Origin of the sequence: Pseudomonas sp. FSL L8-0168 (genome assembly GCF_037976155.1) — a bacterium.
GTDB lineage: Bacteria > Pseudomonadota > Gammaproteobacteria > Pseudomonadales > Pseudomonadaceae > Aquipseudomonas > Aquipseudomonas paracarnis.
Genome location: NZ_CP150262.1, coordinates 1 through 115,343 on the forward strand (window position 1 = coordinate 1; position 115,343 = coordinate 115,343).

General features: G+C 61.1%; 94 protein-coding genes and 4 tRNA genes (1 of these 98 running past the window's edge). 46 read left to right on the forward strand and 52 right to left on the reverse strand.

The genetic code is table 11. The features are described 5' to 3' along the window. Window positions 1-175 precede the first annotated feature (175 nt). The gene (locus MHH62_RS00005; protein ID WP_054917412.1) at window positions 176-1,039 is read right to left on the reverse strand and encodes an MBL fold metallo-hydrolase; all 864 of its coding nucleotides are present in this window, start codon (window positions 1,037-1,039) and stop codon (window positions 176-178) included. A 94-nt stretch (window positions 1,040-1,133) separates the two neighbouring features. On the opposite strand from MHH62_RS00005, the gene MHH62_RS00010 reads away from it, so the two are divergent. The 5 genes from MHH62_RS00010 (at window position 1,134) to MHH62_RS00030 (ending at window position 6,499) form a co-directional block, all read left to right on the forward strand. Beyond that, entirely contained in the window at window positions 1,134-1,469 is a 336-nt protein-coding gene (locus MHH62_RS00010; protein ID WP_003174875.1) for a metalloregulator ArsR/SmtB family transcription factor, read from the forward strand. A gap of 51 nt (window positions 1,470-1,520) precedes the next feature. Next, window positions 1,521-2,765 (forward strand): FAD/NAD(P)-binding oxidoreductase, encoded by a 1,245-nt coding sequence (locus MHH62_RS00015; protein ID WP_166405430.1) that lies wholly within the window; start codon window positions 1,521-1,523, stop codon window positions 2,763-2,765. Beyond that, window positions 2,766-3,572 (forward strand): sulfite exporter TauE/SafE family protein, encoded by an 807-nt coding sequence (locus MHH62_RS00020; protein ID WP_137271501.1) that lies wholly within the window; start codon window positions 2,766-2,768, stop codon window positions 3,570-3,572. It abuts the gene before it with no gap. Between the two features lie 141 nt (window positions 3,573-3,713). Next, window positions 3,714-5,357 (forward strand): MFS transporter, encoded by a 1,644-nt coding sequence (locus MHH62_RS00025; RefSeq protein WP_014719011.1) that lies wholly within the window; start codon window positions 3,714-3,716, stop codon window positions 5,355-5,357. Next, window positions 5,354-6,499: an HlyD family secretion protein gene (locus MHH62_RS00030; RefSeq protein WP_014719010.1), complete on the forward strand. Its 1,146-nt coding sequence runs from the start codon at window positions 5,354-5,356 to the stop codon at window positions 6,497-6,499. The genes MHH62_RS00025 and MHH62_RS00030 overlap by 4 nt, the downstream gene beginning before the upstream one ends. On the opposite strand, the gene MHH62_RS00035 is transcribed toward MHH62_RS00030, so the two are convergent. From MHH62_RS00035 to copC, 9 genes are all read right to left on the reverse strand, one after another. Then, the gene (locus tag MHH62_RS00035; protein WP_339232197.1) at window positions 6,488-7,363 is read right to left on the reverse strand and encodes an aldose 1-epimerase; all 876 of its coding nucleotides are present in this window, start codon (window positions 7,361-7,363) and stop codon (window positions 6,488-6,490) included. The genes MHH62_RS00030 and MHH62_RS00035 overlap by 12 nt on opposite strands. 163 nt (window positions 7,364-7,526) lie before the next feature. After that, window positions 7,527-8,807, reverse strand: a complete 1,281-nt coding sequence (locus MHH62_RS00040) for a TRAP transporter large permease (RefSeq protein ID WP_014719008.1) — start codon at window positions 8,805-8,807, stop codon at window positions 7,527-7,529. 1 nt (window position 8,808) lies between these two features. Further along, the gene (locus MHH62_RS00045; protein WP_054898249.1) at window positions 8,809-9,336 is read right to left on the reverse strand and encodes a TRAP transporter small permease; all 528 of its coding nucleotides are present in this window, start codon (window positions 9,334-9,336) and stop codon (window positions 8,809-8,811) included. A gap of 65 nt (window positions 9,337-9,401) precedes the next feature. Further along, on the reverse strand, window positions 9,402-10,364 hold the full coding sequence (locus MHH62_RS00050) for a TRAP transporter substrate-binding protein (protein WP_014719006.1): 963 nt from the start codon (window positions 10,362-10,364) through the stop codon (window positions 9,402-9,404). Window positions 10,365-10,409: 45 nt separating this feature from the next. Further along, on the reverse strand, window positions 10,410-11,285 hold the full coding sequence (locus tag MHH62_RS00055; protein ID WP_339232199.1) for an SMP-30/gluconolactonase/LRE family protein: 876 nt from the start codon (window positions 11,283-11,285) through the stop codon (window positions 10,410-10,412). Between the two features lie 26 nt (window positions 11,286-11,311). Further along, complete coding sequence (locus MHH62_RS00060; RefSeq protein WP_336826983.1) at window positions 11,312-12,130, reverse strand: NAD(P)-dependent oxidoreductase; 819 nt, start codon at window positions 12,128-12,130, stop codon at window positions 11,312-11,314. 230 nt (window positions 12,131-12,360) lie between these two features. Beyond that, the gene (locus tag MHH62_RS00065) at window positions 12,361-13,623 is read right to left on the reverse strand and encodes an OprD family porin (RefSeq protein WP_014719003.1); all 1,263 of its coding nucleotides are present in this window, start codon (window positions 13,621-13,623) and stop codon (window positions 12,361-12,363) included. A 262-nt stretch (window positions 13,624-13,885) separates the two neighbouring features. Beyond that, a complete protein-coding gene (copD, locus tag MHH62_RS00070; protein WP_339232200.1) occupies window positions 13,886-14,746 on the reverse strand; it encodes a copper homeostasis membrane protein CopD in 861 nt (286 codons plus the stop codon). Window positions 14,747-14,749: 3 nt separating this feature from the next. Continuing rightward, window positions 14,750-15,115 (reverse strand): copper homeostasis periplasmic binding protein CopC, encoded by a 366-nt coding sequence (copC, locus tag MHH62_RS00075; protein WP_014719001.1) that lies wholly within the window; start codon window positions 15,113-15,115, stop codon window positions 14,750-14,752. A 116-nt stretch (window positions 15,116-15,231) separates the two neighbouring features. Here copC and MHH62_RS00080 point away from each other — a divergent pair, with 116 nt between their 5' ends. After that, a complete protein-coding gene (locus tag MHH62_RS00080) occupies window positions 15,232-15,852 on the forward strand; it encodes a TetR/AcrR family transcriptional regulator (RefSeq protein ID WP_014719000.1) in 621 nt (206 codons plus the stop codon). Window positions 15,853-15,965: 113 nt separating this feature from the next. Here MHH62_RS00080 and preA read toward each other — a convergent pair whose 3' ends face one another. The 3 genes from preA to hydA all read right to left on the reverse strand — a co-directional run bounded on the left by preA (window position 15,966) and on the right by hydA (window position 20,152). After that, window positions 15,966-17,240: an NAD-dependent dihydropyrimidine dehydrogenase subunit PreA gene (gene preA / locus MHH62_RS00085; RefSeq protein ID WP_014718999.1), complete on the reverse strand. Its 1,275-nt coding sequence runs from the start codon at window positions 17,238-17,240 to the stop codon at window positions 15,966-15,968. After that, window positions 17,240-18,607: an NAD(P)-dependent oxidoreductase gene (locus MHH62_RS00090; RefSeq protein ID WP_014718998.1), complete on the reverse strand. Its 1,368-nt coding sequence runs from the start codon at window positions 18,605-18,607 to the stop codon at window positions 17,240-17,242. Before MHH62_RS00090 ends, preA begins: the two co-directional genes overlap by 1 nt. Before the next feature lie 105 nt (window positions 18,608-18,712). After that, window positions 18,713-20,152, reverse strand: a complete 1,440-nt coding sequence (gene hydA / locus MHH62_RS00095; RefSeq protein ID WP_019818077.1) for a dihydropyrimidinase — start codon at window positions 20,150-20,152, stop codon at window positions 18,713-18,715. Between the two features lie 593 nt (window positions 20,153-20,745). On the opposite strand from hydA, the gene MHH62_RS00100 reads away from it, so the two are divergent. Together MHH62_RS00100 and MHH62_RS00105 are read left to right on the forward strand one after the other, a co-directional pair. Continuing rightward, the gene (locus tag MHH62_RS00100; protein ID WP_019818076.1) at window positions 20,746-22,233 is read left to right on the forward strand and encodes an NCS1 family nucleobase:cation symporter-1; all 1,488 of its coding nucleotides are present in this window, start codon (window positions 20,746-20,748) and stop codon (window positions 22,231-22,233) included. Window positions 22,234-22,381: 148 nt separating this feature from the next. Beyond that, a complete protein-coding gene (locus MHH62_RS00105) occupies window positions 22,382-23,665 on the forward strand; it encodes a Zn-dependent hydrolase (protein WP_020301675.1) in 1,284 nt (427 codons plus the stop codon). A 119-nt stretch (window positions 23,666-23,784) separates the two neighbouring features. On the opposite strand, the gene MHH62_RS00110 is transcribed toward MHH62_RS00105, so the two are convergent. From MHH62_RS00110 to MHH62_RS00120, 3 genes are read right to left on the reverse strand one after another with little or no spacing between them, the layout of a single operon-like run. Continuing rightward, window positions 23,785-25,200, reverse strand: a complete 1,416-nt coding sequence (locus MHH62_RS00110) for an efflux transporter outer membrane subunit (protein WP_339232201.1) — start codon at window positions 25,198-25,200, stop codon at window positions 23,785-23,787. After that, a complete protein-coding gene (locus tag MHH62_RS00115) occupies window positions 25,184-26,353 on the reverse strand; it encodes an efflux RND transporter periplasmic adaptor subunit (RefSeq protein WP_020301673.1) in 1,170 nt (389 codons plus the stop codon). Before MHH62_RS00115 ends, MHH62_RS00110 begins: the two co-directional genes overlap by 17 nt. Continuing rightward, entirely contained in the window at window positions 26,343-29,564 is a 3,222-nt protein-coding gene (locus MHH62_RS00120; protein WP_339232203.1) for an efflux RND transporter permease subunit, read from the reverse strand. The genes MHH62_RS00115 and MHH62_RS00120 overlap by 11 nt, the downstream gene beginning before the upstream one ends. 206 nt (window positions 29,565-29,770) lie before the next feature. Here MHH62_RS00120 and MHH62_RS00125 point away from each other — a divergent pair, with 206 nt between their 5' ends. After that, entirely contained in the window at window positions 29,771-30,181 is a 411-nt protein-coding gene (locus tag MHH62_RS00125) for a hypothetical protein (protein ID WP_003192269.1), read from the forward strand. On the opposite strand, the gene MHH62_RS00130 is transcribed toward MHH62_RS00125, so the two are convergent. Then, entirely contained in the window at window positions 30,178-30,339 is a 162-nt protein-coding gene (locus MHH62_RS00130; protein WP_003192266.1) for a hypothetical protein, read from the reverse strand. The two genes, MHH62_RS00125 and MHH62_RS00130, sit on opposite strands and share 4 nt — an antisense overlap. 211 nt (window positions 30,340-30,550) lie before the next feature. On the opposite strand from MHH62_RS00130, the gene MHH62_RS00135 reads away from it, so the two are divergent. Further along, window positions 30,551-31,213, forward strand: coding sequence for a cysteine peptidase family C39 domain-containing protein (locus MHH62_RS00135; RefSeq protein ID WP_032903451.1), 663 nt, complete (start codon window positions 30,551-30,553; stop codon window positions 31,211-31,213). Window positions 31,214-31,324: 111 nt separating this feature from the next. Here MHH62_RS00135 and pbpG read toward each other — a convergent pair whose 3' ends face one another. Both pbpG and folD read right to left on the reverse strand, forming a co-directional pair. Further along, window positions 31,325-32,248, reverse strand: a complete 924-nt coding sequence (gene pbpG, locus MHH62_RS00140) for a D-alanyl-D-alanine endopeptidase (RefSeq protein WP_339232204.1) — start codon at window positions 32,246-32,248, stop codon at window positions 31,325-31,327. Between the two features lie 208 nt (window positions 32,249-32,456). Then, window positions 32,457-33,311: a bifunctional methylenetetrahydrofolate dehydrogenase/methenyltetrahydrofolate cyclohydrolase FolD gene (gene folD / locus MHH62_RS00145; RefSeq protein WP_014718989.1), complete on the reverse strand. Its 855-nt coding sequence runs from the start codon at window positions 33,309-33,311 to the stop codon at window positions 32,457-32,459. Between the two features lie 275 nt (window positions 33,312-33,586). Here folD and MHH62_RS00150 point away from each other — a divergent pair. The 10 genes from MHH62_RS00150 to MHH62_RS00195 all read left to right on the forward strand — a co-directional run bounded on the left by MHH62_RS00150 (window position 33,587) and on the right by MHH62_RS00195 (window position 43,011). Beyond that, window positions 33,587-33,663, forward strand: a tRNA-Arg gene (locus MHH62_RS00150). Between the two features lie 32 nt (window positions 33,664-33,695). Then, window positions 33,696-33,771, forward strand: a tRNA-His gene (locus MHH62_RS00155). Window positions 33,772-33,829: 58 nt separating this feature from the next. Beyond that, window positions 33,830-33,914 (forward strand) — tRNA-Leu (locus MHH62_RS00160). A gap of 77 nt (window positions 33,915-33,991) precedes the next feature. Next, window positions 33,992-34,067: transfer RNA gene (locus MHH62_RS00165), tRNA-His, on the forward strand. A 401-nt stretch (window positions 34,068-34,468) separates the two neighbouring features. Beyond that, window positions 34,469-35,779, forward strand: a complete 1,311-nt coding sequence (gene tig, locus MHH62_RS00170) for a trigger factor (protein ID WP_014718988.1) — start codon at window positions 34,469-34,471, stop codon at window positions 35,777-35,779. 91 nt (window positions 35,780-35,870) lie between these two features. Continuing rightward, window positions 35,871-36,506: an ATP-dependent Clp endopeptidase proteolytic subunit ClpP gene (clpP, locus tag MHH62_RS00175; RefSeq protein ID WP_003192255.1), complete on the forward strand. Its 636-nt coding sequence runs from the start codon at window positions 35,871-35,873 to the stop codon at window positions 36,504-36,506. A 112-nt stretch (window positions 36,507-36,618) separates the two neighbouring features. Beyond that, window positions 36,619-37,902, forward strand: a complete 1,284-nt coding sequence (clpX, locus tag MHH62_RS00180; protein ID WP_003192254.1) for an ATP-dependent Clp protease ATP-binding subunit ClpX — start codon at window positions 36,619-36,621, stop codon at window positions 37,900-37,902. Window positions 37,903-38,089: 187 nt separating this feature from the next. After that, a complete protein-coding gene (gene lon / locus MHH62_RS00185) occupies window positions 38,090-40,486 on the forward strand; it encodes an endopeptidase La (RefSeq protein WP_003192252.1) in 2,397 nt (798 codons plus the stop codon). Window positions 40,487-40,635: 149 nt separating this feature from the next. Continuing rightward, the gene (locus tag MHH62_RS00190) at window positions 40,636-40,908 is read left to right on the forward strand and encodes an HU family DNA-binding protein (RefSeq protein WP_003174819.1); all 273 of its coding nucleotides are present in this window, start codon (window positions 40,636-40,638) and stop codon (window positions 40,906-40,908) included. 228 nt (window positions 40,909-41,136) lie between these two features. Then, window positions 41,137-43,011 carry a SurA N-terminal domain-containing protein gene (locus MHH62_RS00195; RefSeq protein WP_014718987.1) on the forward strand — a complete coding sequence of 625 codons (1,875 nt, stop codon included), beginning with the start codon at window positions 41,137-41,139 and terminating at the stop codon, window positions 43,009-43,011. 200 nt (window positions 43,012-43,211) lie between these two features. Here the strand turns inward: MHH62_RS00195 and nhaA are convergent, their stop codons facing one another. After that, window positions 43,212-44,555 carry a Na+/H+ antiporter NhaA gene (gene nhaA, locus MHH62_RS00200; protein ID WP_103451653.1) on the reverse strand — a complete coding sequence of 448 codons (1,344 nt, stop codon included), beginning with the start codon at window positions 44,553-44,555 and terminating at the stop codon, window positions 43,212-43,214. A gap of 118 nt (window positions 44,556-44,673) precedes the next feature. Then, a complete protein-coding gene (locus MHH62_RS00205) occupies window positions 44,674-45,855 on the reverse strand; it encodes an MFS transporter (RefSeq protein ID WP_103451652.1) in 1,182 nt (393 codons plus the stop codon). Window positions 45,856-45,971: 116 nt separating this feature from the next. Here MHH62_RS00205 and MHH62_RS00210 point away from each other — a divergent pair, with 116 nt between their 5' ends. Together MHH62_RS00210 and MHH62_RS00215 are read left to right on the forward strand one after the other, a co-directional pair. Next, window positions 45,972-46,871, forward strand: a complete 900-nt coding sequence (locus MHH62_RS00210) for a LysR family transcriptional regulator (protein WP_014718984.1) — start codon at window positions 45,972-45,974, stop codon at window positions 46,869-46,871. Window positions 46,872-46,959: 88 nt separating this feature from the next. Beyond that, window positions 46,960-47,751, forward strand: coding sequence for a DUF2242 domain-containing protein (locus MHH62_RS00215; RefSeq protein ID WP_014718983.1), 792 nt, complete (start codon window positions 46,960-46,962; stop codon window positions 47,749-47,751). A 366-nt stretch (window positions 47,752-48,117) separates the two neighbouring features. Here MHH62_RS00215 and MHH62_RS00220 read toward each other — a convergent pair whose 3' ends face one another. Together MHH62_RS00220 and MHH62_RS00225 are read right to left on the reverse strand one after the other, a co-directional pair. Beyond that, window positions 48,118-49,152, reverse strand: coding sequence for an AraC family transcriptional regulator (locus MHH62_RS00220; RefSeq protein ID WP_032903443.1), 1,035 nt, complete (start codon window positions 49,150-49,152; stop codon window positions 48,118-48,120). A 4-nt stretch (window positions 49,153-49,156) separates the two neighbouring features. Further along, entirely contained in the window at window positions 49,157-50,287 is a 1,131-nt protein-coding gene (locus MHH62_RS00225) for a nitrilase-related carbon-nitrogen hydrolase (RefSeq protein ID WP_019819478.1), read from the reverse strand. A 211-nt stretch (window positions 50,288-50,498) separates the two neighbouring features. Here MHH62_RS00225 and MHH62_RS00230 point away from each other — a divergent pair, with 211 nt between their 5' ends. Together MHH62_RS00230 and MHH62_RS00235 are read left to right on the forward strand one after the other, a co-directional pair. Then, window positions 50,499-52,538, forward strand: coding sequence for an NADPH-dependent 2,4-dienoyl-CoA reductase (locus MHH62_RS00230; protein WP_019819476.1), 2,040 nt, complete (start codon window positions 50,499-50,501; stop codon window positions 52,536-52,538). A gap of 57 nt (window positions 52,539-52,595) precedes the next feature. Continuing rightward, the gene (locus MHH62_RS00235) at window positions 52,596-53,486 is read left to right on the forward strand and encodes a pyridoxal-phosphate dependent enzyme (protein WP_166406085.1); all 891 of its coding nucleotides are present in this window, start codon (window positions 52,596-52,598) and stop codon (window positions 53,484-53,486) included. Window positions 53,487-53,637: 151 nt separating this feature from the next. On the opposite strand, the gene MHH62_RS00240 is transcribed toward MHH62_RS00235, so the two are convergent. The 3 genes from MHH62_RS00240 to MHH62_RS00250 all read right to left on the reverse strand — a co-directional run bounded on the left by MHH62_RS00240 (window position 53,638) and on the right by MHH62_RS00250 (window position 56,359). After that, entirely contained in the window at window positions 53,638-54,192 is a 555-nt protein-coding gene (locus tag MHH62_RS00240; protein WP_014718978.1) for a cytochrome b, read from the reverse strand. Window positions 54,193-54,306: 114 nt separating this feature from the next. Further along, on the reverse strand, window positions 54,307-55,134 hold the full coding sequence (gene phnX, locus MHH62_RS00245; protein ID WP_200599269.1) for a phosphonoacetaldehyde hydrolase: 828 nt from the start codon (window positions 55,132-55,134) through the stop codon (window positions 54,307-54,309). 100 nt (window positions 55,135-55,234) lie between these two features. Further along, window positions 55,235-56,359 (reverse strand): 2-aminoethylphosphonate--pyruvate transaminase, encoded by a 1,125-nt coding sequence (locus MHH62_RS00250; RefSeq protein ID WP_339232205.1) that lies wholly within the window; start codon window positions 56,357-56,359, stop codon window positions 55,235-55,237. Between the two features lie 112 nt (window positions 56,360-56,471). Here MHH62_RS00250 and MHH62_RS00255 point away from each other — a divergent pair, with 112 nt between their 5' ends. Continuing rightward, window positions 56,472-57,326, forward strand: a complete 855-nt coding sequence (locus tag MHH62_RS00255) for a LysR substrate-binding domain-containing protein (RefSeq protein ID WP_014718975.1) — start codon at window positions 56,472-56,474, stop codon at window positions 57,324-57,326. On the opposite strand, the gene MHH62_RS00260 is transcribed toward MHH62_RS00255, so the two are convergent. Next, window positions 57,302-58,192, reverse strand: coding sequence for a LysR substrate-binding domain-containing protein (locus MHH62_RS00260; protein WP_014718974.1), 891 nt, complete (start codon window positions 58,190-58,192; stop codon window positions 57,302-57,304). The genes MHH62_RS00255 and MHH62_RS00260 overlap by 25 nt on opposite strands. Before the next feature lie 258 nt (window positions 58,193-58,450). Here MHH62_RS00260 and MHH62_RS00265 point away from each other — a divergent pair, with 258 nt between their 5' ends. Together MHH62_RS00265 and MHH62_RS00270 are read left to right on the forward strand one after the other, a co-directional pair. Then, a complete protein-coding gene (locus tag MHH62_RS00265) occupies window positions 58,451-59,776 on the forward strand; it encodes an MFS transporter (protein ID WP_339232206.1) in 1,326 nt (441 codons plus the stop codon). A gap of 109 nt (window positions 59,777-59,885) precedes the next feature. Further along, window positions 59,886-60,590, forward strand: coding sequence for a YebC/PmpR family DNA-binding transcriptional regulator (locus MHH62_RS00270; RefSeq protein WP_003192227.1), 705 nt, complete (start codon window positions 59,886-59,888; stop codon window positions 60,588-60,590). Window positions 60,591-60,712: 122 nt separating this feature from the next. On the opposite strand, the gene MHH62_RS00275 is transcribed toward MHH62_RS00270, so the two are convergent. Next, window positions 60,713-62,011, reverse strand: a complete 1,299-nt coding sequence (locus tag MHH62_RS00275; protein WP_339232207.1) for a protein kinase — start codon at window positions 62,009-62,011, stop codon at window positions 60,713-60,715. A gap of 37 nt (window positions 62,012-62,048) precedes the next feature. Beyond that, window positions 62,049-63,143 (reverse strand): cell division protein ZapE, encoded by a 1,095-nt coding sequence (gene zapE, locus MHH62_RS00280; RefSeq protein ID WP_339232208.1) that lies wholly within the window; start codon window positions 63,141-63,143, stop codon window positions 62,049-62,051. A 190-nt stretch (window positions 63,144-63,333) separates the two neighbouring features. Between zapE and MHH62_RS00285 the strand changes: the two genes are divergently transcribed. The 7 genes from MHH62_RS00285 (at window position 63,334) to MHH62_RS00315 (ending at window position 69,649) form a co-directional block, all read left to right on the forward strand. After that, a complete protein-coding gene (locus MHH62_RS00285) occupies window positions 63,334-63,825 on the forward strand; it encodes a spore coat U domain-containing protein (RefSeq protein WP_093114405.1) in 492 nt (163 codons plus the stop codon). Beyond that, window positions 63,819-64,364, forward strand: coding sequence for a spore coat protein U domain-containing protein (locus MHH62_RS00290; RefSeq protein ID WP_014718969.1), 546 nt, complete (start codon window positions 63,819-63,821; stop codon window positions 64,362-64,364). The genes MHH62_RS00285 and MHH62_RS00290 overlap by 7 nt, the downstream gene beginning before the upstream one ends. 18 nt (window positions 64,365-64,382) lie before the next feature. Further along, window positions 64,383-64,925, forward strand: coding sequence for a spore coat protein U domain-containing protein (locus tag MHH62_RS00295; RefSeq protein ID WP_003192220.1), 543 nt, complete (start codon window positions 64,383-64,385; stop codon window positions 64,923-64,925). Between the two features lie 2 nt (window positions 64,926-64,927). Continuing rightward, window positions 64,928-65,416 carry a spore coat U domain-containing protein gene (locus MHH62_RS00300; protein WP_014718968.1) on the forward strand — a complete coding sequence of 163 codons (489 nt, stop codon included), beginning with the start codon at window positions 64,928-64,930 and terminating at the stop codon, window positions 65,414-65,416. Window positions 65,417-65,441: 25 nt separating this feature from the next. Beyond that, window positions 65,442-66,230 (forward strand): molecular chaperone, encoded by a 789-nt coding sequence (locus MHH62_RS00305; RefSeq protein ID WP_072433893.1) that lies wholly within the window; start codon window positions 65,442-65,444, stop codon window positions 66,228-66,230. A gap of 72 nt (window positions 66,231-66,302) precedes the next feature. Beyond that, window positions 66,303-68,651 (forward strand): fimbria/pilus outer membrane usher protein, encoded by a 2,349-nt coding sequence (locus MHH62_RS00310; protein WP_014718966.1) that lies wholly within the window; start codon window positions 66,303-66,305, stop codon window positions 68,649-68,651. A gap of 77 nt (window positions 68,652-68,728) precedes the next feature. Then, on the forward strand, window positions 68,729-69,649 hold the full coding sequence (locus MHH62_RS00315) for a spore coat U domain-containing protein (RefSeq protein ID WP_201915631.1): 921 nt from the start codon (window positions 68,729-68,731) through the stop codon (window positions 69,647-69,649). Here the strand turns inward: MHH62_RS00315 and MHH62_RS00320 are convergent. Both MHH62_RS00320 and MHH62_RS00325 read right to left on the reverse strand, forming a co-directional pair. Next, on the reverse strand, window positions 69,646-70,383 hold the full coding sequence (locus MHH62_RS00320; protein WP_336826977.1) for an anti-sigma factor: 738 nt from the start codon (window positions 70,381-70,383) through the stop codon (window positions 69,646-69,648). The two genes, MHH62_RS00315 and MHH62_RS00320, sit on opposite strands and share 4 nt — an antisense overlap. Then, window positions 70,380-70,886 carry a sigma-70 family RNA polymerase sigma factor gene (locus MHH62_RS00325; RefSeq protein WP_014718963.1) on the reverse strand — a complete coding sequence of 169 codons (507 nt, stop codon included), beginning with the start codon at window positions 70,884-70,886 and terminating at the stop codon, window positions 70,380-70,382. The genes MHH62_RS00320 and MHH62_RS00325 overlap by 4 nt, the downstream gene beginning before the upstream one ends. Before the next feature lie 167 nt (window positions 70,887-71,053). Here MHH62_RS00325 and MHH62_RS00330 point away from each other — a divergent pair, with 167 nt between their 5' ends. Together MHH62_RS00330 and MHH62_RS00335 are read left to right on the forward strand one after the other, a co-directional pair. Then, window positions 71,054-72,136 carry a catalase family peroxidase gene (locus MHH62_RS00330; protein ID WP_339232211.1) on the forward strand — a complete coding sequence of 361 codons (1,083 nt, stop codon included), beginning with the start codon at window positions 71,054-71,056 and terminating at the stop codon, window positions 72,134-72,136. Continuing rightward, entirely contained in the window at window positions 72,133-72,672 is a 540-nt protein-coding gene (locus MHH62_RS00335) for a cytochrome b (protein ID WP_003192209.1), read from the forward strand. The genes MHH62_RS00330 and MHH62_RS00335 overlap by 4 nt, the downstream gene beginning before the upstream one ends. Before the next feature lie 158 nt (window positions 72,673-72,830). On the opposite strand, the gene MHH62_RS00340 is transcribed toward MHH62_RS00335, so the two are convergent. Continuing rightward, entirely contained in the window at window positions 72,831-73,982 is a 1,152-nt protein-coding gene (locus MHH62_RS00340) for a M14-type cytosolic carboxypeptidase (RefSeq protein ID WP_014718961.1), read from the reverse strand. A 465-nt stretch (window positions 73,983-74,447) separates the two neighbouring features. Continuing rightward, the gene (locus tag MHH62_RS00345; protein ID WP_224797008.1) at window positions 74,448-74,798 is read right to left on the reverse strand and encodes a DUF3077 domain-containing protein; all 351 of its coding nucleotides are present in this window, start codon (window positions 74,796-74,798) and stop codon (window positions 74,448-74,450) included. A gap of 130 nt (window positions 74,799-74,928) precedes the next feature. On the opposite strand from MHH62_RS00345, the gene MHH62_RS00350 reads away from it, so the two are divergent. Beyond that, a complete protein-coding gene (locus tag MHH62_RS00350) occupies window positions 74,929-75,564 on the forward strand; it encodes a S24 family peptidase (RefSeq protein WP_014718959.1) in 636 nt (211 codons plus the stop codon). On the opposite strand, the gene MHH62_RS00355 is transcribed toward MHH62_RS00350, so the two are convergent. The 4 genes from MHH62_RS00355 to MHH62_RS00370 all read right to left on the reverse strand — a co-directional run bounded on the left by MHH62_RS00355 (window position 75,561) and on the right by MHH62_RS00370 (window position 81,234). Beyond that, window positions 75,561-77,486 (reverse strand): acetyl/propionyl/methylcrotonyl-CoA carboxylase subunit alpha, encoded by a 1,926-nt coding sequence (locus MHH62_RS00355; protein ID WP_032902817.1) that lies wholly within the window; start codon window positions 77,484-77,486, stop codon window positions 75,561-75,563. The two genes, MHH62_RS00350 and MHH62_RS00355, sit on opposite strands and share 4 nt — an antisense overlap. Further along, window positions 77,483-78,289 carry a gamma-carboxygeranoyl-CoA hydratase gene (locus tag MHH62_RS00360; RefSeq protein ID WP_014718957.1) on the reverse strand — a complete coding sequence of 269 codons (807 nt, stop codon included), beginning with the start codon at window positions 78,287-78,289 and terminating at the stop codon, window positions 77,483-77,485. The genes MHH62_RS00355 and MHH62_RS00360 overlap by 4 nt, the downstream gene beginning before the upstream one ends. Window positions 78,290-78,450: 161 nt before the next feature. Further along, window positions 78,451-80,058: a carboxyl transferase domain-containing protein gene (locus MHH62_RS00365; protein ID WP_014718956.1), complete on the reverse strand. Its 1,608-nt coding sequence runs from the start codon at window positions 80,056-80,058 to the stop codon at window positions 78,451-78,453. A gap of 12 nt (window positions 80,059-80,070) precedes the next feature. Then, window positions 80,071-81,234, reverse strand: coding sequence for an isovaleryl-CoA dehydrogenase (locus MHH62_RS00370; protein WP_019819448.1), 1,164 nt, complete (start codon window positions 81,232-81,234; stop codon window positions 80,071-80,073). 150 nt (window positions 81,235-81,384) lie between these two features. Between MHH62_RS00370 and MHH62_RS00375 the strand changes: the two genes are divergently transcribed. After that, a complete protein-coding gene (locus MHH62_RS00375) occupies window positions 81,385-83,016 on the forward strand; it encodes an AMP-binding protein (RefSeq protein WP_019819446.1) in 1,632 nt (543 codons plus the stop codon). A gap of 638 nt (window positions 83,017-83,654) precedes the next feature. Here the strand turns inward: MHH62_RS00375 and MHH62_RS00380 are convergent. From MHH62_RS00380 to MHH62_RS00390, 3 genes are read right to left on the reverse strand one after another with little or no spacing between them, the layout of a single operon-like run. Further along, window positions 83,655-84,557 (reverse strand): hydroxymethylglutaryl-CoA lyase, encoded by a 903-nt coding sequence (locus MHH62_RS00380; RefSeq protein ID WP_020302343.1) that lies wholly within the window; start codon window positions 84,555-84,557, stop codon window positions 83,655-83,657. 16 nt (window positions 84,558-84,573) lie between these two features. After that, a complete protein-coding gene (locus MHH62_RS00385; protein ID WP_003192195.1) occupies window positions 84,574-84,966 on the reverse strand; it encodes a MerR family DNA-binding transcriptional regulator in 393 nt (130 codons plus the stop codon). Between the two features lie 53 nt (window positions 84,967-85,019). Further along, window positions 85,020-85,949: a LysR family transcriptional regulator gene (locus tag MHH62_RS00390; protein WP_014718952.1), complete on the reverse strand. Its 930-nt coding sequence runs from the start codon at window positions 85,947-85,949 to the stop codon at window positions 85,020-85,022. A gap of 151 nt (window positions 85,950-86,100) precedes the next feature. On the opposite strand from MHH62_RS00390, the gene MHH62_RS00395 reads away from it, so the two are divergent. Next, window positions 86,101-87,330, forward strand: coding sequence for an acyl-CoA dehydrogenase (locus MHH62_RS00395; RefSeq protein WP_014718951.1), 1,230 nt, complete (start codon window positions 86,101-86,103; stop codon window positions 87,328-87,330). Between the two features lie 121 nt (window positions 87,331-87,451). Here the strand turns inward: MHH62_RS00395 and MHH62_RS00400 are convergent, their stop codons facing one another. Then, the gene (locus tag MHH62_RS00400) at window positions 87,452-88,783 is read right to left on the reverse strand and encodes a phosphate ABC transporter substrate-binding/OmpA family protein (protein ID WP_060767018.1); all 1,332 of its coding nucleotides are present in this window, start codon (window positions 88,781-88,783) and stop codon (window positions 87,452-87,454) included. 197 nt (window positions 88,784-88,980) lie between these two features. Continuing rightward, window positions 88,981-89,793, reverse strand: a complete 813-nt coding sequence (xthA, locus tag MHH62_RS00405; RefSeq protein ID WP_014718949.1) for an exodeoxyribonuclease III — start codon at window positions 89,791-89,793, stop codon at window positions 88,981-88,983. A gap of 166 nt (window positions 89,794-89,959) precedes the next feature. Here xthA and MHH62_RS00410 point away from each other — a divergent pair, with 166 nt between their 5' ends. From MHH62_RS00410 to MHH62_RS00420, 3 genes are all read left to right on the forward strand, one after another. Then, window positions 89,960-90,610 (forward strand): GNAT family N-acetyltransferase, encoded by a 651-nt coding sequence (locus tag MHH62_RS00410; protein ID WP_014718948.1) that lies wholly within the window; start codon window positions 89,960-89,962, stop codon window positions 90,608-90,610. Window positions 90,611-90,674: 64 nt separating this feature from the next. Continuing rightward, window positions 90,675-92,402 (forward strand): autotransporter assembly complex family protein, encoded by a 1,728-nt coding sequence (locus tag MHH62_RS00415; protein ID WP_339232216.1) that lies wholly within the window; start codon window positions 90,675-90,677, stop codon window positions 92,400-92,402. Beyond that, window positions 92,402-96,088, forward strand: coding sequence for a translocation/assembly module TamB domain-containing protein (locus MHH62_RS00420; RefSeq protein ID WP_339232217.1), 3,687 nt, complete (start codon window positions 92,402-92,404; stop codon window positions 96,086-96,088). Before MHH62_RS00415 ends, MHH62_RS00420 begins: the two co-directional genes overlap by 1 nt. Window positions 96,089-96,218: 130 nt before the next feature. Here MHH62_RS00420 and MHH62_RS00425 read toward each other — a convergent pair whose 3' ends face one another. The 8 genes from MHH62_RS00425 to MHH62_RS00460 all read right to left on the reverse strand — a co-directional run bounded on the left by MHH62_RS00425 (window position 96,219) and on the right by MHH62_RS00460 (window position 109,206). After that, on the reverse strand, window positions 96,219-98,699 hold the full coding sequence (locus tag MHH62_RS00425; protein WP_339232218.1) for a fimbria/pilus outer membrane usher protein: 2,481 nt from the start codon (window positions 98,697-98,699) through the stop codon (window positions 96,219-96,221). Between the two features lie 85 nt (window positions 98,700-98,784). Continuing rightward, complete coding sequence (locus tag MHH62_RS00430) at window positions 98,785-99,534, reverse strand: molecular chaperone (protein WP_020302337.1); 750 nt, start codon at window positions 99,532-99,534, stop codon at window positions 98,785-98,787. A gap of 74 nt (window positions 99,535-99,608) precedes the next feature. Further along, complete coding sequence (locus MHH62_RS00435; RefSeq protein WP_020302336.1) at window positions 99,609-100,196, reverse strand: fimbrial protein; 588 nt, start codon at window positions 100,194-100,196, stop codon at window positions 99,609-99,611. 110 nt (window positions 100,197-100,306) lie between these two features. After that, window positions 100,307-100,954 (reverse strand): response regulator, encoded by a 648-nt coding sequence (locus MHH62_RS00440; RefSeq protein ID WP_020302335.1) that lies wholly within the window; start codon window positions 100,952-100,954, stop codon window positions 100,307-100,309. A gap of 22 nt (window positions 100,955-100,976) precedes the next feature. Beyond that, entirely contained in the window at window positions 100,977-104,132 is a 3,156-nt protein-coding gene (locus tag MHH62_RS00445) for a hybrid sensor histidine kinase/response regulator (protein ID WP_020302334.1), read from the reverse strand. 61 nt (window positions 104,133-104,193) lie between these two features. Next, window positions 104,194-105,381 (reverse strand): EAL domain-containing response regulator, encoded by a 1,188-nt coding sequence (locus tag MHH62_RS00450; RefSeq protein ID WP_020302333.1) that lies wholly within the window; start codon window positions 105,379-105,381, stop codon window positions 104,194-104,196. Beyond that, complete coding sequence (locus MHH62_RS00455; protein WP_020302332.1) at window positions 105,368-108,190, reverse strand: ATP-binding protein; 2,823 nt, start codon at window positions 108,188-108,190, stop codon at window positions 105,368-105,370. The genes MHH62_RS00450 and MHH62_RS00455 overlap by 14 nt, the downstream gene beginning before the upstream one ends. Before the next feature lie 53 nt (window positions 108,191-108,243). After that, window positions 108,244-109,206, reverse strand: coding sequence for a fimbrial protein (locus tag MHH62_RS00460; RefSeq protein WP_020302331.1), 963 nt, complete (start codon window positions 109,204-109,206; stop codon window positions 108,244-108,246). Window positions 109,207-109,403: 197 nt separating this feature from the next. On the opposite strand from MHH62_RS00460, the gene MHH62_RS00465 reads away from it, so the two are divergent. From MHH62_RS00465 to MHH62_RS00480, 4 genes are read left to right on the forward strand one after another with little or no spacing between them, the layout of a single operon-like run. Next, window positions 109,404-109,877: a MarR family transcriptional regulator gene (locus MHH62_RS00465; RefSeq protein ID WP_014718945.1), complete on the forward strand. Its 474-nt coding sequence runs from the start codon at window positions 109,404-109,406 to the stop codon at window positions 109,875-109,877. Then, window positions 109,874-111,325 (forward strand): efflux transporter outer membrane subunit, encoded by a 1,452-nt coding sequence (locus MHH62_RS00470; RefSeq protein ID WP_166406078.1) that lies wholly within the window; start codon window positions 109,874-109,876, stop codon window positions 111,323-111,325. Before MHH62_RS00465 ends, MHH62_RS00470 begins: the two co-directional genes overlap by 4 nt. A gap of 15 nt (window positions 111,326-111,340) precedes the next feature. After that, the gene (locus tag MHH62_RS00475) at window positions 111,341-112,540 is read left to right on the forward strand and encodes an HlyD family efflux transporter periplasmic adaptor subunit (protein WP_034127907.1); all 1,200 of its coding nucleotides are present in this window, start codon (window positions 111,341-111,343) and stop codon (window positions 112,538-112,540) included. After that, window positions 112,540-114,069 carry a DHA2 family efflux MFS transporter permease subunit gene (locus MHH62_RS00480; RefSeq protein WP_020302329.1) on the forward strand — a complete coding sequence of 510 codons (1,530 nt, stop codon included), beginning with the start codon at window positions 112,540-112,542 and terminating at the stop codon, window positions 114,067-114,069. Before MHH62_RS00475 ends, MHH62_RS00480 begins: the two co-directional genes overlap by 1 nt. Before the next feature lie 149 nt (window positions 114,070-114,218). On the opposite strand, the gene lpxH is transcribed toward MHH62_RS00480, so the two are convergent. After that, window positions 114,219-114,968, reverse strand: a complete 750-nt coding sequence (lpxH, locus tag MHH62_RS00485; RefSeq protein ID WP_003192177.1) for a UDP-2,3-diacylglucosamine diphosphatase — start codon at window positions 114,966-114,968, stop codon at window positions 114,219-114,221. After that, a protein-coding gene (locus MHH62_RS00490) for a peptidylprolyl isomerase (RefSeq protein ID WP_014718940.1) crosses the window boundary here: on the reverse strand, window positions 114,965-115,343 show its 3' portion. The gene runs 128 nt beyond the window's last position; only the last 379 of its 507 coding nucleotides appear in the window; the start codon falls outside the window, past its right edge — the gene reads right to left on this strand; the stop codon is at window positions 114,965-114,967. The genes lpxH and MHH62_RS00490 overlap by 4 nt, the downstream gene beginning before the upstream one ends.

The following is a 115,343-nucleotide window of genomic DNA, read 5'->3' on the forward strand; positions in this document are numbered from 1 at the left end:
CGAATTCCGGCCATCGTGGTTTAACGGGGCGCCTAAGATCAACAGCAGATCAAGATCAAGATCAAGAGCGGCTCGCTTCGCATCGTGGTTACCGTTTGCTGCGACAGCCTAAAAAGTTGTGTAGATACCTGTGGCTATCGCAGTTCAAGCCAGCTCCCACAGGGGATCGGTGTTTCTAGAGTTGGTTGAGGGGGATTTTCAGGTACGTCACGCCGTTCTCTTCCGCCGGCGGCATATTCCCCGCTCGCACATTCACCTGGATCGCCGGCAGCAACAACGTCGGCATGCCCAATCCAGCATCGCGTTGGGTGCGCATCTCAACAAACGCCGCTTCATCCACGCCGTCATGCACATGGATATTGCCCGCCCGCTGTTCCGCCACGGTGGTCTGGCATTTGGCTTCTCGACCCTCGGGCGGGTAGTCATGACACACGTACAACTTGGTGTCCGAAGGGAACGCCAACAGCTTGCGCATCGATGCGTACAACTGCCGCGCATCGCCGCCGGGGAAGTCGCAGCGGGCGGTGCCGACGTCGGGCATAAACAGGGTGTCGCCCACCAGGATCAAGCGGCCATCGATCAAATAGGCCATGTCGGCGGGGGTGTGTCCGGGCACATGCAACGCCTGGGCCTTCAAGTTGCCGATATGAAAGACTTCATCCGGCGCAAACAGGTGATCGAACTGCGAGCCGTCCACGCGAAATTCCGGCTCGAGGTTGAACAGGTTTTTGAACACGCCCTGCACCTTGCTGATCGACTCGCCTATCGCGATCTTCCCGCCCAAGGTGCGACGCAGGTAGGGCGCGGCGGACAGGTGGTCGGCATGGGCGTGGGTTTCCAGCAGCCACTGCACGTGCAGGCCATGCTCGCGCACAAAGGCGATCACCTTGTCGGCTTGTGCCGTATCGGTGCGCCCCGAAGCCGGGTCGTAATTGAGCACCGAGTCGACGATGGCGCAGGGGCCGCCATCGGCTTCATAGACGATATAGGTGTAGGTCGACGATGCGTCATCCAGAAAGGCTTGAATCAACGCTGGCATGGCGGCTGTCTCTGCTGAAGAAAAAAGTGGTTACAATCAGTTTACGTTTACACATAATGTTTTGAGCTTAAGTGACTTAAAGGACCCGAGGCAAATGGAATCTACGTTGAGTGAGGGCGAGGTCGCCCAGCTGCGTGCATCGGCGTCCAAGGCCTGTGCCTTGCTCAAGGCCCTGGCCAATGAAGACCGCTTGTTGATCCTGTGCCAGTTGACCCAGGGCGAGCGCAACGTCGGCGAGCTGGAAGCCCTGACCGGGGTACGCCAGCCCACCCTGTCACAACAGTTGGGCATCTTGCGCGATGAAGGGTTGGTCGCCACCCGTCGGGAAGGCAAATACATTTTCTACGGGCTGGCCAGCCATGAAGTGATTCAAGTGATGAAGACCCTGTCCGGGCTGTATTGCGGCGCGGTCATAAAAAGCTGGGCGTGACGCCATCCGGCAGCGACCCTTGTGTGCATTGACTCAAAAAGGCAGTAGACAATGACCGAACAACACTGGGGACCCACCATCAGTGGCGATATCGTAGTCATCGGCGGCGGCTCGGCAGGCATCGGCCTGCTGGCCAGCCTGCTCAAGCGCGACCCGCAGCTGAACATCACCCTGATCGAACCTAACGACTACCACTGCTACCAGCCCGCCTGGACCCTGGTCGGCGGCGGCGCCTACGACCTGCAAAAGACCCGCCGGCCCCTGGCCGATGTGCTACCCAATGGCGTCAGCTGGGTGCAGGCCGCCGTCAGCGAAGTGCTGCCCGATGAAAACACCCTGGTGCTCGACAGCGGCCAGCGCGTCACCTGGAAGAACCTCATCGTCTGCCCCGGCCTGCGCCTGGCCTGGGAAAAAATCGAAGGCCTGCAAGACACCCTGGGCCAACACGGCGTCACCTCCAACTACAGCTACGAGCACGCCGCCTACACTTGGCAGCTGGTGCAGCAGCTCAAGGGCGGCAAAGCGTTGTTCACCCAGCCGGCGATGCCGATCAAATGTGCCGGCGCGCCGCAAAAAGCCATGTACCTGTCCTGCGACCACTGGCTCAAGCAGGGCGACCTCAAACACATCGACGTCGAATTCAACCTGGCCGGTGCCGCGTTGTTCGGTGTGCCAACCTTTGTGCCGCCATTGATGAAGTACGTGGAGAAATACAACGCGCGCCTGGCGTTCAATTCCAACCTGGTGAAAGTCGATGGCCCGGCGCGCAAAGCCTGGTTTGAAGTCAAAGACGCCGAAGGCAACGCGACGGTCGAAGAGAAAACCTTCGATATGCTCCACGTCGTACCGCCGCAGTTGTCCCCGGACTTTATCCGCCAGAGCCCGCTGGCCGATGCCGCCGGCTGGTGCGAAGTGAACCCCCACAGCCTGCAACACCTGCGCTACCCACATATCTTCGGCCTTGGCGATGTGTGCGGCACCACCAACGCCAAGACTGCTGCGGCGGTGCGCAAGCAAATCGTGGTGGTGGCGGAAAACCTGCTGGCCCTGCGCAAACAGGCGCCATTGCCGCTCAAATACGACGGCTACGGTTCCTGCCCACTGACGGTGGAGAAGGGCAAGGTGGTGCTGGCCGAGTTTGGTTACGGCGGCAAATTGCTGCCGACCTTTCCCCTCGATCCCACGCAGGCGCGCCGTTCGATGTGGTTCCTCAAGGCCACGCTGCTGCCGTGGTTCTACTGGAACGGTATGCTCAAGGGCCGCGAATGGCTGACCCGTCTGAGCAAGGTGGACTGAATGCTGCTGGCCAGTGTGTTGGGTGTATTGATGGGCCTGGTCATGGGCCTGACCGGCGCGGGCGGCGGCATCCTCGGGGTGCCGGCGCTGGTGCTGGGGCTGGGCTTGACCATGACCCAGGCCGCGCCCGTGTCATTGCTCGCGGTGGGCGCAGCGGCAGCGGTGGGGGCCATTGATGGCTTGCGCCATGGCCTGGTGCGGTATCGCGCGGCGTTGCTGATCGCCTTGCTTGGCGCGTTGTTTTCGCCGTTGGGTGTGTTCCTCGCCCATCAACTGTCGGAGCCGGTGCTGATGGGACTGTTCAGCGCGCTGATGGTGCTGGTGGCCTGGCGCATGCTGCAACGGGAAAAGCGCGAGGCCGGGCCGAGTGACCATGGTTCGGCGTCGTGGGGCCAGAAGAACTGCATGCTCAACCAGCAGACCGGGCGCCTGGCCTGGACCGCCAAGTGCAGCGCCACCCTGGCCGCATTGGGTGCGGTGACCGGCGCCGTGTCGGGGTTGTTGGGCGTGGGCGGCGGCTTTCTGATCGTACCGGCGTTCAAGCAGCTCACCGATGTGCAGATGCGTGGCATCGTCGCCACGTCGTTGATGGTGGTCAGCCTGCTGTCGCTGATCGGCGTGGCCGGTGCGTTTCATGCGGGCGTGAGTATCGAGCCGGTGGGCTGGGTGTTTATCGGCGCGAGTATCGTCGGCATGTTGGCAGGACGGCGGTTGTGTTCGGTGATTCCCGCGCGGGCCTTGCAAGTGGGGTTTGCCAGTTTGTGCGTCGTAGTGGCTGTTGGCATGTTACTCAAGGCCGCCCTATAAGGTTAAAAGCTTCTACTTTTGACTGTGTCCACCTGAGGATCAAATGCGTCCACGAGATGGCAAGATGAACGCCTCTCAGGTTACTGTTCCTCTGTGTAACGGATTCACCGGCCTTGCACCCCGGCTTACCAAGGTCACCGAATGGATAAATACACCCCCCACACCTGGCAACCCCACGAGCGGCCGAGTCTGCCTGGCTCGCCGTCGACGCCGCTGCACCCTACGCATAAGCGCTGGCTCTTCGCGCTGGTCGGCGTGCTGGTGGCAATCACCGGCGGCTTGGGTAACGCCCTGGTCATCGCCAACCTGCAATACCTGCAAGGCGCCCTGGGCGCGACCACCGCGGAAATGGCCTGGCTGCCCGCCGCCTATGTGATGACCAACGTGTGCATGAACCTGCTGCTGGTGAAGTTTCGCCAGCAGTTCGGCCTGCGTGCGTTTACCGAGGTGTTCCTGGTGCTCTACGCGCTGGTGACCTTCGGCCACTTGTTCGTCAATGACCTCAGTTCGGCAATTGCGGTACGGGCCGCCCATGGCATGGTGGGTGCGGCGCTCAGTTCGTTGGGCTTGTACTACATGATCCAGGCATTCCCGGCCAAGTGGCGGCTGAAAGCGCTGGTACTGGGGCTGGGCACCGCGCAGTTGGCGTTACCGCTGGCGCGGCTGTTTTCCGAAGACTTGCTGCAAATCGCTGAATGGCGCGGGCTGTATTTGTTCGAACTGGGCCTGGCGCTGATCTGCCTGGGCTGCGTGTTCCTGCTCAAGCTGCCGCCGGGTGATCGCTTCAAGACCTTTGAAAAACTCGATTTTCTAACCTTTGCCATCCTCGCCAGCGGCGTAGCCTTGCTCTGCGCTGTGCTGTCCCTGGGGCGTATTGACTGGTGGCTGGAAGCGCCGTGGATCGGCGTGGCCTCCGCCTGTTCCCTGGTGCTGATCATGGCGGGGCTCGCCATCGAGCATAACCGCAGCAACCCGATGCTGATGACGCGCTGGCTCGGCAGCGGCGTGATGATCCGCCTGGCGTTGGCGGTGGTGCTGATTCGCATGGTGCTGTCCGAGCAATCCACCGGTGCGGTGGGGTTCATGCAGATGTTGAACATGAGCTACCAGCAGATGCACACCCTGTACGTGGTGATGCTGGCCGGGGCGATTGCCGGGCTGGTGGTCAGCGCGTTGACGATCAACCCGGCGCATTTGCTGATGCCGCTGATCATCTCCCTGGCGCTGATGGCTACCGGTTCGGTGATGGACAGTTTTTCCAGCAACCTGACCCGTCCGCAGAACCTCTATATCAGCCAGTTCCTGCTAGGCTTCGGCGGTACATTCTTCCTGGGGCCGACCATGGTGCTGGGCACCAAAAACGTACTGACCAACCCGCGCAACCTGGTGAGCTTCTCGGTGATGTTCGGGATCTGCCAGAACCTTGGCGGCCTGATCGGCGCGGCGTTGCTGGGCACCTTCCAGATTGTGCGCGAGAAGTACCATTCGAGCATGATCGTCGAGCACCTGACCCTGATCGATCCGCTTGTGGCGGCGCGGGTGCAGAGCGGTGGGGCGGCCTATGGCAAGATCGTCGCTGACCCGGAACTGCGCAACCTCATGGGCATCCGCAGCCTGGCCACGGCGGCCACCCGTGAGGCGAACGTCATGGCTTACAACGATGTCTTCATGCTGATCGCGATTATCGCGATCCTGACCATGCTGTGGATCTTCACCCGCAGCCTGTGGCTGATGAGCACTACCAAGGCAACTCCTCCTGTTCAACCCAGCGGCGCGACTTCATGACTGAACCTTCAACCACCACCACGACTGCCATTGCCGCCACGCCGGAAGGCAGCACGCCACCGGGCGCGGTGCCCACCCAACTGCGGTCCTTGCGCGTGCGGATCATCTCGTCCCTGGGCTTTGCCGCCATCGCCATCATCGGTGTGCTGATCGTGTTGTACGCCTGGCAACTGCCGCCGTTCAGCAGCGCGGTGGAAACCACCGAAAACGCCCTGGTGCGTGGGCAGGTGACGATTATCGGCCCGCAACTCAGTGGCTATGTGTTCGAAGTGCCGGTGCAGGACTTCCAGTACGTCAAGACCGGCGACCTGCTGGTGCGCCTGGATGACCGTATCTACAAGCAACGCCTCGACCAGGCCCTGGCACAACTGGCGGTGCAGAAGGCCTCGTTGGCCAACGTGGTGCAGCAACGCAACAGCGCCGAAGCGACCATCAAGCTGCGCCAGGCCGCGTTGGTCGACAGTCAGGCTCAGGCACGCAAGAGCACTGCGGATTTGCGCCGCAATGAAGAACTGATCAGCGATGGTTCGGTGTCCAAACGCGAACTGGACGTGACCCGTGCCGCCAACGCGCAGACCATCGCTGCCGTGGCCCAGGCCCAGGCCAGCCTGGAAATTGCGCGCCAGGATTTGCAGACGGTGATCGTCAACCGCGGCTCCCTGGAGGCAGCTGTCGCGAGTGCCGAGGCGGCAGTGGAACTGGCGCGCATCGACCTGTCCAATACCCGCATCACGGCGCCACGGGATGGTCAGCTGGGGCAGATTGGCGTGCGCCTGGGCGCTTATGTCAATTCCGGCGCGCAACTGATGGCCCTGGTGCCCAAGCAGTTGTGGGTGATTGCCAATATGAAAGAAACCCAGATGGACAATGTGCAGGTCGGCCAGCCGGTGACGTTCACCGTGGATGCGCTGAACCACCGCAAATTCCATGGCACGGTGCAGCATATTTCCCCGGCCACCGGTTCCGAGTTCAGCCTGTTGCAGGCGGACAACGCCACCGGCAACTTCGTCAAGATCGCCCAGCGGGTGCCCGTGCGCATCACCGTGGATCCGGATCAAGCCGAGAGTGAGCGCTTGCGGCCGGGGTTGTCGGTGGTGGTGAGTATCGACACGGCAGGGCGTCTCAAAAATTCACCGCCCTGACACTGGCACGCTTGGCGTGTATTTCAGGTTGAAATTGAGGCGGGTTGACTGGCCTTGCTCCAACAGCTTCAGGCCAGGCTTGCCCGCCAGGTGATGGGCATTCACTGGATGGCTCACCGGCTCGATGCAGAAAAACTCCAACCCCGGCGGGCAGTACAACAGGAAATAATCGGCGCCGCTGGCCTGGCATTCGAGACGGTAGCCAAGCTCCGGTTGTTCGATCAGGCAGTGCCCATCCCAGCCGCAAAAGCCGTTGTCCACCAGCCCCTCTGGCAAACCTTTGAGTTGCCGGAAATCCCAGGCCTCGGGAACCGGTGCCAACTCGGTGGGCAGCTTGGCTGCATCACTCATCCACACGTGCCCAGCCCTGGCCTGTAGCCGCGTACCCGGCCGGCGCGGTAAGTACGGATGCAAGCCCAGCCCATGCCACGCGGGTTGCTCGGCCAAGTGAGTTACACACAATTGGATATTCAACTCACCGTTGTTCAAGCGCAACCGCTGGCGGGCGTGATAGGCGAAGGGTGTGGCGCATTCCAATTCCAGCACCACTTCACGCGTGGTATGGCTCACCACCTGCCATGCCTGCTGCCAGGCCGAGCCGTGAATCGGTAAAGGATCAGTGAGGCTATTAGCTGCCAGTGCCAGCCAACCACCGGGGTTGTCGAACCCGCCTTGGGCGATTCGGTTGGACCAGGGTGCCAAGGGATAGCAACCCAGCTTGCCCGGCAGCCCGGTATTGATCGCCTGTGCATCGCTGTGCCGTAACAGCGGCTGCCCGGTGGCGCGCACCGTCCAGTTGACGAGGCTGCCGCCGATGGCGGGGGCGAGCACCAGATGGGTGAATTGATCCGAAAGCTCAATCACGATTGACCTGCCTGATGAAGTCAAAACAAACACTGAGGATGCAAGTGTGGGAGCTGGCTTGCCTGCGATAGCGACCTGTCAGTCAATGCATCCGTGACTGATACACCGCTATCGCAGGCAAGCCAGCTCCCACAGTTGCTCACTTTTGTTTCTGAAAGAAGGTTTACAGCACCAAATGGGGCAACCACAGCGACAACGCCGGGATGTAGGTCACCGCAATCAGCACCAAGAACAACACCGCATAAAACGGCAGCAGTGCCTTCACGGTTTTCTCGATACTGGTCTTGCCCACCGCCGCACCAACGAACAGCACCGCGCCCACCGGCGGGGTAATCAGGCCGATGCCCAGGTTCACCAGCATGATCATGCCGAAGTGTACCGGGTCGACGCCGATGCCCAGGATCACCGGCATCAGGATCGGCGTGAGGATCAGAATCAGCGGCGCCATGTCCATCACCGTGCCCAGCAACAACAGCATGACGTTGATGCACATCAGGATCACGTAGCGGTTGTCCGACAGGGTCAGGAACAGCGTGGTGATCTTCGCCGGGATCTGCATCAGGGTCATGATGTAGCCGAAGCTGGCGGCGAAGGCGATCAGGATCATCACGATGGAAATGGTGCGCACCGTGCGGTGCATCAGCTTGGGCAGCTCGCGCCATTTGTAGTCGCGGTAGATGAACATGGTCACGAAGAATGCCCACAACACCGCAATCGCAGCCGACTCGGTGGCGGTGAAGATGCCCGAGAGGATGCCGCCGAGGATGATCACCATGGCCATCAGGCCCCAGAGCGCATCGGCGGCGATCTTCAGCGCCTGCTTCAAGGGGATGACTTCGCCTTTGGGGTAGTCGCGCTTTTTCGCGAAGATCAGGCAGAGCACCATCAGGCACGCGCTCATCAACAAGCCCGGCACCACACCGGCCATGAACAGCGAGGCGATGGAGACGGTGCCGCCTGCCGCCAGTGAGTACAACACCGAGTTATGGCTGGGCGGCGTCAGCAGCGCCTGCACCGAACCGCTGACGGTCACGGCGGTGGCGAATTCGCGCGGATAACCCCGCCGTTCCATTTCCGGGATCAGCACCGAGCCGACCGAGGCGGTATCGGCCACGGATGAGCCGGAAATCGCGCCAAAAAACGTCGAAGCCATGATGTTGACCAGAGACAACCCGCCACGCACAAAGCCCACCAGCACCCCGGCAAAGGCCACCAGGCGCCGCGACATGCCGCCCTCGGCCATGATCGCCCCGGCCAGCACGAAGAACGGAATCGCCATCAGCGAAAACTTGTTCACCCCACCGGCAATCTGAATCATCAGGGCCTGGAACGGGATGTCGATCCACCACGCGCCAATCAGCGCCGACAGCCCCAACGCGTAGGCCACCGGCATGCCGATCAGAATCAATACAACAAAGCTGCCCAACAGAATCAATGCGTCCATATCAGGCGGCCCCTTCGTTTTCTTCAACCAAGTCGAAGCGCACCACCTTGCGGTTGCTCTGGTCACCGAGCAGCAGCTTTTCGACCACGAACACCAGGGTCAGCACGCCGCCAATCGGGATCGGCATGTAGGTGATGCCTACGCGCAGGGTGGGGATGGCGCTCATGAATTGGTTCCAGGTGGACAGGCACAGCTTGGTGCCCCAAATCGTCATGAACACGCAGATGGTGCCCATCAGCAGTTGCGAGAGGATGCCGACGAGGCGGCGTTGGACGGGCGGCAAGCGGTCAGTGATCATCGCCACCGACATGTGCGCGCCGGCACGGTAACTGGCAGCGGCGCCGATAAAGGTGAACACCAGCATCAGCAGGATGGCGGTGGGCTCCGGCCAGCTGGAACCGGTACCGAGGGCGTAGCGGGTGAAGATACCCCAGGGAATGATCAAGGCCACCCCCAGGACCGAAAGGCCGGCGACCCAGATACAGGTCATGTAAAGGCGGTCATTGAAGCGCAGCAGTAAAGTCTTCATGGCGTTCACCGTGACCGGGCGCGTCGATGCCGACCGCGCCGGGCCTTATGCAGGGGCAGGGGAGGTTATTGAACCGCGTCGATGCGCTTGATCATGTCCGCATACGGCGCACCGTACTTGGCACGCACCTGAGCGGTGGCCTCATAGAAGGGCTTTTTATCGACGGTGATGAACTCCACGCCGGCCTTCTTGAGTTTCTCTTCACTGCTGGCGGACTTGGCGTCCCAGAGCACGCGCTCATCGGCCTGGGCGGCCTTGGCAGCGGCCTTGACCATGTCCTGCTGGGCGGGGTCGAGCTTGTTCCAGGTGATTTTCGACATCACGATGGGTTCAGGCAGGATCAGGTGTTCGGTGAGGGTGTAGTACTTGGCGTTCTGAAAGTGGTTGTGTTCCAGCAAGGTCGGCGGGTTGTTTTCCGCGCCGTCGATGACCCCGGTCTGCAGGGCGCTGAAGATCTCGCCGGTGTCCATGGCAATGCCGTTGGCGCCCATGGCGTTGAAGGCTTCGATGAAAATCGGGTTGCCTTGCACGCGGATCTTCATGCCCTTGAGGTCTTCGATCTTGCGCACCGGTTTCTTGGTATAGAGATTGCGCGTGCCGCCATCCATCCAGGCCAGGGCCACCAGGCCGAACTCGGAGTTGGTGATCTTGGCGAGGATCTCGTCGCCAATCTCGCCATCGATGACCTTGCGCATATGCGCCTGGTCGCGGAATACGAACGGCAGGTTGAACACGTTCACGTCCGGCACCACCGGGCCGACGATGCCGAGGCTGACGCGGGTCATTTGCACGGCGCCGACCTGGGCCTGTTCGACCACTTCCTTCTCGGAGCCCAGCACACCGCCGGGGAAGTACTTGAAGGTCAGCTCGCCGTTGCTCGCCTTGGTCAGGGCCTTGCCCATGTTCTCTTCGGCGACCACGGTGGGGTAGCCAGCGGGGTGAATGTCGGCGAACTTGATTTCCAGCGCGTGGGCGGCGCTGCTGAGGGTGAAGATTGCAGCGGCGAGCAAGGTGCGTTTGAAGTCCATGGAAGTCACTCCTGTCTTGTTATTGTTGTATTCAAGGCACAGCGATTAAACGATGAAGCGGGGTTCGGGCAGCCCTTGGACGCCGGGGTTGAGGGCGAACACGCCACCAGACAGCGACTGCTCACTCGGGTCGTCACGGATGGAAGTGACGTACAAGGTGTCCAGGCGGCTGCCACCGAAGGCGCACATGGTGGGTTTTTTCACGGGCACGCTCAGGGAGCGGTCCAGTCGGCCGTCGGGGCTGAAACGGTGAATCAGTCCGGCGTCGTTGGCGCAGATCCAGTAGCCGCCCTCGGCGTCCACGGCTGCACCGTCGGGCCGCCCGGGGAAGTCGTTCATATCAACGAACAGGCGGCGATTGGACGGTGTGCCGGTCTCGATGTCGTAGTCGAACGCCCAGACCTTTTGCACCTTAGGGTGCGAATCGGAAGCGTACATCGTGCGGCCATCGGGGCTGAAGGCCAGGCCGTTGAGGGTGATGAACCCGTCCAGTTGCGCGTGGGGCGCAGCCCCGGACCCATAGCGATAAAGGACACCATCGGCGGCGTTCAAGCCCATGTCCAGCACCATGCTGCCGGCCCAGAAACGGCCCTGGCGATCGCAGCGGCCATCGTTCAAACGCATGTCCTTGCGCGAATGCTCGAGGCTGGCCAGCGGCACGGTGTCGAGGCTGCCGTCGTTGTGGGGCGTGAGTTGGAAGAAGCCGGTTTGCATGCCGGCGACCCAATTGCCTGCTTGAGTGCGCGCAATACAGGCGAGCATCTCTGGGGCTTTCCACGCTGCCAGATGGCCGGTGGCGGCGTTCCAGCGTTGCAAGCCACCGTTGGGGATATCCACCCAATACAGCGCGTTTTCTTCAGGCACCCACACCGGGCATTCGCCCACGGCATTGCGGGCATCGACAATCAATTCAGCAGGCATAGTCATTCCCTTGGGTTGCTGGGCACTCAGTCACCGAACGGCCCCGCCGCGCAGAACGCACCACCCTGATAGACCTTGGCCGGGTCATCGGCGGCCACGGGCGGCTGGGCTTCGACCTGGGCGCGGAACACCTCGGAGCTGTCCTTGGGGGCAAAGCCCAGATGCGCGGCGTAGCGGTTGTCCCACCAGGTATCGAGGTTGGCCGACATGCCGTACACCACGGTATGGCCGACGTTGGGCGTGTACAGCGCGCGTTCGAGCAGTTGGGTCAGGTCGTCGAAACTCAGCCAGGTGTGCATCATCCGGCGGTTCTGCGGTTGCGGGAACGAGGAGCCGATACGGATGCTCACGGTCTCGATTCCGTACCGGTCGAAGTAGAAACTGGCCATGTCTTCGCCGTAGGACTTGGACAGGCCGTAGTAACTGTCCGGGCGGCGCGGGGAGTGGGCGTCAAGTTGCTCGCCCTGTTTGTAGAAACCGATCACGTGATTGGAACTGGCGAAGATCACCCGCTTGACCCCGTGGCGGCGGGCGGCTTCGTAGATATGGAACACGCCACTGATATTCGCGCCCAGTACTTCTTCGAACGAGCGCTCCACTGACACGCCGCCAAAGTGCAGGATGGCGTCGACGCCCTCTACCAACCGATGCACGGCGTGTTTGTCGGCCAGGTCGCAGATGTGTACCTCTTCGCGAGCATCGGTGGCGGGGGCCATTTCAGCGATATCCGAAAGGCGCAGCACCTGGGCATAAGGACGCATGCGTTCACGCAGAACTTTGCCCAGGCCGCCGGCGGCACCAGTGAGCAACAGACGATTGAAGGGAGCGGGGGTGGTGGTGGTCATGGGCCTTCCAGATTTTTGTTGTAGGTTGTCGTATGACTATGGGGAAATAGTGTTAGGGATTCCTGGTGTTGTCAACGTCCTTCCAGGCACATGAGATCAAAGGTGGGAGCTGGCTTGCCTGCGATAGCGGTGAGTATGAAAAGGATGTGGTAACTGACCCACCGCTATCGCAGGCAAGCCAGCTCCCACATGGATATGTCGCACCTTAGAGATCGGATTTGCCTTTGGAGCTACAACAACGAAATCGGATAGCTGATAAAAATCCGGTTCTCGTCGAACTCGTTATTGCTGAAATCCCGGCGCATGGTCGAGTTGCGCCACTTCACATTGAGGTTCTTCAGCGCACCGCTCTGCACCGTGTAGGCCAACTCCGACTCACGTCCCCACTCCTTGCCGTCGGTGATCGCTCCGGTGTGTACATTGCTGCCGCTGATATAGCGGTTCATCAGGGTGAGCCCTGGAACGCCGAGCACCACAAAGTTGAAGTCGTGGCGCACCTGCCAGGACTTTTCCTTGGCGTTGTCGTAGCTGGCGTTGTAGCTGTCGTTGGCCAGGGTGCCGCCACTGGTGCCGTTGATGCGCATCCAGGCGCTGTCGCCGCTGAGTTTTTGCAGGCCAACGTAGAAGGTGTGGCCGTTGTATTTGGCCGAGAGCAGAGCGAACAGGGTCTTGTTATCGAGGTCGCCGGCCAGGGCGCTGCCGTCTTCCTTGCCGTTGAAGAACCCGAGGTTGGCGCCCAGAGTCCAGTCGCCCAGCGGCTGGCTGTGGGTGAGGTTGAGGTACTGCTGTTGGTAGATATCAGTCAGTTCGGCGTACCACAGGCCGACCTGGGTACGTTTGTCGTTGAAGGTGTATTCGCCGCCGCCGAAGTTGAAACGGTCCGAAGTGAACGCGGCTTTGCCGTTCATGAACATGTCTTCCATGCTCGCGTCGTTGCGCGGGCTGTTGCCGCGAAACTGGCCACCGTAGAGCGTCAGGCCGGCGATTTCATTGGAGGTGACCTGGCCGCCACGAAAGGTCTGGGGCAGGGAGCGGCCATCATCGGAACGCAGGATCGGCAGCACCGGCATCCATTCGCCAACCTTCAACTCGGTCTTCGACAGCCTGGTTTTCAGCGCGACACCCAGACGCCCGAAATTGTCGGCGGGGCGGCCATCGTCATGCACCGGCAACAGTTGGGTGCCGGCGGTGCCTTTGCCGCCATCAAGCTTTTGCGAATACAGGCCCAGCACGTCAATCCCGAAACCGACCGTGCCCTGGGTAAAGCCGGACTTGGCATCAAGGATAAAATTCTGCGTCCACTCTTCGGCCTTGCCCTGGGGGTTGGTCGGGTTGGTGAAGTTGCGATTGAAGTAGGCATTACGCAGGTTGAGCGTGGCCTTGGCGTCGTCGATAAAACCTTCGGCGTTGACGCCCAGCGGCAGGGTGACGGCCAGGCTGCCGAGACCGAGAAGGCCCAGGCGCGTGCAAGAATGACGGGCGGATTGACTCACAGTGAGGCTCCCTTTGTTTTGTTGTTTTTATTATTTGTTATACGTTGTCGTACAACATTGAGCGCGATATTTGCGAGGTTTTGAGGGCGTGTCAAGCAGAAGTTATACGATGACCTGGGTGAAACGATTCAACTGATGGGGGCACGGTCAGTGTGGGAGCTGGCTTGCCTGCGATGGCGGCGAATCAGACAGTATGCAGTCACTGATCCACCGCCATCGCAGGCAAGCCAGCTCCCACGTTGATTGCATTGCACAAGACTTTTCAGCCAGCCATGACCATCGGCGGCAGGGTGCCAAGCAGGGAAACCGCCGCCACGGCTGCAAGGCCCAGCAGCCACTCCATCATCACACTGGCTCTCAATCTGCCCAGGCGCTGTTCGCAGCGCTTGATACGCAACCGGTTCAACAGCGCCAACCCGAGCATGCCCAGCACCAGCCCCACCTTGATCAGCAAAATCAAGGCAAACCCTTGGAACAGCGGCGTGGGCCACAGTTGCCCAGTGAGCACCCGCACGTTGATCAAGCCAGTCACCAACAGGCCGGCGACCAGGCCATATCCCACACCACTGAAGCGGCGCAAAATCGGCTTTAGGCGATGGTCTTGCGCATGCCTGAGGATCAGCACCAACACCAGCAACCCTCCGAGCCAGGCCCCCACGCACAGCAGGTGCACCACCTGGTTAAGGATCAGCAACCGCCCACTCAGCCCGTCGAGCATGGCGCCGTGGCCTACGGGGGCCAGGGTCGCCAGCAGCAGGGCGAGCAGCGGCAAGCGCAAGGCCGGCCAGGGCTTGATCAGCACGATCACCAGCAGCAGGTTAAGCAGCAGATGCCAGGTCCATACCTGGCCAAAAAAGGTCTTGCCCAGCACCAACTGCACCGTGGCCGGTTGCAGCGCCGAGTCCCAACTGCCAGCCATGCTGGCGGTGATCAACAGCAGCCACGCAACCCCGGTGAGCAGCCCCAGGCTGGCCAGGCCACGGGTGATGCGCAGCAATTGCCGGTCCAGTGTCGGCTGCACGACGTGAGCGCCGAGCAGCCAGGGCCTGAACACCCAGGCCCCGAACATCAGCAACACGACGCAAAAGTGCAGGAAGCGGCACAGCACCAGCAGGGTCGCCATGGGTTATTGGCCGACCTTGAAGCTGTAAGTGCCTTCGCTTTTGTGAGTGTCGACGGACACCGCATGCCATTCGACCTTATACGTGCCGCTTGCCAGCGGAGCGGCAGGCGTGACCACCAGGGTTTTCTTGTCGGCGTCCGGGGTTTCCAGGCCCTTGATGGCAATTTCGGTGCCGTCCTTGCTCAGGGAGACCTTGGTAAAGGTGGCTTCGACGCCTTCGCTGAAGGTCAGGCGCAGGTCTGTGGGGGCGGCGACGCGGCTGTCAGCCGCAGGTTGCGCGCTCTTGAGGTGGGCGTGGGCAAACGCGGCAGAAGCGCCCAGCAGGGCAGTGAACAGGACAGCAGCGGTCAGGGACTTCTTGAGCAACATTGTTCAACACCGATCAGAGGATAGGAGCCGGCAGTGTACGAAGTTTCGGCTTGGCCTGTCGCCCCGATCTAGAGCCGGTGGTAGTCTTTAGGCCGTGTTGTTGTCAGGGAGCCCTTATGGGCAATCACAAGATCGGAATTCGTCGGGTCAACGTCGAGAAAATCCTGCTGGCGGCGGAGAAGGTCTTCGCCAACAAAGGCTATGGCAGCACCGCCATGGCCGACATCGCCGAAGAAGCGCAACTGCCGCGCTCCAACCTGCATTACTACTTCACCACCAAGAGCGAGCTGTACAGCGCGGTGCTGTTCGACCTGCTGGAATTGTGGAAGCAGGACGCCCTGAGCTTTGAAACCTTTGATGACCCCCGTGTGGTGCTCAGCAGCTACATCCGCGCCAAGATGCAGCGCTCGCGCACGCGTCCGTATGGCTCCAAGGTCTGGGCCAATGAAATCATCCACGGCGCGCCCACACTCGGCGAGGCCTTGGATGAAAGCCTGTACGACTGGGCCAAGATGAAGGAAGCGAAGATTCGCCAATGGGTGCAAGACAAACGCATCCTGCCGGTGGAGCCCTCGAGCCTGCTGTACATGATCTGGGCCTCGACCCAGCACTATGCCGACTTTGACCACCAAGTGAAGATTTTGAATGATCACCAGCCGTTGTCGGACAGGCAGTTCGAGAAGGCCATTCAGACAGTGACCGGTGTGATTTTGCGCGGGATTGGCTTGGAACCCTGAGCTGATCGTTCCCACGCTCCGCGTGGGAATGCAGCCCTGGACGCTCTTGCCAGGGTGACGCGGAGTGTCACAGGATGCGTCCCCACGTGGAGCGTGGGAACGAGGGGCAAGGGTTACACCGCTTCGCGGTAAGGATTGCGCGGGTCCTGCGTCCAGTTCAAAAACGGCTTGCCGTTATCGATCGGCACCATCTCGATGCAGCCGGCCACCGGGCAGGTGATCTGGCACAGGTTGCAGCCCACGCACTCATCGTCGATCACCTCATACAGATGCGTGCCATCAGCCTGCTTCAAGCTGGCAATGGCCTGGTGCGAGGTGTCCTCGCAGGCAATATGGCAACGCCCACAGCCAATGCACGCCGCTTGATCAATCTTGGCGATGACCTGGTAGTTGATGTCCAGGTACTTCCAGTCTGTGGTATTGCCCACCGCCCGCCCGGAAAACGCCTGCAGGTTGGCATGGCCCTGGCTGTCCATCCAGCGCGACAAGCCGTCCTTCATCTCTTCAACGATGCGAAACCCATGCAGCATCGCCGCCGTGCACACCTGCACCGCGCCGCAGCCCAGGGCGACGAATTCCGCGGCGTCGCGCCAGGTACCGATGCCGCCGATGCCGCAGATCGGCAGGCCGTTGGTCTGTGGGTCACGGGCGATTTCGGCGACCATGTTCAACGCAATCGGCTTGACCGCCGAGCCGCAGTAACCGCCATGGGTACTCTGGGTGCCGACCACCGGCAGCGCGACCATGCGTTCCAGGTCCACGCTGGTGATGGAGTTGATGGTGTTGATCAGCGACACCGCATCGGCGCCACCGCGATAGGCCGCTCGCGCCGCCACGCGGATGTCGGTGATGTTCGGCGTGAGTTTGACGATCACCGGCAGCGAGCAATAGGTCTTGCACCAGCGCGTCACTTGCTCCACGTACTCCGGCACCTGGCCGACGGCGGCGCCCATGCCCCGTTCGGGCATGCCGTGAGGGCAGCCGAAGTTCAGCTCGATGCCGTCGCAGCCGGTCGCCTCCACCAAGGGCAGGATGTTTTTCCAGGACGCTTCGACACAAGGCACCATCAGCGAGACGATCAGCGCGCGGTCCGGCCAGTCCTTTTTCACCTGGGTGATTTCCCGCAAGTTGATCTCCAGGGAGCGGTCGGTGATCAGTTCGATATTGTTGATGCCCAGCACTTCGCGGTTGGCGCCATAGTGCGCGGAGTAACGCGACGACACGTTCACCGCCGCCGGATCTTCCCCCAGGGTTTTCCACACGACGCCACCCCAGCCGGCCTCGAAGGCGCGCACCACGTTGTAGGCTTTGTCGGTGGGCGGCGCGGAGGCCAGCCAGAACGGATTGGGCGCTTTGATACCGGCGAATACAATCGAGAGATCGGCCATTACGCAGCCTCCACAGTCAGCATGAGTTGGGCATGCATGGCTTCGGCGGCCCGCTTGCCATGTTGTACCGCCTGAACGGTTAGGTCCTGGCCGAGGCTGACGCAGTCGCCGCCGGCATACACCCCTGGGATGCTGGTGCGCAGTTGCTCATCGACGAAGATGCGCTCGCCGACGCGGTGCAGCTGCTGGGCCAGCGGGTCGTGCAGGGCGTCGTTGTCGAAGCCTTGCCCGATCGCCTTGAAGATCGCATCGGCGGCCAGTTCGAAGGTTTCCCCGGTAGGCAGCAGGCGACCGTTCTCCAGGCGGGTGCGGGCAAAGCGCATGCCGCGTACGCGGCCTTGGTCGTCGAGTAACACCTCGTCGGGTTGGGCCCAGGTCAACAGCCGGACTTGATTGGCCTTGGCGATGTCCTGTTCGTGGTGGGTTGCGCCCATGTCGGCCAGACCACGGCGGTACACCAGGTTGACATCGCGGGCACCGAGGCGGGCCATCTGCACGGCCATGTCGATGGCGGTGTTGCCGGCGCCGAGCACGATGCAGCGGTCGGCCAGGGGCAGTTGGGTGAGGTCGTCGGCCTGGCGCAGTTCGCGGATATAGTCGGTGGCGGCGAGCAGGCCGGGGGCGTCCTCAAAGGGCAGGCCCAGCTGTTTGCTGGCAGCGAGCCCCAGGCCGAGGAACACCGAATCGAACTGCTGGTGCAGTTCGCTCAAGGTCAGGTTGTCACCCAGGCGCTGGCCGTGGCGAACCTCGATGCCGCCAATCTGCAGGAGGAAATCCAGTTCCTTCTGGGCGAAGTCGTCCACCAGTTTGTATTTGGCGATTCCGTATTCATTCAGGCCGCCGGCTTTTTCCCGCGCCTCGAATATCACCACGTCATGACCGTGCAAGGCGGCGCGGTGAGCGCAGGCCAAACCGGCAGGCCCGGCGCCGACCACGGCGATACGCTTGCCGGTGGACGCGGCGCGTTGGAACGGGTGTTCGCTGAAGTGCGCGTTGTCGATGGCGTAGCGTTGCAGCAGGCCGATCAGCACGGGGGCGCATTCTTCGGCGTTATTGCGTACGCAGGCTTGCTGGCAAAGGATTTCCGTCGGGCACACCCGTGCGCAACTGCCACCGAGGATGTTGGCCGAGAGGATTTTTTGCGCGGCCCCCTGCACGTTTTCGGTGTGGATATTGCGGATGAACGAGGGGATATCGATCTCGCTGGGGCACGCATTCACACAAGGCGCGTCGTAGCAGTACAGGCAGCGCGAGGCTTCCAGTTGGGCCTGGCGTGCGTTGAGGGGCGGTGCCAGGTCGGTGAAGTGGCTGGCGAGGGTGGCCCCGTCTTCGCGGGGGTGGGGGAGGTGGGTCAGGGTCTGGATCACGGTGTTGGCCTCACGGTTATTGAGGTGCTGCCTCTGATGGGCGATCGTTCCCACGCTCTGCGTGGGAATGCCTCACTGGACGCTCCGCGTCCGCTTTTTTTGGACTCAGCGGTTCACGGCCACTGGCTTGCAAAGCGCTGCCCGCTTGCTCAACTGCTCGAACACCGACGGATACGCCGGCCGCTCCACATACCGTCCGGCCCCTCGCTCGGCGCGCAGGTCACCATCGGCCCACACCAGCTTGCCCTGGCTGATGGTATGGCTGGGCACGCCGCGCACGGTCTTGCCTTCGAAGATGTTGAAGTCCACCTGCTGATGGTGGGTCTTGGCGGAAATGGTCCGCGTGCCCTCGGGGTCCCATAGCACCAGGTCGGCATCGGCGCCTACGCGTATCGCGCCTTTGCGTGGGTAGAGGTTGAAGATCTTTGCGGTGTTGGTGGAGGTCAGCGCGACAAATTCCTGCATCGACAAACGCCCGGTATTGACGCCTTCGTGCCACAGCAGCGCCATGCGGTCTTCAATGCCGGCGGTACCGTTGGGGATCTTGCTGAAGTCGTCACGCCCGGCGGCTTTTTGCTCGGCGCAGAAACAGCAGTGGTCGGTGGCGGTGGTGTGCAGGTTGCCCGCTTGCAGGCCGTGCCACAGCGCCTCTTGATGCCCGCGTGGGCGGAATGGCGGGCTCATTACATAGCCGGCGGCGGTCTGCCAGTCGGGGTGCTGGTACACACTGTCATCGAGCAACAGGTGGCCGGCGAGCACTTCACCGTACACCGCCTGGCCTTTGCCTCGGGCATAGGTGATTTCATCCAGGGCTTCTTTCGTCGACACATGCACCAGGTACAGCGGCGTGCCGATGGTCTCGGCAATCCGGATGGCACGGCTGGCCGCTTCGCCTTCCACCTGGGACGGGCGCGACAGCGGATGGGCTTCCGGCCCGGTGATGCCCTGGGCCATCAGTTTGCGTTGCAGGTGATACACCAGCTCGCCATTTTCGGCATGCACGGTGGGCACGGCGCCGAGTTCCAGGCAGCGTTCGAAACTGGCGACCAAGGTGTCATCGGCCGCCATGATCGCGTTCTTGTAAGCCATGAAATGCTTGAAGCTGTTGATGCCGTGATGGCTGACCAACTCGGCCATTTCCTCACGTACCTGCTCACTCCACCAAGTGATCGCTACGTGAAACCCGTAGTCGGCGGCGGACTTTTCGGCCCAGCCGCGCCACTGGTGGAAAGCTTCCATCAGCGATTGCTGCGGGTTGGGAATCACGAAGTCGATGATCGACGTGGTACCACCGGCCAAGCCTGCCGCCGTGCCACTGAAAAAGTCTTCACTGGCCACCGTGCCCATGAAGGGCAGTTGCATATGGGTATGGGGGTCGATGCCGCCCGGCATCAAGTATTGGCCGCTGCCATCGAGTATTTCAGTGCCTGCGGGAATATCCAGATTCGTGCCAATGGCGCGAATTAGACCCTCTGCACATAACACATCGGCGCGGTAACTTTCATCATGGGTAATAACGGTGGCGCCACGGATCAACAGCGACATGTCGAGTTCCTCACAGGCTTGACCGGCTTGTGCCAGTTCTAAGTGTTGTAATACTGCGCACCGAGGGTCGGTTAATTCCTGTCATCGGTGACAGGAATAGAAACTAGCCCGAGTTTTTCGAATGAGCAAGCAGATTTTTCGCAAACTTTTGTGTGTTTCATCTTGTTGATATTTATAAGAAAAATCCTATTTTCACCAAAATGAAGCATGCCCACCCTGTTTTGACGCACTTGACAGGTTCTTGATCTGATCAATATTTCTTATTGCAAATCAGGCGCTTGAGATATGCCGCTTGACGCCGTCGAGAAATAAAAATAATTGTGATGCACCAGATTGAGACCTGAAGGTTCTGGCAACTTGCGTATTGTTTAGCCTGACGCATGCGGCAAGTACCGCAGGTTCAATTGAAAAGCTGATAAACATCAGCACGTTATATAAGCGGTGCGGGTTCAGAGGCGGTTGTCGGCACGGTTATTGAGTGCACGGGCAGTTGGCCGGAACCCTGGATGTCATGTTGTCGATGCGGTACTCCGGCCACCTGAACCTGGCGTGCAGGTGAGCAACAATAATTTAAAAAAAACCGTGGAGCGGCCATGCAACAGAACAGATCGCAAGTCATCGAGCGCAACGGCCTGTACGAACTCGACGCCGGCCCCGACGTCCTCGACAGCCCTCGCTACAACCACGACATGGCACCCACCAAAGTGCACGAGCGCACCTGGAACAAATGGCACATCACGGCGCTATGGGTCGGCATGTCGATCTGCGTGCCCACCTACACCCTGGGCGGGGTGCTCACGGCGTATTTCGGGCTGTCGGTGGGGGAGGCGCTGGTAGCGATCCTGCTGGCCAATATCGTGGTGTTGATCCCGCTGACCCTCAACGCGTTTCCCGGCACCAAGTACGGCATTCCGTTTCCGGTGCTGTTGCGTTCGTCCTTTGGCATCCTCGGCTCCAACGTACCGTGCCTGATCCGCGCGCTGGTGGCCTGCGGCTGGTTTGGTATCCAGACGATGTTCGGCGGGCTGGCGATCCACCTGTTCCTGGGCTCGATTTTCGACGGCTGGAAAGCCCTCGGCGGTACCGGAGAGGTGATCGGTTTCATGCTGTTCTGGTGCTTGAACCTGTGGGTGGTGCTGCGTGGCGCCGAGTCGATCAAGCGCCTGGAAACCTTGTCGGCGCCGTTGTTGGTGGCGGTGGGGGTTGGGCTGCTGGTATGGGCGATGCCCAACGTGTCCCTCAGCGAGTTGATGGCGATCCCACCCAAGCGCCCCGAAGGCGCCAGCCTCACCGGTTACTTCATGGCGGGGCTCACGGCGATGGTGGGTTTCTGGGCCACATTGTCATTGAACATTCCGGATTTCAGCCGCTACGCCAAGAGCCAGAAAGACCAGATTCTGGGGCAGATTTTCGGCTTGCCGCTGACCATGTTCCTGTTCGCCGCCCTCGGCGTGGTCATGACCGCCGCCTCGGTGAAACTGGTGGGGGTCAGCGTCTCCGACCCGGTGAGTCTGATCGGGCATATACAGAGCCCGGTGTGGGTGGCCATCGCCATGGCGCTGATCATCGTCGCAACCTTGTCCACCAACACCGCGGCGAACATCGTCTCGCCCACCAACGACTTCCAGAACATTGCGCCCAAGCTGATCAACCGCACCACGGCGGTGATCCTCACCGGCCTGGTAGGGCTGGCGCTGATGGCCCATGAACTGCTGAAAAAACTCGGGCTGATCGTCTCGGACGTGAGTCTTGAAACCGTGTATTCCAATTGGCTGCTGGGCTATTCAAGCCTGCTGGGGCCGATTGCCGGGATCATGGTGGTGGACTATTTCATCACCCGCAGACAGCAGTTGGACCTGGCCGGCCTGTACCGCGACGACGTGTACCCGGCCTGGAACTGGAGCGGCTTTATCGCCTTTGGCGTACCGGTGGTGCTGACGCTGCTGTCGCTGGGCAGCGATGCGTTCAGCTGGTTCTACAGCTACGGCTGGTTCACCGGCTCGGCGTTGGGCGGGGTGTTGTATTACGGCTTGAACGCCAAGCGCGGGGCGAGCCCGATCACCGCCAAGGCGCCGTTGTAAACCACGGTCGAGGTGGGAGCTGGCTTGCCTGCGATAGCGGACTATCAGTTAAAGCCGTGTCGCCTGACACACCGCCATCGCAGGCAAGCCAGCTCCCACAGTTGACCGCGTCAATTCATAAGAACCTGTAGCCTGAGGAGACCTCCCCATGAACGCTGCCCTCGACGTTCTGCAATCGCCCCATCAGCACATCAACCGCGACCGTCTGTGGCAGTCGCTGATGGACCTGGCCGAACTCGGCGCCACGCCCAAGGGCGGTGTGTGTCGCCTGGCCCTCACCGACCTCGACCGCAAGGCTCGCGACCTCTTCGTGCAGTGGTGTGAAGCGGCGGGTTGCACCGTGACCATCGACGGCATCGGCAATATCTTTGCGCGCCGCCCCGGTCGCAATCCCGACCTGCCACCGGTAATGACCGGCAGCCATATCGACACCCAGCCCACCGGCGGCAAGTTCGACGGTTGCTTCGGCGTGCTGGCCGGTGTGGAAGTGCTGCGCACCCTCAACGACCTCCAGGTGGAAACCGAGGCACCGCTGGAAGTGGTGGTGTGGACCAACGAAGAAGGCTCGCGCTTCCCGCCGTGCATGATGGGCTCAGGGGTGTTTGCCGAGAAGTTCACCCTGGCCGATACCCTGGCCAAGGTCGATGCGGACGGCGTCAGCGTGGAGGAGGCGTTGAACGCGATTGGCTATGCGGGAACGCGGCCGGTCAGCGGGCATAAGGTCGGCGCGTATTTCGAGGCCCATATCGAACAAGGGCCGATTCTGGAGGATGAACACAAAACCATCGGCGTGGTGCTCGGCGCCCTCGGGCAAAAGTGGTTCGACCTGAAGCTGCGCGGTGTTGAGGCCCATGCCGGCCCTACACCCATGCACTTGCGCAAGGACGCCCTGGTCGGCGCGGCAGCGGTGGTGGCCGCCGTGAACGCGGCGGCGTTGGCGCACCAGCCCCATGCATGCGGCACGGTGGGGTGCCTGCAAGCGTATCCGGGATCGCGCAACGTGATTCCCGGTGAAGTGCGCATGACTCTGGATTTTCGTCATCTTGAACCGGCGCGGCTGGATTCGATGATTGCCCAGGTGCGTCAGGTGATCGAAGACACCTGCGCCAAACATGGCTTGAGTTTCGACATGCAGCCTACGGCGGACTTCCCGCCGCTGTACTTCGACAAAAGCTGCGTGGAGGCGGTGCGCAATGCCGCCAATGGCTTGGGCTTGTCGAACCTGGACATCGTCAGCGGGGCAGGGCACGACGCGATCTTCGTCGCTGAGCTGGGCCCGGCGGGGATGATCTTTGTGCCGTGTGAAGGCGGCATCAGCCATAACGAAATCGAAAATGCCGCGCCGGATGACCTGGCGGCGGGGTGTGCGGTGTTGTTGCGGGCGATGGTGGCCGCTTCAGCGGCCATCGCCAGCGGCCAGCTCGCGGCCTGATCGTTCCCACGCTCCGCGTGGGAATGCACCCTGTGTCGCTCCGCGTCACGATTTTAGAGGCAGACGCAGAGCGTCCTGAGCGGCGTTCCCACGCAGAGCGTGGGAACGATCAGTGGGTATTAACCCGGCTGCCAGCCGCCGCCCAGTGCGGTCAACAGCCCTACGCTCGCCTGCAACTGCCGGGTCTGTACCGCCTGCAACGTTCTCTGTGCCTGCAACGCGGCGGTTTGGGCGGTGACCACATCCAGATAGCTCACTGCCCCGGCCTGATAGCTGTTCATCGCCAAGGCCTGGGTATGTTGCGCCGCCTCTGCCGCCGCTTGCTCGTCCTCGGCTTGCTGCTGCAGATCCCGCAGTTGCGCGAGGTTATCTTCCACCTCGCGCACGGCTTTCAATACGTGGCTACGGTACTGTGCCGCGGCCTCCTCGAACTCGGCCTTGGCCTGGCGCTCGTTGGCGCTCAAGCGCCCGCCGTCGAAGATCGGCAGGTTCATCAGCGGCCCCAGTGCCCAATACCGGTTGCCGGCGGACAGCAGGTTGCCAACACCTTGGGTCTGCCCGCCCAGCACACCGGTCAAACTGAAATCCGGAAACCACGCTGCCTTGGCCACGCCGATCGTTGCGTTGGCCGCAAACACGCGACGTTCAGCTGCGGCAATGTCCGGACGACGCTGCAGCAGGTGGCTGGGCAACTGCGCCGGAATGCCTGGCAACGCCATTAACTGCGAGCTGGGCGGCAGTGAAAACTCACTGGCCGTCACGCCCACCAATTCGCCGATGGCATGTTCGGCGAGGTTGCGCTGGCCACGCACTTCGTCCAGCTGCGCCTTGGCTTCGGCCAGTTGGTTCTGCGCGCGGGTCAGGTCCAATTCCGAGGCAATCTGGCCTTCATAACGGCTGCGGGTCAGTTGCAGCGCCTGGCTGAAGTCTTGCAACGAAGTGCTCAGGATTCGGCGCTGCGCATCCAGCCCATTGAGCTGCACATACAGGCTCGCCAACTGCTGTTGGAGGCTCAAGCGCACCACCGCCAAATCATCAAAGGACGCTTGTGCCTGGGCATCGCCCGCGGCGACCTGGTTGCGGATTCTGCCCCACAGGTCGAGGTCGTATCCCAGGGAGAACCCAGCGGTATTGCTGTTGTACACCGACGGCTGTGTAGTACCGCGTAACGGTCGTGAGTTCGATTGACGCTGGCGCAGCGGTTGCGCGCTGGCGGTGATTTGCGGGAAAAGGCCCGCGTGCAGTTGACTGGCATAGGCCTGGGACGCATCGAAGTGCGCCAGCGCCGCGGCCAGGTCCGGGTTGGCCTTGAGCAGTTGCTGCTGCAGCGCGTTCAGGCGCGAATCGTTGTAGAGCTGCCACCACTGGGGCGCCAGTTGATCTAACGGTTGCGCGCTGTGCCAGGGGCCATCGCTGGTTTGTTCGCGGTAGTGGGCGGGCAGGTCAATCGACGGCACCGTATAGGTGGGCGCCATCGAGCAACCCTGTAACGCCAGCACCATCAGTGCCGCCAGCGACTTAAGCCTTGGGCGCATGCGCACCTCCCGAGGCGGCGGCCAGTTGCACTGGGTCGCCTTCGCGCAGTGCGTCGGGCGGGTTGTCGATGATGCGGTCAGCAGGCTTCAGGCCTTGGTCGATCACCAGGCGCTCGCCGAGGTCCAGGCCAATATGAATGTCTTGCAGGTGCACATGATTGCGCCCGTCCAGCACCGCAACCTGGGTGCCCTGGGCGCGGAAGATCAAGGCGCTGGCCGGGATGCTTACGCCATGGGTGTCAGCCGGAATCGGTAGGGTGACTTCGGCGTAGTCGCCCGGCAGCAGTTCGCCGTTGGGGTTGTCGGCGACGAACTGGGCCAGCAGGGTGCCGGAGCGGCGGTCGATGGCGGTGGAGTCACCGATCAGGCGTGCCTTGAAATGCTCGCCGGGGTGCTCGGGGACGGTCAGTTCGACCTCAAGGCCCGCATGAATGACCGCTGCATAGTTCTGCGGCACCGGCACGTACAAGCGCAATTGGTGGGTGTCGGCAATGTTGAACAGTTCTGGATCGCTGGCGTTATCGGCTTTGATCAACTGGCCGATGTCCGTGTTGCGGGCGGTGATGGTGCCGGCGAACGGCGCGCGCAGGGTCTTGTAGCTTTCCAGGGCGCACAGTCGCGCATAGTCTGCTGCAGCGGCTTCGGTGTTGGCCTTGGCGGCTGCGGCGTTGGAGGTTTTCTCATCGGCGTCCTGGCGCGATACCGAATGGCTGGCCAGCAGGTTTTGCCAGCGGGTCGCCGTGGTGGCTGCCAGGCGTGCATTGGCTTGTTGCTGGATCAGGCGCGCATGGGCCTGGGCCAGTTGTTGGTCAAGGTCGGGGCTGTCGATTTCGGCGAGGATTTGCCCGGTCTTGACCTGGGTCCCGATGTCGACTTTCCAGTCCTTCAAGTAGCCGCTCACCCGCGCATGGATAGCCGCCTTGCTCCACGCCTCCAGGTGGGCGGGCAGGCGCAGGGTGTCACCGCCGGCGTTTGGCTTGGGTTGGAACACCATCACCTGGGGGACGGCGGCGGCTTCGGTCCAGGCAGTGACCGATTGCTCGTGCAGCGTACGCGCGTGCAGGCCGCTGGCGACCAGCAAGGCAGCCAACGTCAGGCCACCGACACCCAGGAGCATCAGGCGCTTGCGCGAGGGTTTTTGATCAGGCGACATGGGGCGTTTCTCCAGCAGTTGCGCGAGTAGGATGACGACCGTGGACAAGGCTGAAGACCACGGGAACAAACAACAAAGTGGCGACGGTGGCGAAGACCAGGCCACCGATGACCGCTCGGCCGAGCGGGGCGTTCTGCTCCTCGGAAATCGCCAGGGGCAACATGCCAATGATCATTGCCAGGGCGGTCATGCACACCGGGCGAAAGCGTGTGTAGCCGGCTTCCAGCGCGGCTTTCAACGCATCGCCATGTTCGGCCAGGCGCTCACGGCAGAAGCTCACCACCAGGATCGAGTTGGCGGTCGCCACACCCATGCACAAGATGGCACCGGTGAGTGCTGGTACCGACAACGAGGTGCCACTGAGGAACAGCATCCACACGATGCCCGCCAATGCTGCCGGCAACGCCGTGATGATCACAAAAGGGTCGGCCCATGATTGGAAGTTGACCACGATCAGCAAGTAGATCAGCACCACCGCGCCGAGCAGTCCGAAGCTCAAACCACTGAACGCCTCATGCAGCGCATCGATCTGCCCGTGCAGGCTGATGGTCGCGCCTTTGGGGCGCATGGACGCCGTGTCATCCAGCACCTTTTGCACATCGCGGGCCACACCGCCGAGGTCGCGACCTTGCACGTTGGCGTACAGGTCCAGGGTCGGTTCGATGTTGTAGTGGGTCACCACGGCCGGGCTTTGTACCCGGGAAATAGTCGCCACGCCGCCGAGGATTTGCGCCTGGCCATTGGCACCGGTCACCGGCAGCGCTTCCAGGGACGGCAGGCTGTCGAGACGGTATTGCGGGGTAGCGGCGACGATGGAGTAAGACACGCCATTGGCCGGGTTGAGCCAGAAGGTCGGCGCGGTTTGCGAGCTGCCGGCGAGGGAGGCGACCATGCTGTTGGTAACATCACGCTCGGTAATGCCCAGGCCATTGGCGCGCATGCGGTCCACGTTTACTTGCAGCGAGGGGTAGCCGGTGGACTGCTGGATGCGCAGGTCGGCAATCCCCGGTACATGTTGCAAGCGCCGTTCAAGCTCGACGGCATAGGCGCGGTTTTCGGCGTCATTGCGCCCGGAGATTTTGACGTCCAGCGGGGCGGGGGCGCCGAAGTTGAGGATCTGGCTGCTGATGTCGGCGGGCAGGAACGCAAAGTGGCTGCCGGGGAAACTTTGCGGCAGGGCTTCGCGCAGTTTTTTCACATAGTCGACGGTGGGCGCGTGGTGCGTTTTCAAGCTGACTTGAATATCGCCATCCTGCGGGCCGATGGTGCCGCTGCTGCTGTAGGCCATGTCGATGCCGCTGAGCGGAATGCCAATATTATCGACGATGGTGTCCAGCTCTTCGGCGGGGATGACCTCGCGGATCCGCGCTTCGATGCGGTCGAACGCCGCGGCGCTTTCCTCGATGCGCGTGCCCAGTGGCAAGCGCACATGCAGGGCCAAGGCACCCGCATCGGTGGCCGGAAAAAAGTCCTGGCCCAGGCTCGGCAACAACAGGAACGACGCGAGTACGCAGGCCAGGAACCCGACAATGAAGCGCTTGCGTGCGCCCAGTGCCAGCGTCAGCAGGCCATGGTAGGTGTCGCGGACATTGGAAAAGTGCCGCTCGAATCCCTGTTGAAAATTCAGCACCGATTGCAGCAACGCATTGCGTGGTTTCGGGTGTTGTTCACCCTCGTGGTGATTGATGAATGCATCTTCCGGATGATGCCCCGCGCCTGGCTCCGGCCTATGCGGTTTGAGCAAAAACATCGCCAGTGTCGGCACCAGGGTGCGCGAGAGAATGAACGAACTGGCCATGGCAAAGATCACCGCCAGCGCCATTGGCCGGAACAGGTAACCGGCGATGCCTTGCAGCAAAAACATCGGCACGAACACGATGCAGATGCACAACAGCGAGACGAACGCCGGGCCGACGATTTGCGCGGCGCCGTCGAGAATCGCGGCCTTCACCGCCTTGCCTTGCTCCAGGTGCCAGTTGATGTTTTCGATGGTCACCGTGGCGTCGTCCACCAGGATGCCCACCGCCAACGCCAGCCCGCCCAACGTCATGACGTTGAGGGTTTGCCCACTGACAGCCAATAGCGCGATGGCCGACAGTACTGCCAGGGGAATCGACGCGGCGATGATCAAGGTCGAGCGCCAACTGCCGAGAAACAGCAGGATCATCGCACTGGTGAGCAGTGCAGCAATGATGCCTTCCTGGGCCACGCTGCCCACCGACTGCTTGACGAACGCCGAGGCATCGCCCAGCAGCGAGGTTTTCAGCGACGGCGGCAGGGTTTCGTCGATGCGCGGCAGCATCTGCCGGATACCGTCGATGATCGACAGGGTGGAGATGCTGCCGTTTTTCAGCGCCGGCATCAGCACGGCGCGATGGCCGTCGACCCGCACGATATTGGTTTGCGGCGGTGAACCGTCGCGCACGTGGGCCACTTGGCCGATGGTGATCAGCGCCCCGTCAACCGTCTTGATCGGCAGGTCGTTGAGTTCATCGATGGACTTGGGGCTGTTATTGAGCAGGATCGTGTATTCGTTGAGGCCCAGCTTGGCGGTGCCCACCGGGATGATCTGGTTCTGCAGCGCCAGGGCATTGCCCACATCCTGGGCCGACAAGCCTTTGGCGGCCAGCGCCTGAGGGTCGAGGTCGAGGGTGATCTGCCGTTGCTTGCCGCCCATCGGTGTAGGCATGGCCAGGCCAGGCAGGGCGCTCAAGGGCAGGCGGATATTGTTCTGCACCAGGTCGCGAATTTTGGCTTCCGACAGGCTGGGGCTGGAAAACGCCATTTGCAGGATCGGCACCGTGGAGGCGCTGTAGTTGAGGATCAGCGGCGGGGTGATGCCCGGTGGCATTTGCTTGAGCACAGTCTGTGACACCGCCGTGACCTGGGCGTTGGCGGTACGGATATCGACGCCAGGCTGGAAGAAGATCTTGACGATGCCCATGCCGGGCAGCGATTGCGACTCGATATGTTCGATGTCGTTGACGGTGGTGCTCAGGGAGCGTTCGTAGGTGTAGATCACCCGACCGGCCATGGCGTCCGGGGACAGGCCGCTGTACTGCCAGACCACGGCGACCACGGGAATGCCGATATCGGGAAAAACATCCGTGGGCGTGCGCAGGGCCGCCATCGGCCCGATGATGCAGATGAATATAGCCAGCACGATGAAGGTGTACGGCTTGTGCAGTGCGGTCTTTACCAGCCCGAGCATGCGTGAGTCTCCGAGAAGAGCAGGATTGCAAACCCCGGCAGTCTTGACCGACCCACCTAACACGCACCTTTCAGCCAGGTGAAGGAAGTTTTAGTCAAGGGCTGAAGATACTTTCATAGGGATTCATTTGTTCCAGGAAGGGCGGCTCATCAAGCTTGTCAGCCATCGGATACGCCCTTTTTACATCTGCCCTTTGGAGCGCTGTCATGTCACTCAAACCGCTGTTGTTAGTTCCCGTCCTTGGCTTTGTCTGTTTGTTGTCGGCGTGCGCCGGCCCGATCCCCAAGGCGGACCCCAGCCAAGCCTGGATCGGCTTGCAGGAAGAAGCGCCGAATGACCTGATGGCCGAGCGTGTCGATGGCAAGCGCGTGGACGATGGGCGCTATTTTGAAGTGACCCCGGGGGACCATCGCCTGGACGTGACTTTATTTGAAGACGAGCCGGGTGATGACAACCAGCAGGACTGCCAGGGCCGCATCGAGTACAAGCACTTCAAGGCAGGTGAGCACTACACCCTGGTGGAATCGAGCCTGGGCACCACGGTGCGTGCGTCCCTTGAGGACGGCCACGGCAAGGAAATTGCCGCGACCCAGGACTTCAATTGCATGCCTGGCTAGGCGTGATGCGCCGTCGTCTTGCGTGGCTCGGCGGGTTCAGCAGGTTTGACGTGGGGATGATGATGCCGGCGCGTCACGCGCATGACCCCCCACAGCATGGCGGCGGCGACGGCCAGCCAACCACAGATCAACAGGAAAATCGTTGTCGCAAGGCTCATTCGGGCCTCCTTTCGCCCACTTGGGGCACACACAGTCTTCTCAATGGACAGTCTAGCCAGCCGGCGGTTGCCTGCTATTGACCAATGGTCGAGTCTGTCCAACTTGTTTGCTCTATCAGCGCCGCTTTACTGGGCCAGTGGGCTATACCGGCGGGGCGGGGCGCCCTATGATCGGGGCCTTTACCGGCAGTTGATCAAGAGAGTGAAAAAATTGCGCTTACGGTCGAACCTTAAAACTTCCTTGCTGCTGGCCGTTGCCCTTGGGCTGGCGGCCTGTTCCAGTACCCCGTCGAAACTGCCAGGCTTGCCGGAGCGCGTTGAACTCAATGGCGTGCCAACCTTTCGCAGCGAGGCTTATCAGAGTGGTCCTGCGGCACTTGCCAGCATGCTGTCGCAACAAGGCATTGTCATGACACCGGGTTTGCTTGATAAACCACTGCGCCTGCCCGGCGCCGAGGCGGACCTTGAACGCAACATGCAGGTGCTGGCGCGTGAGTATGGGCTGATGGTGTACCCATTGGACGCCAAGCTGACCGCCGTGTTTGCCCAGGTAGCGGCGGGTTACCCGGTGATGGCGCGGATCAACGCCAGCTATTGGTCCGGGGAGCGTTATGTCGTGGTGGTGGGGTTCAACCAGCAGAAAAGTACCGTGCTGTTGCGCTCAGGCAAGGAGCGTCGATTGAGCATGAGCTTCAGCGACTTCGATTCGGCGTGGAAGGGCGCGGGCCATTGGGCCATCCTCACCCAGCGCCCGAGCCAGTTGCCGGCCAACGTGGATGCGCAGCGCTGGCGCGATGCGGCCAACGCCACGGCGCAGGCGGGGCAGGAGCAAGCGGCGGCCCAAGCGCTCAAGGTGTTGGCAGAGAAGAAGTGAAACTCAAATGTGGGAGCGGGCTTGCTCGCGAAGGCGCAGTGTCAGTCGCTGAATGCTTAGGCTGACCCACCGCATTCGCGAGCAAGCCCGCTCCCACACTAAAATCGCTGTTTATCGACGTACTTCCGTAGCAGTCGCTCGATTCTTGAGGTTCTTATCGGCCTTGTAACGCAGCGCCACATCCGGCACGGCGCCGCCTTTGCCGGTCTCGACCCAGCTACGAATACGGCTGGCATCGGCAAAGTGGGTGAACTTGCCAAAGGCATCCAGGATTACCAGCGACACCGGGCGATTGCCCATGCTCGTCACCAGCACCAGGCAATGGCCGGCCTGGTTGGTGAAGCCGGTCTTGGTCAGCTTGATATCCCAATTGGCGCGGTTGATCAGGTGGTCGGTGTTGGAGAAGCCCAAGGTGTAGTTGGGCTTGCGGAACGACACAGTCTTTTCCTTGGTGGTGCTCAACTGGCTGACCATCGGAAACTTGCGCGCATAGGCCAGCAGCTTGCTCAGGTCGCGGGCGGTCGAGACGTTATGAATCGACAGGCCAGTGGGCTCCACGTAGTGGGTGCTGGTCATGCCCAGGGACTTGGCCTTGGCGTTCATCGCGGCGATGAAGGCCGAATAACCGCCTGGATAGTGGTGGGCCAGGCTGGCGGCGGCGCGGTTTTCCGAAGACATCAGCGCGATCAGCAGCATTTCCTTGCGCGGCATCTGGCTACCGATCTTCACCCGGGAGAACACGCCTTTCATCTCGGGCGTGTCGGTGATGTTGATGTCGATGTACTCGTCCATATTCTGCTTGGCTTCGAGGACGATCAGGCCGGTCATCAGCTTGCTCACCGAGGCGATGGGTACAACCACGTCGGGGTTGCTGGAATATATGACTTTATTGGTCTGCAAATCGACCAGCATGGCGCTGCCGGAGGCGATCTGCAGCTTGGAGGCGTCACGCGGGGCCAGGGTGGTTTCGGCGGCGTGGGCGAAGGTACCTGCCAAAGCAAAAAACAGGCTGACAATAGAAAGACGAATTTTCACGCGGATGAACTCGCTAAAAAAGTAAGGAAATGCCGTTGTAGAACGGATCTTGTGACAAATGACGTTACATTTTAGGAGTATGGATGAAGAACTGTCGAATGTTCTTCTAGAACCAGACGAAAGTGCTTAAAAACTAAGAAAAAACGGTTTTTTTACGTGCAATAAAAAGCCCTGCGCTAAGGCAGGGCTTTTTCATTACGCCTGGTTATTAACCGTGCAGGGTTTCCGCTGCGTACAAGGTGTTTTCCAGCAGGCAGGCCCGGGTCATGGGCCCGACGCCGCCTGGCACTGGCGTGATCCAGCCAGCGCGGGGCAGGGCGGTTTCATACACCACGTCGCCCACCAACTTGCCGTCTTCCTGGCGGTTGATGCCCACGTCGATGACGATGGCGCCTTCCTTGATCCACTCACCCTTGACCAGGCCTGGCTTGCCGGCGGCGACTACCACCAGGTCAGCGCGGCCGACGTGGCCGGCCAGGTCCTTGGTGAAGCGGTGGGTGACGGTCACGGTGCAGCCGGCCAGCAGCAACTCCATGGCCATCGGGCGACCGACGATGTTCGATGCGCCCACCACCACAGCGTCAAGGCCATACAGGTCGACACCGGTGCTTTCCAGCAGCGTCATGATGCCTTTGGGGGTGCATGGGCGCAGCAGGGGAATGCGTTGTGCCAGGCGGCCGACGTTATAAGGGTGGAAACCGTCGACGTCTTTGTCCGGGCGGATGCGCTCCAGCAGCTTGGAGGCGTCCAGGTGCTCGGGCAGTGGAAGTTGCAGCAGGATGCCGTCCATGTTCGGGTCATCGTTGAGGCTGTCAATCAGGTCGGTCAGGGCCTGTTGAGTGGTGTCCGAAGGCAAGTCATAGGCCTTGGAAATAAAGCCGACCTCTTCACAGTCTTTACGCTTGTGCGAGACATAAACCTGAGAGGCAGGATCGCTGCCGACCAGGATCACCGCGAGGCCAGGCGTGCGCAGGCCTTGCTGGCTGCGCTCGGTGACTCGTTTGGCGATCTGCTGGCGCAGGCTGGCGGCGATTGATTTGCCGTCGATAAGTTGTGCAGTCATTACGCGTGATTAACCATCGAGAGGGGGAAGAAAAGTGCGCGCATTCTCGCATGCCAAGGCGCGAGGGCAAAGGCGCTTGGTCTGCAAATTGCCCTAACCCCTTAAATAAAATCAGTTTTTTTCAAAAAAGATTTGACGGGTTTCCGGGGCATCTATACTATTCGTCGCACTTGTCGGGCACAGCCTAGCACTGGTTAAGAAGGTCAAGCAGAATAGTTGTACTGCAAGGCTGGAAGCACTTAGTTTGTAATCCTCCAAGAGTACAGATTAATAAGGCGCCCGTAGCTCAGCTGGATAGAGCATCCGCCTTCTAAGCGGATGGTCGCAGGTTCGAGTCCTGCCGGGTGCGCCATTAGGCAGCTTTGGCACAAGTAGCGCTATATGGTGGGCGTAGCTCAGTTGGTAGAGCACGGGATTGTGACTCCCGTTGTCGAGGGTTCGATCCCCTTCGTCCACCCCATATTCTGAAAAGGCGCCAGATTTAACAGTCTGGCGCCTTTGCTTTAAGAGCTTCAAGCGCGGATGTGGTGGAATTGGTAGACACACTGGATTTAGGTTCCAGCGCCGCGAGGCGTAAGAGTTCGAGTCTCTTCATCCGCACCAATTAAAGCTTTTCCCGGTCGTCAGGCGGGGCAGGGCTCAACAAAGAAGTGGTTTGGTTTCTTTGTTAACGCAATATGGTGGGCGTAGCTCAGTTGGTAGAGCACGGGATTGTGACTCCCGTTGTCGAGGGTTCGATCCCCTTCGTCCACCCCATATTCGAAAGGCGCCAGATTTAACAGTCTGGCGCCTTTTTTGGTTTTGGCGGTTTGAGATTGGGTGGTCGCAGGTGCTGGGCTGCCCCGGCAGGGCGTGTCGTCGTATTTGTGTATCTCGATGATGCCGCGTTGCTTGCTCGCTCTGTTCGCAGGGCGAGCCGTCAGGGAGATGGATGCGTGTTCCTTCTATATATAGAGAGGGGCGGCGCAGAGCCCTGGCGCAATTTGGCTGTATTTGTCACCGGGGCGAGGTACTTCAGTGCTTTCGTACCGATAAATTGCCGGCTGTTTTCCGCTGTGTTTTCAGTAGGGTGACTTCTTGAGTTTGACCCACTAGAATGCATGCCCTTGATTGGGGTCGGAAATGGCCGGCTAATGTCTGTGCAACGAGGAATATCCATGCAAGTTTCTGTTGAAAATACTACTGCTCTCGAGCGCCGCCTGAGCATCACCGTGCCGGCAGAGCGTATCGAGACTGCGGTCAACAAGCGTCTGCAGCAGACTGCCCAAAAGGCCAAGATCGCTGGTTTCCGTCCAGGCAAAGTGCCGATGAGCGAAATCAAGCGTCGTTTTGGTGCCGATGCGCGCCAGGAAGCTGTAGGTGACGTGATCCAGGCTTCTTTCTACGAAGCCGTTGTCGAGCAAAAGCTGAACCCGGCAGGCTCGCCTTCGATCGAGCCCAAGTCCCTGGAAGCGGGCAAGGACCTGGAATACGTTGCCGTATTCGAAGTGTTCCCGGAATTTGAAGTGGCCGGTTTCGACGGTATCGAAATCGAGCGTCTGAGCGCCGAAGTGGCCGATTCGGACCTGGACAACATGCTGGAAATCCTGCGCAAGCAGAACACTCGTTTTGAAGTGGCCGACCGTGCCGCCCAGAACGAAGACCAACTGAACATCGATTTCGTTGGCAAGGTTGACGGCGAAGTCTTCGCTGGCGGCTCCGCAAAGGGCACTCAACTGGTGCTGGGTTCCAACCGCATGATCCCTGGTTTCGAGGACGGCCTGGTTGGCGCCAAAGCCGGCGAAGAGCGCGTTCTGAACCTGACTTTCCCTGCTGACTACCAGAACCTGGACCTGGCTGGCAAAGCCGCCGAGTTCACCGTTACCGTCAACAGCGTTTCCGAGCCTAAGCTGCCAGAGCTGAACGAAGAGTTCTTCGCCCAGTTCGGCATCAAGGAAACCGGCATCGAAGGCTTCCGCACCGAAGTTCGCAAGAACATGGAGCGTGAGCTGCGCCAGGCTATCAAGTCCAAGGTCAAGAACCAGGTCATGGACGGTCTGCTGGCCGCCAACCCGATCGAAGTGCCTAAGGCCCTGCTGTCCAACGAAGTGGATCGTCTGCGCGTTCAAGCGGTTCAGCAGTTTGGTGGCAACATCAAGCCTGACCAACTGCCGGCCGAGCTGTTCGAAGAGCAAGCCAAGCGCCGCGTTGTGCTGGGCCTGATCGTGGCTGAAGTGGTCAAGCAGTTCGACCTCAAGCCAGACGAAGACCGCGTTCGTGAAATGATCCAGGAAATGGCTTCGGCCTACCAGGAGCCTGAGCAGGTCGTGGCTTGGTACTACAAGAATGAGCAGCAGATGAACGAAGTACGTTCGGTTGTGCTGGAAGAACAAGTTGTGGATACTGTTCTGCAGAAGGCTAAGGTGACCGATAAAGCGGTCTCTTACGAAGAAGCAGTCAAACCGGCGGAAGCAGCACAAGCCGACTGATTGTCCAACTCGTTGGAAATTCAACCATAAGCCAGCCTCGCGCTGGCTTATGCGTTTTCAAGACATGACTATTTGGGAGTAACTGCAGAGCATGTTCCGTAATTCCTATATTCAGCAGAACTCTGATATCCAGGCCGCAGGCGGCCTGGTCCCGATGGTTGTCGAGCAGTCCGCTCGTGGCGAACGCGCCTACGACATCTACTCGCGCCTGCTCAAGGAGCGAGTGATCTTTCTGGTTGGCCCGGTAGAGGACTACATGGCCAACCTGATCTGTGCGCAATTGCTGTTCCTTGAAGCGGAAAACCCGGACAAGGACATCCATCTCTACATCAACTCACCGGGCGGTTCGGTGACTGCGGGCATGTCGATCTACGACACCATGCAGTTCATCAAGCCAAACGTGTCGACCACCTGTATTGGCCAGGCGTGCAGCATGGGCGCCTTCCTGCTGACTGCGGGTGCCGAAGGCAAGCGTTTCTGCCTGCCGAACTCGCGCGTGATGATTCACCAGCCGCTGGGCGGTTTCCAGGGCCAGGCGTCGGACATCGAAATCCACGCCAAGGAAATCCTCTTCATTCGTGAGCGTCTCAACACGCTGATGGCCAAGCACAGCGGGCGCACCCTGGAAGAAATCGAGCGCGATACCAACCGTGACAATTTCATGAGCGCTGAAGCCGCCAAGGAATACGGGTTGATCGACGCAGTGATCGACAAGCGCCCCGCTTAATATAAGCCGCTCAAAATAGGGCTGGTCGGCATGTCCGACCACTGGCGGGCTTGAAAAAGCCCGCATAAGCCTTCATCTTGTGTTGCAAGCCTATCGGATTTGGATCGAACGAATGACTGACACCCGCAACGGCGAGGACAACGGCAAGCTGCTCTATTGCTCCTTCTGTGGCAAAAGCCAGCATGAAGTACGCAAATTGATTGCCGGCCCCTCGGTGTTTATCTGCGACGAATGCGTCGACCTGTGCAATGACATCATCCGTGAGGAGGTGCAGGAAGCCCAGGCCGAGAGCAGTGCGCATAAATTACCTTCGCCTAAAGAAATCAGCGGCATCCTTGACCAGTACGTCATTGGTCAAGAACGTGCAAAGAAGGTTCTGGCCGTAGCGGTGTACAACCACTACAAGCGCTTGAACCAGCGTGACAAGAAAGGTGATGAGGTTGAACTCGGCAAGAGCAACATCTTGCTGATCGGTCCTACAGGCTCGGGTAAAACCCTGCTTGCAGAAACCCTCGCTCGCCTGCTGAACGTTCCGTTCACCATCGCCGACGCCACCACCCTCACCGAGGCTGGCTACGTGGGTGAAGATGTCGAGAACATCATTCAGAAACTGCTGCAGAAGTGCGACTACGACGTAGAGAAAGCCCAGATGGGTATTGTCTACATCGACGAGATCGACAAGATCTCGCGCAAGTCTGATAACCCGTCGATCACCCGGGACGTTTCCGGTGAAGGCGTGCAGCAGGCCCTGTTGAAACTGATCGAAGGCACGGTTGCGTCCGTACCGCCGCAAGGTGGTCGCAAGCATCCGCAGCAGGAATTCCTTCAGGTTGATACGCGTAACATCCTGTTCATTTGTGGCGGTGCGTTCTCCGGTCTGGAGAAGGTGATTCAGCAGCGTTCCACCCGTGGCGGCATTGGTTTCAGTGCGGAAGTGCGCAGCAAGGAAGAGGGCAAGAAGGTGGGCGAGTCCCTGCGTGAAGTCGAGCCTGACGATCTGGTCAAGTTCGGTCTGATCCCGGAATTCGTTGGCCGTCTGCCAGTCCTGGCCACGTTGGACGAGTTGGATGAGGCGGCTTTGATCCAGATCCTCACCGAGCCGAAAAACGCCCTGACCAAGCAATACGGCAAATTGTTCGAGATGGAAGGTGTAGACCTCGAGTTCCGGACCGACGCGCTGAAATCGGTGGCCAAGCGAGCACTGGAGCGTAAGACCGGTGCACGTGGCCTGCGTTCTATCCTCGAAGGCGTGTTGCTCGACACCATGTACGAAATCCCCTCGCAGTCTGAGGTGAGTAAAGTGGTGATCGATGAAAGCGTGATCGAAGGCAAGTCCAAGCCACTGTATATCTACGAAAACAGTGAGCCGGCTGCCAAGGCTGCACCCGACGCATAAGCGTTCAGCAGTTGCGGTACAAGCAAGGGGCCTCTAGGGGCCCCTTGTCTTTGGGGGCGTTTCTTAGGGCGGTGGTTAAATTCGCGTGTATTCATGCGTTTAACTACTGGCATTGAGCTTGTTTTTTTTGCATGTAACCCCCATCTTGGTTTCAAGCTTATTTTTGAACTGTCATAGAGGCGAAATCATGAAGACAACCATCGAATTGCCTCTCCTGCCGTTGCGCGATGTCGTCGTCTATCCGCACATGGTTATCCCGCTGTTCGTGGGGCGCGAGAAGTCTATCGAAGCCCTCGAGGCCGCGATGACGGGCGACAAGCAAATCCTGCTGTTGGCCCAGAAGAATCCCGCTGATGATGATCCGGGTGAAGATGCCCTGTATCGCGTCGGCACCATTGCCACTGTCCTGCAATTGCTCAAGCTGCCCGATGGCACCGTCAAGGTGTTGGTCGAAGGTGAGCAGCGCGGTGCCGTAGAGCGCTTTATGGAGGTGGACGGCCACCTGCGCGCGGAAGTGGCGCTGATCGAAGAAGTCGAAGCCCCGGAGCGTGAATCCGAGGTGTTCGTGCGCAGCCTGCTGTCGCAGTTCGAGCAATATGTGCAGTTGGGCAAGAAAGTCCCGGCTGAAGTCCTGTCTTCGCTCAACAGCATTGATGAACCGAGCCGCCTGGTCGACACCATGGCTGCACACATGGCGCTGAAGATCGAGCAGAAGCAAGACATCCTCGAAATCATCGACCTGTCGGCCCGTGTCGAACACGTATTGGCGATGCTGGATGGCGAAATCGACCTGTTGCAGGTTGAGAAGCGTATCCGTGGCCGCGTGAAGAAGCAGATGGAACGTAGCCAGCGCGAGTACTACCTGAATGAGCAGATGAAGGCCATTCAGAAGGAGCTCGGCGACGGCGAGGAAGGCCACAACGAAATCGAAGAGCTGAAAAAGCGTATCGATGCCGCTGGCCTGCCCAAAGACGCCCTGACCAAGGCCACCGCCGAGCTGAACAAGCTTAAGCAGATGTCGCCAATGTCGGCCGAAGCCACTGTGGTGCGCTCGTATATCGACTGGTTGGTGCAAGTGCCGTGGAAGGCCCAGACCAAGGTGCGCCTGGACCTGGCCCGTGCTGAAGAGATTCTCGACGCTGACCATTACGGTTTGGAAGAGGTCAAGGAGCGCATCCTTGAGTACCTCGCCGTGCAAAAACGTGTGAAAAAAATCCGCGGTCCGGTGCTGTGCCTGGTCGGGCCTCCAGGTGTGGGTAAAACTTCCCTGGCGGAATCGATTGCCAGCGCGACTAACCGCAAGTTCGTGCGCATGGCCTTGGGTGGCGTGCGTGACGAAGCTGAGATCCGTGGTCATCGCCGTACCTACATCGGTTCGATGCCAGGAAGATTGATTCAAAAGATGACAAAAGTGGGTGTACGCAACCCGCTGTTCCTGCTCGATGAAATCGACAAAATGGGCAGCGACATGCGTGGCGACCCGGCGTCGGCCTTGCTCGAAGTGCTTGATCCCGAGCAGAACCATAATTTCAACGACCATTACCTGGAAGTCGACTACGACTTGTCTGACGTAATGTTCTTGTGCACCTCCAACTCCATGAACATTCCGCCAGCCTTGCTGGATCGGATGGAGGTGATTCGTCTGCCGGGCTACACCGAAGACGAGAAGATCAACATCGCGGTCAAGTACCTGGCGCCCAAGCAGATTTCGGCCAACGGCCTGAAGAAGGGCGAGATCGAATTCGAGGTCGAGGCGATCCGTGACATCGTGCGCTACTACACCCGCGAGGCCGGTGTACGGGGCCTTGAGCGCCAGATCGCGAAGATCTGCCGCAAGGCGGTGAAGGAGCACGCGTTGGAAAAACGCTTCTCTGTGAAGGTGGTCGCCGATTCCCTGGAACACTTCCTGGGCGTGAAGAAATTCCGCTACGGCCTGGCCGAGCAGCAGGATCAGGTCGGCCAGGTGACTGGCTTGGCGTGGACCCAGGTTGGTGGCGAATTGCTCACCATCGAAGCGGCGGTGATTCCGGGCAAAGGCCAGTTGATCAAGACCGGCTCCCTGGGTGATGTGATGGTCGAATCCATTACGGCCGCGCAGACCGTGGTACGCAGCCGCGCCCGCAGCCTGGGCATCCCGCTGGACTTCCACGAGAAGCACGACACCCATATCCACATGCCGGAAGGGGCGACCCCCAAAGACGGCCCTAGCGCTGGCGTAGGCATGTGCACGGCGCTGGTATCAGCGTTGACCGGCATTCCTGTGCGCGCTGATGTCGCGATGACCGGAGAAATTACCCTGCGTGGCCAGGTATTGGCGATCGGTGGTCTGAAAGAGAAATTACTCGCTGCGCACCGAGGTGGAATCAAGACCGTGATCATTCCTGAAGAGAATGTTCGCGACTTGAAGGAAATTCCTGACAATATCAAGCAGGATCTTCAGATTAAACCGGTTAAATGGATTGACGAGGTCCTGCAAATTGCGCTGCAATACGCGCCGGAGCCCTTGCCGGATGTGGCCCCGGAGATCGTCGCGAAGGACGAAAAACGCGAGTCCGATTCCAAGGAAAGAATTAGCACGCATTAATGTGTTGGAGCCTGGGGGGCTTCCTTGACAGCTTTTTAGAGCCCTTGTTATAAAGCGGCTCTTAAGTGTCTGTAGGCCATTCAGCACTGGTTTTGCTTTTTACCAAAAAACTTAGAATCATACTCAATAGATATATAAGGGGACTTAGAGTGAACAAGTCGGAACTGATTGATGCTATCGCTGCATCCGCTGATATCCCGAAAGCTGCTGCTGGCCGTGCGCTGGACGCAGTAATCGAATCCGTCACTGGCGCTCTGAAGGCCGGCGACTCCGTGGTACTGGTAGGCTTCGGTACTTTCTCTGTGACTGACCGCCCAGCTCGCACTGGCCGTAACCCACAGACCGGCAAAGCACTGCAAATCGCTGCTGCCAAGAAACCAGGTTTCAAAGCCGGTAAAGCCCTGAAAGAAGCCGTTAACTAAGCTTCGTTCAAGCCTTTGCTTACCCGGGTCGGACGCAGGTCTGGCCTGGCAGCGGAGCGGTAGCTGACCCACGTATCGGGTCGCCACGCCGGGGGTGCAGATTCGAACCCCCGTCCGCTCCGCCAGTTACGAGAAGGCGCATCCTCGGATGCGCCTTTCTTCTATCCGGACTCTACCCACGCTCCACGGTTGCCTAATTTTTGAAGTTCAACCGTTTCTGGGGGACGCATGCTGCAAAATATCAGGGACAATTCACAAGGCTGGATTGCCAAGACCATTATCGGGATCATCGTCGCTTTGATGGCGTTCACCGGTATCGAAGCCATTTTCCAGGCTTCGGGTAATAACAAGCAGGACGTGGCCAAGGTCAACGGTGAACAAATCACCCAGACCGAGCTGAGCCAGGCTGTCGATATGCAACGGCGCCAGCTGATGCAACAGTTGGGTAAGGATTTCGATGCTTCCCTGCTCGACGAAAAACTGCTGCGCGATGCTGCCCTCAAGGGCCTGATCGATCGCAAGCTGCTGCTGCAAGGCGCTGCCGATTCCAAGTTCGGCTTCTCGGAAGCTGCGCTGGATCAGGTGATCCTGCAGACGCCGGAATTCCAGGTGGACGGCAAGTTCAACGCCGAACGCTTTGACCAGGTGATCCGCCAGCTGGGCTATAGCCGCATGCAATTCCGTCAGATGCTGACCCAGGAAATGCTGATCGGCCAGGTTCGCGCAGGCATCGCCGGCAGCGGGTTTGTGACCGACGCCGAGGTGCTGGCATTTGCCCGTCTGGAAAAACAGACCCGCGATTTCGCCACCGTCAACATCAAGGCTGATCCCGCGGCGGTGAAACTCACCGACGATGAGGTCAAAGCCTACTACGACCAGCACGCCAAAGAGTTCATGACCCCGGACCAAGTGGTCATCGACTATCTGGAATTGAAGAAGTCTTCCTTCTTCGACCAGGTGACTGTCAAGGACGATGAGCTGCAGGCTGCCTACGAGAAGGAAACCGCCAACCTCGCTGAACAGCGTCGTGCCGCGCATATCCTGATTGAAGTCAACGACAAGGTCACCGAGGCGCAAGCCAAGGCCAAGATCGAAGACATCCAGGCGCGCCTGGCCAAGGGTGAGAAGTTCGAAGCTCTGGCCAAGGAGTTCTCCCAGGATCCAGGTTCGGCCAACAATGGCGGCGACCTCGGTTTTGCTGGCCCTGGTGTTTACGACCCGGACTTCGAAACCGCCTTGTACGGCTTGAAGCAAGACCAGGTGTCGGCGCCGGTGCGCACCACCTTCGGTTGGCACCTGATCAAGTTGCTGGGCGTTGAAGCGCCTGAAGTGCCATCGTTCGCCAGCCTGAAAGACAAGCTGACCCGCGAACTCAAGGCACAGCAGGTTGAACAGCGTTTTGTCGAAGCGACCAAGCAATTGGAAGATGCGGCATTCGAAGCCTCTGACCTGGCTCAGCCGGCGTCTGACCTGAAGCTGACCGTCCATACCTCCGCGCCGTTTGGCCGCGAAGGTGGCGAAGGTGTAGCGGCCAACCGTGCCGTGGTCACTGCCGCATTCAGCCCGGAAGTGCTGGATGAAGGTGCCAACAGCAGCGCCATCGAACTGGACCCGGAAACCATCATCGTGCTGCGTGCCAAGGAGCATCTCAAGCCGGCCCAACTGCCGCTCGAGAAGGTCGAGGCGGCCATTCGCACCCAGATGACCAAGGAGCGCGCAAGCGCTGCTGCCAAAGCCCGTGCCGACGAGTTGATCGCCAGCCTGCGTGATGGCAAGACCGCGCTGGACCAGCCGGTTGACGGTCAGGCTTGGAAGGTGACTGAGGCGGCTACCCGTGGTCAGGAGTCTATCGACCCGGCCGTGCTGCAAGCCTTGTTCCGCATGCCTAAGCCGGCGGCCAAGGACAAGCCTACCTTTACCACCGTGACCCTGCGCGATGGCAGCCTGATGATCGTGCGCTTGAACGGCGTGAACGAAGCGGCGGCCCCTACGGACGAAGAAAAGGCGCAATACCGCCGCTTCCTCGCTTCCCGTATTGGCCAGCAGGACTTCGCGGCCTACCGCAAGCAGCTGGAAACCCAGGCAGACATCAAGAAGTACTGATGCCGGCCTGAATAAAAAGACCCCGACCTGAAAAGGCCGGGGTCTTTTTTTGCCCTTGATAAAGCGGCTACTCAGTTAAATGGGACTGTCACTGTGGCGAGGGAGCTTGCTCCCGTTGACTGCGCAGCAGTCCCAGCTTTTTAGGGCCGCTTCGCGACCCAGCGGGAGCAAGCTCCCTCGCCACAGGTTAGTGCTCTGCCTCAGATAGGCTTGGCAGCAAACTTGAGCTTGCCCCACGTCAACCCGATCACCGCCGCCAGGGTTGAAGCCGCCAATACGCTCAGCTTCGCAGCCGACAGCAGGGCCGGGTCGGAAAATGCCAGGGACGAGATAAAGATCGACATGGTGAAACCGATCCCCGCCAACAGCCCTACCAGGCCAACGCCCGTCCAGTTCACACCGTCCGGCAGCTTGCAGATGTTGAGCTTGACCAGCGCCAGGCTCGCCAGCATCACGCCCAGAGGCTTGCCGAGCACAAGGGCGAAGACGACACCCATAAATACGCCATGGGCCAGCGGGTCATCCAGATTGAAACCGTCCAGGCTCACACCGGCGTTGGCCAATGCAAACAGCGGCATTACGCCGAACGCGACCCAGGGGTGCAGCGCCGATTGAACACGCTGCACTGGCGGCAGTATTTCCCGTTGAGCTTCGCGCAATTGTTTGAGGGGCGTGGCGACTTGCTGGGCCCCTTCGGCTGGCTGCGAGAACCGGTCCATCAGCTCGTTGAAGGTGCGTTCGATGGTTTCCAGCGGGCGTTCCCGGGTGGGCTTGGAATTGACGGGGGTCATCAAGCCAAGGATCACCCCGGCGAGTGTTGGGTGCACGCCGGTCTTGAGCAGGCCAAACCACACGATAGCGCCTGGCAGCAGGTAGATCGCCGCCTTGCTGATGCCCATGCGTTGGAACACCAACACCAGGGCCAGCCCGCCGACAGCAATCACCAAGCCCATGTAGTCGAGGCTGGCGGTGAAAAAGATCGCGATGATCAGAATCGCCACGATGTCATCGATGATCGCCAAGGCCAGCAGCAGGATGCGCACGCCACTGGGAATCGATTTGCCCAGCAGCGCGAGCACGCCCACGGCAAAGGCGATGTCGGTCGCGGTGGGGACCGCCCAGCCACTCGCGGCGGGGGTGCCGTGGTTGAGCAGGGTGTAGATGAGGGCGGGCATCAGCACACCGCCCAACGCCGCGCCCAACGGCAGCGTGGCCAGCTTCAGGTTAGCGAGGGCGCCGTCTTTGATTTCCTGGCGGATCTCGGCACCGACTACCAGAAAGAAAATGGTCATCAGCCCGTCATTCACCAGAAAATGCAGGGAGCGCGACACGCTGTAATCGCCCAGCCCGAGGGTGATGGGCGTGTTCCAGAAATGCTCGTAGGTCGCGGCGGCGGGGCTGTTGGCCCACACCAGCGCGACGATGGCGGCGAGCAGCAGCACGATACCGCTGACGGCTTCGATGTGTGAAAAGCGCTCAAGGGCGGACAGCGCGCCCTCAGTCAAACGTTGGGGGCGGGGAATGGCGGGGTGTTTATCAGGCACGACAAATCTCCATTGGCGGCCCGACCAATGCTTGGCTTTTAACCTGCGCCGTGCTTTATGCAACAACACACCCAGGGGCGATGATAGGAAGGTGAGGAATAAGTTGTAAACAAACTTGTCATCGCGCGGGCAGCGCTTTACCCCGGATTGCACCCAGCGCCAACACGATCAATCCTAGAACTGCCCATGGAAATGCCACGACGCCCCAACGTTCGAGCAAGAGCCCGCCCACTAATCCACCTCCCGCGATGCCCAGGTTCCATACCGTAACCAACATCGATTGGGCGGCATCGGCCGAGTTGCCAGCCGACTTGGCCAGCGCGGTTTGCAATAGCGCTGGGAGGCCACCGAAGGCGAGCCCCCACAACGCCACGCTGACGTAAATGGCGACTACGCAGTTGAACCATAGTCCGAGCAGCAGGGCCGCAACGGCGAACATCGCGCAACTGATGAGGGTCAGCAGCCTCAGGTGCTGATCAATCCAGATGCCTACCAGCCAAATGCTCAGCAGGGCCATCAGGCCGAACACCAGCAGCACGCGATCAATCTCGCGGCCGATACCGGCGGGCACTAGCAAAGGGGCGATGTAGGTATAGAGAATGTTATGCGCGAGCACGTAGGTAAAGGTCACCCAGAGCACCGGCCGGATGCCTGGCAACGCCAGTACCTGACGTAAGCCGAGGCGTTTGCTTGGCGGTTCACCGGCAAAATCCGGCAGTTGCCAACGCGCCCATACCAGCAGTAACAGGGTCAGGCCAGTCATGATGGCAAAACTGGCGCGCCATCCGACAAGCGTGCCCAGCAGGGTGCCGGCGGGCACGCCGAGGGACAAGGCCAGCGGCGCACCCAGCATGGCCACGGCAATCGCCCGGCCCTGCAGATGAGGTGCGACCATACGACTGGCGTAACCCGCCAACAAGGCCCACAGCAAGCCAGCGAACACACCGGCGAAAAATCGTGCAGCCAAGGTCAAGCCATAGTGGCTGGAGAACGCGGTGACGCTGTTAACCAATGCAAAACCGCCGATGGCGATCAACAGTAGCGGCCGCCGGCGCCAACCCCGGGTCAGCAATGTCAGGGGGATAGCAGCAAGCAACGAGCCGAGCGCATAGAGGGTCACCAGTTGCCCGACCAGGGCCTGGGAGACCCCAAGCCCAGCACCGATTTGCGGTAATAAGCCGGCGGGCATCGCCTCGGTCAGGATGGTGATAAAGCCGGCGCAGGCCAACGCCAGCAGACCGGCCAGGGGCAGGCGTTCAGCGTGGGGCGCTGTATCGACCAATAGGGGACTGTCGTTCATGGGCGCTCTCCTTGAAAGGGCAAGGAGCCAGGGTAGGGGGCTGCGAGGCGCGGAAAAACAGGCTAAGGTTCCGAACTTATCGGACGTTGATGTCCGCAATCGGTAAAGGCATCACCATGGACAATCTGGGCAGCCTCTCGGTTTTTGTGCAGGTCGCGCAAACCCTCAGCTTTACCGCTGCGGGCCGCGTACTGGGCGTGTCATCGTCGGCGGTGGGTAAAAGCATTGCGCGGATGGAGGAGCGCCTGGGCGTCAGGTTGTTTCATCGCAGCACCCGCAGTATCACCCTGACCAGCGAGGGCGCGCTGTTCCTGGAGCGTTCGCGGCGCATCCTGGCGGAACTGGAGGCGGCCGAACAGGAGTTGACTGAGGTCACTGCCAGCCCTCGCGGCAAGCTGCGGATCAGTGTGCCCCAAGTGCGCGGCTTGTTGATGCCGGTGATCAGCGATTTTATGCGCGCCTACCCGGACATTGAGTTGGATGTGGATTTTTCCGACCGCATGGTGGACGTGATAGAGGAGGGCTTCGACGCGGTGATTCGCACCGGCAAGCCAGAAGATTCGCGCTTGATGGTGCGCCATCTAGGGCATTACCAGTTGGTTCTCGTCGGTACGCCCGGCTATTTCGACCAGCATGGTACGCCCCATCGGCCACAGGACCTGAATCATCACGCCTGCCTGCGGCACAAATTCTGCGCCACCGGCAAGCTGGAGCCCTGGCCACTGCGTCCTGTCCCGGGGGCTGCGGAACTGAACCTGCGCGCACCGCTGGTCAGCACCACCATCGAGTCCCTCAATCATGTGGTGCAAGAAGGACTGGGCATTGCGTGCCTGCCGGACTACATGGTCAACCAGGCCGTACAACATGGGCGTTTGCGACGGGTGCTGGATGAGCACCTCGAACATCGCGGCAGTTTCTGGTTGCTGTGGCCGGCCAGTCGCCATGCTTCGGCCAAGCTGCGGGCCTTTATCGATCATATGTGCGCCGGGCTTTTTCCTACTGACGCCGCTGTCTGAGCTTGAGATGTTTTACCGACAGGAATCGCGCTTCAATGTCGCGTTCTGTTGCACAATACCGTCCGGACCGTTTTCTTCAGGATTTTCAATGTCGACATCATTTCACTTGCGCAATCTCGGGTTGGCGCTGGTGCTGGCGGGCGCCGCGGGCTGCTCGTCACCCAAGACCGCTATCTATGAACATGAGAATTTCGACGATTCCGGTACGTTTTCCCGCGATTACCCGGTCAGCGATGTGGCGGCCTGTGAAGCTGCGCGCCGTGCCCTGCTGAGCCAGGGCTACATTATCACCAGCAGCGATCCGAAACTGGTGGCCGGCAACAAGAGTTTCCAGCAGACCGGCGAGACCCACCTGCAGATCAGTTTCAATGTGGTGTGCGCTGCTGATGGCAAGGGCAGCAATCACTCGACGATGTTTGCCAACGCCTTGCAGGACCGCTATGCGCTGAAGAAGGTCAACAACTCCGCGAGCCTCGGTGTGGGCGTGCTGGGCTCGGTGTCGATGCCGATTGGCTCCACCGACGACTCGATGGTGAAGGTGGCAAGCGAGACCGTCTCGGCACCGAAGTTCTACGAGCGTTACTTTGCGTTGGTGGACGTGTTCCTGCCGCAGGAGGTCAAGCAGGCCGAGCATATACCCGAGCAGCCCAAGGCTGACCTGGGCGTGCCTGAACCCAAGGCCGCTCCGGCACCCGAGAAGGTCGAAGCGCCGAAGGAGGTGCCTGTAGCGCCTGCCGCTGCAGAGCCGCTTGCGCCGCCACCTGAGGCTGCACCGATTGCACCGGTGACAGAGCCCGCTCCGGTTGCGCCGGCGCCGACTGATCCTGCCTTGCCGGCCCCGACAGAAGCGATTCCACCGCTTCCGATGCCTGCGCAATAACGCAATGCTCTTCTACTGTTGGAGCGGGCTTGCTCGCGAATACGGCGTAACAGTCGCCAGGTGTGTTGAATGACACACCGCTTTCGCGAGCAAGCCCGCTCCCACATTTTGACCGAGGTTGCGGTTAAGTTAAATCCAGTGATCGCCGCTACGTTTAATCCTGAAGAGCAGGAATGTCACGACGTCGACATTTTTTCGTCATGACGGCACTTTAGGCTGGGTTCGCAGGTCATTAATCTGCAAACGCTTTCAACACGAAAAGGAGTCCACCATGGACGATTACCAGGAAGAGCTGCTGGAGTACCAGGCATTCGAATTGGACCCGCTGGATCCGGTCGACGATGCCACCGAGCTGTAACGCTGACTTCAGGCGGAATGCCGCTGACTGCGGCGAAATTCCCCTGGGGTCTGGTTGTTCCAGCGTCTGAAGGCCCTTTGGAAGGCTTGGGCCGAAGCAAAACCGAGCAAGTAGGCGATCTCGCCGAACGCCAGTTCCGTATCGCGAATGTAGGTCATGGCCAGGTCGCGACGGGTGTCATTGAGGATCGCGCGAAACTGCGTGCCTTCCTCGGCCAGTTTGCGCCGCAATGTCCAGGTTGGCAGCTTCAAGCGTGCCGCCACTTCCTCCAGGTCGGGTTCCCGGCCGCCATTGAGCATCGGCCCGAGCAAACGGGTAATGCGCTCGCGCAGGCTGCGGGTGCGGGTCAATTGCTCTAATTCCCTTTCACACAGCTGTAGCAACAGGTGCCAGGTGCTTGGGCAATGCTGCGGGTTGCGCAGCGCCAGGGTGGGTTGGCTGAGGCGCAGTTGATTGACCTCGGCGCCGAAGTGGACCACGCCCTCTCCCAACACCCTGTAGTGTTCGTGGTAGTCCGGCGCGTCGAATTCGATTTCAATCCGCTGGGCCTGCACCGGCTGTTGGGCCAGGCCAGACAATTGCTGCAGCCAGCCGGCGATGATCGAATCCACCACAAAGCGGTTGTAGGCGTTATAGGGGCTGATGGAATAAAACCGCAGCCACGCGCCTTCAGCGTCTTCATGAAAGCTTGATTGCCCGCGATAGTTGGAGCCGTACAGCGCTTCAAAGCGTGTGAGCGTGCGCGCCGCTTCGCGCACTGTAGGCGCTTGAGCGGCAGTGACGCCGGCAAGACCAGCCTGGCTCAAGCGGCTGAGCTGGCCCATACGCAGGCCCAGGCCGGGGTTGCCGGTCAGTTGGATGGCCGCGTGGCCCAGGCGCATGTAGCGCGGGATCGACAAGCGTGCGCCGGCCTCAGCCAGGCGAGCTGGATCAAGGCCGTATTGCAGCAGCAGGGGCTGTGGGTCCAGGCCGTGGCTGTGGATGGCGTCGGCCAGGGTGTGCACGAAGCCCACCGACAGATCCCCCAGGCGCACCGGCTTCAAGGCGCTACAGCCAGATATTCAGCAAGCGCGCACCACGGGCGTCGCCATCGGCGAAGACTTGCCCATTGCGGCTGAGAAAACTCTGGCCGGCGCTGCCCAGGTCCCAGAATTGCCCGCGCAGAAAGACGCTCATGCCCGCGGTGGCTTCGCTGACAGGTGGCTGGCTGATCAGGGTAAGACGACGCCAGGCCGCGCCCTCACTGGTTTCTTCGGGCTTGAGGCTCACTTCTGAGGGCGTAGATACGCTCTTGAAACCGCGCCACGGACGCTCCCAGGTATCGCGGCCGGTGACAAAAGCGGGTACCGCGATCAATTGCGCGCCTTGCTCGTTGAGCTTGCGGTAGTTGTCCGGGTACCAGCTGTCGCTGCCGACCAGGATGCCCAGGCGCCCGGCGGGGGTGTCGACAACGTTGACGACATGCTCATCGCCCGGCTCGATAAAGCCACGCTCATCGTAGATCGGGTAAAGCTGGCGCTGCGGCTGGCCCAGCGGCAAGCCGTCGGCGGCAAACACCACGCTGACGTTGTACAGCGCGCCGTGGCCGATCTCCAGTTGTCCCTGGATCACGCTTGGGTTGGGCAGGGCGATGGAGCCGGCCACCAGGGTCACACCAAATTCTTTGGCGAGGCCGCCAAACAACACTTGATAGTCGCGGGCCATGGCCGGGGCTTTCATGCGCAGGTATGCATCGTCCATGCGGTTGTCGCCGGTGGCGCTGATCCAGGCTTTGGCAAATTGCAGCGGGTTGCTGATCGACAGCCAGTTCATGGCGTCCTTGAGGTGAGCGGCCTGGTACAGCTCATTCTTCTCTGCGCCGAGCATCAGCCAGGTGCCGATATGTTCCGGCAGCACCACCACGGTCTTGGCATTGATCAGCCCAAGGTCCCGGGCATTTTGCAGGTAGGCCGACAGCTTCAGGTGCAGGCGTTCCAGGCTTTGGTAATCAGCAGGGAACAGTTCCGGCTGGATGCCCAGCAGGTTGCCCCGGTCGGCGGGTTCGCCCTCGTTGACGGCGAGGGTGATGCGCAGGTCGGACAGGTAATGCGCCACGGGGCGCTCCTGGGTCCAGACCAAGTACGCGGCGAGGGAGGCAACCAGGGCCATGATGACGGTGAACGCTAGAAGTTTACGCATGGGGCAACAGACAACAGACCAGGTGCAGGGTTCGCGACTAGGGTAGGGCCCATGGCGTGGCTTGCCAAGGGGCGCTGTGCATTTGGATCAATAACTTGTCAGTTTCAGTCATTGAGCCGTGGTCCACCGCCTCTTAGTCTGTGGGACATAAACCGATGGCACGCCGTTCGAGCGCGCCACGTCCCGTGATGATCCGTTGTGGAGCTGTACCATGACCGCTGCTGCCTACCCGCACCTGCTGGCCCCGTTAGACCTGGGTTTTACCACCTTGCGCAACCGTACCCTGATGGGCTCGATGCACACTGGCCTGGAAGAAAAGCCCGGCGGTTTCGAGCGTATGGCCGCTTACTTTGCCGAGCGTGCCCGTGGCGGCGTGGGCCTGATGGTCACCGGCGGTATCGGCCCCAATGACGAGGGCGGCGTGTACGCCGGTGCAGCCAAGCTGACCACCGAAGAAGAGGCGCGCAAGCACAAGATCGTCACCCAGGCCGTGCACGACGCGGGTGGCAAGATCTGCATGCAGATCCTCCACGCCGGGCGTTACGCCTACAGCCCCAAGCAGGTGGCACCGAGCGCTATCCAGGCGCCCATCAACCCGTTCAAGCCCAAGGAATTGGATGAAGAGGGCATCGAAAAGCAGATCCAGGATTTTGTCACCTGCTCGCTGCTGGCCCAGGTCGCCGGGTATGACGGCGTCGAAATCATGGGTTCCGAAGGCTATTTCATTAACCAGTTCCTTGCCGCCCACACCAACCATCGCACCGACCGTTGGGGCGGCAGCTTTGAAAATCGCATGCGCCTGGCGGTGGAAATCGTGCGCCGGGTACGCGAAGCCGTAGGCCCGAACTTCATTATCATCTTCCGCCTGTCGATGCTCGACCTGGTGGAAGGCGGCAGCGTCTGGGAAGAAATCGTGCAGTTGGCCAAAGCCATCGAACAGGCCGGCGCGACGCTCATCAACACCGGTATCGGCTGGCACGAAGCCCGCATCCCGACCATCGCCACCAAGGTACCTCGTGGTGCGTTCAGTAAAGTCACGGCCAAATTGCGCGGTTCGGTACAGATCCCGCTGATCACCACCAACCGCATCAACACTCCGGAAATTGCTGAGCAGATCCTGGCCGAAGGCGACGCCGATATGGTCTCGATGGCGCGGCCGTTTCTCGCCGACCCCGAGTTCGTCAACAAGGCCGCTGCCGGGCGCGCTGATGAGATCAATACCTGCATCGGCTGCAACCAGGCCTGCCTGGACCACACCTTTGGCGGCAAGCTCACCACCTGCCTGGTCAACCCGCGGGCGTGCTACGAAACCGAACTCAATTACCTGCCGGTCAAGCAGATCAAAAAGGTCGCGGTCGTCGGCGCAGGCCCCGCGGGTCTGGCCGCTGCCACCGTGGCCGCCGAGCGCGGACATCAAGTGACCTTGTTCGACTCGGCCAGCGAGATCGGCGGCCAGTTCAATATCGCCAAGCGCGTGCCGGGCAAGGAAGAGTTCTTCGAGACCCTGCGTTATTTCAAGCGCAAATTGCAGACCACCCACGTCGAGCTGTGCCTCAACACCCGTGTGGACGTTGCGCAACTGGTAGCGGGTGGTTATGACGAGGTGATCCTGGCCACCGGCATCGCACCGCGTACCCCGGCGATTCCCGGTGTCGACAACGCCAAGGTCCTGAGTTACCTGGACGTGATCCTTGAGCGCAAGCCGGTGGGCAAGCGCGTGGCGGTGATCGGCGCCGGTGGCATCGGTTTTGACGTGTCTGAATTCCTCGTGCACCAAGGCGTCTCCACCAGCCTGGATCGAGAGGCGTTCTGGAAAGAATGGGGCATCGACACCCAACTGCAAGCCCGTGGCGGCGTGGCCGGGATCAAACCCGAGCGCCATGCACCGGCCCGTGAAGTGTTCCTGCTGCAACGCAAGGCTTCCAAGGTGGGCGACGGCCTGGGCAAGACCACGGGCTGGATCCACCGCACCGGCTTGAAGAACAAGCAGGTGCAGATGCTCAACAGCGTTGAGTACCTGAAGATCGACGATGAAGGCTTGCATATCCGCATCGGCGCTGAGGGCGAGCCGCAAGTCCTGGCGGTGGACAATATCGTCATCTGCGCCGGCCAGGACCCGCTGCGCGAATTGCACGACGGCCTGGTCGCGGCCAACCAGAACGTGCACCTGATCGGCGGCGCCGATGTGGCGGCCGAACTGGACGCCAAGCGCGCCATCAACCAGGGCTCGCGCCTGGCGGCCGAGTTGTAAGGCGACAATAGGGGCGGTGTTAGACTACCGCCCCTTTTTTCATGCAGATGCGCCCACATGGGTCCTTTCGACTGGCTGCCCCACGCGCCCCTTGAATCTTTGCAGCTGGATTGGCTGAACGGCGTCGAGCTGGCCGTGCTGCGCCTGGACCGTATCGATCCGCTGATCAGCGGCAACAAGTGGTTCAAGCTCACCGAGCACTTGGCCCAGGCTCGCGATGCCGGAGCGTCAGGTATTATCAGCCTCGGCGGAGCCTACTCCAATCATCTGCACGCATTGGCGGCCGCGGGCAAGCGCTTTGATTTCCCCACCGTCGGCCTGTTGCGCGGCCATCCTCAAGACACACCCACGGTGCTCGACCTCAAGGCCTTCGGCATGCAACTGCATTGGCTCGGTTATGGCGGCTATCGCGCACGCCACGAGCCGGGCTTTTGGCTGCCTTGGCGCGAACAATATCCCCACCTCCATCCGATACCTGAAGGCGGCGGTGGGCTGGCCGGTGCGCAGGGCTGTGGCGTGTTGGTCGAGCAGGCGCGGGCGCAGTTGGGCAGCGTCGGTTGGACCGATTACGACGCCTGGTGGCTGGCGGCAGGTACCGGCACGACAGTGGCGGGGCTGGCACTGGCGGAGGCGGGTGCGCATCGGGTGTATGGTGCTCTGGCGGTGCCGGATGATCACGGTGTAGCGCAGAACGTGAGTGCCATCGTGCAGGACGGCTATACATTGCTGGACGCCAGTCGCGGTGGCTTTGCCAAGGTCGATCCGCTGTTGCTGGACTTCATCCAGTGCACCGAGCAAGCATGCGGTCTACCGTTGGAACCGGTCTACACCGGCAAGGCGCTGCTGGCATTGAAACAGCAGGTCGAGGCCGGACGCTTTGCCCCCGGCACGCGCCTGATCTTCATCCACACCGGCGGCCTGCAAGGCCGCCGAGGCTTCAGCGACTGACGCAAACCCCTTGTGGGAGCGGGCTTGCCTGCGAAAGCGGTAGTGCAGTAGGAGATACTGTGGCTGACACACCGCCTTCGCGGGCAAGCCCGCTCCCACAAGGGAGTTGCGCTTAACTGATGGCCTGAGTTCAGTCGATGAATGGGTTGGCTTAAAGCCTCCTCCCACCCGGCATCATGCGCAGCGCCGTGTTATCGCGCACCACATAGTGATGAAAGATCCCCGCCAGTGCATGCAGCCCGATCAACCAATAACCGACCTGGGCGAACAGCACATGCCAGCCTTCAATCTCCTCGGCCAGCGCCTTGTTTTCCGCGATCAGCGGCGGCAATTCCATTCCATAGAACATCACCGAATGCCCTTTGGCACTGACGATCAACCAACCGGCAATCGGCAACCCGATCATCAACGCATACAGCGCCCAGTGCATCAGCTTCGCCAGCAGATTCTGCCATTGCGGCGGTGCCGGCACGATCTTCGGCGCCACCCCCAGGCTGCGTGCGAACAGGCGCAGCCATACCAGCACAAACACGGTAAGGCCGAGCATAAAGTGCATTTCCACAATCAGCGTGCGTGCGCCGCTGCCTTTGGGGAATTGCCCGCGCAGTTCAATGCAGGCGTAGACCACCGCCAGCAGCACCACCATCAACCAGTGCAACGCAATGGACATAGTGCTGTAGCGCGTATCGGAATTTTTCCACGGCATCGCTGTGTTCCTCACTCATCAGGGCATACCTCCATTCTTTAGCGATGGAGTGCATTAACTGTATGCCTGTTTTGAGCGCTGCGCTTGTTGCCAATGCCCTTGTCTTGACTTCGGTCAGTAGGCCTGCGGCATTTCCCCGCGGGCCAGGCGCTGGTTGATGTCACTGATGACCCGTGGCAGATCGGTGATGGTGTCAATCAGGTAGTGTGGACGTGAAGCTTCGAACATCGCCTCGATGCGCTGGCGCTCGCTGGCCAGTGTGTCGCTGTCCAGGGCGCGGAATTGCTCGTAGGTGAGGCCCAGCGCGTTGCCCGAGCAGGTCAGGGCCACGGTCCACATGCCGGCACGTCGGCCTTCGAGAATGCCCGGCACGGTGTCGTCGACCTTCACGCAGGCGGCCACATCATCAATGCCCAGGGCGATCACGTTGGCCAGTGCCTGGGCCGGCCAAGGGCGACCGTTGGGGACTTCGTCGGTAGCCACGACGTGGTCGGCGACATAGCCGTTGGTGGCGGCCAGGGCCACGACCTTGTCCATCACCTGCTTGGGGTAGCCAGAGCAGGAGCCGATCTTGATGCCTTGGCCGCGCAGGGCGGCGATGGTGTCGAGGGCGCCGGGGATCAGGGCCGAGTGTTCAGCGATCTTCTCGATCTGCAGCGGCATGAAGCGCTGGTAGATGGCGGTCACGTCGTCGTCGGTCGGCGAGCGGCCGAACGCCTTGCGGTAGCGTTCGGCAACCTGCGGCTGGTCGCAGAGGGTACGGATATGGTCCCACTTGCCCATGCCCATCGGGCCACGGGCTTCCTCGATAGACACCTGCACGTCGAACTCGGCGAAGGCCTCGACAAAAATCTGCGTGGGGGCGAAGGAGCCGAAATCGACTACGGTGCCGGCCCAGTCGAGGATAACGGCCTGGAGGGTGTTGGGGTTTTGATAGTTCATGGTTCAGATCCTGTGGGTAATGACATTCATCTATGTAGGAGCGAGCTTGCTCGCAAAAAACATCCAGGCACCGCGTTGACTCAGGATGCCCGCGTTATCGTTAACGCTCTTCGCGAGCAAGCTCGCTCCTACACATTTCTTGCAGCACATCGCCGATTGCCTTGACCGCTGCGCGCATGCCGGCTGCGTCGACATGGCCGATGCAGCCCACGCGGAAGGTTTCCACCTGGGTCAATTTGCCGGGGTACAGGATGAACCCCTTGGCCTTGACCCGTTCGTAGAAGTCTTTGAACCGGTAGCGCGGGTGGTCGGGAGCGTGGAAGGTGGCGATGATCGGTGCTTGGATCGCCGCTGGCAGAAAACTGCGCAGGCCCAGTTCGGCCATGCCGTCCAGCAATGCCTGGCAGTTATTCGCATAGCGCTGGTGACGCGCGGGCAGGCCGCCTTCTTCTGCGTATTGCAGCAGCGCCTCATGCAGGGCGGCAACCACGTGGGTCGGCGGGGTGAAGCGCCATTGTCCGGTCTTGGCCATATAGGTGTGCTGGTCGAACAGGTCCATCGCCAGGGAATGGCAGTTGCCCTGGGACGCAGCCAGCGCCGCTTTTTCGGCAAAGACAAAGCCCATCCCCGGCACGCCTTCCAGGCATTTGCCCGAGGCGGCAATCAGCGCGTCGAAGGGGATTTCACGGGCATCAATCGGTAGCGCGCCGAAGGAACTCATGGCGTCGATGATCAGGCGCTTGCCGTGGCGTTTGACCACCTCGGCGATCTGCGGCAACGGATTGAGAATGCCGGTGCTGGTTTCGCAATGGATCAGCGCGACGTGGGTGATGGCGCTGTCGGAGCTCAACAGGCGATCCACATCGGCGGCAGTGGTGGGCTCGTCTTCGGCGGTTTCAAAGGTGCTGAATTCGCGGCCAAGCACCTCGCAGATTTTCGCCAGGCGCTTGCCGTAGGCGCCGTTGATCAACACCAGCACCTTGCCATTGCGGGGAACCAAGGTGCCGATCGCCGCTTCGACGGCGAAGGTGCCGCTGCCTTGCAGCGGCACGCAGTGGTGGCTGTCCGAACCGTTGAGGATCGCCAGCAGCTGCGTGCACACACTGGCTGTGAGCTGGTTGAAGCGGTCGTCCCACGACCCCCAATCCACCATCATCGCCTGGCGGGTGCGGGTCGAGGTGGTCAGGGGGCCGGGGGTCAACAGGATCGGCGCGGCAGTGGGCATGTCAAATCCTCGCAAGGTGTTGGGGTTCAAGCTACGGCGCCTAAATTGCAGTTTGGCTTGTCATCAATCAAATTGTTTGTTGTTATGCGAGCTATCAGTGAGGCCGATAACGATGAACCTTTTTCAACTGCGTGCATTCGATGCCGTGGCCCGCGAGGGCAGTTTTACCCGTGCGGCGGCTCGGCTGTTTATCAGCCAGCCGGCGGTGACCGGGCATATCAAGGCGCTTGAGGAGCACTACCAGATCCCGCTGTTGCGCCGCACCGCCCGCCGGGTGGAGTTGACCGAGGAGGGCGCACGCCTGGCGGCCATCACGCGGGCGATCTTCGGTTTGGTCGACGAGGCGCAAACCATGCTGGAGGCCAACCGCCAGTTGCTCACCGGGCGCCTGGAAGTGGCGGCGGACGGCCCGCATTTGGTCATGCCGATGATCGCCAGCCTGCGCGCGCGCTACCCTGGCATTACCGTGAACCTGCGTTTGGGCAATGCTCAGGAAACCCTGGCGGCGCTGCTGTCCGAACATGCCGATGTGGCGGTGCTCACCGAGGTGGAGCCGCGCAATGGCCTGCACTTGCAACCCCTGGACGAGTCACGGATTTGCGCCTTGGTGCCGGCTGCGCATCCATGGGCCAGGCAGGCCAGCGGTATTGAACTGGCGCAGCTGCATGAGGTGATCATGGTGCTGCGCGAGCCCAGTTCTATCACCCGGCGCACCTTTGATGACGCGTGCCTTGCGGCGAATGTGCAACCCAAAGTGCTGCTGGAACTGGACAGTCGTGAAGCTGTGACCGAAGCGGTGGCGGCAGAGTTAGGGGTGGGCGTGGTGTCGTCGATGGAGGTCAGCCCGGACCCGCGTGTACAGGCGGTACCGATCCTGGGCGATGGCCTGCTGAACCGGCACATGCTCGGCTGCATGGAGCGGCGCCGCTCGCTGCGCTTGATTCAGGCGTTTTTCGAGTTGGCGTGAAGGCTCTCACGCACGATCTCCAGGAAGGTCGCGACCACGCGGCGTGAACTCTGCTCTTTCAGGCACACCAGGGTTTCTTTCATGCGTTGTGTGCAATCGCGGATCGGCATGGCGTATACCCGCGCGTCGGCGCCGAACTCTGCCGCCGACACCACGCCCACGCCAATTCCCACCACCACGGCTTCCCGGGCGGCTTCGCGGCCTTCCACCTGGATGGCCGGGCGAATGCGCAGGCCGGCCTGGCGCATTTCCTGCTCCAGGGTTTGACGGGTGACCGAGCCGGTTTCCCGCAGCACCAGCGGAGTGTTATCGAGGTCGGCCAGGCAGATCGATTCGCGCCCGGCCCAGGCATGGTCACGTGCGACAAAAGCCAGTAGTTGATCGTCGGGCAGCGGCAGTGACAACAGGCGCGGATCATCGACATCGCGCCCCAACAGCGCCAGGTCGGCCTGGTAGTTGTAAAGGCGCGACAGCGACTCATCGGTGTTGCCGGTTTCGATTTTCACGCTGATCCCAGGGTAGCGCTGGCAGAAGCGCGCAATCTGCGGCAGTACGTGCACGGGTGCATCCACCGCCAGGGTAAGGGTGCCGGTGAGCAGGGCGCGCGAATCCTGCAGCAATTCTTCGGCTTCGGCTTCGATCACAAACAGGCGCTGGGTGATGCCCAGCAGGCGCTCACCCAGATCGGTCAGGCGCACCGAGCGCTTGTTGCGGTGGAACAGCAACACGCCGAAGCGCTCTTCCAGTTTGCGCACCTGGTCGGAAATCGCAGGCTGGGTCAGGAACAGGCGTTCGGCCGCCCCGGTAAAACTGCCGTGAATGGCCACCGCATGGAAGGCTTTGAGCTGGGCATGGGAAACCGACATAGCGCGTCCTCTTACAAGCTGGGCTTATATTTGAAATACGATAAATCGATTTTACCTATGAGTCAGCCATTGCTTTCATGCGCCTCAGTCGCCGTAGGTTGAGTCCTACAACCACGGCTGCCATGGGGGCAGGCACACCGCACCCATCTGACCAATACCGCGCTCTCCAAGGCCCGGCATTGCAGTGCTCAACCATAAAAACAACAGGCGTTTTCTTTCGATTCTGCCGGCACACTCACACCTGAGGTCAGAACCACCATGAATATCCCTATGGGTAGCATCAAGCGTTGGCGCGTGCAGATTTTTGCCATCACCTGGCTGGCGTATGCCGCGCTCTATTTCACCCGCAAAGCGTTTTCAGTGGCGAAGCTGGGGATCGGCGACGACCCGAGTTTCCCCCTCGACAAAATGATGATGGCCAACCTGGATGGCCTCTACCTCGCCGCGTATGCCGTAGGCCAGTTCACTTGGGGCATGCTTGCCGACCGCTTTGGACCACGGGTGGTGGTGCTCGGTGGCTTGATGATTTCCGCAGGCGCAGCGCTGGTGATGGGCACCTTTGCCACCTTGCCGATCTTTGTTACCTGCATGTTGGTACAGGGCTTGGCCCAGTCCACTGGCTGGTCGGGGCTGTGCAAGAACCTCGGCAGTTTCTTCCCGGCCCAGCAGCGTGGGCGGGTGCTGGGGTTATGGAGTTCGTGTTACGCGTTCGGCGGATTGGTCGCGTCACCGTTTGCCGGTTGGTGGGCCTATACGCTGATCGGTAGTTGGCATGCGGCGTTTATTTCCAGTGCCGCAGTGGTAGCGGTGGTGGCCGTGCTGTTCTTTATGTTCCAGCGCAATACCCCGCAGGATGTGGGCTTGCCGGCAGTCGAGCCTGAGCCGGTGCTGAGCGCCGAGCAGTTGGCCGCCCAGCAGCGCGTCAGCGTACTCGAACCCCTGCGCGCGATCCTGCGTAACCGCACAGTGTTGACCCTGGGGCTGGCGTACTTCCTGCTCAAGCCGGCGCGCTACGCGATTCTGTTGTGGGGGCCGGTGATCGTCTACGAGCAGATGCCGTCGGTGGGCAAGGTCGGCGCCGCCATCGTGCCCACCGCGTTTGAGTTGGCTGGTTTACTGGGGCCAGTGTTGATCGGCCTGGCCTCCGACAAACTGTTCGGCGCCCGGCGCATGCCCGCCTGTGTGCTGAGCCTGTTGGCGCTGACGGTTGCCCTGGCGCTTTTCATGGGCGCGCTGCACACCGGCAGTGTGGTGCTGGTGATGACGTTGCTGTTTGTCATGGGGCTGACGCTGTATGGGCCCGACTCAATGATCAGCAGCACGGCGGCCATCGACTTCGGCACCGCCAAGGCCGGCGCTACCGCCGCGGGTTTTGTGAACGGCTGCGGTTCGGTGGGGGCGATTCTGGGTGGTTTGCTGCCAGGCTATTTCGATACCGTGACGGTATTTATCGTGTTTGCCGGTGCGGCGCTGTTTTCTTCGTTGGTGCTGATGCCCTACTGGAATGCCAGGCCCGCCGTACTGGCCCAGGCGGGGGATTTTGTGCCGGACCGCAATGCGGTGATCAAACCCTTGCGCACCTGAGTACCCTGGCCGGTTTTTTGGTGGAACGAAGCGTTCTCGCGCTATAAACTCTGCCCCCAAAGCGCCGGCCAGTAGACGTTTCGGCGCGATGGAAATAAGAGAGTGAGTCATGGGCGCACAGTGGAAAGTCAAACATAAAGAAGCGGCAGCCAATGCCAAGGGCAAGATTTTCGGCAAGCTGGTGAAAGAAATCACCATCGCCGCCCGCAACGGCGCCGATACCGCGACCAACGCGCACCTGCGCCTGGTGGTGGAACAGGCCAAAAAAGCCTCGATGCCCAAGGAAACCCTGGACCGCGCAATCAAAAAGGGCGCCGGTCTGCTCGGTGAGACCGTGCAATACCACCGCGTGACCTACGAAGGTTTCGCGCCGCACCAGGTGCCTTTGATCGTCGAGTGCGTGACCGACAACATCAACCGCACCGTGGCGGAAATCCGCGTGGCCTTCCGCAAAGGCCAACTGGGCGCTTCCGGTTCGGTGGCCTGGGATTTCAACCATGTGGGCCTGATCGAAGCATCGCCGGACACGCCGGACGCTGATCCGGAAATGGCCGCTATCGAAGCGGGCGCCCAGGACTTTGAAGAGGGTGAAGAAGGCGCCACCTTGTTCATCACCGAAACCACCGACCTGGATGCTGTGCAGAAGGCCTTGCCGGAGCAGGGCTTCACCGTGCTGTCGGCCAAGCTGGGTTATATCTCCAAGAACCCGGTCAGCGGTTTGACCGATGAGCAGATGGCAGAAGTCGAGGCGTTCCTGGAAGGCCTGGACAACCATGATGATGTGCAGGATATGTTTGTCGGCCTGGCGGGCTGATTTCTACCTGAGTACACGCGGTCAACCTGTGGGAGCGGGCTTGCTCGCGAATGCGGTGTGACAGTCAACAGATGTATTGGCTGTTCCACCGCATTCGCGAGCAAGCCCGCTCCCACATTGGTTTAGTGGTGTTGCATAGATTCGAGCAAGACCTCAATTTCTTCAAAGCCCGGCCGCGCCAGCACATCCGGCTGGCAGCAGCGTTGTTGCAGTGCCTGCAAGCCTTCGTCACTGGCCTCAACCCGCTCCAACAATTCCCCCAGCAACACTCCGAACGCGCGCACTTCAATACGCTGCAGCGCACGGGTTTCCAACGTGTCCGCCGTGGCATGGAAGGAGGCCGCGCCAAAGTCTCCCAGCAAGCAATCACCTTCTGTGTTCCACAAAATATTGTGACCATACAGGTCACCATGGGTAATGCCGTGCCGATGCAGGTGCGCCGCCACCGAAGCAATGCCCCGCGCCATGCGCAGTGCCACGTCCAGGCTGAAACGGGTGGTGGGTGCGTAGACATCCCGCGTGCACGACGCCAGGCTCGGCAGGGCTGCGAGGTTGCGGTAACTGGGGTCGATCAGCTCCATCACCAGGGCGGCCTGGTTATCGGGATGGCCGACGACGCGTCCTTCAACCTTGATCAGGCTGGGATGCAGGCCGGCAGCGATGCAGGCTTGCATTTCATGCAGCGGTGAACCGTCGCTGGTGATGGTGCCCTTGTACAGCTTGACCGCGACCGGCAACGCCCGGGGTTTCCACAGCGCCTTGCGAATAATCCCCGAAGCGCCTTCGCCAAGGACTTCGCCCATGTCCAGTTCCTGCCAGGCGATGTTCGGCGTCGCCTCATCACTGCTCACCTGCACGGCCATTTCCACCGGGTTGCCGGCGTAGGCCAGCCAGGTCAGGCTCGGCAGGGTCAGCAGCCACTGCGGTAGTTGGGTGAGGCGGTTGGAGGCGATGCGGATCAACTCCAGGTTTTGGCACTGGGCCAGGCTTGGCGGCAGGTCGGTCAACTGGTTACCGGCCAACATCAACTTTTGCAGTAACGGGCGCTGACCCAGTTCATCGGGCAATTGGCGGATGCAGTTGTCGGTGAGGATTAGCCAGCGCAATTGTGGCGGCAGGGCAGCGGCGGCTACCTGGCTGATCTGGTTGGCCTTGAAGCCGATCATGCTCAGCTTGGCGCACTGGCCCAGGCATTGCGGCAGTTCGGTAAAGGCGTTGTCCGAACAGAACAGCACGCGCAGGTTCGTCAGGCGGTGCAGGTCGTCGGGCAAGCTGCTCAGGGCGTTGCCGGTGAGGTTGAGGATTTCCAGCGAGTCGGCCAGTTCGAAGATTTCCCGGGGAAACTCGGTCAGCCCGCAGGCCAGGTCCAGGCGCGTAACGCCAGCCAATTGGCCAGCCTTGAGTTGGGCGAGGGTATTCATGCAGGGCGCGGTGCTCGGAAGAGGGCGTAAAAGGCGCTCATGATAGCGGCTCGGACGCGGTTTGCGGGCACAGCGTCTGCAATTGGCGCAGGCGACTGGCGGTGCGGGCGAGGTCGATGGCTTGGCCTTCCAGGCATTTATCCAAGGGCTGATGGCCGATCAGCGTCACTTGCTTGTCCTGGTCGTAGAGCACGTCTACCAGATTGATAAAGCGCTGTTGCACGGCGATGGGGCATTCGGCCAACTGCGGCAGGCCGTCGATGATCCAGTGGTCGAAGTCCTGGCACAACAACAGGTAATCCATGACCGCCGTGAGTTGTTCGCACAGGTCATTGAAGGTGAACGCGATGGTTCGTGCCTGATGGCCTCGGCACGTTAACTGCCGAGTGCCGACCTTCAGGGTTTGCGCCGGGCAATCTGTGGCAGGCAGGCCCAGGCTTTCACGCTGTCCAGCGGTACCTGGCCAGACGTACTGGCCGCCCGTGAAGCGCTGTTGCGCGTGGGCCTGGGCCAGGCTGCGAAAGTCCTGAGGCGCACTGACTTCCAGCACCTCCATGCGCGCGGCGATCAGCTCGATCACCGGTTTGAAACGCTCGTGATACAGCGGATTGGGCAGCAAGCCTTCGGGTGGGTAGTTGGAGGTCACCAACACCAGCACACCGCGCTGGAACAGGGCCTTGAACAAACGGCTGATGAGCATCGCATCGCCGATATCGTGCACATGGAATTCGTCGAAACACAGCACTCGGCAGCCGGCCAGCAGCTCGTCCAGCGTGACGCCCAGAGCATCATCATGTCCGCGGTGCAGGAACATGCCTTGGTGCAGCCGGGCGAAGAAAGTGTGGAAATGCACACGTTGCTTCTCGGCGATGGGCAGTGCCTGGAAAAATCCATCCAGCAGCCAGCTTTTGCCACGCCCCACCGGGCCATGCAGGTACAGGCTGCGCGTGGTCTGGCCGTTGAGCAGGTGTTGAGCTTCGCGATTCAGGGCGGTAATCGCCCGGATTTGCCCATCACTGAGGGTATAGCCCTGTTGTTCGGCCTTTTTTTGAAAATACGCCGGGATAGGCGAGGCGTCCGAGTCGTCGGTTTTTTTACCCAGCAGGCGCTGGAGCAGGGCAAGCACGGCCAAGAATAAACACTCTGTATTACGGTGGTCGCTCACTGTAGGACGCCCGATGCCATTTGACCAATAGTGAAGGGCCCCAAGCCTTGCAAACTGGCACTTTCGCGTTAACTGGCTAACCTCATACACAGTTGTCACCCCTGTATAAGGAATTGGGGCTGTGAAGGGACCGGCGGTATTGGCTGTCATGGGCACGATGCTCTGCAACACGGTGTTTGCTGCGCAACTCCAGGTGCAGGTGCGCATCGACGTGCAGCGGGGTTGCCAGTTGGTGGGCACCACCCGCAATGCGGGCATCGAGCAACTTGGCGTATTGGATTTCGGCAGCGGCCCGCGTCTGGATGACCCGGCCGGCCCCCTGAGTGCGGCCCTGATCAGCCAGCGCCAGCCGCGCCTGGAATGTAACCCCGACACGCCTTACCAAATGCGCGTTGACGGCGGCCTGCATGGCGGCGCCGGCGAAGTGCGTTATCTCGCCAATCCGGCGCCCTCCAGCCGGCCCATTCCCTATCGAATCTATGCTGACGCCGCGCGGCTGATCCCCTTGCCGGTGGACGTGCCGATCAGTGGCCGCGTGCCGGACACTGGCTCTGTCGACCTGCCGCTGTATGGGCGCATCGAACCGCTCAAGGACATCCCCGCCGTCGGCCGTTATTCCGACCTGCTCAAGGTCACGGTCACATGGTAAGCCGCTACCTGGCCGTGACGGCCCTGGGTGGCCTGCTGTTGCTGGCGGATGACGCGCAGGCGGCGGTGGTCAACGGCCAGGTCCATGCGCGGTTGGTAATCACCGCCAGTTGCGAAGTGAGCAAGGGCGTGGAAACCGCGCCGGTCACACCCGAAGGCGGCACCGCGCTGTTGGACTTTGGCAGCCAGGGGCCGACCTGGAACGAGACCTTGGACGCGGCGATCTCCGATGGCGACAAGGCGCCGCTGTCGGTGTCGTGCAATCCTTCGGTGGTCAGCAGTTTCACGGTGACCATCGACGGGGGTGCTAACGGCGACGGGACCACGCGACGCCTGAGCAATGGCCGCCAGACCATTCCCTATCGACTGTCGGCTGACCCCCAGGGGCGCAGTGCCTACAGGATCGGCCAGCAACGCAATTTCGTCGTGACCCAGGGCACCCAGGTACCGATCCCGGTATTCGGTTCCGTGGTGGCGAATACCAGGGCCCTACCGGCCGGCCTCTACACAGACACCCTGACGGTGACTCTGGATTGGTAAACCATGAGGATGGATATCATGCATGTACTTGTATCGCGAATCGGCCTCTGTGCCCTGGGCCTGGGGCTGGCGTCCAGCCTGAACGCGGCGACCACGGTGACCGGGCAGATCAGTTCCAGCCTGACCTTGATCGCCAGTTGCCAGGTCAACGGCTCCGGGGCGGCCACCGGGTTGAATTTCGGTAGCTTGAACTTCGGCACCACCAACAGCCTGTTTACCAATGCCGACGCCCAGCTGCTCGGCGGCACCGGTACCGGCGGGGCGTTGTCGATCCTGTGTTCGGCTGGCACCGCGCCAACGATCAAGGTGCGTGCCGGCGCCCACGACGGTGCTTCCCCCGGTGGCACCCGTGCGCTGGCCGATGGCGTGGGTAACTTCGTGCCCTACGATTTCTACACTGACAGCGGGCGTTCAGCGCTGTTGGCGATTGACGGCGTGGTGACCCTCGCCACCAGTACCGGCGTGGCGCAGACCGTCAACCTTTACGGCCGGGCGGTGGGCAAGGCGGGACTGCCGGCGGGCACCTACACCGACACCGTGGCCGTGGAACTGACGTTCTAACGATGTGGCCCAGGGTGTTGCTCGCCATCGGCCTGGCGATACCGTTGCCGCTGTCGGCGGTGGTCAACCAGAGCTTCCAGGTGAGTGCGACCATCACGCCGGGCTGTCTGATTGTGGGCGGCGGCGCCAACTACGGCACCTTGGCCTACGGCAGCTATTCGGCCCTGGCCACCAGCACGGTCACAGCGGCTCTCACTGGCGGCGTAACCCTGCAATGCACGCCGGGCGTGGCCCTGAGCATGAGCGTGGATGGCGGCCTGTACAGCAGCACCGGACGCAATTTGCAGCTCAACAGTGGCAGCGCGCGGGTGGCTTACCAATTGTTTCGCGATGCGGCGTTCAGCCAGAGCCTGGGGATCAACCAGAGCGTCAGCGTGACCTACAGCGATGCGAGCAACATCAGCCTGCCGATTTACGGGCGGGTGGTTTTACCGGGCAATCAGCCTGGGGGGACGTACAGCGACACGCTGCAGGTGCAGCTGACGTGGTAGGGCTAACGGTTTAAGGAGGGGTGTCATGGGTTGTGCTTTGCGACGGTTATGGACCGCGGGTTTCGCCTTGGGGGCGTTGTGCTCGGCAGGGTTTGTACAGGCGGCCAGTTCGGTGCTGATCTGGCCCATCGACCCGGTGCTGGAGGCTGACCAACAGGCCAGCGCGCTGTGGCTGGAGAACCGTGGCACCGAGACCGCCAACCTGCAGATCCGCGTGTTTGCCTGGAGCCAGAATGGCTTTGACGAGCAGTACCAGAACCAGCGCGATGTGATCGGCAGCCCGCCGGTGGCCAAGATCGAGCCGGGCCAGAAGCAACTGGTGCGCCTGACCCGCACCCGGGAAGTGCCGCCGGGGCAGGAGTTGGCCTATCGCATCATCATTGATGAAATCCCCTCGGCGTTGCAGGTGCCGGCGCCGCCGGAGGGCAAGAACACGGCGGCGGCGATTCGCTTTCAGATGCGTTATTCGGTGCCGCTGTTTGCCTACGGCGCCGGCTTGTGGAGCAAAGATGACGCTACCCGGCAGCGCGATCCCAAGGGCGCGGGCAAGCCGCAGTTGAGCTGGCAAAAGGTCAACGTGGCAGGGCGCAACTACATCGAGGTGCGCAACCAGGGCGCCGTGCATGCGCGGCTTACCGATGCGTCATTCAAACAGGGCGGGCAGACCCGGCCGTTGGTAGAAGGCTTGCTCGGCTATGTGCTGCCGGGCGCGAGCATGCGCTGGCCGGTGCCGGATGCCGTATCGGCCGACCAGCCGTTGCAGGTCAGGGTCAACGGCGCGCCGCAACTGGAGAGCCTGGCGCCCAAGCGCTAACCGTTATGTAGCGCAACGGGCACACGCCCGGGTTTTCACAGGATGGAGATGTCCATTGAAGGACACAACGCCATGGTGAGTCGCGGTTGGGCTCGGGTTTTATGGCCGTCGGTGGCAGTGGCAAGCGGGCTGTGGGGCGCAGCGATGGCGGGCGACTTGCCGCCGCCGCCCGGCAGCATGGAGGCAGTTGCCGATGCACAGCTGTTTCTGGAACTGGTGGTCAACCAGATGGACACCGGCCGCGTTATCGCGGTCGAGCAGCGCGCCGGCCAGCTGTTTGTGCCGGCCAGCGCGTTGCAGGACGTGGGCATGAAACTGCCCGGTGAGCCCGTCGGCAGTGTGGCCCTGGACCAGGTGCCGGGCCTGCACAGCGACTACGACAGCAACGGCCAGCGCCTGCTGCTGGATGTGCCGCCTTCCTGGCTGCAGGAACAGTTCATCGGCAACCGCAATACCTATCCGCGTACCCAGGCCATGAGCAGCTTCGGCGCCTTGCTCAACTATGACGTGTATTTCAATGACACCGACGACGGCGGCAGTTACCTCGCGGCGTGGAACGAAGTGCGGCTGTTCGACACCTGGGGCACCTTGTCCAACACCGGGCAACTGCGCCAGACCCTGTCCGACGGAGTCAGCGGCGGTACCCTCAACAATGGTTACCGACGTTACGACACCACCTGGCGTTTCTCCGACGATGAGCGCCTGCTGACCTACGAGGCTGGCGACGTGATCAGCGGTGCGCTGCCCTGGAGCAGTTCGGTGCGCCTGGGCGGGGTGCAACTGTCCCGGGACTTTGCCGTGCGCCCCGACCTGGTCACGTACCCCTTGCCGCAGTTTGCCGGTGAGGCGGCGGTGCCGTCGTCGGTGGATCTGTTTATCAACGGCTATAAATCCGACAGCGCACAGTTGCAACCCGGCCCCTACACCCTGACCAACATCCCGTTTATCAACGGTGCCGGCGAGGCCGTGGTGGTCACTACCGACGCCCTGGGACGCCAAGTGTCGACCACGGTGCCGTTCTACGTCACCAGCACCTTGCTGCAACAAGGCTTGACGGATTTTTCGCTGGCCGCCGGTACCTTGCGCCGTGACTACACCCTGCGGGACTTCGGCTACGGGCCGGGCGTGGCCAGTGGCACGTTCCGCTACGGCTATTCCGATAACCTGACCCTGGAAAGCCACGCCGAAGCCTCCAGCGACCTGACCCTCGGCGGGCTCGGCGGCAACCTGCGCCTGGGCAACTTCGGCGTGCTCAATACCGCCCTCAGCCAGAGCCAGTTCGACAGCCGCACGGGCCAGCAACTGAGCCTCGGTTACCAGTACAACAGCACGCGCTACAGCTTTATGTACCAACGGGTGGAGCGCCGCGACGACTACGCCGACCTGACTCTGGTCGATACCCCTTACGCCAGCCTCAGCAAGCGCAGCGAGCAGGTGACCCTGAGTCTCAACCTCCAACGTTTCGGCAGCCTGGGCCTGGGTTATTTCGACGTGCAGGCGGCGGACGACTCGCGCACGCGCCTGCTCAACCTGAGCTGGAGCAAACCGTTGTGGCGCAACACCAGCTTTTATCTGTCAGCCAACCGCGAAATCGGTGACAGCAACTGGGCCATGCAGGCGCAACTGGTCATCCCGTTCGACCTCAACGGCAGCCTGGCCTTGAGTACCGAGCGCAGCAAGGACGGCGCCAGTCGCCAGCGCATCAACTACAGCCGCGCGGTGCCCAGCGAAGGCGGGGTGGGCTACAACCTCGGCTATGCCCAGGGCGATGCCCCCAGCTATCGACAGGCCGACCTGACCTGGCGCTTGCAGTCGGTGCAGTTGCAGGCCGGCGTGTACGGCAGCAGCGAGGCCATGACGCGCTGGGCCGATGCCAGCGGCTCACTGGTGTGGATGGGCGGCGAAACCTTTGCCGCCAACCGCATCAATGACGCCTTTGTGGTCGTGAGCACCCAGGGCTTTGCCGGGATTCCGGTGCGCTACGAAAACCAGCTGGTGGGCCAGACCGACCGCAACGGCCATTTGCTGGTGCCGTGGAGCAGTGCCTATTACCGCGGCAAATACGAGATCGACCCGTTGAACCTGCCGGCGAATGTGCAAAGCCCCAATGTGGAACAGCGCGTGTCGGTGCGCCGAGGCAGTGGCTACCTGCTGGAATTCCCCCTGCGCCGGGTGCTCGCCGCAAGCATCACCCTGGTGGACCGCCAGCATCAGGAGTTGCCGCTGGGCAGCCTGGTGGTGCACGAGCAAAGCAACACCCAGGCGGTGGTCGGCTGGGATGGCCTGGTGTACCTGGAAAACCTCAGCGCCCACAACACCTTGCAGGTCACTTTGGGACAGGGCCGCACCTGCCAGGCAACCTTCGATATGGACGAGCAGCAACAGGACGTGCCCTTGATCGGGCCATTAGTGTGCCAATGAGGGATTGAACAGGGAGTGTTCAGGTGAGGGGCAGCGTAGGGTTGTATGGCGTGGGTTTGTTGTTTTGCGGGCAGGCCATGGCGGCGTGTTCGGTGGTGTCCACCGTGCCGGCCAGTTTTGGTTCGATCAGTTCGATGACGGTGCGCACCGCCGCGCAAACCAGCTCTACGGCCAACTCAGGGTTGAGTTGCACCTCGGCGCTGATATCGCTGCTGGTGTCCACCGACCATTTTTACGCCACGATTACCTCGCCCCAGACGGGTTTGGTCGGGCCGACCGGTGATGTGATCAGCTACACGATTTATGGCAACAACAGCACCAGCTATCCCATCACCCGTGGCAGCCAATTCGATTTCGGCGGCGCTGGCGGCATCGCCCAGAGCATCGGCCTGATCGCCGGGCCCGGCGCGAAAACTGTGCCGTTGTACCTGAGCAGCATCACTGGCAGCAACGTCGCCGCCGGGGTGTACACCGAGACATTGAGCATCGCCTGGGTGTGGAATTATTGCTCGGGGATCGGCCTTGGCGGCATTTGCCTGGGACGTGACATTGGCAGCGGCACGGCGTCCCTGACCGTCAGCATGACCGTGACCAACGATTGCCAGATCACCGCCCCGAATATCAGCTTCGGCAGCGCGCCGGTGGTCAGTGGGTTTAGTGCGGTGAGCGGGCAGACCATCAACATCGCCTGCACCAAGGGCAGCGCCTATACCGTGGGCTTGAGCGATGGCCAGAACCCGGTGAGTGTCGGCGGCCGGCGGCGCATGGTTTCCGGCGGCAATTACCTGGCCTATGACATTTTCAAAAGTGCCGGCACCACGCGTTGGGGCAGTGTCGGCGCGGCGCGGCGGGCCAGCTCCACGGCCGAGGTCAATCCCGGCAACGGCTTGGGTAATGGCAGCCAGGTGTACAACTACAACGCCAAGGTCTACACCGACCAGCCCACGCCGCCGGCTGGCACCTATCTGGATAACGTGGTGCTGGACGTCGGTTTCTAGAATGGCGTCTGCAACGCGGCGGCCTGATCCACCGGGCTGACCATCGCGTAGTTGTAGCCGCCGCCCGACCAGTAGTCGGCCTGCAAGCCATCGGCACTGCGGCTGCCGCGAGGCAGGAAACCGTTGTTCGGGCCCGGCGGGCGGATATAGAAGCTGATGCGCCGGCCTTGCGCGTCCTGGTACAGCACCATGGCTGCCGCGCCTTGGTCGGTGGTGAGCAGACGCCCGCTGACCGGCTTGAAACCGGCTTGGCTCAGGTCGGGCAGGCGATGGGCCTGGTTGAAATAACGGTCGAGCCAGGCCTGCATGGTGCCAGGGTCCTGAGCGTTGTAGTCGGCAGGCATGATGCCGTCCTGGGCAAACAGGCGGTAGGCCTGCATGGCGTCGGTCATCGGCAACAGCGGCGGCTGGGTGGCTTCACGGGCGTGCCAACCGCCAACCCCGCCGAGGCTCACGGCGATCAGCAACAACGCCGCCGTGGCCAAGTGCCGACGGGACTGTTTCTTGATGCGCTGGCGAATCAGCGCCGGGTCCAATGCCGGGTTGTGCGGCTGTTGCAGGGCGCCGCTCAACGACGCGCGCAGCAACTGCGCATCTTGTTGCCAGGCCTGTACCCGGGCCGCCACTTCGGGGTGGCTGGCCAGCCAGGTTTCAAGCACACAGCGATCAGTGCCCGGCAATTGGTGATCGACGTAGGCATGTAAATCGCGTTCGCTGGGGGGCAGGCTGATCATTTGAGTCTCCGCAGGGCAGGGCCGGCCATTTCGCCATCGCTGAGCTGACGCAACGCTTGGCGTGCGCGGGACAGGCGTGACATTACGGTGCCGATGGGCACCTTGAGGATCTCGGCCACTTCCTTGTAGCTCAAGCCCTCGACGGACACCCACAGCAACAGGGCGCGCTGTTCGGTGTTCAGTTGGTCGAAGGCTTGCAGGGTGGATTGGGCCAGCACCGTGCGTTCTACCGAAGGTTGCACGTCATCGCGGCCGGTGAAGAATTCGAGCATGCGCGCATAGCGGCGGTTGCGGCGGTGGGCGTCGAGGAACTGCCGGTAGAGGATCGAAAACAGCCAGGCGCGCAGGTCGCCCTCGATACGTTTATCGGCCCAGGCGACGATCGCGCGCTCCAGGGTCGATTGCACCAGGTCATCGGCGCTGCTGCTGTTGCGCGTCAGGGACACGGCAAAACGCCGCAACCTGGGGATGAGTTCGCGTAACTGTTCGTCGAGTTCATGCATGGGTGTCTGGCTGATCACTACGCTGGGACTAGAGAGACGTCCGGCGTTGAAGGTTATTCCCCGTCCCGCAAAATAAATCCAGGGCCTGGGAATAGAGCCCATCGGCGTTCGTCTTAATGCTCCGACCTTATGTTTCAGCCTGAGGCCTCTGGCCCTGGAGTTCCTGCATGGTAGATCACTCATCACCACCCCGTCCTCCCTTGAGCACTGCGAGCCTGATCGCACGACTCGCCGGCATCGGTGCCGTGGTTGCGGTTGTTGCCGGCGCATTTGCCTACGTCAATGGCACGCTCGACCCACAACGCCTGCGGCCAAAAACCTTGGTCAATGCCCTGGAAACCAATAACGGCGTGCATCCGGGTTTTCGCCGTAACCATGCCAAGGGCGTATGCGTGGCGGGTTATTTCCAGAGCAGTACCGAGGCCCGTGCCTATTCCAGCGCCCAGGTGTTCAGCGAGGCCAAGACCCCGATCATCGGCCGGTTTGCCTTGCCCAGCGGCAACCCCTACGCGCCGGACAGCAGTGTGCCGATTCGCAGTTTCGCCGTGCAGTTCAGCCAGGCCAACGGCCAGCAATGGCGTACAGGGATGAACAGCATGCCGGTGTTCCCGGTGGGCACGCCCGAGGCGTTCTACCAGTTGCTCAAGGCCGGCGCGCCAGACCCGGCCACTGGCAAGCCGAACCCGTCGAGCATGCCGGCTTTTTTTGCCGCACACCCGGAGACCGCGCCATTCCTGGCCTGGGTCAAGACCGCCAAGCCATCGGCCAGTTATGCGACTGAAACCTATAACGGCATCAACGCGTTTTACCTGGTGGCTGCCGATGGTACGCGCCAGGCCGTGCGTTGGGAGGTGGTGCCCCAGAGCCAGGACGCGGCGGGTGATACCGCACCTGCTGGCAGTGACTTCCTCGAGCAGGACTTGGTGCGACGCCTGGCCGCCGGGCCGTTGCGTTGGCAGTTGAACATGACCCTGGCCAACCCCGGCGACCCGCTGGACGACGCAAGCAAGACTTGGACCGGTGCGCACAAGGTACTCAACGCCGGCACGTTGGTGCTGCAAAGCAGCCAGCCCCAGGCAGACGGTGATTGCCGCGATATCAACTTTGACCCGTTGATTCTGCCCAGTGGTATCCAAGCCTCCAACGACCCCTTGCTGGCCGCACGTTCGGCCGCGTATGCCAGTTCGTACCTGCGCCGCGCCGGTGAAGTCAGCCCGTTGCACAGCGCCCCACAGGAGTCGAAGCCATGAATGCTCAACCACGGTTCTTTGCGCCCTTGGCGCGCGTGTTGCACTGGCTGATGGCGTTGATGATCATCGCCATGCTGTTTATCGGCGCGGGTCTGGCGGCGTCGGTGTCGGAGCGCCATGAGTGGCTGATCCACCTGCACAAGCCGCTGGGCATTGCGATTCTGGCACTGGTGATCGTGCGCCTGGCGGTACGTTTTTCCACCCGCCAGCCGCCGTTACCAGCGGATTTGCCGGTGTGGCAGAGGCTGGCAGCCAAGGCCTCTCATGTGCTGTTGTACGCGTTGATGCTGGTGTTGCCGCTGCTGGGTTGGGCGATGATTTCAGCGGCCGGTGACCCGGTGATGCTCAGTAGTAACCTGCAACTGCCCGCGCTGCTGGGGGCGAATGCGCCGTTGTTTGCGTTGTTGCGCAAGGCTCACGGTTATTTGGCCTATCTGCTGTTTCTCACCGTGCTGGTGCATCTGGCAGCCGCGTTATTCCACGGTTTGATCCGCCGCGATGGTGTCTTGCAAAGCATGACCGGCAGCAAGGATTGACCGCTCTTGTGGCGAGCGAGCTTGCTCGCGCTGGGCTGCGAAGCAGCCCCAAAACAGCCTGCTCGGTGTGTCAGGTGATCCGGCAGTGATTTTCATGGGGCCGCTATGCGGCCCAGCGCGAGCAAGCTCGCTCGCCACAAAAAGCTTGTCACAGGGGGTTAGCGCAAACGCCCGACGATATCAGCGACGCTGCTCAAGACGTCCTTGCCCAACTGTTTCGAACGATCGCCTGACCAGCCAGTTCGCAGGTTGGGTGCGTCGTCGTTGTCCTTGAAAGGCATTTCCAGGGTCAGGGACAGGCAGTCGTACTTTTCCCCCACCGCGTTGCAGGCCAGGGTCATGTTGGCTTGGCCAGGCAGGTCGCGGGTGTAGCCGTGGGTGGTCTGGAAGTCTCGGGTCAGGTGGCTCAAATGGCTGCGGAAATGTTTTTCCAGGGCTTCGATGCGCGGCGTGTAGCCGGGGTTGCCTTCGCAGGCGGCGGTGAACACGTAGGGGATTTCTTCATCGCCGTGGATGTCGAGGAACATATCCACGCCGTATTTTTCCATCTGTTGCTGGACGAACAGGACTTCCGGGCTGAGTTCCTGGCTGGCGCTTTGCCATGCGCGGTTAAGGTCCTGGCCCATGGCGTTGGTGCGCAGGTGGCCATGGAAGGCGCCATCCGGGTTCATGTTCGGTACCAGGTACAGGTCTGCGACGGCCAGCAGTTTTTTCAGTTCGTCGTCGCCGTCCTTTTGCAGGCGCTCAATCACGCCCTCCATAAACCACTCGGCCATGTGCTCGCCGGGGTGCTGCTGGGCGATGATCCACACCTTGCGCCGGCCTTCGATCCCTTTGCCACGGCGCAGCAGTTGGATATCGCGGCCTTCAGCGCTCTTGCCGGTGGCTAGCAGGGTGACCCCGGCGTACTTCAGGGCTTGCTCGATCAACCAGTCATGACGTTCACGGCTGTAGGGCTCGAAGTAGGCAAACCAGGCGTACTTTTGCCGGGTCTGGAGGGTGATGTGCAGGATCTCGCCATCAAAGCGCGTCGGTACCCGGAACCAGTTGATATGGTCATAGGACGCCACGGCGTTGTAACCGCTCCAGGCATGCTTGTAGGACGAGCGCCCTGCGTTGCTCAAGCGAAAGGTGTGGGTGTGCCCCACGTGCATGCCTTCGGCCTTGAAGTGGAACCATTGGTAGTGATCGCTGCGGGTGTCGGGATTGATTGCCAGCAACAACTGATAAGCGTCGCTGGCATCCAGGACCTGGATGTTGCCGCTGTCGAAGTCGGTGCTGATCTTGATGGAGGTCAAGGCCACGGTCATAGTCTGGTTGCCTGAATATGAGTGATGTGGCGGCTATCTTACACAGGCGTTCGGTAAAACCTGGATGCAAAAATTGTTGCAGGGGGAGGGGGCGTCATCCCTGACGCCGCCGCAGCTTAGAGTCTATGAGATTGATTCTCAAGCGCTAATTCGCAGAGATACGCGCTAGAGCACTCGGACGACTTTCGTTGGGCGATAGTCTTTTGCTACCATGCGCGGCATCAAGCAACACACAGTCTTCATTAGCCTGAAGCCACGCCAGGAAAACTGGCAAAAAAAAGACCCGGCCAAAGAGCCGGGTCAAAAACCGTGATTAGCCTGATGAGGAGATATTCCAAGAGTCCGACCTAAGGTCTCTTGGTCTATCGACTGATCTTGCGATCAGCTGAGCCCAATAATAATCATTATCATTTGCAAGTCAAATGTTTTTATCCGTGGGATAGAAATATTTTTCTTTCATGCCTGCTACGCGTTTGCCGCCGCTCTGGGCGCTTGCAACGACCGCTCCACCATCGCCTTCGCCATATCGATCAAATACACCACTGAAAACGCCAGGTCGCGTTGGTTGCCCTGATGGCTGCACGCCGACTCGTAGGCGGTTGCCGCTGCACTGCGCAACAGGTCCGAGGCGTGTATCAGGGCTTCCTCCTGGCTGACATCGGATTTGATCGCGAACATGGCCCCGTCCGAATCCGGCGTCGACCGATTTTCTTTCAAGTAGTAGTCCAGTGCGCGCTGGGCTGCGCCACTGTTGCACATGTCGTTTACTTCAGTCAGTTCGGATGTGTCGGGCGTTGGGTGTGTGCGGGTCGTCATAAGCGGCAGTACTCCGGTGGGTGTCGAAATCCTTGGGCTTGATGATAGTACGTATCGTATTCCTGTCGTTTTATGGATTACTACAAACTGTTTATTGCCCGCAAAAATGGGCGCCGTATTGTGATGCGCCATGGATAACTGGATAGCGTTGGTCAAAGCCAACATGAAAGACCGCAAGGTCACGCAGGATGAACTGGCGCAGCGCCTGGGGATGTCCCAGGGCGGCATCGGCCATTGGCTCAATAAACGCCGCGTGCCGAGCCTGGCGGACATGAACCGCGTGCTGGCCGAACTGGGGCTGGGGTATTTGGAGGTGGCGCTGGAGATTCGTGAACGGGCCGCGCAAGTGCCTGAACGGGAAGCGCACTACAACCCGTATTTCCGCTACCCGGTCAGCGACTGGAAGCAGGCCTGCGAGCTGCGTGAAGAGCGTGCGCCTTATAGCACCGAGCGCTACGAATTGACCGATTACCACGCCCGAGGCGAGGCATTCTGGCTGCCGGTGACGGGAGACGCCATGACCGCCCCCACGGGCATGAGCATTGCGGCTGGCATGATGATCCTGGTTGACCCGGCCATCGCGCCCGAGCCCGGCAGGCTGGTGGTGGCCCAATGGGCTGGCACCCCCCAGGCCACCTTTCGCCGATTGCAGGAAGAAAGCGGCCAGCACTACCTGGTGCCGCTCAACCCCACTTACCCCAAGGTGCTGCTCACCGACGGCTGCCGCCTCCTGGGTGTGGTGGTGCAAGCCACGGCGAAGTTCTAGCCGGCCGTTTCAAGCTCCACCAGCGCGCTGCCTTCTGCCACCATTTCACCTTCCTGGCAGAACAGCGCCTTGACCACCCCGGCGTGGGGCGCCCGGATGCTGTGCTCCATCTTCATGGCTTCGAGCACCACCAGTTGAGCGCCGGCTTCAACAGTTTGGCCCACCTCCACGAGTACTCGCACGATGCTGCCGTTCATCGGTGCGGTGAGGCCGCCCTGATGAGATTGACTGGCTTCGACCGCCGCAATCGGGTCGAACAGGCTGACGGCATGCATCTCGCCGTCCCAACGCAGGTACAGGCTGCCTTCACTGCGCACCGCCAGATGAGCACGGCGCACGCCCTGATGTTCAGTCAGCAACTGTTCGCCGCATAACTGAGACGGTTGCCCGGTCAGTGTCACCAACCGATCCTGCCCATTGCAGCTCAGGTGCAGCGACACCTCGGCAGGCAGGCCCGCACGAAAGCCCTGGCGATTGGCCCAAGGCCCGTCACCCGCCGGCAAGCTCTGCATAAACGCCGAGCCCGCCGCCTGCCAGAACTCATCGCTCAAGGCCCCTGGCGTCGGCAACAGCTCATCCTGATAGCGCGGGATAAACCCGGTGTCCAATTCGGCGGCGGCAAACGCAGGGTGCCCGATGATGCGCCGCAAAAAGCCCAGGTTGGTCTTGAGCCCGCCGACCGCAAACTCATCCAGCATGCTCAATAAGCGCAGGCGCGCCTGTTCGCGGTCTTCACCCCAGGCAATCAACTTGCCGAGCATCGGGTCGTAGAAGGGCGACACGCTGTCGCCTTGCTCGACGCCACTGTCCACGCGGCGTCCAGGGCCCTGGCTGGACTCGCGGTACAGCGCCAGGTGCCCGGTGGCGGGCAGAAAGTCATTGGCCGGGTCTTCGGCATACAGCCGCACTTCAATTGCATGACCGTTCAACGCGACCTGTTCTTGCGTGATCGGTAGCGCCTCACCTTGGGCCACCCGGATCTGCCAGGCCACCAGGTCGAGGCCGGTAATCGCTTCGGTCACCGGATGCTCGACTTGCAGCCGCGTGTTCATCTCCATGAAGAAAAACTCGCCACGGGCATCCAGCAAAAACTCCACCGTACCTGCGCCGACATACCCGATGGCCTGGGCAGCGCGCACGGCCGCTTCGCCCATGGCCCGGCGCTGCTCGACACTCAAGCCGGGTGCCGGGGCTTCTTCCACGACTTTCTGATGGCGCCGCTGGATCGAGCAGTCGCGCTCATTGAGGTACAGGCAATGACCTTGCTGGTCGGCAAACACTTGGATCTCGACATGCCGCGGCTTGAGCAGGTATTTCTCCACCAGCATCTGCCCGTTGCCGAACGACGACAGCGCCTCACGCTGGGCGGAGGCCAGGGCTTCGGCCAGTTGGCTGACGTCCTCGACCACCTTCATACCCTTGCCACCGCCGCCCGCCGTGGCCTTGAGCAGCACCGGGTAGCCGATACGCTCACAGGCGGCGCGGAAGGTCTCCAGGTCCTGGGCCTCGCCGTGATAACCCGGCACAAGGGGTACGCCAGCCGTTTCCATCAAGGCCTTGGCCGCGGATTTGCTGCCCATGGCGTCGATGGCCGAGGCGGGCGGGCCGAGGAAGATCAAGCCTGCCGCCTCGATGGCTCGGGCGAAGCCGGCGTTTTCTGAAAGGAAGCCGTAGCCGGGGTGAATCGCCTGGGCGCCGCTGGCGTGGGCGGCGGCAATCAGCTTGTCGATTTGCAGGTAACTGTCGGTGGCTTTGCTGCCGCCCAGGTCGACGCGGATATCGGCTTCACGGCTATGGCGGGCATCGCGGTCGATGGCGCTGTGCACAGCCACGGTGGTCAACCCCATGGCCTTGGCGGTGCGCATGACCCGGCAGGCGATCTCGCCACGGTTGGCCACCAGAACGGTGGTGAGTGTGCTCATGAGCGTGGCTCCTGATTTTGCCAACTTGGCGCACGCTTTTGCAGAAACGCGCGCAAACCTTCCTGGCCCTCGGCGCTCACCCGAATACGCGCAATGGCATTTTCGCAATAGCGTCGCAATGCGGGGGTGAGGGCACCGTTGCCCACTTCGCGCAGCAAATCCTTACTGGCACGCATGGCCGCCGGGCTGTTTTGCAGCAGGTTGGTGACCCACAGGTCCACCTGTTGATCCAGGCTCTCGGCCGGATAACTGTCCGCCAGCAAGCCGATCTCCCGTGCGCGCTGGCCGCCGAACCGCTCGGCTGTCAGTGCATAACGACGGGCAGCGCGTTCGCCGATGGCCTGCACCACGAACGGGCTGATCACCGCCGGCGCCAGGCCGATACGCACTTCCGACAGGCAGAACTGGGCGTCGTCGGCACCGATGGCCATGTCACAGCAGCTGATCAGGCCCAGCGCGCCCCCGTAGGCCGCGCCTTGCACCACCGCCAACGTGGGGATTTTCAGCTTGGACAGGTTGTACATCAGCTCTGCCAGTTCCCGGGCGTCGTCCAGGTTGGTGTGGTAGTCCAACTCGGCCGATTGCTGCATCCAGGCCAGGTCGGCACCGGCGCTGAAGTGCTTGCCACGCCCGCGCAGTACCAGGAAGCGCAGGGACGGGTCGCCTTGTACGCGGTCAAGGGCCAGGATCAGCTCGCGGATCATCTGCGCGTTGAACGCGTTGTTCTTGGCTTCGCGGCTGAGCCACAGCGTGGCAAAGCCACGGCGGTCAGTGATCAGTTCGAGGGTGTTGAAGTCGCTCATGCAAGGAGCTCCGAAATAATGAGAGGCCTCCTGTAGGAGCGAGCTTGTTGTGGCGAGCAAGCTTGCTTGCGCTGGGGTGCACAGCGCCCCCAAAAAAGCCGGGACTGCTGCGCAGTCAGCGGGAGCAAGCTCCCTCGCCACAACAGGCGCGCTCCTACAGGCTACATGCGGAACACGCCGAAGCGGCTCGGCTCGATGGGGGCGTTCAGTGCGGCGGACAAGGCCAGGGCCAGCACGTCACGGGTCTGCAGCGGGTCGATCACGCCGTCATCCCACAAGCGCGCGCTGGAGTAGTAGGGGTGGCCCTGGGTTTCATACTGGTCGAGGATCGGCTGCTTGATCGCGTCTTCCTCCTCGGCACTGAAACCGTTGCCGGCGCGCTCAGCCTGTTCGCGCTTGACCTGCACCAACACCCCGGCGGCCTGCTCGGCCCCCATCACGCCAATGCGTGCGTTGGGCCACATCCACAAAAAGCGCGGGTCATAGGCGCGGCCACACATCCCATAGTTACCCGCACCAAAGCTGCCGCCGATGATCACGGTGAATTTCGGCACCTTGGCGCACGCCACGGCGGTGACCAGCTTGGCGCCGTGCTTGGCAATGCCGCCGGCTTCGTACTTCTGGCCGACCATGAAGCCGGTGATGTTTTGCAGGAACAGCAGCGGAATCCCGCGCTGGCAGGCCAGTTCGATAAAGTGCGCGCCTTTTTGCGCGGCTTCGGCGAAGAGGATGCCGTTGTTGGCCAGGATCGCTATCGGGTAGCCATGCAAGTGCGCAAAGCCGCACACCAGGGTCGTGCCGAACAGGGCCTTGAACTCATCGAACACCGAGCCGTCCACCAGCCGTGCGATGACTTCGCGCACATCAAAGGGTTGCTTGGCATCCGCCGGGATCACGCCGTACAACTCTTCGCTGCTGTACAGCGGCGCCACCGGCGGGCGTTGCAGCAGCTCACCCTGCTTGCGCCAATTGAGGTTGGCCACGCTGCGCCGTGCCAGTGCCAGGGCGTGTTCATCGCTGTCGGCATAGTGGTCGGCTACGCCCGAGACCTTGCAGTGCACATCGGCACCGCCCAGGTCTTCGGCGCTCACCACTTCACCGGTGGCGGCCTTCACCAGCGGCGGGCCGGCGAGGAAGATGGTGGCTTGCTGGCGCACCATGATCGTTTCGTCGGCCATGGCCGGCACGTAGGCGCCGCCGGCGGTGCACGAGCCCATCACCACGGCAATCTGGGGAATGCCCTGGGCGCTCATATTGGCCTGGTTGAAGAAGATCCGCCCGAAGTGCTCGCGGTCGGGGAACACCTCGTCCTGGCGCGGCAGGTTGGCGCCGCCGGAGTCCACCAGGTAGATGCACGGCAGGCGGTTCTGCTCGGCGATGGTCTGGGCGCGCAGGTGCTTTTTGACGGTCAGCGGGTAATAGGAGCCGCCTTTGACCGTGGCATCGTTGGCCACGATCATGCATTCGACACCTTCCACCCGGCCGATGCCGGCAATCACCCCGGCAGCCGGGACGTCTTCGCCATACACCTGGTGGGCGGCCAGTTGGCTCAGCTCGAGAAACGGTGAGCCCGGGTCGAGCAGACGGTTGATACGCTCGCGGGGTAACAGTTTGCCGCGTGAGGTGTGGCGTTCCTGGGCCTTGGCGCCGCCACCTTGATGGACATGGGCGAGCAGGCTGTGCAGGGCGTCGACCTGTTCAAGCATCGCCGCGCGGTTGGCGGAAAATTCCGCAGAACGCGGGTTGAGCTGGGTGTGCAGGGTGGCCATGGGCGTGCTCCTTCAGCGGGTTTCGTTGAACAGTTCGCGACCGATCAACATCCGCCGAATCTCACTGGTGCCCGCACCAATTTCGTAGAGCTTGGCGTCACGCAACAGGCGCCCGGCGGGGAATTCGTTGATATAGCCATTGCCGCCCAGAATCTGGATCGCATCCAGGGCCATTTGCGTGGCGCGCTCGGCGCTGTAGAGGATCACGCCCGCGGCGTCCTTGCGCGTGGTCTCGCCACGCTCGCACGCCTGGGCCACCGCGTAGAGGTAGGCGCGGCTGGCGTTGAGTTGGGTGTACATGTCGGCGACCTTGCCCTGGATCAACTGGAATTCGCCGATGCTCTGGCCGAACTGCTTGCGGTCGTGGATGTAGGGCACGATCAAGTCCATGCATGCCTGCATGATCCCGGTAGGCCCTCCGGAGAGCACCACGCGCTCGTAGTCCAGGCCGCTCATCAACACTTTCACGCCGCCATTGAGCACGCCGAGGATGTTTTCTTCGGGTACCTCGACGTCGTCGAAAAACAGCTCGCAGGTGTTGGAGCCGCGCATGCCCAGCTTGTCGAATTTATTGCTGCGGCTGAAGCCTTTCCAGTCGCGCTCGACGATGAAGGCGGTGATACCGTGGGGGCCTTTTTCCAGGTCGGTCTTGGCGTAGATCACATAGGTATGGGCGTCCGGGCCGTTGGTGATCCAGGTCTTGCTGCCATTGAGTACGTAATGGTCGCCGCGCTTGTCGGCGCGCAGTTTCATCGACACCACGTCGGAACCGGCATTCGGCTCGCTCATGGCCAGGGCGCCGATGTGCTCGCCGCTGATCAGCTTGGGCAGGTACTTGAGTTTTTGTGCGTGGTTGCCGTTGCGGTTGATCTGGTTGACGCACAGGTTGGAGTGCGCCCCGTAGGACAACGCCACCGAGGCCGAGCCACGGCTGATTTCTTCCATGCTCACCACATGGGCCAGGTAACCCAGGCCGGCACCGCCGTATTCCTCGGGCACGGTGATGCCCAGCAGGCCCATGTCGCCGAACTTGCGCCACAGGTCGGCGGGGAACAGGTTGTCGATGTCGATCTGGGCCGCGCGCGGTGCGATCTCCTTGGCCACGAAGGACTGCACCTGGTCGCGCAGCATGTCGATGGTCTCGCCGAGGGCGAAGTTCAGGGACGGGTAACTCATGGACAGGCACCTTAATGTGAGCTTTGTTGTTGTGTGGGCGGGGCGCGGGAGGAGGGCGCTCACCTTTACGTTAACGTAAGCTTGCGTTACGGCGCTGTCAATCGTAGTTTACGTATACGTCAACCTACAAAAAAGATAACAGGGGTCGTTATGGATCAACTGCACCCGAGCTACAGCCGTGGCTCCCAGGACAAGACCTTGCTGGCCATGACCATTGGCCAGGCATTCGATCACACCGTTGCGCAGTATCCAGATGGCGAAGCCTTGGTGGTGCGCCACCAGCAGCGGCGCTACACCTGGCGGCAGTTGGCCGAGACGGTCGAGCTGCACGCCCGCGCGTTCCTCGCCCTGGGTATGCAAACCGGTGACCGCCTGGGTATCTGGGCGCCTAACTGTGCCGAGTGGCTGATCTGCCAAGTGGCAAGCGCCAAGCTCGGGGTGATCCTGGTCAATATCAACCCGGCCTATCGCAGCAGCGAATTGGACTACGTGCTCAAACAATCCGGCTGTCAATGGCTGGTGTGCGCCGGCTCGTTCAAAAGCTCCGATTACCACGCCATGCTCCAGGCGCTGAAGCCCGAGCTGCGCGGCCTTCTCAGCCTGGACCCCAGCCCGCCGCCTGAATTCATGCCCTGGTCGCAGTTGGCGGCCCTTGGCGCAGGCGTGCCGCCCGAGCAACTGCAAAGCCGTCAGGCCAGCCTGCATTTCGATCAACCCGTGAATATCCAGTACACCTCCGGCACCACCGGCTTCCCCAAGGGCGCCACCCTCAGTCACCACAACATCCTCAATAACGGTTACATGGTCGGTGAAAGCCTGGGCCTGACGGCAGGGGACCGCCTGGTGATCCCAGTGCCGCTGTACCACTGCTTCGGCATGGTCATGGGCAACCTCGGTTGTATCACTCACGGCACCACCATGATCTACCCCAATGACGGCTTCGACCCGTTGCTGACGCTGAGCGCCGTCGCCGAAGAACAAGCCACCGGCTTATATGGCGTGCCGACCATGTTTATTGCGCTGCTCGATCACCCACGCCGGGCCGAGTTCGAGGTGTCCAGCCTGCGCACCGGGATCATGGCCGGGGCGACATGCCCGATCGAGGTGATGCGTCGGGTCATTCATGAGCTGCACATGGCAGAGGTGCAGATTGCCTATGGCATGACTGAAACCAGCCCGGTGTCGCTGCAGACCGGCGCAGATGACGATATCGAACGGCGTGTCACCACGGTGGGCCGCACCCAACCGCAACTGGAAACCAAGATTGTCGACGAGGCCGGTAACACCGTGGCCCGTGGCGTGATCGGTGAACTGTGCACCCGGGGCTACAGCGTGATGCTGGGTTACTGGAACAACCCTGAAGGCACCCGTGAGGCCATCGACGATGCCGGCTGGATGCATACCGGTGACCTGGCGACCATGGATGAGGAGGGTTACGTGTGCATTGCCGGGCGTAACAAGGACATGATCATTCGTGGGGGGGAGAACGTTTACCCGCGGGAGCTGGAAGAGTTTTTCTTTACTCACCCGGCGGTGGCGGACGTGCAGATCGTTGGCATCCCGGATGAGCGTTATGGCGAAGAGATTGTTGCCTGGATCAAGTTCCATCCCGGTCAGGTGGCCAATGAGTTGGAGTTGTTGAGCTGGTGCAAGGACCGCATCGCCCATTTCAAGACGCCCAGGTATTTCAAGATCGTGGATGAGTTTCCGATGACGGTGACGGGCAAGATTCAGAAATTTCGGATGCGCGAGATTTCCATCCAGGAGCTGCAAGCGCGCTGACAACGTCAAGCCCTGGGAGCTGGCTTGCCTGCGATGGCGGCCTGACTGCCGGCCCACATCTACCTGATACCCCGCGAACCTGCTGTGCCACCCAAATAGTGAAACCCAGAAAGCACAAAGGGGACCCGAAGGTCCCCTTTAATTTGTCGTTGCGTGCTCTTTTCTTATTATTGAGGGGCGGCCTGTTGTTGTTTTTGGTAGCCGTGGCCCGTACCGCTTTTTTTGGCGACCCCCATCCGGGGTCAAGAGCAAACGTATTTTTTTGAACGCTGACCTGCTTCTTCGTAAACGATCCAACCAGTGGGTAGCTACCTGAGGTAGTTTTATTTTTCTCTATCCGGTTGCGGGTTGCGGCATGCCGTACCCTGGGAAGCACATCTTCTCCAAAAAAATCTGTTAGCTGCGTCTCTGCCGTGTTGTTTTTGTTATGTCAGAGTCGTTTCGTCTTATTTTTATTAGGTTTGGCGCTTTTTATTCTTGTTATGCCATAGAGATAGCAGAAGGCGTGCCAACTTTTTAAAAGCCTTTAAAATCAACGAGTTGGTTTTTTGTCAGTATTTTCTTTCAGTTTGCACGGCGGATTTTGTTCCCGCGTTACCCGTTATGCCGGGAAGCGGTAACACATTCTCACAGCTGTGCTACTCACCTGCGTTACGCACCTTCGCCACGCGGGAACCCGTAGGCCGTCCCAGCACCTGGCTGATCTGCTGGCCGGCGCCAATCAAGCGTTCCAGGTCGATGCCCGTGTCGATGCCCAGGCCGTTGAGCAGGTACAGCACGTCCTCGGTGGCGACGTTACCGCTGGCGCCTTTGGCGTAAGGGCAGCCGCCCAGGCCTGCGATTGAGCTGTCGAACACCGTGATGCCTTCCAGCAGGCTGGCGTAGATGTTAGCGATGGCCTGCCCGTAGGTGTCATGGAAATGCCCGGCCAGCTTGTCCCGTGGCACTTTGGCGCCGACCACTTCGAACAGGCGCCGGGTAGCGCCCGCCGTGCCGGTACCGATGGTGTCGCCCAGGGACACTTCATAGCAGCCCATGGCATACAGCTCGCGGGCGACGGCCGCCACTTGCTCCGGGGCGATCTCGCCTTCATAGGGGCAACCCAGCACACAGGACACATAACCGCGCACGCTGACGCCGTGCTGCTTGGCGGCGGCCATGATCGGTGCGAAGCGCTCCAGGCTTTCGCTGATGGAACAATTGATATTGCGCTGGGAGAACGCCTCGGACGCCGCCGCAAACACCGCGACTTCCTTGACCCCGGCCGCCAGCGCATCCTCGAACCCGCGCAGGTTCGGTGCCAGTGCGCCATAGGTCACGCCGGGCTTGCGCTGGATCTGCGCAAACACTTCGGCTGAACCTGCCATTTGCGGCACCCATTTGGGCGAGACAAAACTACCGACTTCGATATAGCTCAAGCCAGCGGCGCTCAACGCGTCTACCAATCTGACTTTATCCGCCACGCTGATGGGCTGGGCTTCGTTCTGCAAACCGTCGCGCGGGCCGACTTCAACCAGGCGTACGTGGGAGGGGAGGGACATGGCAGTTACCTTCTGGTCAATGGCCGGCTTGGCTGATGGTCTGCGCCAGGGCCTGGGTGCAACGCTCTTCAGCGGTGTCCAGTTCCAGCTTCATCTGTTCGATATCCAGCAGTTGTTGTTCCAGCTGTTCACGGCGTTCGGCGATCTTGGCCAGCATGCTGTTGAGTTGGATCTGGTTGCCGCCGGTGGGGTCGTAGAGTTCGATCAGTTCGCGGCATTCGGCCAGGGAGAAGCCGATGCGCTTGCCACGCAGGATCAGCTTGAGGCTGACCTTGTCCCGCGCCGAGTAAATGCGCTCCTGACCCCGACGTTCGGGGGCCAGCAGGCCTTGTTCTTCATAGAAACGAATGGCGCGGGTGGTGATGTCAAGCTCGCGGGCGAGGTCGGAGATGCTGTAGGTGGTGCTCATGGCGGTGCTCAAGGAAGTCTTGGCGCTAAGCTAATTGCAGGTTGACGTAAACGTCAAGGCTGCTGGGCTTTCTTTTCCTGGGCCGTCACCTGCTGGCACAACTCGATCATCTGTTCACGCATCCAGCGGTTCGCCGGGTCCTGGTCGGTGCTTTCGTGCCAGTACAAATGGGTTTCCACCGGCGGCACGTTGTTGACCGGCAAATGGAACCAGTGCAGTTCATGACGGCGAGCGAAACGCTCGGGCACGGTCATCACCATGTCGGTCTGTTGCAGCACCTGGGAGGCCATCAGGTAATGCTGGGAACGCAGGGCGATCTTGCGCTGAATGCCCATCTTGCCCAAGGCCAGGTCCACATAGCCCAAACCGTTGCGGCGGCTGGAAATATGGATATGGGTCAGCGACAGGTAATCATCCAGCGTGAATTTATCCTTGCCCGCCATCGGGTGGCCCTTGCGCATGGCACACACGTAGCGGTCTTCCATCAGCTTGACGTGACGCACCTGCGGGTCGGTATTGAGCGGCGCATCCACGGCAAAATCCAGGCGCCCGGCGGCCAGTTCCTTGGTGGTTTCGCGGCGTTTGGACAGGAAACTCTCGATCACCACGGTCGGCGCCAGGCGACGCAGGCGCTGGAACAGCAGCGGCAGGATCACGGCCTCGGTCAGGTCGGTCATGCTGATGCGGTAGGTCTTGGCCGCCTGCTGCGGGTTGAAGATGCGGCTTTCCTGCACCGACACGCGCAACAACGACAACGCATTGCGCACCGGGCCGATAATATTCTGCGCCATGGGCGTGGGCACCATGCCTTGGGCGGTGCGCACGAACAGCGGGTCGTTGAAGGTCTCGCGCAACCGTGCCAGGGCGTTGGACACCGCCGGCTGGGTGATACCGACGATCTGCCCGGCGCGGGTCAGGTTGGCTTCGGTGTAGATCGCATCAAAGACGATGAAGAGGTTGAGATCGACCTTGCTCAGATTCATTTCGTTGCGCTCTTATTGTGAGGTGCTCATACGCCGATCATATATCGGTGATGAATGTTAATACACGGCGAGAATAGGCTAGGTAAATTATGAGCGCTGTTCTAGCATCGAATGCATGACCTAAACAACCTCTCAGAGAAGGGAGCTGCTCATGGATTTCGCCTATTCGCCCAAGGTTCAGGAACTGCGTGAACGCGTCACTGCGTTCATGGACGCTTATGTCTACCCAGCCGAACCGGTGTTCGAACGCCAAGTCAGCGAAGGGGATCGCTGGCAGCCCACGGCAATCATGGAAGAGCTCAAGGCCAAGGCGAAGGCCGAGGGCTTGTGGAACCTGTTCCTGCCGGAATCCGAACTGGGCGCCGGCCTGAGCAACCTGGAATACGCACCCTTGGCGGAAATCATGGGCCGCTCGTTGCTGGGCCCGGAGCCATTCAACTGCTCCGCTCCCGACACCGGCAATATGGAAGTGCTGGTGCGCTACGCCAACGAAGAACAGAAGCAGCGTTGGCTCGAACCCTTGCTGCGCGGCGAGATTCGCTCGGCTTTTGCCATGACCGAACCGGACGTGGCGTCCTCGGACGCCACCAACATGGCCGCCCGCGCCGAACGCCAGGGCGACGAGTGGGTGATCAACGGCAAGAAGTGGTGGACCTCCGGCGCCTGCGACCCGCGCTGCAAGATCCTGATCTTCATGGGCCTGAGCAACCCCGATGCACCGCGTCACCAGCAGCACTCGATGATCCTGGTGCCGGTCGATACCCCAGGTGTGAAAATCCTGCGGCCGCTGCCGGTATTCGGTTACGACGATGCGCCCCACGGCCATGCCGAAGTGCTGTTCGACAATGTGCGCGTGCCTTATGAAAACGTGTTGCTGGGCGAAGGCCGTGGCTTCGAGATCGCCCAGGGCCGCCTTGGCCCAGGCCGCATTCACCACTGCATGCGTTCGGTCGGCATGGCCGAACGCGCATTGGAATTGATGTGCAAGCGCTCGGTCAGTCGCACTGCCTTCGGCAAGCCTTTGGCGCGATTGGGCGGCAATATCGACAAGATCGCCGACTCACGCATGGAAATTGACATGGCGCGCCTGTTGACCTTGAAAGCGGCGTACATGATGGACACCGTGGGTAACAAAGTGGCGAAAAGCGAAATCGCCCAGATCAAGGTGGTGGCGCCGAATGTGGCCTTGAAGGTCATCGACCGCGCGATCCAGATGCACGGCGGCGCCGGGGTGTCCAATGATTTTCCGCTGGCCTATATGTACGCCATGCAACGCACCCTGCGCCTGGCCGACGGCCCGGACGAAGTGCACCGTGCGGCGATTGGCAAGTTCGAGATTGGCAAATATGTGCCGCGGGAATTGATGCGCGGCGGGCAGTAACACCGATGATCGTTCCCACGCTCTGCGTGGGAACGCCTCCCGTGACGCTCTGCGTCACCCTTTCAAGAGCGGACGCGGAGCGTCCAGAGCGGCATTCCCACGCGGAGCGTGGGAACGATCCTCAGTACACCCAAACCTCCACCCGCCGATTTTTGATCCGCCCCTCATCCGCAGTATTGGCCGCCACCGGCATCTGTGCGCCAAACCCGCGAATATCCTTGAGCACCACGCCGCTCTTGACCAGCTCCCGGCGTACTGCCATCGCCCGCAACTTCGACAACAATGCCGCACGTTGCGGATCATTCTTGGTGTCGCCAAACCCCACCAGCGTCACCTGTTTATTCAGCTTGCCGTGGCTTCTGATATAGGCGACCACCCGCTGCACATCCTGGCGCGCCTTATTGTCGAGGCTGGCGCTGCCCTCGTCGAAGCGAAAATTCACCGTCAGGCGCTGAGCGTCTCGGGCGATGGCCTGGTAGTCGTCGGGCATCGACGGGCGCGGCGCGACACCGATCGCTTGCACCTGCTGGGCGATGAAGCCATTGGCAGCCACAATCGCCTGGCCCTTGCTGCCTTGGGAAAACTCCACCAACGCCTTGGCCCATGGGTTGCGGGAAGAGGGCGGCAAGTAGAAGAACAGCCGACGTGACAGCGGGTAATCCTCGGTGGCGATCAGGCTGGTCAGCGGCAACATCGGTTGCGAGTCGCCGTCGACAATCGCCACCGCCTTGGCCTGGCGCACAGAGGGCAGGCCGATAAAACCGATGCCCTGGGGGTCCTGGCTCACCGCATCGGACAGCTGTTCGCTGGATTCAAAGCGCTTGGCCGAGGGTGCAAGCGGTTGGCCGCGTCGGCTCAGCACCAGTTCGCGGAAGGTGTCGAAGGTGCCGGATTGATCATCCCGGGCATATAAATGAATGGGCCCGCCTGTACCTCCCAGCGCCTCCCAGGTGCTGACCTCGCCGTTGAAGATCTGCGCCAATTGCTCGGTGTTGAGGCTATTGAGCGGGTTGCGCGGGTTGACGATGATTGCCAGGCCATCGATGGCGATCACATGCTCGGCGCCTGGGCTTTTCAAATCCCCCAGGGGGTCGAGGTCCACCAGCTCGCTGTCTTTGATCGGGCGGGACGCGGCGGCGAGGTCGGCGCGGTTGTTTTTCAGCGCCGCAAAGCCGGTGCTGGAACCGTGGGCCGCGACTTCGATCGTGACCGTCTGGCCTTGGCGTGTCTTGCCGACCACGCGCTGCTCATTCACCCCGGCACCCGGTTCAGCACGCACATCCTGCAAGCCCTGATACTCCATCAAGCCTTTGACCAGCGCCGGGCCGAGTGCCGCGCCGATGGTGTTGGAGCCCTGGATGCGCAGGGCCGGGCCTTGGTCGGGAATGGACAGAGGGGCCGCCACGGCGGGGAGTGCGATTGCAAAACACAGGAACAGAACGCGCAGCATCATGCCGGCACCTTCTCAAACCGAGGGAGTGCCGGGAGATTAAGTCAGTTGGATTGCAGTCATATGACCGACACAACACAAATCAACTGTGGGAGCTGGCTTGCCTGCGAAAGCGTTAGTGCAGCAGCAGGTGCGGTGACTGACACACCGCCTTCGCGGGCAAGCCCGCTCCCACATTCAGATCTTCACCAAGCCAACTGTCAGCTCAGTTCCAACCAGATCGGCGCATGGTCCGACGGTTTCTCCAGCCCACGCAAATCATAATCCACCCCGGCGTCCTTGACCCGTGGCACCAACCCGGTGGACGCCAAGATCACGTCGATGCGCAGCCCGCGCTTGGGCTCGTCCTCAAAGCCACGGCTGCGGTAATCGAACCAACTGAAACGGTCGGTCACGTCCGGGTTGAGGTGGCGGAAGCTGTCGACCAGGCCCCAGTTCTTCAAGCGTGCCATCCACTCGCGTTCTTCCGGCAGGAAGCTGCACTTGCCGGTTTTCAGCCAGCGCTTGGCGTTGTCGGCGCCAATGCCGATGTCGCAGTCCTCTGGGGAAATGTTTACGTCGCCCATCACCACCAGTGCCTGGTCATTGCTGAACTGGGTTTCCAGCAAGTGCTGCAAGTCTGCATAGAAGCGCTGTTTGGCCGGGAACTTGGTTGGGTGGTCGCGGCTTTCGCCCTGGGGGAAGTAGCCGTTCATGATGGTCACTGGGTGGCCGTTTTCGTCGGCGAAGGTGCCCCAGATAAACCGACGCTGGGCGTCTTCTTCATCGCTGGCAAAGCCTTTGTGCACGCTCAACGCTTCTTTGCGCGAGAGCAGGGCCACGCCGTAGTGGCCTTTCTGCCCGTGGTAGTACACGTGATAACCCAGGGCCTGCACTTCGGCCAACGGGAACTGATCATCGTGGACCTTGGTTTCCTGCAAACCGATCACGTCCGGTTGATGCTTTTCAATCAGCGCCGCCAACTGATGAGGGCGAGCACGCAGCCCGTTGATATTGAAGGAGACGATTTTCATGGTCGGCAGTCCAGTCTGGCAAAAGGGCGATGCTAGCCGACAAGTCGGACGGGGGCCAGCGTGGCGGTAGGGTGAATGCGCTGCTAAGGTGGGAACGACTGGAGCTGTGCAGGTTCGTACCCATAAGAACGCCATGTTTGAGTGGCGCCCAGGGAGATTGATTGTTATGCCAGACACTTCGACGGCCACTGCCGAAATCCGCCTGCTCAATAGCGGCTACTCCCGTGAAGCGCGATCCCTGCTGTACCAGGCGTATCGCCATGAGCCGACCTTCGCCTACATCTTCGAAGCCGAGCGGCCGGGCTATGAGCAGCGAGTACGTGCCACCGTGCGCGAACTGGTCAAGCAGCATTTCTTCCAGAAACTTCCGGCCATCGGCCTGTTCGTCAACGACCGGCTGATCGGCATCGCCCTGATTGCACCGCCGCAACGGCGCCTGGGCATCACCGAAAGCTGGGCCTGGCAGATCCGCATGTGGCTGAGCACGGGCGTGCGCGGTACGCGGCGTTACCTGGAATACCATCATGCCGTCATGGCGTGCCTGCCCAACGAGTCTGTGCATGTGCTGCCGTTGCTGGGCATTCACCCGCAGTTTCAGGGCAAGCACCATGGTGAGCAGTTGCTGGAAGCGGTACACAATTGGTGTGCCGACGACCCGCATTCATCCGGCGTGGTGCTCGACACCGGCAACTCCCGTTATCTGGATTTCTACAAGCGCCAGGGCTATGAGGAAATCGGCGAAGTCGCCGTAGGGCCGGTGCGCGAGCATGTGTTTTACCATCCCAATCCCCAGGCGTTACATCCTGCAACGGCTTAGAACAGAATTATTCAGACTAATCCTGGTTCAAAGTTCCTCCCTCGCTCGTGTAGCATCCGCGCCTATGAAGTTTCCAGGAAGATTTACCAGCGGCTTGATTCTGCTGTTCACAAGCTGCGGCGCATTGGCGCAAAGCGAACTGGACGTGCGGATCAAACCCTCAAACGACGCGCTGAAAGCCAACATCGAAGGCTATATCGGCGGTGTGGGCGATCGTGATGAAGAAGCCTTGATGCGGTTCAGCCGTGGCGCCGAGGAGCAGGCGCGCAAAGCCGCGCAGGCCTTGGGCTACTATCAGCCACAGATTGCCAGCGAGGTGAAGGGCGGCAAGAGCCCGCGTCTGACCCTCACCATCGACCCCGGCGAACCGGTGCATTTGCGCGACGTGACTCTGCGGGTCGATGGCCCGGCTGCGAGCCTCAAGGCCTTTCGCGTGCCCGCCAGCGACGACCTCAAATCCGGCGCCGTGCTCAACCACGGCCATTACGAAGACGCCAAGCGCCTGATCCAGAACCAGGCCTCGCGCTACGGTTTTTTCAGCGGGCGCTTCACCAGCCAGAAACTTGCCGTAGACCCTCAAGCGGGCGTGGCCGACATCGAACTCATTTACGACAGCGGCCCGCGCTACAGCATGGGCAAGGTCAGCTTTACGGGCGACACGCCCTTTGATGAAGAGCTGTTGCAGCGCATGGTGCCGTTCAAACCCGGCACGCCCTATGACTCCGAACTGGTCGCCGAACTCAATCAGAACCTGCAAGCCAGCGGCTTCTTTGAAGGCGTGCGCGTCGACGCCAGCCCCACCGCCGCCACCGATGACGTGATCCCGGTGGCGGTGCAACTGGACACCCGCAAGCCGCGCACCATGGGCCTGGGCCTGGGTTACTCCACCGACGTCGGCCCACGGGGCAAAGCCAACTGGACGCGCCATTGGGTCAACCCCCAGGGCCACAGTTATGGCTGGGAAGCCGAACTGTCGGCGCCGCGGCAGAACGTCGGGCTGTGGTACGACATCCCGCTCGACCCGCCGCTCACCGACAAACTGCGCTTTGCCGGCGGCTATCAGAACGAAGAGATCGCCAACACCGACACCTTGAGCAAGCTGCTCACCATCGGCCCCGAATGGCACAGCAAGTTGCCCAGTGGCTGGACGCGTGTGATCTCCCTCAAGTACCAACGCGAGGAATACCGCCTGGGCAATGACTCGGGCCTGAGTAACCTGCTGATGCCCGGCGTGAGTTATTCCTACCTGCGCAGTGACAACCGCATCGACCCGCACCATGGTTACCGCCTGATGTTCGACACCAAGGTCGCCAAAGAGGGCCTGGGGTCCGACACCAACCTGCTTTACGGCACGGCCACCGTCAAAGGCCTGACCACCTTGTGGGACAACCACCGCTTCCTGGGCCGTGCGCAATTTGGCGGCAGTGCCACCAATGGCTACAAATCCGTGCCGCCGTCGCTGCGCTTCTTCGCCGGTGGTGACCAGAGCGTGCGCGGTTACGAGTATCAGACGCTGTCGCCCGAGAACGATAGGGGCGACCGCATCGGTGGCCGCTACATGGTGGCCTTGAGCGCCGAGTATCAATATTCCATCACCGACAAATGGCGTATCGCGACTTTTATCGACCAGGGCAACTCGTTTAACAACCTCGACCTGCCGAGCCTGAAAACCGGCGTGGGCGTCGGCGTGCGCTGGGTCTCCCCGGTGGGGCCGATTCGCCTCGACCTGGCCCATGCCCTCGAAGATCCGGGCGGCGTTCGCTTGCACTTTTCCATGGGGCCTGAGCTGTGATGCGTGGTTTGAAAATAGCGGGGCTGGCGCTGTTCGCCATCCTCGTCTTGCTGTTGTTGGCGCTGTGGTCAGTGCTTGGCACCCAGGCGGGCAGTCGCTGGGCCTTGGGCCAGGTGCCAGGTTTGAGCGTGGAAAATTTCCAGGGGCGCCTGGGCGGGCAGTGGAGCGCCGACCATCTGCTGTGGCAGCAGGATGGCAGCCGCGTCGAGTTGAATGCGCCAAAGTTTGACTGGTCGCCCGGCTGCCTGCTTCGCATGACCCTTTGCATCGACCAATTGGATGTGGAACAGGTCAGCCTGGAATTTGCGCCCAGTACCGACGAAAGCAGCAGCGGGCCGATCCAGTTGCCTGAGCTCAAGCTGCCGGTTGCAATCCAGTTGGGCGATGTGCGCATCGGTCGCCTGCTGTTCAACGGCAGCGAAGAACTCAAGGGCCTGCAACTGGCGGCGCATTGGACTGGCGCCGGTATGCAGATCGACTCGGTACATTTACAACGCGACGACCTGGTGCTGGACCTCGCCGGCATGCTGCAACCCACCGGCGACTGGCCGCTGAACGCCACCGGCAACCTCAGCCTGCCCTACGCCCCAGGCGGTGTTCCCTGGAGCGTTGCGCTCAAGATCGATGGCGACCTGCTCAAGACCCTCAAGCTCGACGCCGACAGCAGCGGCTACCTGCCCGCCAAGCTCACTGGCGAGCTGCAACCCCTGGTGGAAAACCTGCCAGCGCAGGTGCACATCACCTCCGAATCGTTCAAACCCAGCGCAGACCTGCCCGATACCCTGCAACTCAACCAACTGGACCTGAGCGCCAAAGGTGACCTGAGCAATGGTTACCAATTGCTGGGTAAAGCCGTGCTACCGGCCGAAAAAGGCCCGGTGGATTTACTGCTCAAGGGCAAGGTTGACGCCAAGGGCGCGCAGATCGCCGGTCTGGACCTGACGGCCGGCGACAAGCAAAGCCTCAAGCTCAGTGCCAACCTGGACTGGCAGCAAGGCTTCAGCGCGGACGCCAAGATCGACTGGCTGGATTTTCCCTGGCACCGCCTCTATCCGCTCATCGACGAACCGCAAGTGGCCTTGCGCACCTTCAACGGTGAAATCTCCTATAAAGACGGCAACTACCTGGGCAATCTCAAGGCTGACCTCGACGGCCCGGCGGGCAAGTTCAATGTGGTCACGCCCTTCAGTGGCGACCTCAAGCAGGTCTTCCTGCCTGAGCTGAAACTGAGTGCCGGCCAAGGCAAGGCCGAAGGCCACCTGAACCTGCAATTTGCCGACGGCATTGCCTGGGACACCGCCTTGGATCTGTCAGCGCTGAACCCCGCCTACTGGGTCGCAGAGCTGCCCGGCACCCTGGCCGGACCGCTGCGCAGCAAAGGCGAGTTCAAGAACGAACAGCTCAAGCTCAACGCAGACCTGGACCTCAAGGGCCGCCTGCGCGGGCAAACCGCCGTGCTCGCCGCCAAGGCCGAAGGCGCCGGCGAACAATGGACCCTCGCCAACCTGGACATCCGCCTGGGCGACAACCGCATCAACGGCAGCGGCAGCCTGCAACAACGCCTGGCCGGGCAGATCGACATCAAGCTGGCGCGCCTGGCCCAGCTGTGGCCGCAACTGCGCGGGCAAGTCAACGGGCGTGTCGAGGTGGCCGGCACCTTGAAAGCCCCTCAAGGCAAGCTCGACCTCAAGGGCCAGCAACTGGCCTTTGCCGACAACCGCCTGCAAAGCCTCAACCTGGACGCCAACCTCGATAGCGCCCAACGCGCCAAGCTCGATCTCAAGGCCAGCGGCATTCAAAGCGGCGAGACGCAAGTTGGCAACCTCACCGCCAGCGCCCAGGGCGATATCAAGAGCCAGAAGGTCCAACTGGCCCTGACTGGCCCGCTGGTCAAGCTGGCCCTGGCATTGGATGGCAACCTCGACAAAGACAACTGGCGCGGGCGCCTGGCCAGCGGCGACGTGCAAGCCGGTGGCCAGGACTGGCGGCTGCAAGCCCCGGCAAAAATCGAGCGGCTGGCCGATGGCAAGCTGACCTTTGGCGCGCACTGCTGGGTCTCCGGCGGCGCCAGCCTGTGTGGCGAAGACCAGCGCCTGATGCCCGAGCCGAAGTTGCGTTACCACCTCAAGCAATTCCCCCTCGACAGCCTCGCGGGGTTCTTGCCCAAAGACTTCGCCTGGCAGGGCAGGCTCAACGCCGATGTGCAACTGGACCTGCCCCAGAGCGGCCCAAAAGGTGTGGTCGCGGTGGACGCCAGTGGCGGCACCCTGCGCGTGCGCGACAAGGGCCAGTGGCTGGATTTCCCCTACGACACCCTGAAACTGGAAACCACTCTCAACCCCAAGCGCATCGACACCCAGCTGAATTTCCGTGGCGGCAAGCTCGGCGAGCTGTTGTTGCAGGCGCAGATCAACCCGTTGCCGAACAACAAGCCGATCACTGGCACGTTCAGCCTCACCGGCCTGGACCTCGCCGTCGCGCGGCCCTTTGTGCCGATGGTGGAAACGCTCAACGGCAAACTCAACGGCAATGGCCGTATCTCCGGCGGCTTGCTCGCGCCCCTGGTCAACGGCAACCTGAACCTTGTGGACGGCGAAGTCTCCGGGCCGGAACTGCCCATCAGCCTCGAGGGCCTGAACCTGCAGGCGCAAATCGCCGGCGAAAGCGTGCAGCTCAACGGCGGCTGGCACAGCGGCAAAGCCGGGCAGGGCAGCCTCAAGGGCCAGATCGACTGGGGCCGCGCCCTGGTGGTCGACCTTAGCCTCAAAGGCTCGCAACTGCCGGTCACCGTGGAACCCTACGCCAAGCTGGAGGTAGCACCCGACCTGAAGATCAGCCTAAAGAACGACAAACTGGCGATTGCCGGCAAAGTCCACATCCCCCGTGGCGATATCACCGTGCGCGAACTGCCGCCTTCGACGGTCAAGGTGTCCGACGACACCGTGATCATCGGCAGCCAGACCGAAGAGGGCAAAGCGCCGATGGCCATGGCCATGGATATCGACGTGGAGGTAGGCGAAGACCAGCTCAACTTCGCCGGCTTCGGCCTCACCGCCAAGGTCCAGGGCCATGTGCATATCGGCGACAACATGGACACCCGCGGCGAGCTGTGGCTCAACGACGGCCGCTACCGCGCCTACGGCCAACGCCTCAACGTGCGCCGTGCACGCCTGTTGTTTGCCGGGCCGCTGGACCAACCGTTCCTGGATATCGAAGCTGTGCGCGTGGTGGTCGAATCGTCGCGCACCGTGACCGCTGGGATTCGCCTGAGCGGCAGCGCCGAACAACCCACCACGCAGATCTTTTCCGAGCCGGCCATGGCCCAAGAAGATGCGTTGTCATACCTGGTGCTGGGCCGTTCGCGCACCAACACCGGCGAAGACAACAACATGCTCGCCGAAGCCGCCTTGGGCCTGGGCTTGATGGGCAGCGCGGGGGTGACCTCGGACATTGCCAACAAGCTGGGGATTCAGGACTTTGATCTGGACACCCAAGGCACTGGCAACAGTACGGCGGTGGTGGCCAGCGGCAAGATCAACGAGAAGCTCAGCCTGCGTTATGGGGTAGGGGTGTTCGAGCCGGCTAACACCATTGCCTTGCGCTACCTGCTGAGCAAGAAGGTGTACCTGGAGGTGGCGACGGGTGTGGCCAGTTCTCTGGATATCTTCTACAAGCGCGATTTCTAAGCCTTGCCCGGTCAAAAAATGTAGGAGCGAGCTTGCTCGCGAAAGACGTCAACGATAACCCGTGCATCCTGAATGCACGCGGCGCCCTTGAGTTTTTCGCGAGCAAGCTCGCTCCTACAAGGTCGGCGAACTAAGGACGGCAAGTCAGCTCAACCCGTTCGTAGTTCAACGCCTTATTACGCTGCGGCAATGCATAAGCCGCCTCGCACCGCTGCCCTTGCCAACTGATCACCAGGGTGCCCGTGTCGGCCTCAACCAACGCCAGGGCCTTGCCGCCAGGGTCGGCAATTTCGATCTGCTTGCCCGCGCTGTCTTCCAGCGCCGCGCCAAACGGAATCGGCTGGTGCTGGGCATCGAACAAGGCAAACTGCACACGTCGGCCAGTCTTGCTGGCATAGCGCGCCAGCACCACTGCACCACGTCGCGGCACCACTTGCTGGGTGGCGTTATCGATCTCGATATCGGTGCCCAGGTCACGGGTGTCCAGGCTGATCCAGTTAACGCGATAAGGCTGCGCGTTAGGCACCACGGCAAAGCCGTTGCTGCCGGTCTTGGCGCCGGAAAAACTGCCGATTTTCGCCCCTTCCACGCCTTCCACCTGCGCCAGCGCAAAGGTCTCGCCCACGGTTTGCCCCAGGTTGATCCCGCCTGCGTGGCCCACCACGGAACCGGCGAGGTTAAGGTTCTGCGAGTTATAGCCGCGGCCCTGGCTGTAACCGGCACTGATATCCATCACCGAAGTGCGGGTGCTGAGGTTGGCCGAGCCGGTGCTGCCGCCGGTGCTGCTGTTACCGCCTTGCACCGAGTAATAGGTGTCGCTGTCTTCGGACAGGTAGCCGTTGATGCCCACTTGGGTGGTGTTACTGGCCTTCTGCGTGCTGGCGGAGACAAACGCCCGCGGTGCACGGGGTTTTGAGCCCAGGGGGAAGGACAGCGACAGGTTGACCAAGGTGTCGTTGTTCGCCGGCCCATAGTTGCCGACATCCTTGGTGTAGGTTGCGCCCAGGTTGTAACTCACCTCGCCCCAGTAGTTGCTGTAGCCCGCCGACAGACTTTGCGAACCCCCACGCCCCCAGTAACGCTGGTCACTGGCGTTCACGTAAATGGTGCCATATTGCTGGTTGAGGCCAAGGCTCTGGTTGATGGTGAGATCGGTACGGGTTTTCGAGTTGCCGGTGCGCTTCTCGCCTTCATGGCCCAGTTCCTCGACGTGATCGCTGAGGGTGCGGTAACCCTCGGTGGAATAGCGATAAGCGGCGAGGGTGAAGCTGGTGTCGGTGCCGGTAAACGTCTTGGCATACAAGGCCCGCACGCTGTTGCCCGTGACCGCCTGGCCAAAGGTGCGACTGACCGAATGGGTCACGTCCAGGGACACCGCACCAATCGCGGTATTGCGCCCGGCGCCTATGGACATCGCCTGGAAATTCTCCGTGGCCTGGGCACCGATGATCCCGGACAAGTTGCTGCTGATGCCGTAGGCCAGGGTGCTGCTGACGAACTGCGGCGACTTCTGGTCATCACTGTTGCTGTTGTACTGCCCGGCAGACACGCTGTACTTGAGCTGACCCTGGCGCACCATGATCGGCAAGCTGGAAAACGCCTGCACCGTGACCCGGCGTCGGCCATCGGCTTCGATGATCGTTACTTCCAGGTCGCCGTTGGAGCCACTGGGGTAAATGTCGCTGATCTCGAACGGGCCGGGCGGTACGTTCGCCGTGTAAAGGATGTAGTTATTTTGGCGAATCTCCACGGTCGCGCTGGACTGGGCAACCCCGCGAATGATCGGCGCATAGCCGCGCTCGCTGTCGGCGCGCATGCCGTCGTCGGAGGCCAGTTTCAAGCCGCGATAGCGCACGCTGTCGAACAGGTCGGCGTCGGAGAAAATGTCCCCGGCACTGAACTGGCCCTTCAACACCGTGACGTCATGCTGCAGGTAGCTGCGGTTGCTTTTGAACGTACTGGGGCGACCGGTGCTGCTGTTGAAGTTCGATTCGTTACGCAGCCGCCAGCCGCCCAGGTTTATACCATTGCGCAGGCCAATGTTGTTGGAGAGCGTGGTTTCACCTTGGTTGCTGTTGCGGCTGCTGCTCAACTGGTAGTTGATGAACGCGGCGGGCACACCATCGTCCCATAAGGCCGGGTCTACATAGCCGCGCCGGCCGCGCTCCATGGCGCTTTGGGGCACACTGACCAGCAAGCGCAGGCGCGGCACGTCGTAGCGCACGCTGGCCTGGTCGATCAGGGCGGGCAGGTTGATGCAGGCGTTGGGGTCATCGCCGGCCAGTTTGCCGGCCGCTTGCAGCCTGGCGATGTCGACCCCCAATTGCTGCACCATCTCAAGTGTCAGGCAGGCATCGGTTTTGCCCGTGGCCGGGTTGTGAAGAAAGTGGATATCGCGACGGCCCACCAGGGTGTCGTTGCCGTACAGGTCGACCCGGTAGTTGCCGGGCAGCACAGTGCTGCTGGCGAGCAGTGCTTGTACGTCGACGGCAGAGGCTGCGCCCTGCAGAAACGAGGTATTGAATTGTTCTTCGCCGTCGGCCAGGCAGGCGTTGCTGAAGATCAGGGCCACCGACAGCGGTGCCAATCCTTGGTAGTTGAATACAAACATGCAGAAACCCTATATCACCTCCGATACGAACTAGCGGAGCGAAGATAAATACAGTGAAAGTGCGGCCGCTGAATAACCGGGCGTATTAAGGGGTGTCTTTAATTGCACTGGCCTGCACATCGGCCGAGTTTGAAAGTTGCGCGCTATAACGGTCTTGCGCGCCGTAATCGTTAATGCTGCGAAATAACAAGTTAGGGGTCTGCCCCGGCGTGAAGTGTTTCAGGGCGAACTCTTTTTGTTCGCCGGGCGCAATCATTAATGAATCAAATGGTTGCTCGCGCAGTGCACCCGAGGTCAGGCTGATTTCGGCAATGGACACGTGATACAAACCAGGGTTGTTTACCATCAGCAGACTTTTGCCGCCACGCTCAACCAGACGCCATTTCAATGTGGCGGGTGCCAAGTAAGCCTCGGCCTTGAGCCCGGCAGGGCGGAAGAACACCTTGATGCGCTGGCGTACGGCGAGCTGCAAGGTGTTCTGGGTTTTCGACGCCTTGGGGATTTCCTGCACGTTGAGCCACATCACCGACTCGCGGTCGGTGGGCATGCCCGTGCCCTCATAGATCACCCGCAACAGTTGCTGTTCGTCGTTGCTCACCCGCACCAAGGGCGGGGTGACGGCAAAGGGTACCGAGGTGGCATCGCTGCTGTCGGCGTCGATCCACGACTGGATCAGCACGTCTTCACCGCTGTTACGCACGGTGATGCCGGCTTCCTTGTGCTTGCCGTCGAACACCAGGCGCGTGCTGCTCAACGAGATACCGGCCGTGGCCTGGCTGGCCACCAGCAGGCCCAACAGGCCTGCGCAGAAGGACAATGACTGACGATAAAACATGATGACTACCGCGCAAAATGAATGAAGGTGCAGGGGCCGGTCAGACCCTGCACGACCCGTAATGCTCGTGCGGGTTATTCGTATTGCAGGGTGAACGGCAGGGTCGCGTCGCCACGACCGGCCACGGCCAGTTTCGGATCGGCGGTGGTGACATACGCGGCCGAGAATTTCAGCGAGGCGTTGCTGTCCTGCAGGTTGCTTTCGATCTTCGCGGTGGCTGGGGATTTCAGATCGATCAGGGCGCCATTGCCATCCAGCAAGGCAATACCGATATTCTTGGCGGCGCCCAGGCCGTCGATGACTTTCAACACGCCAGTGCCAGTCACTAGGCCGCTGCCTTTGCCAGAAGTCGGTTGGAAGAGCATGGCCACCTTGGTACCGGCGTTGCAGTTGACCTTCATCTCGAAGTTCTCGGCGCTCAGCGTGCCGCTACCTTTTGGCGCGGTGGCGGTGCCCATGTCCTTGATAGACACTTCACCCATGTTCACCGAAATGGTCTTGTTGGCGCCGGCGCCTTCAACGGAGCAGGCATCGTTGTTGATGGTGCCAGTGAAGTTGATGGTGCCGCTGCCGGCCTTGGTCGGAACAGGGTCGGCTGCCAGGACATTGCCTGCTGCGGCGAAAATCGACAGGGCCAGAAGTACTCGAGAGAACGTTTTCATGTTGCTTATCCATAATTGGGGTTGAAGCAACACAATAAAGCGTCAGCACTTAGTGGAGAATCAGACGATCCTTAGAAATAGCAGGGTTCAAGTAGTTGCGGGTAAGTTTGTTAGTTGAACACGTTGCGCTCTATGCAATAAGTCAGTAAATCCTGATCACTGCTTACTTCCAGTTTTCGCATTGCAGAGACCTTTTGCGTGCTGATGGTCTTGGCACTTCTGTTCAGCCCGCGCGCAATCTCGTTAACACTTTGCCCCGAGACAAATAAACGTAGAATCTCGTGCTCCTTGGGCGACAACCGGGTGAATCGTTGGTCCAGGTCAGCGCCATGGTCCATCACCGATGTCGGTTGTGGCCCGTTGTGGTGAATGGGCTTGCCCCGGGCGATAGCCTTGAGCGCGGCCTGGATTTCATCGTGTAATTGGTGCTTCTGGATCACCGCCAGCACCCCGAGTTCTTGCAGGCGCGTCAGTATCAAAGGGTTGGAGATCATCGTCAGCACCACTATCCCCACCTTGGGAAAGTGCCGTGTCAGGTATTCAACCAACTTGAGGCCATCGCCATAGGGCGAATCGCCGGGCATGTTGAAGTCGGTGATCACCAGGTCCACCGGTTTGGATACCAGCAACGCGACCAGTTCATTCGAACATACGGCATCGCCCACCACCTTAAAGCGTGTATCACGCTCGATCAGCTCACGCACCCCCACCAGTACGATGGGGTGATCATCGGCAATGACAACATTGAGGGTATCCATGGGATGATTCTCCAAAGTGAATTTATTCAAGGGAGTCGAGCAGGGCATTCAATCGAGCGAGGTGCTGACGCACTTCCAGGGCGAGGGCGGGCGTGACGGCCATGCCGGTCAGGCGACATTCGAGTTCGACAAACGCGATGGCCATCGCTTTGAGCTGCACTGAGCCCAAGGCTCCGGCGATGCTGTGCAGCTGCTGCGCCACCTCATTGGCATTGGCACGTTCCAGCGCTGCCAGTGTGGCATGAACATTCTGGCGCACAGTAGTGACAAACAGCTCGCGCATTTCGGGCGACAACATGGACGGTTCGGCCACTGCCGGCAGGGCGATCCTGCAATGTTTCTCCAGTTGCGCGCGCAAGGTCGCCAGGTTCATCGGCTTGACCAGCCACGCATTCATGCCCACAGCAGCGCAGCGTTCGCCTTCTTCGCGCAGGGCGTTGGCGGTGATGCCGATGATCGGCAGGGTTTTATCCTGCTGGCGCAGGCCTTGAGCCAATTGATAGCCGTTCATCAGCGGCATATTCACGTCGGTGAGTACCAAGTCGAACCGGCCCGGTTGCCATTGCACCAGCGCTTCTTCGCCGTTGGTGGCGGCTACCACCGAGCAGCCCAGGGCTTGCAGTTGCTCCTTGATGATTGCCAAATTGATCGCATTGTCTTCGGCGACCAGCACCTTGAGGTTCAAACGACGGTTTTTTTCCGGTACTTCGGGCGGGCCTTCAGCGCGGCTACCGTGATGCGCCAGGTAAACCGCCCAGGCAATCGCGCGCACGTCATCGACGTCGACGAGCCAGCCGGCCTTGGATAACTGCGCAGGGTTGGGCCCGCCCGGTGTGGCAATGACTCGCTGGTTGGGCCAGGGTAGGCTTTGGGCTGCGGGCGACAGGTCCACCAGCAGCGCGGCAGTTGGCTCAGCCCGCAAGGCCCGGCAGTCGAGGCCCAGGCGGTTGAGCCAGTCGATAAGATGCTGCGCCTGTTCGTGGACGGGCGCATGCACATACACAGCCGGTGCATCAGGCGTGAACACCGGGCAATCGGCGAGGTTGCCTGGTACGGTCGCCAGCGCCAGTTGCAGACTGAAACTGCTGCCCAGGCCGGGCTCGCTAACCACGCTCAGTTGGCCATGCATTAACTCGCACAGCCATTTGCAGATCGCCAGGCCCAGGCCTGCACCGGCCTGGCTGGTCGCATCGTTGACCTGATAAAACGGATCGAACAGTTGCTGTTGCTGCGCCGAGGAAATTCCCACACCTGAATCGCTGACCTGCCACTGCACATCAGCGTTTTCCAACACCCGCACTCGCAGCAGTACACGGCCGTTATCGGTGAATTTGATCGCGTTGCTCACCAGGTTGTTGAGGATCTGGCGAATCCGCAGCGGATCACCGCGCAGCCGATCCGGCAGTGTTACATCGATGCTGGCATACAGGTGCAAACCCTTGGCTCGGGCAAACGCACTGTAGGTGCGCACCACATCTTCGCTCAGTTCCAGCGGACAGAAGTCCTGGAGTTCCAGCGTCATTTGCCCGGCTTCGATCTTGGACACGTCCAGCACATCGCTGATCAGCTGGAACAAGGTGGCGGATGAGCGTTGAACGGTTTGCAGGTAATCCTGTTGACGTGGGGCGAGGCTGGTCAGGCCAAGCAGTTCGAGGGTGCCCAGCACACCGTACAGCGGCGTACGGATTTCATGGCTCATGGTGGCGAGGAAGCGCGACTTGGCCCGGTTTGCCGAGTCGGCGGCCTGGCGGGCCTCTTCCAGGGCCGCGGCGTCTTCGATGTGCCGGGTGACGTCATGGAAGGCGCAGAGCCAGGCGTCCTGGCTTTGATAGCGGGTGTTGATAAACGTGATATGCAGATGGCGGCCATCAATATCCAGCTCGGCCTGGCCTGCTTCGCAGAGGTCGTAGTGGTGGCGCAGGGTGCTGACCAGCCGGTTGGTACCTTTCCACTCCAGCGCGCGTCGGTTCTCCAGTAACACTTGATGGTCGCTACGGCGTATTACACAAAGGCCAGTAGGCGCGGTATCAATCACCGCACGGCTGAATGCCTCGCTTTCGGCGATGCTGGCGTGGGCCAGTTGGGCGGGCAGCACTACCTGCTTTTTGTACCAGCGGTTGAAGGCGCGACCACCCCCAAGCCCTGCGAGTACCAGTGCGAGCAGGCACAGCAGTGGCCAAAAGGCTGAGTCCAGGAAACTCTTGAGCCCTATGACGTAGATCGCCGTCCAGTGCTGTTCACCAGGGCTGGTCAATTTGAATACCAGGCCGTCACGGGTGAGGTTCATGCCCTCTTGCAACCGTTGTTCAGGTTTCAGGACGCCAGCCAGCACCTCGCCGGATGGAGCGATCAGTGTGAAGTGGTCGTAGATCGACCATTGCATCAAGCGCTCAATGTTATTGATCTGCGAAGGATTGAGCAGCGACGCTACCAGCACGTGCGGGCTTGCGCCCTGGATATGCCGGCGTGCCGGAGCCAGTTCGATGTGGATATAAGCCAGCAATGTCGGGGGGCTCGCCGTTTGCGTGGGGTCGCTGTAGGCTTTCCAGTGCACCTGGCCGTCTGGCGGTTGCTGAGGGTCGGCATGCAGCCGCGCTTCTACCTGGCGTACCACGTCGGCAAAAAAACCGCCCTGCACCTGCCCATCGCCACGCAGATGGCCGGCGGCTGGCACCGAAATATCGAAGTTGTCCGGCCCGTTGAACAGTAAAACCTGGGGTGACTGGTAGTGCGAGGCAGACCAGAAGGCGCTGTAATAGGCGGCCAGGTGAGCTGCCAGATCAAAAACCTTCGCCTTTTGGCTGGCAGCCAGGCGTTTGGGGTTGAGTTTTACGCTATAAGGCAGAGAAAAGCTGAATTCGCGCCCCTCATAGATATCTGGTCCTTGCTCGGGCAACGCTTTGAGGGCGGGTGGAACAGAGACTGACGCAGGCAGGAGATCGCCCTGAGTACTTTGCTGTGAGAGGCTGACAAGAAACGCTTGCTGCTCGCCAATGTTTTCCATCAGCCGGGCAAAATGAAAGCGGGTGGTATCACTTTGTTCGCCGACCATGCGCTGCACGCCCAGGTAACTGACCACCAGCAACATCAGCACCAGGGCGCCGAGCGCTATCAAGCTTTTGTGCAGGCGCAGAGAACTGCTGGTCAGTTTCTCCAGGAAAGCATTGGGATGGTTCATTAAGCGAACCGGCGGGCGGGAAGGGGGGTATGGTCGGACACAATGGCCTCTGAACAAAGACTCAATAGGTGCTTGCCGGGCCGTCCTGGTTCAGCAGTTGCTGGAACTGGTCTGAGGACACCGCATGGGAAATCAGGAAGCCCTGGACCTGAGTGCAGTTGATCTTACGCAACAGTGCAAGTTCTTGCGCGGTTTCCACACCTTCGGCTACCACGGTCAAACCCAGTTGCCGCCCCAGGGCCACAATGCTCGTCAACGCCTGCGCCAGCTCTTCGTTCTCATTGCAGCCTTGCACCAGCGCCCGGTCGATCTTGAGCTCGGTGAAGGGCGTCGAGACCAGGTTCATGTACGAGCTGTAGCCTTTGCCAAAGTCATCCTGGGACAGGCCGAAACCCTTGATGCGCAAACGGCATGCGCCAGCGTAGAAGTTGCTGATGTCCTTGGGCACCGAACACTCCATCAACTCAAAGCAAATTCGTCCGGGAATGCCGTGATGTTGCAAGACGAAGGCGAGGATGCGATCGGCCAGGTCGTAACTGTTGAGCAAATGGGTGGGCAAATTGATTGACACCGGGATGTCATAACCCTGTAGTCGCCAGCGTGCCTGGGCAGCGATGGCCTGTTCCAGTACACGCCATAACAAGCGCTCCTCCAGGTGGTAGGCTCTCAGCGCGGGCAGGAACGAGCCCGGCAGCAATACGCCATGCTCCGGGTGGATCCAGCGTATCAAGGCTTCGGCGGCGACGATGCGTGCGTTGACCAGGGCTTTCTTGGGTTGAAACCAGGCCTGTAATTGGCCGTTGTCCAGGGCTTCGAGCAGGGCCTGGCGTTCAATACCTGGGGCAGTCTCGGGCAACACCACCTGACGCAGATCCAGCAGTTGCTCGGTCAGGCTACGCAGGGCCGCAAGGTTCACCGGCTTGGAAATCAACCCGATGACATTCACCTGCAGGTTGCTCGCTACCAGACTCGCGCTCATCAGCATGCGCCTGGACGCAGCACTCATGATCGCCAGGGCCGGTTTGGCACGCAGTGTGGCAAGGCCTTGGATAAACTGCACGCCGTCCATGCCGGGCATCAGCAGGTCGGTGAGCACCAAGTCGAAATTGCGCCTGCGCAAACAGCTCAGCGCTTGCTCGCCATCGCGCGCCGACTCCAGGTCGAAGTCCCCCAGTTCGCCGAACAGATGCTGCAGGTACTGATGTTGAAAGGGGTGGTCTTCGACGATCAAAATGCTACAGCGATTCATGGGGGGCTCGTTCATAGGGAGCCAGTTCATTGAACAAGGCTCGCAGGGTAAAGGGTTTGACGAGGCAATGGTTCATGCCTGCCGCCACGCACAAGGCGGCTTCGCCACGCATGGCATTGGCGGTGGCGCCGATGATCGGTACGGTGCAGCCCAGGCGCCGCAGCTCCCGGGCCAGGACATAGCCGTTGAGCTTAGGCATATTGACGTCGCTGAGGACGATATCGAACGTTCCCTCGTGCCAGCGAGACAACGCCTCTTCGCCATCCGACGTCAGTTCCACGGTGCAGCCCAGCTCCTCCAATTGATCACGCAGGATCAACTGGTTGATAGCGTTGTCTTCGGCCACCAGTATGTGCAGCTTCAACTTGCGCAGATCATGTGGCTCATTCACCGCTTGTGGCAGTGAAACCCATACACCTTGGGCCTGGCTTACCGCTTGATGGATGGCATGCAGGTCATTGAGGTTGACCTTCCAGCCTCCGAGCATGATCTGCGGTACATTGCACCCGTCGCTGGTGGCAAGCACCAACGGCCCGGTCCAATCGGGGATCAGGCGCTGTTCAAGCGGGCCCGGATGCAGCTCAAGCAGTACACTGGCCGAGGGCAGGTCCAGAGAGGATGGGTGACCGATCAAGGGGTGGGCGCCCCAGCGTCGTAGCCAACCGCTGATGACTTCGGCCAACTCGCGAACCGGTGAAAGCACCAGAACGACTTCCGGGAGCAAGCTTGTCATGGTCGGGGGCAGCGCGTCTTTGACGCACTCGACCAGCGGTAGGGCGAGGGTAAAACTGCTACCCAGGCCCGGCTCACTCACCATACGCAGGCTGCCATTCATCAATTGGGTCAAGCGCAGGCAAATCGGCAGGCCAAGGCCGGTTCCCGCCACTACGTTGGGGTTGCCCTGAGTCTGGTAAAAGGGCTCGAAAATGCACGGCTGCTCTTCGCGCGCGATGCCTTTGCCGGTATCCGAGACTTGCCATTGCACGCTGGCGCGCTCGCCATCACGGCTTAACAGCGTGGCTCGTACCACGACCCGCCCGGAGTCGGTGAACTTGATGGCATTGCTCAACAGGTTATTGAGCACCTGGCGGATTCGGCTGATGTCGCCAATCATCCGGTCCGGCATCTGCGGGTCGATGCAGGCGTAGAGCAGCAACCCTTTGCTCTGGGCCGCCGCTGCATAGCCGTGGACCACTTCCTGCACCAGGGCGAAGGTGGAGAACTCACCCAGCTCCAGGGCCAGTTGCCCGGCCTCAATCTTGGATACGTCCAGCACGTCACAGATCAATTGCAACAAAGTGGACGACGAGCCCTCTATCGCCTTCAGATAGTTTTTCTGCTGTGCATCCAGACGGGTGCGGCCCAGCAGTTCCAGAGTGCCCAGTACGCCATAGAGCGGCGTGCGGATTTCATGGCTCATGGTGGCCAGAAACAGGGTTTTTGCTTCATTTGCGCTGTCGGCCAGCCGGCGCGCCTGTTCCAGCGCTGCTTCGATCTGGGTGCGGGTACTGATGTCGCTGAAGGCACATAACAATACGTCCTCACCTTTGTAACGGGTGGGCGCGCAGCTCAAGTAAAGGTGGCGGCCATCGGCGGTTTCAAAGTAATCGGTAAAAGTCGGTTCGTGGGCATCGAAGGCTTGGTGGATCCAGCCTGGGCACAGCTGTTCGCGTTCGCCACTCTGGCCGAGCCATTGCTGGGACAAGGTGTTTTCCAGTACCACCTGGCCGTCGGTACGACGTAATACACACAGGGCCACGGGCGCTGTCTGGATCACGTCACGGCTGAACAGCTCGCTTTCCACCAAGGCCTGGATACGCTGCACCGCGGGTGTAATGAAACGGTGTTCAATGCGGTGTATCAGCAACCACACCAGACTGATACCGAACACGCAGAACACCAGCGTCCCGGCCAATTGCGGCCACAGGGATAGGAGAACCGCGCGCAGGTCGATGGAGTAAGCCAGTTGCCAGTCCGAAGACTTCAATTGTTTGCGCAACACGAGTTGTTCGGGCAGCCATCCCGCGCCGACAAAACCAAAGAAATCGTGCTGCTGCAGGCCTGGCAGGTTGTGGCTGAACTGCGGCTTGGTGCTATTGCTGAACAAGGGCATGCCCTGGGAATTGAACATGGTGAACTCCCCGGCGCTGTGATCGTTCAGGGTGTTGGCGACTTCTCGGTCGTCAATTTCCAAGCCTAGCCAACCCGAATTCATATCGCGCTCATCCAGGCGAATGAAAATGTACAGCTGCGAATGGCCTTCGGTGTTCTGGGTTAACCACAGCTCCTGCAAGGCCGGACGAGTGTCGCGCTGAAGCCGCTTCAACTGTTCTAGCATATCCGTTGGGAACGCGTGGATCGTTGGCGTGGCGTTGTAAAGGCGTACCACTTTGGCTTCTGCATCGCTGGCCACGTAAATCAGGTTGAGTTGCCTGGCCTTCAAATAGTCGCGCATGCGCTGGGTCAGCCAGATACTCCACTGCTTGCCGGGGCGTGTGCCTAATAGCAAATACACTTCCTCTGCAGACACGGCGCCATCGGCGCTTTTGTAGCGCCGTGTAGCCGACAGGCTGAGGCTTTCCAGCAGCGCTTCGCGGGTGGTGAAAAAGGTGTGGGCTTCGGCAATGGCGCTGCTCATGTAGCTGCGTCGCTGGGAGATCTCGGTGTTGAAAGTGAACAGCAGAAAGCTGTAAGCCCCACCGATGATGCCCACCAGCAGCACCAGCGCAAAAATGCGCAACAAGCGGCGGGCGGCGTTCGGGGTAGACAGGATCGGGCTGATCTGATGGAGGTAGGTCTTCAATCGCATGTCGGCACTTTAGGTGGGACAGCGCGTGGAGAGAATCAGACGATCCTTAGTTTTTACAGGTAGTTCACGATGAAGGTCACGTCGGTGTTGGCGCTGCCCGCTTTCAGGTCGCCCGTGGGCAAGCGGTAATACGCTGCCGACAGGGGTATCTGGAAGTGGGTGTCGGTGGTGGTGAAGGCGTCGAATGGGTAGGTGGTGTCCAGTGCGATGGGTTGCCCCGCGTCATTGAGCAATTGCAAGCCGATACCGGCGGCGGTGGAACTGCTATTAAGTGCGACTATACCGTTGGCTGCATCAATGACGGACGTGGTTGCCTTGAGTGAATAGGTGATCTTCTTGATGCCGGCCTGGCATTGGTTCAAGCCGATACTGAAGCGCACCTTGCGGGGTGTCGCGCCGGCTTTGTCAAAATCCTGGAGCTGATAGTCGTCGCCCATGGCAACCGGGACGGCGGGTGTCTGGCAGGAGGCGGTGTTCAGTACGATTGGGTTGGTCAGGTTGAAGGTTTTCAGGATCACGTCACCGATTTGGTAGTTGGCCAAGTGGCCTGAAGCTATCTTGGTGTTTACCAATGGGCCGGTCTTGACGATTTCCAGCCTTATTTTCCCCGGGCTGACGCCGTAGCCGGTGCTCGGGGTGGGGGCTAAACTGAACAAGTACATATCCATGGCATCGAGCCAGATGCGAAACGAGAAACCTGATTTGCCAACAGGGAAGATCGTTGCCCCGCTTGCCACAGTGCCCAGCGTGGGATTCAGCTTAATGCCATACATCGAAGTCGTTGTGCACTTCCAGATATGACCGGTCACTTGCACGGTTTCTTGATAGACCACTGTTCCGTCAGGCGTATCGGCGGGAATGCTCAGACCGCTGTTTGCCAGGCTAGCGCCAAAGTTGAGGTTCTCTGTTTTGGAGTTGATGGCGGTGCAATTCCCCGCCAGGGCGAGCGTCGAGCACGTCAGCGTCAACATGGTGATAAAACAACGCACGGCAAAACGTGATTTCAAACACTTCATGAGCAGCGATGTACCAGTTAGTCAAGAATTGGCTTACGTTAAGCAGACCCGGCGCGCTAGCCCATCAGGCAATCCTTAAAGCCCTCCGCTTATCCGCCAACTACCAAGCAACCTAATTATTCCATTTGACATTCGCTGCCTAAGCAGTAACATTTCGTCACACATTCACTGCCTAGGCAGTAATAAGGTGACTTTCGATGCCTCACTTCACCCCTGACAACTTCCACAACTGCCACCTCGGCCTGTTGCTGGGCCGCGCCGCGATTCTCAAGGACCGCATCATCGACACCCATATGGAACCCCACGGCATTACCGCCGCGCAGTTCAAGGTGTTGATCATCATGGCCCAGTTCGGCGTCGATACCCCGGCCGAGCTGTGCCGCAACCTGTCCCTCGATAGCGGTTCGATGACGCGGATGCTCGACCGGCTGGAGCAAAAAGACCTGCTCAGCCGCAAGCGTTCCGAGCTGGACCGGCGCCAGGTGCAGTTGGTGCTGACCGCCGAGGGCCAGCGCCTGGCGGACATGCTGCCGCACATTGGCGCCAAGGCGCTCAACCAGTTGGCCGGCGTGCTTGAGCCGGGCGAGCTGGAAACCCTGGAGCGGATCCTGAAGAAAATGCTGATCGCTGCGGGTGACCCCATCACGATCCAGCGGGTAGGTAGATCATGAACACACGCGCATTCAGCCTGGTGCTGGCGGCGATGACGTTGGCCGGTTGCGCCAATTACAGCGGCCTCGACACCCAGGGCCAGCGCCTCGACGCCAACACCCTGCACACCGGCAAGTCCCTGAGCGGGGTGACGCTGTCGAGCGCCGCCTGGCCGGCCGCTGACTGGTGGAAAAGCCTGGGCGACCCTCAGCTTGACGGCCTGATCCAGGAAGCCCTGCAAAACAGCCCCGACATGCAAGTCGCCGACGCCCGTGCGCATCAGGCCGAAGCCGCCGCCTATGCCGCCAACGCCGCGCGTATGCCGACCGTGGATGCCAGCGCTGGCGTGAGCCGTTCGCGCCTGGCCAAGGACCAGGACCCACGCGGGCAGGGCGATGCCTATTCGACGGTGCGTAACATCGGCGCCAGCTTCAATTACAACTTCGACCTCTGGGGCGGCCAGCGCGCCGCCTGGGAAGCGGCGTTGGGCGAGGCCCGTGCTGCCGAAGTCGACCAGCAGGCCGCGCGCCTGACACTGGCCGCGAACGTGGCCAAGGCCTACAGCGACCTGGGCCAGGCGCATATCGTGCGTGACCTGGCCGTCGATGACCTCAAGCGTACCCGCCAGATGCTCGACCTGAGCAAGCGCCGCCTGAGTTCCGGTATCGACAGCGAGTACCAGTTCCAGCAGACCGAGAGCCTGGAAGCCAGTTCTCAGTCGCAACTGATTGATGCGGAAAAACAACTGCAAAGCGCCAAGATCGCGTTGGCTGTGTTGCTCGGCAAAGGCCCGGACCGCGGTGACGAGTTGGCGCGCCCAGCGGTGCTCAAACCCAGCGCCGTGGCCGTGCCGGCGGTGTTGCCTGCCGAGCTGCTCGGCCGTCGTCCGGACCTGGTCGCCGCACGCTGGCGCGTAGAGGCCGCGAGCAAGAACATCGATGCCAGCAAGACCCGCTTCTACCCCAACCTCAACCTGAGCGCGAGCGCCGGTGCCGAGTCGTTGCTGGGCGATGCGATGTTCGGTTCGGCCAGCCGCTTCTTCAATATCGCACCGACGATTTCGCTGCCGATTTTTGACGGCGGCCGCCTGCGCGCCGACCTCGATGCCCGCGACGCCGACTACGACCTGGCCGTGGCCCAGTACAACAAAACCCTGGTGCAAGCCTTGGGTGATATCGGCAGCAGCCTGTCCCAACTGCGCGACACCGGGCGGCAGATCCAGGCCCAGCAACATGCCGCTGACATCGCCCAGCAGTCCTACGACACCGGGGTGCAACGCTACAGCTCAGGCATCGGTAACTACCTGGATGTGCTCAGCATCGAACAGCAATTGCTACAGGCCCAGCGTCAGTTGGCCACCCTGAATGCGGCGCAGATCGACCTGTCGATTCAACTGATGCAGGCCCTGGGTGGCGGGTATCACGCCAACAGCGTGGCCGCGACCACCCCCGCAACACGCACGGAATAATTTGAGGTATTTGTCATGGCCACTGCCGACAGCAACAACGCAACCGAACAACCCAAAGACACCAACCCGCGCAAACGCAAAGTGATGCTGATCGGCCTGGCGCTGATCGTCATCCTCAGTGTGGTGGGCGTGTGGGCCTGGTATGAGTTCTACGGGCGCTTCAATGAAAGCACCGATGACGCCTATGTGAACGGCAACGTGGTGGAAATCACCCCGCTGGTCACCGGCACCGTGGTCAGCATCGGCGCCGACGATGGTGACCTGGTGCATGAAGGCCAGGTGCTGATCAATTTCGACCCCAACGACGCCGCAGTCGGCCTGCAAAGTGCCCAGGCCAACCTGGCCCGCACCGTACGCCAGGTGCGCGGTTTGTACAGCAACGTCGATGGCATGAAAGCCCAAGTCAATGCGCAGAAAGCCGATGTGCAAACCGCCCAGGACAACTACAACCGCCGTAAGACCCTGGCCCAGGGCGGCGCGATTTCCCAGGAAGAACTCTCCCACGCCCGCGACAGCCTGACCGCCGCCAAGAACGCCTTGACCAACCTTGAGCAACAACTCAAAACCACCAATGCCCTGGTGGATGACACGGTGATTTCGTCCCATCCCGATGTGCAAGCGGCCGCCGCGCAACTGCGCCAGGCGTACCTGACCAATGCCCGCAGCACCTTGATCGCGCCGGTCACCGGCTATGTGGCCAAGCGCACCGTGCAACTGGGCCAGCGCGTCCAGCCGGGCACGGCGCTGATGGCGGTGATCCCGCTGGACCAGCTGTGGATCGACGCCAACTTCAAGGAAACCCAACTGCGGGATATGCGCATCGGCCAGCCGGTGGATATCGAGTCGGACATCTACGGCAGCGACGTCAAGTACAGCGGCACCGTCGACAGCCTCGGCGCCGGCACCGGCAGCGCGTTCGCCTTGTTGCCTGCACAGAACGCCACCGGCAACTGGATCAAGATCGTGCAGCGGGTACCGGTGCGCATCCACATCAATGCTGAAGAGCTGGCCAAGCATCCGCTGCGCGTGGGCTTGAGCACCGTGGTGAATGTAGACCTGCACGACCAGAGCGGCCCGGTGCTGGCGCAACAGGCGCCGCAAAAAGCCTCGTTCACCACCAACGTGTATGACCGCCAATTGGCCGAAGCCGATGCCATGATCAACCAGTTGATCCATGACAACAGCGTCGCCGCTCCCAAGGCTGCGCAACGCTGATGAGCAATAACGCCTCGTTCACGCCACCCAGCCTGTTGATGGCCACTATTGGCCTGTCGCTGGCGACCTTTATGCAGGTGCTCGACACCACCATCGCCAACGTGGCGTTGCCGACCATCTCCGGCAACCTGGGGGTGAGTTCGGAGCAGGGCACCTGGGTGATCACCTCGTTTGCGGTGAGCAACGCCATCGCCTTGCCGCTCACCGGTTGGTTGAGCCGGCGCTTTGGCGAGGTGAAGCTGTTTTTGTGGGCGACCCTGCTGTTTGTGCTGGCGTCGTTCCTGTGCGGTATCTCCACCTCGATGCCCGAGCTGATCGGCTTTCGGGTGCTGCAAGGCTTGGTCGCCGGGCCGTTGTACCCGATGACCCAGACCTTGTTGATTGCGGTCTATCCACCGGCCAAGCGCGGCATGGCTCTGGCGTTATTGGCGATGGTCACGGTGGTCGCGCCGATTGCCGGGCCCATCCTCGGCGGCTGGATCACCGACAGCTACAGTTGGCCGTGGATCTTTTTCATCAACGTGCCCATCGGTATCTTCGCGGTGATGGTGGTGCGCTCGCAGTTGAAGAAACGCCCGGTGGTCACCAGCTACCAGCCGATGGATTACGTCGGGTTGTTGAGTCTGATCGTCGGGGTGGGGGCCTTGCAGATCATCCTCGACAAGGGCAATGACCTGGACTGGTTCGAGTCCAACTTCATCATCATCGGTGCGGCCATTTCGGTGATCGCCCTGGCGGTGTTCGTGATCTGGGAGATGACCGACAAGCACCCGGTGGTCAACCTGCGGCTGTTCGCGCACCGTAACTTCCGGATCGGCACCATTGTGCTGATCCTCGGTTATGCGGGCTTTTTCGGCATCAACCTGATCCTGCCGCAGTGGCTGCAAACCCAGATGGGCTACACCGCCACCTGGGCCGGGCTGGCGGTGGCGCCGATCGGCATTCTACCGGTGCTGATGTCGCCGTTCGTGGGCAAGTACGCGCACAAGTTCGACCTGCGCCTGCTGGCGGGCCTGGCGTTCCTGGCGATTGGCTTGAGCTGCTTCATGCGCGCCGGTTTCACCAACGAAGTGGACTTCACCCATATCGCCATGGTGCAGCTGTTCATGGGCATCGGCGTGGCGCTGTTCTTCATGCCGACCTTGAGCATTCTGATGTCCGACCTGCCGCCGCACCAGATTGCCGACGGCGCGGGGCTGGCGACCTTCCTGCGTACCTTGGGCGGCAGTTTCGCGGCGTCGCTGACCACCTGGATCTGGATCCGCCGGGCCGACCAGCACCATGCCTACATGAGCGAGAACATGACCGTCTACGACTCGACCACCCGCGATGCGTTGCAGGCGCTGGGTGGGGCAGGGCAGAAGGCCTATACCCAACTGGACCAGATTCTCACCAGCCAGGCGTACATGATGTCCACCGTGGATTACTTCACGTTGCTAGGGTGGATGTTCATGGGCTTGATGTTGCTGGTGTGGCTGGCCAAACCGCCGTTTACCGCAAAGGCCGGGCCGGCGGCTTCGGGGCACTGATCATAAGGTCAGCGCGGTTCCTGTGGGAGCTGGCTTGTGTGGGAGCTGGCTTGCCTGCGATGCAGACACCTCGGTGTATCAGATGCACCGAGGTGATGCTATCGCAGGCAAGCCAGCTCCCACAGGTTGATCGGTGTTGTGGCAGAGATTCAGGCGCCAGGCAGCGCGAGCTGCGGGTTGACGAAATCAAACGCCGCCAGCTGAAAGCCTTGCTCATCCACCTGCAACGCCCAGCCTTGCTTGTCCCAGTCCCCCAGCACAATGCGCTTGGCCGCCTGGTCGCCGATCTGCAACTTATGGATGGCGGGGCGGTGGGTATGGCCGTGGACCAGGGTGCGCACGCCAAACTGCTGCATCACCCGTGGCACTTCTTCAGGGGTGACATCGACGATGTCATTGGCCTTCATGCGCACCTGGGCGCTGCTCTCACTGCGCAGCTTGCGCGCCAGTTTATGGCGGGTGCCCAAGGGCAGGTGGCGCAGGATAAACAGCACAATCGGGTTACGCAGGATGCGCCGCAGCTTCATATAGCCGAGGTCGCGGGTGCAGAGGCTGTCGCCGTGCATCAACAGCACAGGCTCGCCATACAACTGCACGACCGTCGGGTCCTTGAGCAAGGTAGCGCCTGCCGCTTTGCAGAACGCCTTGCCGATCAGGAAATCGCGGTTGCCGTGCATGATGAAAATCGGGGTGCCGCTGTCGCTCAGCTCACGCAAAGCCTCGCAGATGGAGCGCTGGAAGGGGGTCATGCCATCGTCGCCAATCCAGGCTTCAAAGAAGTCCCCCAGAATGTACAACGCCTGGGCACCACGGGCGCGGCCGTGGAGCAGATCCAGAAACGCCCGGGTAATGTCCGGGCGTTCCTCTTCCAGATGCAAGTCTGAAATCAGCAATATCACGCTTCGATGATCTCGGCTTTCTCGACGATCACGTCTTCGGCTGGAACGTCCTGGTGACCGGCCTTGGAGGTGGTGGATACGCCTTTGATCTTGTCGACAACGTCAGTGCCTTGGGTGACTTTACCGAACACCGCGTAGCCCCAACCCTGCACGTTCTTGCCGCTGTGGTTCAGGAAGGCGTTGTCGGCGACGTTGATGAAGAACTGCGCGGAGGCCGAATGCGGCTCCATGGTACGGGCCATGGCGACGGTGTACTTGTCGTTGGAAAGGCCGTTGTCCGCTTCGTTCTGGATGCTTGGACGCTTGTCTTTCTTCTCTTTCATGCCCGGCTCGAAACCGCCGCCCTGGATCATGAAGTTACCGATGACACGGTGG

Excerpts from the sequence above, each read along its gene's own strand:
- MHH62_RS00005 (WP_054917412.1), bottom strand. The coding sequence starts at position 1,039 with ATGCCAGCGTTGATTCAAGCCTTTCTGGATGACGCATCGTCGACCTAC.
- MHH62_RS00010 (WP_003174875.1), top strand. The coding sequence starts at position 1,134 with ATGGAATCTACGTTGAGTGAGGGCGAGGTCGCCCAGCTGCGTGCATCG.
- MHH62_RS00015 (WP_166405430.1), top strand. The coding sequence starts at position 1,521 with ATGACCGAACAACACTGGGGACCCACCATCAGTGGCGATATCGTAGTC.
- MHH62_RS00020 (WP_137271501.1), top strand. The coding sequence starts at position 2,766 with ATGCTGCTGGCCAGTGTGTTGGGTGTATTGATGGGCCTGGTCATGGGC.
- MHH62_RS00025 (WP_014719011.1), top strand. The coding sequence starts at position 3,714 with ATGGATAAATACACCCCCCACACCTGGCAACCCCACGAGCGGCCGAGT.
- MHH62_RS00030 (WP_014719010.1), top strand. The coding sequence starts at position 5,354 with ATGACTGAACCTTCAACCACCACCACGACTGCCATTGCCGCCACGCCG.
- MHH62_RS00040 (WP_014719008.1), bottom strand. The coding sequence starts at position 8,807 with ATGGACGCATTGATTCTGTTGGGCAGCTTTGTTGTATTGATTCTGATC.
- MHH62_RS00045 (WP_054898249.1), bottom strand. The coding sequence starts at position 9,336 with ATGAAGACTTTACTGCTGCGCTTCAATGACCGCCTTTACATGACCTGT.
- MHH62_RS00050 (WP_014719006.1), bottom strand. The coding sequence starts at position 10,364 with ATGGACTTCAAACGCACCTTGCTCGCCGCTGCAATCTTCACCCTCAGC.
- MHH62_RS00055 (WP_339232199.1), bottom strand. The coding sequence starts at position 11,285 with ATGCCTGCTGAATTGATTGTCGATGCCCGCAATGCCGTGGGCGAATGC.
- MHH62_RS00060 (WP_336826983.1), bottom strand. The coding sequence starts at position 12,130 with ATGACCACCACCACCCCCGCTCCCTTCAATCGTCTGTTGCTCACTGGT.
- copD (WP_339232200.1), bottom strand. The coding sequence starts at position 14,746 with ATGGCGACCCTGCTGGTGCTGTGCCGCTTCCTGCACTTTTGCGTCGTG.
- copC (WP_014719001.1), bottom strand. The coding sequence starts at position 15,115 with ATGTTGCTCAAGAAGTCCCTGACCGCTGCTGTCCTGTTCACTGCCCTG.
- MHH62_RS00080 (WP_014719000.1), top strand. The coding sequence starts at position 15,232 with ATGGGCAATCACAAGATCGGAATTCGTCGGGTCAACGTCGAGAAAATC.
- preA (WP_014718999.1), bottom strand. The coding sequence starts at position 17,240 with ATGGCCGATCTCTCGATTGTATTCGCCGGTATCAAAGCGCCCAATCCG.
- hydA (WP_019818077.1), bottom strand. The coding sequence starts at position 20,152 with ATGTCGCTGTTGATCCGTGGCGCCACCGTTATTACCCATGATGAAAGT.
- MHH62_RS00100 (WP_019818076.1), top strand. The coding sequence starts at position 20,746 with ATGCAACAGAACAGATCGCAAGTCATCGAGCGCAACGGCCTGTACGAA.
- MHH62_RS00105 (WP_020301675.1), top strand. The coding sequence starts at position 22,382 with ATGAACGCTGCCCTCGACGTTCTGCAATCGCCCCATCAGCACATCAAC.
- MHH62_RS00110 (WP_339232201.1), bottom strand. The coding sequence starts at position 25,200 with ATGCGCCCAAGGCTTAAGTCGCTGGCGGCACTGATGGTGCTGGCGTTA.
- MHH62_RS00115 (WP_020301673.1), bottom strand. The coding sequence starts at position 26,353 with ATGTCGCCTGATCAAAAACCCTCGCGCAAGCGCCTGATGCTCCTGGGT.
- MHH62_RS00120 (WP_339232203.1), bottom strand. The coding sequence starts at position 29,564 with ATGCTCGGGCTGGTAAAGACCGCACTGCACAAGCCGTACACCTTCATC.
- MHH62_RS00125 (WP_003192269.1), top strand. The coding sequence starts at position 29,771 with ATGTCACTCAAACCGCTGTTGTTAGTTCCCGTCCTTGGCTTTGTCTGT.
- MHH62_RS00130 (WP_003192266.1), bottom strand. The coding sequence starts at position 30,339 with ATGAGCCTTGCGACAACGATTTTCCTGTTGATCTGTGGTTGGCTGGCC.
- folD (WP_014718989.1), bottom strand. The coding sequence starts at position 33,311 with ATGACTGCACAACTTATCGACGGCAAATCAATCGCCGCCAGCCTGCGC.
- tig (WP_014718988.1), top strand. The coding sequence starts at position 34,469 with ATGCAAGTTTCTGTTGAAAATACTACTGCTCTCGAGCGCCGCCTGAGC.
- clpP (WP_003192255.1), top strand. The coding sequence starts at position 35,871 with ATGTTCCGTAATTCCTATATTCAGCAGAACTCTGATATCCAGGCCGCA.
- clpX (WP_003192254.1), top strand. The coding sequence starts at position 36,619 with ATGACTGACACCCGCAACGGCGAGGACAACGGCAAGCTGCTCTATTGC.
- lon (WP_003192252.1), top strand. The coding sequence starts at position 38,090 with ATGAAGACAACCATCGAATTGCCTCTCCTGCCGTTGCGCGATGTCGTC.
- MHH62_RS00195 (WP_014718987.1), top strand. The coding sequence starts at position 41,137 with ATGCTGCAAAATATCAGGGACAATTCACAAGGCTGGATTGCCAAGACC.
- MHH62_RS00205 (WP_103451652.1), bottom strand. The coding sequence starts at position 45,855 with ATGAACGACAGTCCCCTATTGGTCGATACAGCGCCCCACGCTGAACGC.
- MHH62_RS00210 (WP_014718984.1), top strand. The coding sequence starts at position 45,972 with ATGGACAATCTGGGCAGCCTCTCGGTTTTTGTGCAGGTCGCGCAAACC.
- MHH62_RS00215 (WP_014718983.1), top strand. The coding sequence starts at position 46,960 with ATGTCGACATCATTTCACTTGCGCAATCTCGGGTTGGCGCTGGTGCTG.
- MHH62_RS00225 (WP_019819478.1), bottom strand. The coding sequence starts at position 50,287 with ATGCGTAAACTTCTAGCGTTCACCGTCATCATGGCCCTGGTTGCCTCC.
- MHH62_RS00230 (WP_019819476.1), top strand. The coding sequence starts at position 50,499 with ATGACCGCTGCTGCCTACCCGCACCTGCTGGCCCCGTTAGACCTGGGT.
- MHH62_RS00235 (WP_166406085.1), top strand. The coding sequence starts at position 52,596 with ATGGGTCCTTTCGACTGGCTGCCCCACGCGCCCCTTGAATCTTTGCAG.
- MHH62_RS00240 (WP_014718978.1), bottom strand. The coding sequence starts at position 54,192 with ATGCCGTGGAAAAATTCCGATACGCGCTACAGCACTATGTCCATTGCG.
- phnX (WP_200599269.1), bottom strand. The coding sequence starts at position 55,134 with ATGAACTATCAAAACCCCAACACCCTCCAGGCCGTTATCCTCGACTGG.
- MHH62_RS00250 (WP_339232205.1), bottom strand. The coding sequence starts at position 56,359 with ATGCCCACTGCCGCGCCGATCCTGTTGACCCCCGGCCCCCTGACCACC.
- MHH62_RS00255 (WP_014718975.1), top strand. The coding sequence starts at position 56,472 with ATGAACCTTTTTCAACTGCGTGCATTCGATGCCGTGGCCCGCGAGGGC.
- MHH62_RS00260 (WP_014718974.1), bottom strand. The coding sequence starts at position 58,192 with ATGTCGGTTTCCCATGCCCAGCTCAAAGCCTTCCATGCGGTGGCCATT.
- MHH62_RS00265 (WP_339232206.1), top strand. The coding sequence starts at position 58,451 with ATGAATATCCCTATGGGTAGCATCAAGCGTTGGCGCGTGCAGATTTTT.
- MHH62_RS00270 (WP_003192227.1), top strand. The coding sequence starts at position 59,886 with ATGGGCGCACAGTGGAAAGTCAAACATAAAGAAGCGGCAGCCAATGCC.
- MHH62_RS00275 (WP_339232207.1), bottom strand. The coding sequence starts at position 62,011 with ATGAATACCCTCGCCCAACTCAAGGCTGGCCAATTGGCTGGCGTTACG.
- MHH62_RS00285 (WP_093114405.1), top strand. The coding sequence starts at position 63,334 with ATGCTCTGCAACACGGTGTTTGCTGCGCAACTCCAGGTGCAGGTGCGC.
- MHH62_RS00290 (WP_014718969.1), top strand. The coding sequence starts at position 63,819 with ATGGTAAGCCGCTACCTGGCCGTGACGGCCCTGGGTGGCCTGCTGTTG.
- MHH62_RS00295 (WP_003192220.1), top strand. The coding sequence starts at position 64,383 with ATGCATGTACTTGTATCGCGAATCGGCCTCTGTGCCCTGGGCCTGGGG.
- MHH62_RS00300 (WP_014718968.1), top strand. The coding sequence starts at position 64,928 with ATGTGGCCCAGGGTGTTGCTCGCCATCGGCCTGGCGATACCGTTGCCG.
- MHH62_RS00305 (WP_072433893.1), top strand. The coding sequence starts at position 65,442 with ATGGGTTGTGCTTTGCGACGGTTATGGACCGCGGGTTTCGCCTTGGGG.
- MHH62_RS00310 (WP_014718966.1), top strand. The coding sequence starts at position 66,303 with ATGGTGAGTCGCGGTTGGGCTCGGGTTTTATGGCCGTCGGTGGCAGTG.
- MHH62_RS00315 (WP_201915631.1), top strand. The coding sequence starts at position 68,729 with ATGGCGGCGTGTTCGGTGGTGTCCACCGTGCCGGCCAGTTTTGGTTCG.
- MHH62_RS00320 (WP_336826977.1), bottom strand. The coding sequence starts at position 70,383 with ATGATCAGCCTGCCCCCCAGCGAACGCGATTTACATGCCTACGTCGAT.
- MHH62_RS00325 (WP_014718963.1), bottom strand. The coding sequence starts at position 70,886 with ATGCATGAACTCGACGAACAGTTACGCGAACTCATCCCCAGGTTGCGG.
- MHH62_RS00330 (WP_339232211.1), top strand. The coding sequence starts at position 71,054 with ATGGTAGATCACTCATCACCACCCCGTCCTCCCTTGAGCACTGCGAGC.
- MHH62_RS00335 (WP_003192209.1), top strand. The coding sequence starts at position 72,133 with ATGAATGCTCAACCACGGTTCTTTGCGCCCTTGGCGCGCGTGTTGCAC.
- MHH62_RS00340 (WP_014718961.1), bottom strand. The coding sequence starts at position 73,982 with ATGACCGTGGCCTTGACCTCCATCAAGATCAGCACCGACTTCGACAGC.
- MHH62_RS00345 (WP_224797008.1), bottom strand. The coding sequence starts at position 74,798 with ATGACGACCCGCACACACCCAACGCCCGACACATCCGAACTGACTGAA.
- MHH62_RS00350 (WP_014718959.1), top strand. The coding sequence starts at position 74,929 with ATGGATAACTGGATAGCGTTGGTCAAAGCCAACATGAAAGACCGCAAG.
- MHH62_RS00355 (WP_032902817.1), bottom strand. The coding sequence starts at position 77,486 with ATGAGCACACTCACCACCGTTCTGGTGGCCAACCGTGGCGAGATCGCC.
- MHH62_RS00360 (WP_014718957.1), bottom strand. The coding sequence starts at position 78,289 with ATGAGCGACTTCAACACCCTCGAACTGATCACTGACCGCCGTGGCTTT.
- MHH62_RS00365 (WP_014718956.1), bottom strand. The coding sequence starts at position 80,058 with ATGGCCACCCTGCACACCCAGCTCAACCCGCGTTCTGCGGAATTTTCC.
- MHH62_RS00370 (WP_019819448.1), bottom strand. The coding sequence starts at position 81,234 with ATGAGTTACCCGTCCCTGAACTTCGCCCTCGGCGAGACCATCGACATG.
- MHH62_RS00375 (WP_019819446.1), top strand. The coding sequence starts at position 81,385 with ATGGATCAACTGCACCCGAGCTACAGCCGTGGCTCCCAGGACAAGACC.
- MHH62_RS00380 (WP_020302343.1), bottom strand. The coding sequence starts at position 84,557 with ATGTCCCTCCCCTCCCACGTACGCCTGGTTGAAGTCGGCCCGCGCGAC.
- MHH62_RS00385 (WP_003192195.1), bottom strand. The coding sequence starts at position 84,966 with ATGAGCACCACCTACAGCATCTCCGACCTCGCCCGCGAGCTTGACATC.
- MHH62_RS00390 (WP_014718952.1), bottom strand. The coding sequence starts at position 85,949 with ATGAATCTGAGCAAGGTCGATCTCAACCTCTTCATCGTCTTTGATGCG.
- MHH62_RS00395 (WP_014718951.1), top strand. The coding sequence starts at position 86,101 with ATGGATTTCGCCTATTCGCCCAAGGTTCAGGAACTGCGTGAACGCGTC.
- MHH62_RS00400 (WP_060767018.1), bottom strand. The coding sequence starts at position 88,783 with ATGATGCTGCGCGTTCTGTTCCTGTGTTTTGCAATCGCACTCCCCGCC.
- xthA (WP_014718949.1), bottom strand. The coding sequence starts at position 89,793 with ATGAAAATCGTCTCCTTCAATATCAACGGGCTGCGTGCTCGCCCTCAT.
- MHH62_RS00410 (WP_014718948.1), top strand. The coding sequence starts at position 89,960 with ATGCCAGACACTTCGACGGCCACTGCCGAAATCCGCCTGCTCAATAGC.
- MHH62_RS00415 (WP_339232216.1), top strand. The coding sequence starts at position 90,675 with ATGAAGTTTCCAGGAAGATTTACCAGCGGCTTGATTCTGCTGTTCACA.
- MHH62_RS00420 (WP_339232217.1), top strand. The coding sequence starts at position 92,402 with ATGCGTGGTTTGAAAATAGCGGGGCTGGCGCTGTTCGCCATCCTCGTC.
- MHH62_RS00425 (WP_339232218.1), bottom strand. The coding sequence starts at position 98,699 with ATGTTTGTATTCAACTACCAAGGATTGGCACCGCTGTCGGTGGCCCTG.
- MHH62_RS00430 (WP_020302337.1), bottom strand. The coding sequence starts at position 99,534 with ATGTTTTATCGTCAGTCATTGTCCTTCTGCGCAGGCCTGTTGGGCCTG.
- MHH62_RS00435 (WP_020302336.1), bottom strand. The coding sequence starts at position 100,196 with ATGAAAACGTTCTCTCGAGTACTTCTGGCCCTGTCGATTTTCGCCGCA.
- MHH62_RS00440 (WP_020302335.1), bottom strand. The coding sequence starts at position 100,954 with ATGGATACCCTCAATGTTGTCATTGCCGATGATCACCCCATCGTACTG.
- MHH62_RS00445 (WP_020302334.1), bottom strand. The coding sequence starts at position 104,132 with ATGAACCATCCCAATGCTTTCCTGGAGAAACTGACCAGCAGTTCTCTG.
- MHH62_RS00450 (WP_020302333.1), bottom strand. The coding sequence starts at position 105,381 with ATGAATCGCTGTAGCATTTTGATCGTCGAAGACCACCCCTTTCAACAT.
- MHH62_RS00455 (WP_020302332.1), bottom strand. The coding sequence starts at position 108,190 with ATGCGATTGAAGACCTACCTCCATCAGATCAGCCCGATCCTGTCTACC.
- MHH62_RS00460 (WP_020302331.1), bottom strand. The coding sequence starts at position 109,206 with ATGAAGTGTTTGAAATCACGTTTTGCCGTGCGTTGTTTTATCACCATG.
- MHH62_RS00465 (WP_014718945.1), top strand. The coding sequence starts at position 109,404 with ATGCCTCACTTCACCCCTGACAACTTCCACAACTGCCACCTCGGCCTG.
- MHH62_RS00470 (WP_166406078.1), top strand. The coding sequence starts at position 109,874 with ATGAACACACGCGCATTCAGCCTGGTGCTGGCGGCGATGACGTTGGCC.
- MHH62_RS00475 (WP_034127907.1), top strand. The coding sequence starts at position 111,341 with ATGGCCACTGCCGACAGCAACAACGCAACCGAACAACCCAAAGACACC.
- MHH62_RS00480 (WP_020302329.1), top strand. The coding sequence starts at position 112,540 with ATGAGCAATAACGCCTCGTTCACGCCACCCAGCCTGTTGATGGCCACT.